A 112094-nucleotide genomic window follows, 5' to 3' on the forward strand; every position below is an offset into this window, starting at 1 on the left:
GCGCATCAAGCGCGACGACGGGCTGTTCCGCCTTGCGGTTGACCGGGTCTTCACGCTTGCCGGACAAGGGACGATCGTGACGGGAACCGTGGTGTCCGGGCGCATCCATGTCGGCGACAGGGTGTTGCTCGCGCCGAAGAACGAGTCTGTGCGCGTGAGCAGCATCCATGCGCAGAATCGTCCTGCTGCTGCCGGACGGGCGGGGCAGCGCTGCGCGCTGAATCTGGCCGGCATCGACAAGGGCGCGATTGACCGCGGTGACTGGATTGTCGATGTGCGCCTGGCGCAGGCGTCGGAGCGCATCGATGTGATGCTGACCCTGTTGCCCGACGCCCCAGCGCTGGAGCACTGGGCGCCCATGCATGTTCACCTGGGCACGCAGCACCAGGTGGCGCATGTCGCGTTGCTCGATGGCCCGACGCTTGCCCCCGGCCAGCGCGCGCGCGTGCAGCTTGTGTTCGAGCGGCCGGTGTGCGCGCTGCCTGGCGATCCCTTTGTCGTGAGGAACGCGCAGGCTAGCCGCACCATCGGCGGCGGTGATGTACTGGATCCGTTCGCGCCCGCGCGCAAACGCCGTTCCCCGGCGCGGCTGGCGTGGCTCGACGCGATGCAGGCCATGCTTGACACTGGCTCGGTCGGGGCATTGCTCGATCAGGCGCCAAACGGGCTGTCGCGCGCGTTGCTGGAACGGCTGAGCGGCATGCCGGCGGCGGCAATCGAGCTGCCGTGTGACACGCGCGTGATTGAACTTCCGGGCGACGATGCCTTGCTGGTGTCCAGCGCGGGATGGCGGGCGCTGGCGGCGCGATTGACCACTGCGCTCCGGCAATTCCACCAACGCTCGCCGGATGTGCTCGGCCCGGAGGTGGCGCGTTTGCGCAGGATCGCCGCACCGCTGGCGCAAGACGCGTTGTGGAGTGCGCTCGTCGATGACGCCTGCGCGCGCGGCGAGATCGTCAGGAACGGCCCCTGGCTGCACCTGCCCGAGCACACCGTGACGCTCGACGATGCGGATCGCACGCTTGCCGCGACACTGCAGCAGGACATGAAAGCGGGGCGCTTTGATCCGCCATGGGTGCGTGAGCTGGCGAGCGCGCATGGCGTGCCGGAGGACAGGGTGCGGCAGCTGATGCGCAAGCTCGCGCGTCATGGCGAGACGTTTCAGGTCGTGCACGACCTCTTCTACGATCCGGAGGCTATTCGCGAGCTGGCCTTGTTTGCCGCTGCCGACGCCAGCAGGAACGCCGGCACGGTCGTCGCAGCGGCGTTTCGCAATGCCACCGGGCTCGGACGCAAGCGTGCAGTTCAGGTCTTGGAATTCTTCGACCGTGTTGGCTATACGCGCTTCGACCGTGGCCGGCACCTGGTGCGCACGGACAGTCGTTGGCTGGACCTGCTCTGACAGGCGACGACTGATGGATTCCTCCACTGGAAGGCATCGCCTTCTTTCTACCGTCAGGCGTCCTCAGGCGGGTGCGGCATGGCCCGCGCTTAAGGCATTCCTTATGCAGGGGCCAAGAAACTCTGAATTTACCGGATGGGGGTGGCCGGATAATCTTTCCAGCATTGCAGCCACGCCGCCAAAGCACGCCTGGTGCATGCCTCCCTACATTCACCAGCAGCGGAGTATGTCTTGAGCGTCAGCCCTGAGCAGGTCACCGAAGCCCTGCGCACCGTCATCGACCCCAATACGGGCAAGGACCTGGTGTCCACCCGCTCGGCCAGGAATATCCGGGTCGACGGCCGCGATGTATCGCTGGAAGTCGAACTCGGCTACCCCGCGAAGAGCCAGTTCGATCCGATCCGCAAGCTGGTGGTGGCTTCGTTGCGGCAAGTGCCGGGCGTGAGCAATGTCAGCGTGGCCGTGACCATGAAGATCGTCGCGCACGCGGTGCAGCGCGGCGTCAAGCTGCTGCCGGGCGTGAAGAACGTGATCGCGGTGGCGTCGGGCAAGGGCGGGGTGGGCAAGTCCACCACGGCCGTGAACCTGGCGCTGGCGCTGGCGGCAGAAGGCGCGCGCGTCGGCATGCTCGACGCAGACATCTATGGCCCGAGCCTGCCGATGATGCTGGGCATCGACGGCCGCCCGGAATCCGCCGACGGCCAGACCATGGAGCCGCTGGAAGGGCACGGCCTGCAGGCCAACTCGATCGGCTTCCTGATCGAGCAGGGCAACCCGATGGTATGGCGCGGCCCGATGGTGACCTCGGCGCTGGAGCAGCTGCTGCGCCAGACCAACTGGCACGACCTGGACTACCTGATCGTCGACATGCCGCCGGGCACCGGCGACGTTCAGCTGACGCTGTCGCAGAAGGTGCCGGTCACCGGCGCGGTGATTGTCACCACGCCACAGGACATCGCGCTGCTGGATGCCAGGAAGGGCCTGAAGATGTTCGAGAAGGTGGGCATTCCCATCCTGGGCATCGTCGAGAACATGGCGGTCTACTGCTGCCCGAACTGCGGCCATGTCGAGCATATCTTCGGCCAGGGCGGGGGCGAGAAGATGTGCGCCGACTACGGCGTGGACCTGCTGGGCAGCCTGCCGCTGACCCTGCAGATCCGCGAGCAGGCCGACTCCGGCCGCCCGACCGTGGTGGCCGAGCCCGACAGCCCGGTGGCCGAGATGTACCGCGCCATCGCGCGCAGGGTGGCGATCAAGATTGCCGACAAGGCGCGCGACATGACCAGCAAGTTCCCGAGCATCGTCGTACAGAACACCTGACCAGGGTGAACGATTTACGCGCGGCTCCCGTCGCGCGCTGACATGGAGCAATGGCATGAGACGCCTTCGCAACGCCAAGATCGTGGCCACGCTCGGTCCCGCGAGTAGCACCCCACAGCTCATCGACGCGCTGTTCGAGGCCGGCGCCGATGTCTTTCGGCTCAACTTCAGCCACGGCACCCATGACGACCACCGGCAACGGTTCGAAGCCATCCGCGCCGTGGAGCGCGAACGGGGCCGTCCCATCGGTGTGCTGCTCGACCTGCAGGGTCCGAAGCTGCGCATCGGCACCTTCGCCGACGGGCCGGTGCAACTCGCCGCGGGGGCCGGCTTCCGGCTGGACCTGGACAGCGCGGCGCCCGGATCAGCCAACCGGGTCAGCCTGCCGCACCCAGAGATCTTCGCCGCCCTGAGCGAGGGCGTGGAGCTGCTGCTGGACGACGGCAAGATCCGGCTGCGCGTCGACCGGTGCGGCGCCGACTTCGCCGAGACGACGGTCATCAACGGCGGCCCGCTCTCGGACCGGAAGGGGGTGAACGTGCCGGACGCGGTGCTGCCGCTGTCGGCCATGACCGAGAAAGACCGGCGCGACCTCGACTTCGGGCTGGCGCTGGGCGCGGACTGGATCGCGCTGTCCTTCGTGCAGCGGCCGGAAGACATCCGGGAGATCAAGGCAATCGTCAACGGCCGCGCCGGCATCGTGGCCAAGCTGGAGAAGCCCGCCGCCATCCAGAGCCTGGACCTCATCGTCGCCGAGGCCGATGCCATCATGGTCGCGCGCGGCGACCTCGGCGTGGAGATGCCCGCCGAGCAAGTGCCGTCGCTGCAGAAGCAGATCGTCCGGGCGTGCCGGAAGGCCGGCAAGCCGGTCATCGTTGCCACGCAAATGCTCGAATCGATGATTGCCGCCCCCGTGCCCACCCGCGCGGAAGCGTCAGACGTGGCGACCGCCATCTACGACGGTGCCGATGCGGTGATGCTGTCGGCCGAGTCGGCTTCCGGCCGGTATCCGGTGGAGGCGGTGCGCATGATGAACAGCATTATCTCCCGCACCGAATCCGACCCGCTGTACCGCGACGCCATCGAGGCATCCCACACCCCGCCGCGCGCGGAAGCGGCCGATGCCATCGGCTACGCCGTGCGGCACATCGCGCGCTTGCTCAGGGTGCCGGCGACGGTCGCCTATACCAGCTCGGGCTACTCGGCGCTGCGCATGGCGCGCGAGCGGCCGCAGGTGCCCATCCTCGGCATGACGCCCCGGATGACCACGGCCAGGCGGCTGACGCTCACCTGGGGCGTGCACGCCGTGCTCTGCCGCGAGGTGGTGGATGTGCTGGAAATGACCGATCTGGCCAGCAGCACTGTGCTGGCCGAGGGGTTTGGCGAAACCGGGCAGTCCATCGTCATCTCCGCCGGGCTGCCGTTCCTGGTGGCGGGAACCACCAACCTGCTGCGGATCGCGCAGATTCAATGAGCGCCGCTTCCTGGCAACTGAATGGAACGGATGTCCCGATGACGAACGAGATATTGCTAGCGCGAGGCGCGATCGCGAAACGTGGTGGGCGCGACGCCGTACCAACGCTTGAATGCCTGCGAGAAGCTTGATAAATCGCTGAAGCCCAGCCTCACTGCGATCTCCGTCAGTGTCAGGCTGTGGTCGAGCAGCAATTGCTTGGCAAAGCCGCCACGCGCTTCGGCGAGCAACGTTCTGTAGCTTGTCCCCTCGTCTTGCAAGCGGCGCTTCAATGTGCGCTGACTGGTATTCATCAGCCGCGCCATGTCTTCCAGTGTGGAAGACATGGCGCCAGGCACCACGTTCAGATACTGGCGAATCGTGGCGGCGGCGCCGGCCCGGACCCGTCGCGATTCCATCAGGCGGCCACACATCTGCTCGCACATCGAGACCGTAACGGGATCAGCCTGCGGCAGCGGCCGGCTCAGGAGTGCCCGGTCGAATGCCAGGCTGTTCAGCCGCGCGGAGGTGTCCGGGCTCATGCCGAAGACGCGCCTGACGATTTCGGACGCCTGCCCCATCGGTACCCGATTTGCCTTGAGCGTGAACCGGGCCAATGAAAACGCATCGCCGCAAACCTCCCGCAGCAGCACTGCCGCTGCTGCCATGTCCCGCTCGACCAGGAAGCGCCTGAGGTCACCAGCCAGATCAGGCTCCGCAAAGCCAAGAACGCCAAGCGTGCCGTCCTCGTGATACGAAGGGGCGGTGAAGGCATAGGTCAGCGGCAGGAATCGCAGCGCCAGCGCGAGCGCGTCCGCTGCCGTGGCGCTCGCGATCAGGCCGTAGCCCCAGAGGCCGTAGGTCGAGAAGTGATAGCGCGCCCCCACCTCGAAGCCGAGCCCGCCCGATGGCTGCTTCAGCTGACGCAGCAGGTTGCTGACCACGGACAGTTCTTGCTCGGCAGTGACCTCGACATTCGGATCGCCCAGTTGCAGGGCAGAAAGCCCGCTTCCTGCAAGCAGTCCGGGCGCGGACAGTCCGCGCTCTACGCCGAAATCGACCAGCAGCCGCGCGCTGGCCGGACTCCGGGTGAAGTCCCAGAAGTTCATACAGGGAAACCCTAGGTGAGCCGGTTTGGCCCAAATACTAAAGCAATTGTCCCGTCCCAGCATTGGTGCTTTCCCGTGTCAAACGCAATATCCGGGCTATCAAGTCGGCGCATAAGGAAGCCCAGCATGCATGCATCTGATTTCAACCAGGGCCCGGAAGCCGGGCAGCCACTGGCGGCCATCATCATTGGGGCCGGGTTCGCCGGCATTGGCATGGCCGTCGCCTTCCAACGTGCGGGAATCAAGGACTTTGTCATCCTGGAACGTTCGCATGACGTCGGTGGCGTGTGGCGGGACAACAGCTATCCGGGCGCAGCCTGCGATGTACCCTCGCACCTGTACTCATTCTCTTTCGAGCCCAACCCGAACTGGTCGAGCACCTTTGCACCGCAGGCCGAAATCCACGCCTACCTGCGACACTGCGCGCAGAAGTACGGGTTGGGGTCGCACATCCGGTTCGGTGCCGAAGTCGCCGGTGCAAGGTTTGACGAGCCGGGTTCCCAATGGCTGGTCGACCTCGTCGACGGCACGACCCTGCGTGCCGCACTGCTGGTCAGCGGGACCGGTCAACTGAGCCGGCCCGTTTCCCCCAAGTTGCCCGGGCTGGAGGCTTTCAAGGGGCGCACCTTTCACTCCGCGGCCTGGGATCATGGCTATTCGCTCGCGGGAAAGCGCGTTGCCGTGATTGGAACGGGGGCCTCCGCCATCCAGTTTGTCCCCGCCATTTCCGACCAGGTGGAGACGCTGACGGTTTTCCAGCGATCGCCGGCCTATATCGTTCCGCGGCCCGACCAACCCTACGGCCCGATGCAGAAGACCTTGTTCAGCCGGCTGCCGTGGACGATGAAGCTCCATCGGGCCGCCATCTATGTCCGCTACGAAGCCCGCGCCCTGGCGTTCACACGCTTTAGCGGCATCATGCGCCAGGCCGTCGGCAGGCCCTTTCAGCGGCTGCTCGCCAGACAGGTGCCGGATGCCGCGCTGCGCGCCAGGCTGACACCTGACTACCCGATCGGCTGCAAGCGCATCCTGTTATCCAGCGAGTATCTTGCCGCGCTCAGCAAGCCCAATGTAGAGCTGGTGACCGACGGCATCCGCAGGGTGACAGAGAACGGTATCGAGACTGTGGACGGTGTCAGTCATCCGGTTGACGCCATCATCTATGGCACCGGATTCGCCGCGACTGAGTTCCTGTCGCCCATGCGCATTACGGGCCGGGCGGGAAGGGTCCTGAACGACGCATGGCGCGGCGGTGCCCAGGCGTACCTCGGACTCACGGTGCCGGGCTTTCCGAACTTCTTCATGCTCTACGGGCCGAATACCAACCTTGGCCACAACTCGATCGTGTACATGCTTGAGAGCCAGATTGCGCACGTCATACGTTGCTGCAAGGCCATGCGCGCCGCCAATGCGACAGCGATAGAGGTGGACGATCGCCGCTACCAGCGCTTCAACGCAGGCATACAGCAGCGCCTGGCCAACTCGGTCTGGAGCGGCTGCAAGAGCTGGTATGTGGATGCCAACGGCCATAACAGCACTAACTGGCCAGGCTTCACCCTGACATATCGGTGGCAAACCAGGTTTTCGAGTCTTCAGGCCTATCTTTTCACGCGACCGCTGCCTGAAGGGCACGCCGGCAGGGCAGGCGCCATCGTCGTCGAGCCGCAAGCCGCACTGGAGAGATTGAAGGCCGGACTCTTGCGCGGACTGCTGCGTGCAAGCTTCCGGCCGCTCGTGGGGCCACCTTTCGGGGCGGGCTTCCAGCGGTGCGTTGTGAGCCTGCTGTCCCCGCTCATGCCTGGCGTGAATGACGTGATCCGCTACCGAAGTGCCGCCGAGGATGTGCCGGTCGAGATCGTTGCGCCAAAAACGGCAGAGGGCGGTGCCGTCATCCTGTACCTGCATGGAGGCGCCTTCTGCCTGGGCGGGCCCAATACACACCGGAGCATCACGACGCGCCTGGCCGTGGAATCGGGCATGCCGGTCTGGGTTCCGGACTATCGGCTCGCGCCCGAGCATCCGTATCCCGCTGCATTGGACGATGCGCTCGCCTGCTACAGGACCTTGCGAGGCATGGGCTACGCGCCGGAAAAGATCGTCGTTGCGGGGGACTCGGCAGGCGGGGCGCTTGCCTTGGCCCTGGCGCTCGCCCTGAAGGAACGCGGCGTGCCGGCGCTCGCGGGCTTGCTGCTGATTTCACCCGTCACGGACGACTCGCTGGGCGGAGCCACATTGGCGACCCGACGCCGCATCGATCCGATGATCCGCAGAGGCTGGCTGGAACAGGGACTGCGCTGGTATCGCGCACCCCATGGCCCTGCGCCGCTAAGCCACCTCAAGGCAGACCTGAGTGGGCTGCCGCCCATGCTGATCCAGGTAGGTGACCAGGAGATACTTCTTTCAGACTCGACCCGGCTGGCCGACCACGCCGCCGCGTGCGGCGTGCCATGCCGGCTTGAAGTGCATTCCGCACGCTGGCACGTATTCCATCTCCAGTCGCGCTACCTTCGATCCGCGGCTCATGCCTTGCGCACCCTGGGCAACTTCGCGCGCGAACGCGTGGGAGAAGGAGGCCCGGAAGCGAACACCCGGGCAACCGACGATTCCGAGGCTTTCCGGCGGCAACTCGCCGTCTCTGACCTTTCCACCCCGGCAACATCCTCATGACCAGATGTACGCCCCGGGGTATTGCGGCGGCGTTGCACGGTCCCCGCTGACAGGGGTCACTGCCACCTCTGTCAGCGGGCCGGGCCGCTCCCCTTCCTGACCTCGACCCCCCCTCGCAAGAGGCAGGAAATGCTGAGGCTTCGTTCATTTGCCCCAACTCTCGTTGACTACGGATTTGGAAGACCCTGGCGGGGCCATTATTATGTGACCGAAGCACCGGGCAAATGATCGGCATGATGGTATCGAAACCGTGCAGAAGGTAATAGCCTGCTAATCAGCAGGGTGCTTTTGGAGTCGTGCGGCTTGGTTAATGTCTAGCCGGCTCGCAAGCCTTGAACGGTCTTAGCGATGCCAGCGCTGTACATGCGCTCGCGCGTGATCTAGTCTTCACGTTGACCCAGCGGCGTTCGGAGGAACCCGGGCGAAGGGTCCAATCAAAGCGCCAGCATCGGGGGGTCTGGACTGCCATGAGTATCGAGATCGGAAAAGACATCACCGAGTTCGCGGACCATCTGCTGGACGCCGTATTCCTGGTCGACACAGGCGGCCGCATCCAGTATGTCAGTGCAGCCTGCGAGGGCATTTTTGGCTATACACCGAAGGATATGGCGGGCGAGTTCATCATCGATCTCGTCATGCCTGCCGACCGGGACCGGACCATTGTCGAGGCCAAGCAGGTCATGTCGGGAAAGAAGCGGATCGGTTTTGAAAACCGCTATCGCCACAAGGACGGCAGTGCCGTCCATATCATGTGGTCCGCCGGATGGCTCCAGTCGGAACGGCTGCGCGTCGGGGTTGCCCGAGATGTCACTGCGCTGAAGAAAGAGAGCATTCTTGACCTTGGGCTGGCGCTTTCTTCCGTTCCGTTGGCGCCCCACGAGCAGAAAGTCTTGCGGCTACTATTGACCGACGCATCGGAAAAACAGATTGCCCAGCGCCTCGGGCTGGCCGTTTCCACGACCCATTCCTATGTGACCGGCATTTTCCGGAAATTCGGCGTCAGGGGCCGTGCCGGATTGATGAGCCTGTGGCTGGAGAACCTGACCAGGGATTAGTCGTAGCGGCAAACCGAACGCTGGATGTTTTCCAACGGCACAAATCCTAGTTTGTATTTGTCTGATACAAACTAGGATTTGTGCTTGTCGGAATTCGGCGCGGGGTTCGGACACCACGTTGCATGCCGCCGCTAGCCGGCACATATTCCATCTTCATTCGCGTACTTCGGGCCTCCAATCCGATATCCCCACCGGCGCCGCCATCAGCGCCTGACCAGCGAACACTGCGATTTCGACACCGGCATGAACGCCTGCTCGCCCGGTACCGTGGCCAGTACCTTGTAGTAGTCCCACGGGTATTTGGACTCGGCCGGCGTCTTGACCTCGAACAGATACATGTCGTGAATCATGCGGCCGTCTTCGCGGATGCGGCCGTTCCTGGCGAAGAAGTCGTTGATGGGCATCGACTTCATCTTCTTCATCACCGCCGCAGTCTCGTCGGTACCCGCTGCCTGCACGGCCTTCAGGTAGTGCGTCACCGATGAATACGCACCTGCCTGGCTCATGTTGGGCATCTTCCTGAGCTTGTCGAAATAGCGGCGCGACCAGGCTCGGGTGGCATCGTTCATATCCCAGTAGAAAGCTTCGGTCAGCACCAGCCCGGAGGCGGTCTTCAGGCCGATGGCGTGGATGTCGTTGATATAGAGCAGCAGGCCCGCCATGCGCTGCGTGTTGTTGCGGGTCAGGCCGAATTCAGAGGCGGCCTTGATCGCGTTGACGGTATCGCCGCCGGCATTGGCCAGGCCCACCACCTGTGCCTTGCTGGCCTGCGCCTGCAGCAGGTAAGAGGCAAAGTCGCTGGTGGCCAGCGGGTGGCGCGCGGCGCCAAGCACCTTGCCGCCGGTCTCGTTGATGACGGCGGTGGCCGAGTCCTGCAGCGTATGGCCGAAGGCGTAGTCCGCCGTCAGGAAGAACCAGGACTTGCCGCCGCGCTGCACCATCGCGCGCGCGGTGGTGTTGGCCAGCGCGTAGGTGTCGTAGGCGTAGTGCACTGACACCGGCGTGCACAGGTCGTTGGTGATGCGCTCTGTGCCCGGGCCGGAGAACACCACGATGCGGTTCTTCTGTCTTGCAACCTCAAGCACCGCCAGCGCTGGCGCCGACGCGGCCACGTCGAGGATGGCATCGACATTGGCGGTGTCGAACCACTCGCGCGCCTTGTTGGCGGCGATATCGGCCTTGTTCTGGTGATCGACCACCACCAGCTCGATCTTCTTGCCCAGCACCTTGCCGCCGAAATCGTCGATGGCCATCTGCGCGGCAGTGGCGCTGCCGCGGCCGGTGACATCGGCATACAGGCCGCTCATGTCGAGCAGCATGCCGATCTTGACGACATCGTCAGAGACGGCGGCCCTGGGCTGGGCCTGGGCGGTGCCGCAGGCAAGCGCCGCGGCGAAGGCGAGGGCGCTGGCGGCAATGCGGCGGATCGCGTGGCGATGGTTCATGGTGTCTCCCTGATTTATTGTTGTTGGCTCATACCGTGGCGATGGGCGTGACCGGCGAGCCCACTGCGCCGGGCAGGCGCAAGGGCGGGGCGGTCAGCTGGAAGCGCGTGCGGCCGTTGGCGCGCAGCCAGTCCGCCAGCTCGCGCAGGTACCACAGCTCGCCCAGCGGCAGGCCCAGCTTGAACAGGCAGTGGTGGTGCAGCGGCAGCAGCGGGTGGCGCTTGTCGCCATCGGGCGCGGGGCGTGCGGGGTAGCGTTCCACTGCGTAGTTGTCGGCGATCAGCGCGGCGATGCCGGCATCGGTGATCCAGTTCAGCAACTTGTCGTCGCGGCCGTCGAGCGCACAGCAGCTGTGGTGCAGCACGGCTTCATCGGGGTTGCGCTGCATCGACAGCACCACCTCGGCAAAGCCGGTGCGCAGCAGCAGCATGTCGCCGCGTTCGACTTCCACCTTGCCGGCGTCCAGCGCGTGCATCAGGTCGTCGTAGCCGACATTGCGGAAGTCCATGCCGAAGGTGTGCGCCAGGTCCACCAGCACGCCCCGGCCCTGCATGCCCTTGACCGCGAAGTTCTCGATGCCCAGCGCCTGCGCGGCACTGTGGTCGTGGCCGCAAGGGTGCGCGGCGAAGTTGTCGTCCTCGGCATAGTCCACCGGGCCGACGATATGCTCGTTGGCGCGGTAGCCGTTGTAGTAGACGCGCTCCGGGCGGCCGTCCCCGTCGGCATCAAACAGCGCGCCCACGTGCGCCAGCGCATCCCATTGCGTGCTGTACTGCAGGCACAGCAGCACCTGGTCGTCGCTGATGACGTCGGTGGCGGCCGGGTCCATCTTGGCCAGTGGGAAGTTCACATAGGGGATGTCGTCGCGGAAGGTGGGCCGCAGCACCGGCGGATGCCGGCGCGGGTTGAGCTTGTTGCCGCCGGGGTAGTCCAGCGGCAGCGACAGGCAGAAGCTGATGCCGGCCTGCACCTCGCGCGCGCCTTTGACCACCTGCTCCGGGCCGATCAGGTTGATGCGGCCGAGCTGGTCGTCGGGGCCAAAGTCACCCCAGTTGGAACCTTGCGGACGTTGCTTCCAGCGCATGAGTCATGCCTCCTGTCGTGTGCGTGGCCGAGGGGCGGCCGGTGTATGGGGTATCAGTGCGGCGTGGTTGCGCGATGTGCGTGGCCACGCGGAAGGTCTCCTGTCCGGTTCTCGTGGCATGAAACCGGTTGCATCCTTATAGGCCATATTGCGGGGAATGGTCATTTTGCGGTGCAACAGGATTTCGGCGGGTTGGCATCCTTCTTGGGGGCGGACAATGCTGGCTCACGATGTGTTGTCGTACAACAAGGCTAGGGAAGTGGCTTATATTTGTCATGAAATGGCAAGAGATAGGGAATTCCCGAGGCCATAGGCAACCATAAGCAGATAGAATGTTGTCAGACAACGTAACACTAAAGGTGCGCGACGTGCGCCTGGCTGGAGATGACATGGCAGTGACCCCGACGGCAGGTGGGCAGGCGGCCCGCCCCCTGTACATCACGATGCACGCGAACGACAACGTTGCGATCGTGGCCAACGACGGCGGCCTGCCGGCGGGAACGGAATTCCCCTGCGGCCTGGTGCTGGCCGAGGGCGTGCCCCAAGGCCACAAGGTGGCCCTGGCCGACCTGCGCGAGGGCGACGCGGTGATCCGCTACAACGTGGTGATCGGCTACGCGCTGAAAGACCTGCCGTGCGGCAGCTGGGTCAATGAGCGCGTGATCCGCATGCCGGCCGCGCCGGAGTTGCACGACCTGCCGGTCGGCACGCGCGTGGCGCCGCTGCCGCCGCTGGAGGGCTATACCTTCGAGGGCTACCGTAGTGCGGACGGCTCGGTCGGCACGCGCAATATCCTGGGCATTACCACCACGGTGCAGTGCGTGGAGGGCGTGGTGGAGTTTGCGGTGCGGCGCATCAAGGAAGAACTGCTGCCGAAGTATCCCAATGTCGACGATGTGGTGGGCCTTGAGCACACCTACGGCTGCGGCGTGGCGATCGACGCGCCCGATGCCGGCATCCCGATTCGCACCATCCGCAATATCGCGCTGAACCCTAATTTCGGCGGCGAGGTGATGATCGTCAGCCTGGGTTGCGAGAAGCTGCAGCCCGCGCGCCTGATCGGCGCCGGCACCATCCCGATCCAGAAGGAGGGCGAGCCCGACGTGGTCTGCCTGCAGGACGAGCAGCATGTGGGCTTTGCCTCGATGATCGATTCGATCATGGCTACCGCCGACAAGCACCTGGCCCGCCTGAACGCGCGCCGGCGCGAGACCTGTCCGGCGTCTGACCTGGTGGTCGGCGTGCAGTGCGGCGGCAGCGATGCCTTCTCCGGCGTCACCGCCAACCCCGCGGTGGGCTTTGCCACCGACCTGCTGGTGCGCGCCGGGGCCACGGTGATGTTCTCCGAAGTGACCGAGGTGCGCGACGGCATCGACCAGCTCACCGCGCGCGCGGCCACGCCGGAGGTGGCCGAGGCGCTGGTGCGGCAGATGGCCTGGTACGACCGCTACCTGGAGCAGGGCAAGGTCGACCGCAGCGCCAACACCACGCCGGGCAACAAGAAGGGCGGCCTGTCGAACATCGTGGAAAAGGCGATGGGCTCGATCGTCAAGTCCGGCACCGGCCCGATCCACGGCGTCAGCGGCCCCGGCGAGAAGGTCACGCAGAAGGGGCTGATCTACGCCGCGACGCCCGCGGGCGATTTTGTCTGCGGCACGCTGCAGCTGGCCGCTGGCATGAACCTGCATGTGTTCACCACCGGGCGCGGCACGCCGTACGGGCTGGCCGAGGTGCCGGTGATCAAGGTGTCCACCCGCAACGACCTGGCACGGCGCTGGCACGACCTGATGGATGTCAACGCCGGCCGCATCGCGACCGGCGAGGCCACCATCGAGGAAGTGGGCTGGGAGCTGTTCCACACGCTGCTGGCCGTGGCCAGCGGCAAGAAGTCATGGGCCGAGCACTGGAAGATCCGCAATGCGCTGGTGCTGTTCAATCCGGCGCCGGTGACCTGAGCCTCGGGTCTGACGGCGCTACGTGCGCCCGCGCAACGGCTTGAGCAGATGCGACAGGCCGTTGTGATCCAGTTCGTGCATCAGCGCCAGCAGCGCGCCGATCTGCCCCGGCGGGAAGCCCTCGCGCGCGAACCAGTTCAGGTAGTTGCCTGGCAGGTCGGCGATCACCGTACCTTTGTGCTTGCCAAAGGGCATGGTGACTGTGACCAGCCGCTTGAGGGCGTCGGCGTCGAAATCGGTCATGGGTGGGCGGAAAGTCGGAAGGCTCCACGCTATCACAGTCAGAAAGCGCTCGTGATGCCGATTCGACCAAGCACCTGCGTGCGCCCGCTCGAAGCCGCGTTGGGCCCGAAGAGCCCAGTGATCGTGCTACATGGCGGCGCGGATCCGTTGGTGAAGCTGGAAGACCAGCAGCCCTTCCTGGATGCGGCGCTCACGGACGACGTGACCCTACGAATCTGGCCGGATGGCGAGCATACGATCTACAACCACGCGGCCGAGCGGACTGCACTGGTGGCCGATTGGTTCGCGGACCGGTTCTGCTGAATGGACGCCGCCCGCCGTCAGGCGCGCTGGATCTTCGCTTCTTCCACAGCCGCGCGCACGCATTCGGCCAGCAACTCTGAGGCCCGGGTGCGCGTCGCGCGGGCCGTGCGCGCGATCACCAGCGGCTGGCGCACCGTTTCCTCCCGGATCGGCTTCTCCACGACGCTGGTGTCCTGGGACGACGCGGGGGCCTGCGTAATCAGCAGCGCCACGCCCAGCCCGTTGGCAACCATGCTCCGCGCCAGTTCCAGCGAAGTCGCGCGGTAGCGCACCTCGGGCTGCAGCCCGAATTGCCAGAACGGCGCCATCAGGAATTCACGGCTGTGCGGCAGGTCGATCAGGATCAGCGGTTCCTGCGCCAGTTCGTGCAGCGACAGGCTGCCTTTGCGCCTGGCCAGCCGTGAGCCCGCGGGCAGCAGGGCGTAGGGCCGCAGCTCTGCCAGCAGTTCGCGCTCGATGTCATCGGGCATGCCTACGTCGTAGGTCAGCGCCAGCTCGATCTGCCCGCCGTGCAGCCAGTCTTCCAGCTGGGCGAGATCCCCTTCGACAAAGCGTACTGACAGTTTGGGATAGCGCTCGCGTGCCATGCGCAGCACCACCGGCAGGTAGCCCGGCGCCAGCGTGCGGAAGACGCCGATCTGCACCTCGCCCGCCGCGGCATCGCCGCTCTTGTCCACTTCAAATGCCGTTGCTGCCCCAAGGATGTGGCGCGCTTCCGCCAGCTTGCGCACGCCGAAGCGGGTCAGGGTCATCCTTGCGCCGACGTCGCGGGCGAACAGGGCTTCCTCGAACAGCGTCTCCAGTTCGCGGATGGCAACGGAAATGGAGGGCTGCGAGACGTTCAGCAGCCGCGCCGCCGCCGTGGTGCTGCCGGTTTCCGCCGCCGCGGCGAAGTAGCGCAACAGCCGCAAGGAGACGCGCATCAGGAAATCCTATAGGTGCTAGTCGAATTCCATATTTTACTTGATAGCCTACGCTGCGCAGAATCGGTGTCACTGAAACGCAAGCCCGCGGGTTTGCAAGCCCTGGAGGCCAAGACGTGACCCATTCCGACCTGCCGCTTGCCGGCATCCGCGTGATCGATTTCTCGCGCGTGCTGGCGGGCCCTTACTGCACGGCGCTGCTCGGCGATCTCGGCGCCGAGGTGATCAAGATCGAACCGCCGGGCGGCGACGACTACCGCGCGGTCGGTCCTTTTGTCGATGGCAAGAGCGGCCTGTTCTCTGCCATGAACCGCAACAAGCAGAGCATCGTGATCGACCTGAAGACGGCGGCGGGCCTGGCGCTGGCGCGCTCGCTCTGCGCCCGGGCCGACGTGGTGGTCGAGAACTTCCGCCCGGGTGTCGCGGACAAGCTGGGCATCGGCTATGAGGCGCTGCGTGCGCTGAATCCGTCGGTGGTCTACGCCAGCGTGTCGGGCTTCGGCCAGACCGGCCCGGAATCGCACCGCCCGGCCTACGACATCATCCTGCAGGCAATGTGCGGGTTGATGGATGCCACCGGCGCGCCGGACGGCACCCCGACCATGCTGGGCGAGGCTGTCTCCGATGCCGTCAGCGGCCTGTTCGCCTCATGGGGCGTGCTGGCCGCGCTGCTGGCGCGCGAGAAGACCGGGCGGGGCACGCATATCGATGTCTCGATGTTCGACGCCACCCTGAGCCTGAGCGCCACCCTGGTTGCGCGCTATGCCGCGACCGGCCTGGCGCCGCGGCGCGTCGGCAACCGCCATCCCTCGTCCGCGCCGTTCGGCGTGTACCGCGCCGCGGACGGCTTCTACGTGGTGGCGGTGCTGAACAACAAGCTGTTCCAGGCGCTGGCCAATGCCATCGGCCGGCCGGAGATGGCGCAGGATCCGCGCTTTGCCGACGACGAGACGCGCTGCCGCTTCGAGGGCGATCTGCGCGCCGGTCTCGAAGCCTGGTCGGCCAGCCTTTCCGTGGCCGAGGTGAACCGCCTGCTGAGCGAGGCGGGCATTCCTGTCGCGCCCATCCGCAACGTCAAGGAAGCCCTGGAAAGCGACCATGCCGCCCACCGCGGCCTGCTTACCGAAGTGCCTGAGCCGGAGGGCGGCACCGTGCGGCTGCCCTCGCAGCCGGTCAAGTTCTCCGGCTACGGCGCCAACCGCGTGACGCCCGCGCCGGCGCTGGGGCAGCACACCGAAGCCATCCTGGCCGAGCTGGCCAACGCTGTTACGGCGCATCCGCAAGTGTTCAGCAAGGAGAAACAACATGCATAAACGACTGGGCGTCGAGCCGGGCGATCTCGAGATTGCCGACGCAATCGGCCGCTTCGCGCAAAGCGAACTGGCCCCGAAGGCGGCCGAGGTGGACCGGGCCGAAGCCTCCACCACGTGCTATGTGCCGCAACTTGCCGAACTCGGCCTAATGGGGATGAACCTGCCAGAACGCTGGGGCGGGACCGAGACCTCGCCCGTGGCACTGATCCTGTCGCTGGCGGAGGTTGCCAAGGCCTGCGCCTCTACCTCGTCGATGATCGGCGCGCACTACCTGGCTACCGATTCCATCCTGATCGGCGGCGACGACAGCCTGCGCGAGCGCTACCTGCCGGATGCGGCCGCCGGCATCAAGCTGGGCGCCTTTGCGCTGACCGAGCCGCGCGCCGGCTCCAACCCGGCCGACATGGCCACGCGCGCCACCCCGGAGGGCGACGGATATCGCCTGCGCGGGGTCAAGCATTTCATTTCCAACGCGGACGCGGCGGACTTTATCGTTGTCTACGCCAAGACCGATCCCGCCGCGGGCACGCGCGGCATCAGCGCCTTCGTGGTGGACCGGCACAGCGAGGGCGTGCAGATCGCGCCCGCCGAGAAACTGATGGGCATTCGTGGGGCGCCGGCCCATGAGGTGGCGCTGGACTGCTTCGTGCCCGCCGCCAACCGGCTGGGGCCGGAAGGCACGGGCTTCCGTACCGCGATGAAGGTGCTGGACAACAGCCGCCTGGACGTGGCCGCCACCAGCCTGGGCATTGCCGAGGCAGCGCTGGCCTGCGCGGCGGACTGGGCCAGGCAGCGCCAGGTCGGCGGCGAGCCGCTGGCGCGCAAGCAAGGCCTGCAATGGATGTTCGCCGACATGCGCACGCGGCTGGAGGCGGCATGGCTGCTGACCCTGCAGGCGGCGGTGCGGCGCCGGGACGGCGAGCCCTTCACCGAGCAGGCATCGATGGCCAAGCTCTATGCCTCAGAGATGGTCGGGTTTGTCACCGACGCCGCGCTGCAGATCCACGGCGGCTACGGCTTTACGCGCGAAATGCCGCTGGAGCGGCTGGTGCGCGATGCGCGGATCCTGCGCATCTATGAAGGCTCGTCGGAAATCCAGCGGACGGTGATCGCGCGCGCGGTGCTGGCGTAAGCGCCGCTGCACATCCGACGGCTGGGGATCAGGGCGTGGCAGGCGTGTCAGGGCTGTCAGGCGTGGCGGCGGGCGCGGCAGGTGTGGCGGCGGGCGTGGCAGGTGTGGCAGGCTTGGCTTTCCGCGGCCGGGCGCCCGCACCGCGGCGGGCCTTCAGCTGCTGGGCCCGCTTGGCATCCGCCAGGCTGACGATGCCGGCCTCATTGCCGTCCAGGTCCAGCCGCTTGGCCCCTTCCACCATGCACGACCAATAGCGTGCGCCGCTGCACCAGGTGCGGATCGCTTCACGCAGCTCCGCCTCGGTCAGGGCAAGCCTGGCCGCATGCTGGGCCAGATCCTCGAACGTGCCGACCTTCAGCGGCACCTTGGGCGCCGGGTTCTTCGGAAACGCCTTGGGGAAGTGCTTCTGCAGCCGGGCAATGGAATGCACCACCGGATCGACCGGCGGCTTCGCGGGCGCGGCAGCCGGTGCGGCAGCCGGCGCGGGGCGCCGGCGCTTGCCTTCCGCACGTGATTCGGCCTTCGCCTTGTTTGCCAGTTGATCCCTTAGTGCTGCGAGTTGTTCAAAGCCCATGATATTTGCCGTTCTGTGAACCAGAATTGTAGCAAGGCTGGGCCATCGACAGGTTCGGCGGCATTTTGCATGCGGCGGGCATGGGCCGAGAACGTCTCTCGCTCCGGGAAGTCGTTGATCGAAGAGCCTGAGCGGAGCTTGAGGATGATCTCGAGGAGCACTTGTGGATTCCTATGTGAATAACCGTGCAACGCCGAGCGACTCGCACCCGCGGCAGTTCCGCGCAGCCCTCACACTGGCTGCGTTGGGCGTCGTCTACGGTGACATCGGCACGAGTCCCCTCTATGCAGTCAAGGAGACCTTCAATCCGGCCCACGGGATTCCCCTCGTAACCGAGAACATCCTTGGCGGCATCTCTGCGATTCTCTGGGCCCTGATGGTGGTCGTTTCACTCAAGTACGTGATCCTCATCATGCGGGCAAACAATAAAGGGGAAGGCGGCATCATGGCACTGCTCGCACTTGCCCTGTCGTCCGTGAAAAAGGTGGGCCGCTCTCCGACGCCGATCTTGATCGTGGGCCTGGTCGGCGCCTCGCTCTTCTATGGTGATGCCGTGCTGACACCTGCCATGTCGGTACTGTCGGCGGTCGAAGGCATCGAGGTGGGCACAACAGCGCTGAAGCCTTATGTCCTGCCGGCTTCCGTGGGCGTGTTGATCGCGCTGTTCCTGTTCCAGCGGCATGGCACCGCGGCCATCGGTGCGCTGTTCGGGCCTGTCATGATCGTGTGGTTTCTCGCCCTGGCCGCCGCGGGCATCTACGGCATCGTTCAGTATCCGGCTATCCTGGACGCCCTTAACCCGTTGCACGGGTTGGGTTTCGTTACGCAGCACGGGTTCGCCTCGTTCGCGGTGCTTGGGGCGGTGCTCCTCGCATTCACGGGTGCCGAGGCGCTCTATGCCGATATGGGACATTTCGGCAGTGCCCCGATTCGCCTGGCCTGGTTCGGGCTGGTATTCCCGGCCCTTGCGCTCAACTACCTGGGGCAGGGCGCGCTGATCATTGTGAATGCAAAGGCAATCGAGAACCCCTTCTACCTGCTTTTTCCGTCGTGGGCCCTGTACCCGATGGTTGCACTCGCGACAGCGGCAACAGTGATCGCGTCGCAGGCGACGATTTCGGGCGCCTACTCGCTGACGAAACAGGGAATCCAGTTGGGCTACCTGCCACGCATGAACGTGGTGCAAACATCGGAAACAGCGATCGGTCAGATCTATATACCGAGTATCAACGGGATGTTGCTGTTCGCGGTCCTGGTTGCTGTGCTCGGATTCGGGTCTTCGTCGAATCTTGCTTCGGCATACGGGGTGGCAGTAACAGGCACGATGTTGGCGACGACCCTCCTGACCTTCTTTGTGATCCACTACGGTTGGCGCTACAACCTGCTGCTAAGCCTCGTCGCGACTGGCTTCTTTATTGCGGTGGACGTGGCTTTCCTTTCCTCCAGCCTGTTGAAGATCGGCGAGGGTGGCTGGTTCCCGCTCGTGGTCGGGGCCGGGATGTTCGTCGTGATGCTGACATGGCTTCGCGGCCGGAAAGTCCTGTTGGACCGGATTCAAAGTACCGACGTACCCCTTAAGTCGTTCCTGGATTCGCTATTTCTCTCACTACCGCCGCGTGTGCCCGGCGTAGCGGTGTTCCTCACTGCAACGCCCGATGTGGTACCACGCGCGTTGGCGCATAACCTCAACCACAACAGGGTGCTACACGAGCGTGTCGTGTTTCTTACGGTGAAGATGAAGGATGTGCCATCGGTGCCGGCGGCCGAGTGCGTCACCATCGAACCGCTCGGACACGACTGCTACCGGATAACCCTGCGCTTTGGCTTTATGAACCGGCCCGACGTTGCGCACGCGCTCAATGCGATGCCTCCAGGGTCTGGCCTGGAGTTTGACATCATGGACACCTCGTTCTTTCTGAGTCGCGAGAGCATCATTCCGGCGGCCGGCGGTCCCAGTGGCATGGCGTTGTGGCGTGATCACCTGTTTGCCACGATGAGCAGGAATGCCGGCAACGCAGCCGATTTCTTCAACATACCGGCAAATCGCGTGATCGAGATTGGCACGCAGGTCGAGATCTAGACCGCCTGCGGTACCTGTCTGGTAAAGGACTCCGTGGCCCAGGCGTTCCGTACCTCGGCGGCCAGTTCATCGCCGCGCCCTTGATAGCGTGGCGAAAAATGGAACGGCGTCACCGTGCGTGCACCTATGCTGCGCGCAATCCACCCGGCCTGGGCAGCGGTCAGGTGGTTCTTGCGCAGGCCGTGTGCCCGGTCGACATCCAGAAACACGCTCTCGATGAAGAGCTGGTCGACACCTTGCATCAGTTGCGACAGCGCTTGCACGTTCTCGCTCGTATAGCGTAGGTCGGTCACGTAGCCGATGCGCCGGCCGGGCTCGGCATCCAGGATCAGCCGACTCAGCTCGCCGACCGTTCGCGCCGACGCATGGTCGCCGCTCCGGTCTCGCCACTGCACAAGGATCGGGGCATCGCCGGCCGCGCCGGTCAGGACGGCATGCTTGAGTTCTCGCAGCCAGGCGCCGGTGGTCAGGCCGGATGCGGCCAGGCGTTCCTTGTTGATGCCAAGCCGGGCCTTTTCCTCCACCAGGTAGGCCAGGCATGGAATCCCGTGGTCGACAAAGCAGGCACGCACCCGGAACGTCGCTTCCTCGTGCACGATATCGCCGGTCCTGTCGACTCGCGCTTCGGCCTCCCTGGCAAAGCCGTGCCGGCTGGAAAAGCAGGCGCGCCGCATCTGCCCGTCCAGTCCAAGTTCGGCCACTTCGATGACCAGCTCGGTGGCGTAGCGATGCACCACGTTCCATGTATAGGCAAGCAGCTTGTGCTCGACCTGTGCCAGGAATCCCGGCCCGCCGACCAGCACGATGCGCGGCTTGCGCCCGAGCAGCACCCGCAGCAGCTTGTCGAAGCCAGAGAAATGATCCATGTGCGCATGCGTGACAAACACATGCGACAGGCGCATCAGCTCGCGCGGCATCAGCCGGGCGATATCGCCCAGGTCGAACAGCAGCGCGCGCCGTTCGTCCAGGAAGTCTACGAACAGCCCCGGGTCGCCAAAGGCATCGTTGACGAGGCGGGCTTCCAGCAAGGGACGCATGATCACTCGCGGTGCGACCGGCACCAAGGCTCAGGCAAAGGCGCATGCTGGTCCGGGCTGCCAGTCACCGCCCGGTCAGCTGGCGCAGCAGCTTCTGCACGATCCGCTCATGCTCTTCCAGCGCCGCGTCAAGCGTCCGCGCGCCATAACTTTCATTGTCCTGCTCAGCCAGCCCCGTCACGCGCGTGATGAACAAGGGGGTGTCCGTCGGTGCGGCCTCCGACACGCCCCGGAAGCGGGTCGTCACCGTGCCGCCGGACTGCTCCAGCAGGGTGCGGCGGAATACCAGGTCGTTGTCCGCCATCCAGCGCGACCATTCGTCGTGGTCGGTTACCTGCACTGGCCGGTTCTTCTCATCAAGGATATAGAAGCGGCGCCATTCCTGTGGACCGTGACGAGGCTTCATCGAAGGCCACCTCCGTGCGGTTGTGGGCCGGGTTGCCACCCGGGCCCGGCGGGCAACCGCGGACGGAGTGCCGGAAGCTGGCCGTCTCTGGCCGCAAAGTGCTTTGCAAGCGACTGCCACGCAACGCGCGACGCAAGGCACGACCTCAACGTTGCCCTACAGCCAGTCTATTTAACGCCCGCCACAAACTGGAGTAGATTTAAAGGGACAGGCGCGCACAAGGTTGCCACCGGGGTGCCAGCGTGGCTGTCGCCAGGGAGTGGATGCATCATGGACGAAGACACCGTTGTCACCGTTACGGTACAGGACAATGGGCCGTACCGCATAAAAGGTCCCGTCAGGATCGTGACCCCGGCAGGCGCCACCTTCGCTTTCGAAGGCGATCAGGTCTGGTTGTGCCGGTGCGGCCATTCCGAGAACAAGCCTTTCTGCGATGGCTCGCACAAGCGGCAGGGATTCTGCAGCACGCCACAGCCGAAGTCTTGAGCCGCCTGAGATCGAACCAGCGCCAGCACAGCCTGGTTCATGCCAGCGCGCCATTGCGCGCGACGACCCGGCCGGCCGATACCACCAGTTGCCGGACCGGCCTTGCCACGACCGCCTCGGCCACCGTTTGCGCGGCGACCAGCACCAGGTCCGCCCGGTCGCCCGGCGCCAGGCCATAGCGCTGGAAACCGCATGCGCCAGCCGCCGCGTGCGTCACGCAATCGAGTGCAACCGCGAGTTCGTCATCGCGGCGGAAGTTGTTGCGCAGGCCGATCAGCATGGCACGCTCCAGCATGTCGGGAGAGCCGTAGGGCGTCCAGGTATCGCGGATGCCGTCGTTGCCGCCGGCAATCCTGACGCCCGCCGCGCGGCACGCGGCGACCGGCGGCACCGGGCGCGACGGCGGCGCGGTGGTGACGATGACAACCCCAAGGTCGGCGATGCGCCGCAGCAGCGCGTCGCGCTCGCGTTCGGCAATATCGCCCAGGCAGAAGGCGTGGCTGACAGTGACCATGCCTCGCATACCCAGCGCGGCCGTGCGTTGCAGGATCAGGTCGAGGGAATAGGCGCCCATGGTGCCGGGCTCGTGCAGATGGATGTCGAGCGGGCGGCCATGGCGCTGCGCGAGGCCGAACAGGACATCCAGCGCGCGCACCGGGTCGCCTTCGATGGCGCACGGGTCCAGCCCGCCTAGGATGTCGGCGCCAGCGCGCAGCGCCGCATCCAGCAGGGCTTCCGTGCCGGGGCGCCACAGCACGCCCGACTGCGGGAACGCGACAATCTGCATGTCCATCTGCGCGGACAGCTCGTCGCGCGTGGCAAGTACGCCTTGCAGGTGGCGCAGGCCCGCGTCGGTGTCGATATCGACGTGGGTGCGCAGCCGTGTGGTGCCCGCCGCAAGGAAGGCGCGCGCCAGCAACAGCGATTGCGCGCGGGCATCGTGGCCGGTGGCGGCGCGCCACCGGCGCTCGTTGTCGATGCGATCGGTCAGGTTGGGGCCGACCTCATTGCGATACCAGGGCATGCCCCACAGGGTCTTGTCCAGGTGGGTGTGCGCCTCGACCAGGCCGGCAAGCGCCAGCGCGCCGGCGCCGTCCTCGACCTGGCATCCGGCCGGCGCCTCAAGCCCGGCGCCGATGCGCGCGAACTGGCCGTCTGCCATCAGGATATCGACCTGGTTCCCGGCTGCGAGCCGGACATTGCGGACCAAAAGATAATTCATTGCATTTTCCCGTTATGTCAGGAAGAAACCGCCTTCAGGACGGCGGGGCTTGTCTCTCGGCACGGTTCAACGCGGCGGGGCGCGCATGCTGCCGCGCGGCAGGCACCCAAGCAGCCTGTCGAAGGCCGGCGCGATGTCCTCCTCCGGCACGCAGGCGTACCCCAGCAGCAGGCCTTGCTGCACGGCATCGCCGATGAAATAGCGCGACAGCGGCCGCACCACGATGCCGCGCTCGCGGGCGGCAGCGGTGATGGCCACGTCGTCGGCATCGTCGGGCAGCCGCAGCACCAGGTGCAGGCCGGCATTGCTGCCGTGCTCATGCAAGGCCCCGGGGCCGAGGTAGCGTTCGATCAACGCGGCCAGGATGGCGCGCCGCCTGGCATACAGCGGCCGCATGCGGCGGATGTGGGCGGCATAGTCGCCGGCCTGCATGAATTCGGCGACGGTCGCCTGCGTCATCAGATGGCCCGCCCGGTATAGCTCGGCGTGCGCGGTCTGGAAGGCGCCGGCCAGGCTGCGCGGCAACACCAGGTAGCCCATGCGCAAGCCCGGATAGAGCGTCTTGCTGAAGGTGCCGATATAGATCACCGGCGCATCCGGTTCCATGCCCTGCAACGATGGAATCGGCTGCCCGGAAAAACGGAATTCGCTGTCGTAGTCGTCCTCCACGATCCAGCTGCCGCGCTGGCGGGCGTATTCCAGCAGCGCGCGCCGGCGCTTCAGGCTCATCACGGCGCCGAGCGGGTACTGGTGCGAGGGCGTGACGAAGATAAACCGCGGCGCGGGCATCTCCCTGCCGGCTTCGGTGTCGGGCAGCGTCAGGCCCTCGTCGTCCACCAGCTTCGGCACCATGCCGATATCGCTGACCTGCAGCACGCCGCGGATGCCCCAATAGCTGGGTTCCTCCACCCACGCCTGGTCACCGGGCGAGCCCAGCATCCTCACCACCAGGTCGATGGCCTGGTGAATGCCCTCGGTGATCAGCACCTGGTCCGGATCGCAGCGCACCGAGCGCGCCACCCGCAGGTGCGCCGCCAGGGCTTCGCGCAGCGCCGGCAGCCCGCCGCCATGGCTGTAGCTCAGCCACTCCGGGTGCGGTTTGCGCCACACGCGGGCCGAGATCTGGGCATAGCGGCGATGCGGGAAGCGCGTGACGTCGGGCACGCCCGGCATGAATGCGCCCCATTGCGTGGGCGAAGCCGAGGCATTGGCCAGCAGCCGCTGTCCGCGCGGCGACAGCCCGGGCATGGCCTGCGGCCCGACCTCGGTCGCCGGGACCGCGGCGGCGTTCAGGTAGCGCTCCGGCGCGGTGGCGGCAACGAAGGTGCCGCTGCCGGTGCGCGCGTACAGGTACCCCTCGGCCAGCAGCTGGTCGTAGGCAAACATCACCGTATTGCGCGACAGCCCCAGTTCGGCGGCCAGGTCGCGTTGCGGCGGCAGGCGCGTGGCCGGCGCCAGGCTGCCGTCCTGTATCGCGCCGCGGATGCATTCGTAGAGGCCGCGGTTGATTGGTTTGCCCAGTGCCGCCGTGCCTTCGGGGCCCAGGCGCTGGAGCAGCTGGTCGCCGCAGATCGATTTCAAATTGGCACCATCGGAATTGCGAAAGCGGTACTGGATTATAGGGCCAAGGCCGGTTGAAATGGCTGGCATCGCTGGGCCCCTGCCAGCGGTGCCCGTTTCGCGAGTCGGCCGGTGCCGACAGTCCTTACCGCACAATGACCATGAAAAACCTCGAACTGAACCAACGCCGTACCCTCGCGACGCCGCGCGGCGTGGGCGTGATGTGCGATTTCTACGCCGACCGCGCCGAGAACGCCACACTGTGGGACGTGGAAGGCCGTGCCTACACGGACTTCGCCGCCGGCATCGCCGTGCTCAACACGGGCCACCGCCACCCGCGCGTGATGCAGGCCATCGCCGCGCAGCTGGAGCGTTTCACGCATACGGCCTACCAGATCGTGCCCTACCAGGGCTATGTCGCGCTGGCTGAGCGCATCAACGCGCTGGTGCCGATCCAGGGCCTGAACAAGACGGCCCTGTTCACCACCGGCGCAGAGGCCGTGGAGAACGCCATCAAGATCGCCCGTGCGCATACCGGCCGCCCCGGCGTGATCGCGTTCTCGGGCGCCTTCCATGGCCGCACGCTGCTGGGTATGGCGCTGACCGGAAAGGTGGCGCCGTACAAGATCGGGTTTGGCCCGTTCCCCTCCGACATCTACCACGCCCCGTTCCCCAGCGCGCTGCATGGCGTCAGCACTGAGCGGGCGCTGCAGGCGCTTGAAGGCCTGTTCAAGACCGATATCGATCCGGGCCGCGTGGCCGCGATCATCGTTGAGCCGGTGCAAGGCGAAGGCGGCTTCCAGGCGGCGCCGGCCGATTTCATGCGGGGCCTGCGGGCTGTGTGCGACCAGCACGGCATCGTGCTGATCGCTGATGAAGTGCAGACCGGCTTTGGCCGTACCGGCAAGATGTTCGCGATGTCGCACTACGACGTGGAGCCGGACCTGATCACCATGGCCAAGAGCCTGGCCGGCGGCATGCCGCTGTCGGCGGTCAGTGGCCGGGCGGGGATCATGGATGCGCCGCTGCCCGGCGGCCTCGGTGGCACCTATGCCGGCAATCCGCTGGCGGTGGCCGCAGCGCACGCGGTCATCGACGTCATCGAGGAAGAAAAGCTGTGCGAGCGCTCCGCCAGCCTTGGCCAGCAGTTGCGCGAGCACCTGCTGGCGCAGCGCAAGCACTGCCCCGCAGTGGCGGAGGTGCGCGGGCTGGGTTCGATGGTCGCCGCCGAATTCTGCGATCCCGCCACGGGCCAGCCCAGCGCCGAGCATGCCAAGCGCGTCCAGGCCCGTGCGCTGGAAGCCGGCCTGGTGCTGCTGACCTGCGGCACCTACGGCAATGTCATCCGCTTCCTCTATCCGCTCACCATCCCGCAGGCGCAGTTCGACGCGGCGCTGGCGGTGCTGACCCAGGCGCTGGCCGAATAAGGGGAACGCATGGAACTCCAACATACCGCGCTGTTGCGCAGCCATTGCCTGATCGACGGCGAATGGACCGAGGCCCAAAGCGGCGCAGAACTCGCCGTCTTCAACCCGGCGACTCAAGAACGGATTGGCTCGGTGCCCCTGGCCGGCGCGGTTGAAGCCGAACAGGCGGTGCGCGCCGCCGAGCGCGCGCTGCCGGCATGGCGCGCGCAGACGGGCAAGGCGCGTGCCGCCGTGCTGCGCCGCTGGGCCGACCTGATGCTGGCGCACCAGGAAGACCTGGCCCGGTTGATGACCGCCGAGCAAGGCAAGCCGCTGGCCGAGGCGCGTGGCGAGGTGGCTTATGCCGCGAGCTTCCTCGAGTGGTTTGGCGAGGAAGCCAAGCGGGTCGATGGCGAGGTGCTGGCCAGCCCGCGCAGCAGCCAGAAGATGCTGGTGCTGCGCGAGCCGGTGGGCGTGTGCGCGGCCATTACGCCGTGGAACTTCCCCGCGGCGATGATCACGCGCAAGGTAGGCCCGGCGCTCGCCGCCGGCTGCACCATCATCGTCAAGCCCGCCGAACAGACGCCGCTCACGGCACTGGCGCTGGCCGTGCTGGGCGAACAGGCCGGCGTGCCGCGTGGCGTGCTGCAGGTGGTGACCGGCGACGCCGTGCAGATCGGCGGCGTGCTGTGCGCGAGCCCGGTGGTGCGCAAGCTCAGTTTTACCGGCTCGACCGCGATCGGCAAGCTGCTGATGGCGCAGTGCGCCGGCACCGTGAAGAAGCTCTCGCTGGAACTGGGTGGCAACGCGCCGCTGATCATCTTCGACGACGCCGACCTGGATCGCGCGGTCGAAGGCATCCTTGCCTCCAAGTTCCGCAACAGCGGCCAGACCTGTGTCTGCGCCAACCGCATCTATGTGCACGACCGCGTCTACGACGAGGTCGCGCGCCGGCTGGTCAGCGCGGTCGAACAGTTGCGGCCGGGTCATGGCGTCGACAGCGGGGTCACGCAAGGCCCGCTTATCGACGCCGATGCGGTGGCCAAGGTCGAAGCGCATATCGCCGACGCGCTCGCACATGGCGCCACGGTGCTGACGGGCGGCCAGCGCCATGCGCTCGGCGGCACCTTCTTCGCGCCGACGGTGCTGGCCGATGCGACTTCGTCGATGCGGGTTGCGCGCGAGGAGACCTTCGGCCCGCTGGCACCGCTGTTCCGCTTCACCAGCGAAGCAGAAGTGGTGGCGATGGCCAACGATACCGAATCCGGGCTGGCCGCATACTTTTTCTCGCGCGACATGGCAAAGATCTGGCGCGTGGCGCAGGCGCTCGAATACGGCATGGTCGGCATCAATACCGGGCTGATCTCCAACGAGGTGGCGCCGTTCGGCGGCGTCAAGCAATCGGGGCTGGGCCGCGAAGGTTCACGCCATGGCATCGACGAGTATCTGGAGACGAAGTACCTCTGCATGGAAGTCGAATAACAGCAATGGGGTGAAGCACACCCCACCACCAGGGCGGGGCATGGCGCACCCACGCAGTGCGCCGGCCCCACGGAGACAAGACAGTCCGGCAAATGCCGGTGCCAGGTGGGCGACTCCGGTGCAAGACCTGCGCAAACTTCCAGGAAAGGGAAGGGGGCGGACAGGACGCGCGCCGGGATCGGCCCAACGCCAATGGCACGCATATTGCGGACTGGGAAGTGCCATCCGTTCCTGTCAGCGGATGCCATTTCTTCTATCGATGAGGGTACAAAGATGCGTTTCACTGCTATCCGCAGCCTGCTTGCGGTCACCATGCTGGCGGCCTCTTCCCTGGCACTTGCGCAAGGCGCCCGCGACTGGCCCAGCCAGCCGGTGCGTATTGTCGTGCCGTTCCAGGCCGGCTCGGCCACCGACCTGATCTCGCGGCAGATCGGCCTTGGCCTCGGCAAGGAATACGGCCAGACCTTCGTGGTTGAAAACCGCCCGGGCGCCGCCGCGATGATCGGCAGCGAGGTGGCCGCGCGCGCGCCGGCCGATGGCTATACGCTGCTAATGTCCGGGCCGGCGTCGATGGTGACCAACCGGTTCCTGTACAAGAAGCTCAGCTATGACCCGGATGCATTCGAGAAGGTGGCAGTGGTCGCGGTCACGCCGAATATCCTGTTGTCCAACCCCTCGCTGCCGTTCAAGACGCTGCCCGAGATGGTCGCGTATGCCAAGGCCAATCCGGGCAAGCTGACCTATGCTTCGTTCGGTACCGGCACCACCTCGCATATCGCCGGCGAGATGCTGAAGGCCGCGGCCGGCATCGATATCGTCCATGTGCCGTACAAGGGCGCCGGCGAAGCGATCCCGGCGTTGCTGTCGGGCCAGGTGTCGATGTATTTCGACACCATCATGACCGGCCTGCCGTATGTGAAGGCCGGCAAGCTGCGCGCGCTCGGCATGTCCACCGCAAAGCGCTCGCCCAACGCGCCGGAGATTCCGACGATTGCCGAGCAGGGTTATGCCGGCTTCGATATCGCGCCGTGGTATGGCATTGTCGCGCCCAAGGGCACGCCGGCCGACGTGGTCAGCAAGCTCAATGTCTCGATCAACAAGCTGCTCAAGGCCCCGGAGTTCCGTGAGCGCCTGGCTGCCACCGGCGCCGAGCCGCGCGGCGGCAGCGTCGGCGATTTCAGCGCGATGGTCAGCGCGGAGATCCCGCGCACCGAAAAGCTGGTCAAGCAATCCGGCGTGACGCTGCAATAAGCCGCGTGCAGCAACCCTGGGGCGCCGCCCGCGCGCCCTTTTACCTGTTCTGAATGGAGTTCCCGATGTTGCCTTTCGACTGGACCTTTCCCTACCCGTCGCAAAAGATGCCGCTGCTCGCCGCCAACGCGGTCAGCACCAGCCAGCCGCTCGCCGCGCAGGCGGGGCTGCGCATGCTGTACGAAGGCGGCAATGCCATCGACAGCGCCATTGCCAGCGCGATTGCGCTGACCGTGGTGGAGCCGGTCATGAACGGCATTGGCGGGGACATGTTCGCGCTGGTCTGGCATGAGGGGCAGCTGTACGGGCTCAACTCCAGCGGCCGGGCGCCGGCGCGCTGGACCCTGGATCATTTCGCCGGGCACGACAGCATGCCCCAGGTGGGCTGGGATACGGTCACCGTGCCGGGCCAGGTCGCGGGCTGGAAGGCGCTGTCGGCCCGCTTCGGCAAGCTGCCGTTCGCGCGGCTGTTCGCACCGGCCATCGAGTACGCTGAACAGGGCTTCCTGGTGTCGCCGCAGATCGCACGGCAATGGGCCGCGCAGGTGCCGGTGCTGGCCGGCCAGCCTGGCTTTGCCAAGGCGTTCCTGCGCGACGGCAGGGCGCCGCAGGCGGGCGAGCGCTGGCGTTTCCCGGAGCAGGCCGCCACGCTGCAGCGCATTGCCGAGAGCGATGGCGAAAGCTTCTACACGGGTGAACTCGCCGCGCGCATCGTCGCGTTCGCCGAGGAAACCGGAGGCGCCATCCGCGCCGACGACCTGGCCGCGCATCGCGCCGCCTGGGTCCAGCCGATGGCGCAGCAGTTCCGCGGCTACACGCTCCATGAAATTCCCCCGAACGGCCAGGGCATCGCCGCGCTGATCGGCCTCGGCATCCTGGACCGCTTCGACGTGGAAAGCATGGGCTGCGACAGCGCCGGCTTCTACCACGTCAGCATCGAGGCGATGAAGCTGGCCTTTGCCGACCTGCACCGCCACGTGTCGGACCCGGCCACCATGCAGCACGCGCCCGCCGCCTTCCTGGATCCGGCCTATCTTGCCGAGCGCGCGGCGCTGATCGATATGAAACGCGCAGGCACTCCCACCGCAGGCATGCCGAAGACCGGCGGCACTGTCTACCTGTCCAGCGCGGATGCCGCGGGTTCGATGGTGTCGTATATCCAGTCCAACTACCGCGGCTTTGGTTCCGGCGTGGTGGTGCCTGGCACCGGCATCGCGCTGCATAACCGCGGCGCGGGCTTCAACCTGAAGCCCGGCCACGCCAACTGCGTGGCGCCGGGCAAGCAGCCGATGCACACCATCATCCCGGGCTTCGTCACCCGCAATGGCGAGCCGGTGATGTCATTCGGCGTGATGGGCGGCTCGATGCAGGCGCAGGGCCATGTGCAGATGATGGCGCGGCTTGCTGCCTTCGGCCAGAATCCGCAGGCCATGAGCGATGCCCCGCGCTTCCGCGTGGAGCACGGGCCGGTGGTGAATGTCGAGGCGCATCTGCCGCCGGACGTGGTCTCCACGCTGCGCGGCATGGGCCATCGCGTCGACGTGGCGCCGCGCGACAGCCTGGAGTTCGGCTCGGCGCAGCTTATCTACAAGGCGCCGGACGGCTATATCGCGGCCTCGGACTCGCGGCGCGACGGGCAGGCAGTGGGGTTTTAGGCGGCCGCGGGCGTCGGGGGGCAATCCACCCGCGTCGGCGTCGATGGCCTGGTCAGCTCAGCTTGATCTGTGCCTCGCGAATCAGCGCGCCCCATCTGGCGTGCTCCGCGCGGATATGCGCGGCGAATGCGGCGGGCGGCGTTGGGGTCGCGATGCTGCCTTCCTGCTTCAGCCGTTGCTGGACATCCGGCCGGCTCATGACCTGGAGGGTTGCTGCCGCGAGCTTTGCTGTCACCTCGGCCGGCAGGCCCGCCGGCGCGACCAGGCCGAGCCAGGTCGTTACCTCGAAGCCCGCGAAGCCCTGTTCCGCGACGGTGGGAACAGCTGGCAGCGCGGACAGGCGCTGCGCCGAGGTCACCGCCAGCGCGCGGATCTTGCCGGCAGCAAGCTGCGGCATGACCGACACCGTGTTGCCGAAGCAGGCAGCTACCTGGCCGCCAAGCAGGTCATTCATGGCCGGGCCGCTCCCTTGTAAGGCACTTGCATAAGGCGCACGCCGGCCCGCCGCGCCAACATCACTCCCGCCAGGTGTGCGACCGTGCCGTTGCCCGGCTGGGCAATGCCGGTCTCGCCGCTGCGCGCTTTTGCTGTCTGGATGAAGTCGGCGAGCGTGCGCAGCGGGGAATCCTGCCGGACGACCAGCACCACCGGCTGTGCCGCGACGCCGGCAATGGGCGTGAAGTCCTTCAGCGGATCGAACGGCATCTTCGGGTAGAGCCCGGGATTGATGGCGAGATTGGCGGCCTGGCCCATGCCGATGGTGTAGCCGTCCGGCGCGGCCTTGGCCACCATGTCCAGGCCGATGTTGCCGCCGGCGCCGGGCTTGTTGTCGATCACCACGGTCCAGCGCTCGAGCGTTGCCAGCTTCTCGGCGATCAGCCGCGAGGTGGCATCGGTGCCGCCCCCGGGCGGGAAGGGCACCACCAGCCGGACAGGCTTCTGCGGCCAGGGTCCTTGCGCCCGGACGAAGCCGGAGGCGGCCAGCGTCATCGCTGCGCCGGCCTGGATAAACTGACGTCGTTGCATCGTTGTCTCCGTAATCTCTGTTGTGAGGCCATGACGTAGGGCAAAGGCCCGTCAGACCGGCAGCCCCTTGGCCCGCAGCGTGGCATCGAAGCGCTCCGGATCCGACGTTCCCGTGGCATTGCCGGCGCGGATCTTCGCTTCCTTCTCCAGGTGGGCGCGCGTGCGCGCGAGGATATCGGCGGCCTGCGCTGCCGGCACCGCGATCACGCCATCCGCATCGCCCACGATCAGGTCTCCCGGCATCACGGCCATGCCCGCGCAGGTGATCGGCACGTTGATCTCCCCGGGACCGTCCTTGGTCGGGCCGCGATGGGTATTGCCGCGCGCGAAGATGGGCATGCCGTCTTCCGCCCATTCCAGGACGTCGCGGATCGCGCCGTCGATCACCAGGCCGGCAAGCCGTTTTGCCACGCAGGTGGTGCGCATCAGTCCGCCCACCAGCGCCTGGGTGACATCGCCTGCGCCGTCGATGACGAGCACGTCGCCCGGGCGGACCATCATCAGGGCCTTGTGGATCATCAGGTTGTCGCCCGGCCGCACGCGCACGGTAACGGCCGGGCCGCACAGCACTGCCTCCGGCCGCCGATGGTAGGGGCGCAGGCCGATCGTGCCGATCTGGCGGCTCATGGCGTCCCCGATGGCCGGCACCGGCAGCTCGCGGAATGCCGCGATCAGCGGGGCCGGAAAGCCGTCGGCGCAGGGGTTGATGCGGTATCCCGCCGGCCATGACAGGGCCGTGGCCTGCTCGGTGTGCATGGGTATCTCCTTGGAAAGCTGGGTGAGAAGGGTGGCAGCCAGCGGCTATGCGATGCGCTGGTCCAGCCCGGCAAGCACGCCGGGATTCACGCACAAGGCCGGCGCGGGCGGCGTCCCTTGCAGGTAGCCGAGCACATTGCGCACGGCATCGCTGGCCATGGCCGCCAGCGCCGTCGGCGTGGAGCCGCCGACATGTGGCGTCAGCACGACGTTCCCGAGCGTGAGCAGCGGGCTGCCTGCCGGCAGCGGCTCAACGGCCATCGTGTCGAGGCCTGCGGCATGGAGCTGCCCGCCGCGCAAGGCGGCAACAAGGGCCGCTTCGTCGACGAGCTCGCCACGGGCCGTGTTGATCAGGATGGCGCCATGCCGCATGCATGCAAGCTGGGCGGGGCCGATCATCCCGCGCGTGTGCTGGTTCAAGGGAGCGTGCAGGCTGACCACATCGCTCACGGCAAGCAATGCTTCCAGCGTGTCGAAACGGGTGACGCCGGCGGCCGGCACCGCAGTGCCGGCCAGGGCGGGATCAAAGGCCGCGACCTGCATGCCCAGCGCCATGCAGACGCGCGCCACGCGTTGCGCGACCTGCCCGAATCCGACCAGGCCGATGGTGCGCCCATGCAGTTCCACCCCATCCTGCGCGCGCGACCACCGGCCCGCGCGCAACTCGCTATCCATCCACGTCACACGCCTGGCGGCGGCGAACATCAGGCCAAGCGTGAGTTCCGCCACCGACTGGGCATTGGCGCCGGGCGTCACATAGACGGGAATGCCACGCTTGGTGGCCGCGCCGACATCGATGTTGCTGACGCCCACGCCATGCTTGGAGATCACCTTCAGCGTGGGGCAGGCATCGATGGCGGCACCGGTCAGATCCACGGTGCGCGAGATCACCGCGTCTACCGGCAGTGTGCCGAGCAGGTGATGCAGCTCCCGCGAGTCATCGGGGTTGGCCAGGCAGTGCAACCTGGCGTTGGCGGCTTCCAGCAGGCGGACGCCGGCATCGGCAAGGCGGGGCGCGGTAACAAGGACGGTGTAGGGCATGGCTGCGATCGGTTTGGTATGGGGCCATTCTTGTCCCGCCAGTCAGATGCCGTCCAGCTTATAATTTTTCTTATTCGATAAATAAAAGTAATCAGTCGTGCCCCGACTTCCCGACCACCCGATGCGGAGTGCCGGTATGGATTTGCGTGACCTCAAGTACTTTCTTGCCGTGGCGAATGCCGGCAACTTCCGGCGTGCGGCCGAGCTGGTGCACCGTAGCCAGCCAACCCTGACCAAGGCGGTGGACCGGCTCGAAGCCTCGCTGGGCGCGGCACTGTTCGAACGCGACGGCAGGGGACAGAAGCTGAGCGCGGCAGGGACCGCGCTGCGCGCCCGGGCCGCCGGCCTGTTGCAGGAGGCGGAGCTGGTGCGTGATGAAGTCGGGGCCATTGCCCGGGGCGTTGCGGGTACGGTGAGACTGGGCAGCGGACCGCTCGGCGCGGAATACCTGTTGCCGCCGATCTGCAGAATGCTGCTGCGCGAAGCCCCCAACGTGGTGCTGCAACTGAGTATTCGCAACAACTACGAGCTACGCGACGATCTTCGGGAAGGGCGCGTGGACGTGATTCTCGGCTTCGTGCCGGAACAGGAAGACGAGTTTCACTGCGAGACGCTGCTGAAAGACACCGTGGTCGTAGCAGCAGTCAGGGGGCATCCGATCTTCCGGGTGCGCAAGCCGGGGCTGGAAGCGCTGACCGGATATCGTTGGGCCCTGCCCAATCGCGCCGTCCCCAGCCGGACCTGGCTCGACCACGCGCTGGAGTCGCGCAACCTGCCGCGGCCCGTGGTCCAGATCGAGACCAACTCGATCCCGCTGATTCCCCGTGTGGTCGCCGATACCGAGCTGCTGACCTTTGTCTCGCGCCGCACCCTGCGCGCCAGTGGTGGCGAGCTGGTGGAAGTGCCTTTGCCCGCTGCCACGCTTGTGCGGAACTTCGGCATCACGTTCCGCAAGGACCAGCCGCTTTCGCCCGTGGCAGACCGGCTGATCGGCCTGCTGCATGATTTTGGCAAGACGCTCTTCGACCAACCCCACTGAGGCGTGCGGCTAGCGCGGTCCACGGCGCCTGCGTGGACCGCGGGGCCCGTCACAGCGGCGCAGGCTGGGGCTGGCTGGCAGGCGTGGCCGCAGCGGGCTTCTTGTTGTCAGTGCCGCTATATGAGAAGTACCTCGCCTTCGCGCCCCTGGCCCAGTACGCCACGGTGAAGTGCTTGCTGTCGCGCCCATAGAGCAACTCCAGGCTGCCATTGGCTGCGGCCCACTCGGCGTAGCCATTCTCCGCCGCGCCTTCGGTCTTGCGCAGGGACGCATAGCGCTCGTCGAGCTTCTTGCGCACCTCATCCAGCGCCGGGCGCTCGAACGTCATCGTGATCAGCGCCACGGTGTCCTGCGCATCGCAGTTCAGGATCACGCGCGTCAGGCCCGGGAGGTGGAATCGCTCCAGGTGCCTGAGTTCAACGGCGTCGCCACCGGCCCACTCGGACTTGCCGGTCCTGGCGTGATTCTGCGGCGGCGCCAGGCGAGAGCACCTGGCCTTGCCCAGCTCCAGTCCCAGCGGCGCCGCGGTGTTGCTGGCTGCGTCAGGTTGGGCAGGGGATGCGGCATGGATCGAAACGGAGGCCAGCAGGGCGGCGCAGAGCAGGGTGACCTGCTTCATTTTCAGGCGGGAAAGTGCTTTCACGGTCTTGAGGGAAGTTGTCAGCCGGGATTCTACGGCTTTCTTGCTCCCTGCCCTCTGATCGCGCTCAAGATGGGCGCGCCCGCTTGCGCGGCTTGCGCCGGCATGAAGCGGCGGGTGGCGGCCCAGAACACCAGCGCCAGCAAGCTGACCACGGCGCCCAGCACGCACACGCCCCGCCAGCCGGCAGCGTCATAGACCGCCGTGGTGGCAATTGCGCCCAGCCCGCTGCCCGCCGCGTAGAACAGCATGTACGCGCCGACCAGCCGGCTGTGCGCCGCGGCATCGGTGCGGAAGATCATGCTCTGGTTGGTGACGTGGATGGCCTGGCCGCCCAGGTCGAGCAGCACGATGCCGATGGCCAGCGGCCACAGCGATGTTTCCAGCCATGACAGCGGAAGCCAGGCCGCCACCAGCAGCACCAGTGCCGCGAGCGTGGTGCGCTGCCCGAAGCCCTGGTCCGCCCAGCGTCCCGCACGCGCAGCCGCCAGGGCACCCACCGCGCCAACCAGCCCGAAGGCGCCGATGGCCGTATGCGACAGCCCGTAGGGCGGAGCGCTCAGCGGCAATACCAGGGCGCTCCACAAGATGTTGAACGCCGCGAACATCAGTAGCGCGATCGTGCCCCGGATCTGCAAGACCCGGTCGTGGCGCAGCAGCAGGAACATCGATGCGACCAGGCTGGCATAGCGCATCCGCTGGCCGGCGCTGGCCACCACTGGCAGCGCGCGCCATAGCAGCCACGCAAGCACCAGCATCGCCGCTGCGGCGCAGACATAGACGTTGCGCCACCCGGCCACGTCGCTGACGCCGCCGGCCACCACACGCGCCAGCAGCAGTCCGATAAAGACGCCGCTCTGCGCGGTGCCGACCACGCGCCCGCGTTCATGCGGCCCTGCTGCCGCGGCCGCATAGGCGATCAATCCCTGGGTCATGGCGGTGCCGAGCAAGCCGGTCAGGAACATCCCCGCCAGCAGCACGGTAACGGACGGCGCCAGCGCCACGGCAGCCAGCGCGCCGGCCAGGGCAAGCACCTGTGCCAGCATCAGGCGGCGGCGTTCCACCAGGTCGCCCAGCGGCACCAGCAACAGCAGCGCCAGGGCACAACCAAGCTGGGTGGCGGTGACCACGCCGCCGATGGCCCCGGCGCTGATGGAGAAATCCGCCATCAGCGCATCCAGCAGCGGCTGGGCGTAATAGACATTGGCGACGCTCAGGCCGCTGGCGCAGGCGAACAGCAGCACCGCGCCGCACGGCAGATTCGCACACGGTGCCGCAGGGCAAGTCGGAGGCGGTGCCGTCACCGCGGGGGAGGTTTTCATACCAGTCCATGTGGTTGCAAAACAAAACCAGTTGAAGCGTAAGCCTTCTGGTTTTAAAATGCAACTACATTGACGGGCTGCACAGCCCCAAGGCAACCAAGACATGGCCACCCGCAAAGACCCGAGCGATGAAACCTGCCCCGTTGCGCGCACCCTGGAGCTGGTCGGCGAGCGCTGGTCGCTGATGATCGTGCGCGATGCCTTTGACGGCATGCGCCGCTTCAGCGACTTCCAGCGTAGCCTGGCGGTCGCGCGCAACATCCTGTCCGACCGCCTGCGCCGGCTGGTGGAAGCCGGCATCCTGACGACGCAGCCGGCTTCCGATGGCAGTGCGTATCACGAGTATGTGCTGACGAAGAAGGGAGAGAGCTTGTTCCCCATCGTATTGGCCTTGCGCCAATGGGGCGAACACCATCTGTTTGCGCGGGGCGAGCGGCGCTCCCAGATGGTGGAAAAGCGGACCGGGAAGCCGGTGCCGCTGATGATGCCCCGGACCAGCGACGGTGATGTGCTCTTGCCCGGGGAAACGGAAGTGCGCAAGCCGCGCTAGGGGGGCGGTGACGAGGTCGTCTACAGTCGCCCGCTTTTCAGCACGGGCGACATGCTTCTTGCCTTCAGCTGCCCCTGTAAGTCCCGAAGCTCCACGGCGAACACAGCAGCGGCACATGGTAGTGCTGCGCGGCGTCCGCGATGGTAAAGCGCACGGGCACGATGTCGGCGAACACGTCGGGGGTGCGGAAGTAGTCCGCCACCCAGAAGCGCAGCTCGAACTCGCCGGTGCGCGCCTGGGCCGGCGGCAGCATCGGCGTGTCGGTACGGCCGTCGTGGTTGGTGCGGGTGCGCGCGATCAGCCGTGGCGGCTGGGTGGCAACGTCGAACAGTTCCACCTGCATGCCGGCCACGGGGCGGCCCAGGGATACGTCGAGCACATGTGTGCTGATGCCTGCCATGATGCGATGTCTCCGGGTTGGGCCGCGGCGTCAGCTGCCGCGGTAGTAGTTGTAGCTCCACGGCCCGAACAGCACGGGCAGGTGGATGCGCTGGCTGGGGTCGGTGACGCGCAGGCGCAGCGGGATCTTCGACAGGAAGGAGGGTTGCGGCAGGCTGGCCTTGCGCGCGGCAAAGTACTCGTCCGCGTGCAGGATCAGTTCGTAGGTGCCGGTGCGGTAGCTGTCGCCGATCAGCAGCGGCGGTTCGCTGCGGCCGTTGGCGGCCAGCGTGACGGTCTGCAGCGGCGTGCGCTGGCCATTGTCGATGCGGAACATCTCCACGCGCATGCCGGCCGCGGGCGTGCCGTGGTAGGTGTCCAGCGCGTGCAGCGTCAGGCGCGGGCTCAGGCCGCCTTGCTGCACCGGTGCTGCCGTCTGGTTGGGGGCCGCCGTATCCGGCGTGGCGCCCCAGCTGGCGCCGGCCAGCAGCGCGCCGCCGCCCAGCGTCATCGATTGCAGCGCGAAGCGCCGGCGGGTGGGATCGAAGCTATGGTCGTCCATGTCAGGCCCCTTGCTTGCCGTGCTTGCCGCCCAGCTTGCGGATGCCGACCAGCACCAGCACCGCGGCCAGCACCTCGATCACCGCCACCAGGTACAGGCCGGAGGTGAGCTTCCCGGTAGTGTTCTTGATCAGCCCCATCACATAGGGCGCGCCAAAGCCGGCCAGGTTGGCCACCGAGTTGATCAGGGCCACGCCCACCGCGGCGGCGCTGCCCGCCAGGTAGCGGTTGGGCAGCTGCCAGAACACGGGGATGGCGCTCATGGTGCCGACCAGCGCGGCAGTCATGGCCAGCAGCGCGATCACCGGCGACAGCACCTGCGCGCCCAGCAGCACGGCCAGCACGGCCATGGCACCGCCACCGACCAGCGCCGAGCCGCTGAAGTGCCAGCGCACTTCGTTGCGGCGGTCGGAGTGGGCGCCGTTGAGGATCATGCCGGCGGCGCCACACAGGTAGGCCACGGCCGCAATCCAGCCCACCGCCATGGGCGTGGTGAAGCCCACGTCCTTGATGACGGTGGGGATCCAGAAGGTCAGCGTCGAGTTGGCGCACAGCAGGCAGAAGTAGATCGCGATCAGCAGCCACACCTTGGGGTTGGTGAAGAGCGTGCGCCAGTCGTGGCCGCGCTCGCCCAGGGTGGCATTGTCGCGCTTGAGGGCGTCCTGCAGCACGCGCTTCTCGTCGTCGGAGAGCCAGCGCGCCTGCTCCGGCTTGTCGGTCATGTAGAACCAGGCAAAGATGCCGGCCAGCACCGACGGGATGCCTTCCAGGATGAACAGCCACTGCCAGCCGTGCATGCCGTTCACGCCAGCCATGCTGGTCATGATCCAGCCGGCCAGCGGGCCGCCCAGCACGCCGGCGATGGCCGAGGCGGACATGAAGGTGCCGAAGGCGCGGGCGCGGCGCTGCGACGGGTACCAGTAGGTCAGGTACAGGATCACGCCCGGGTAGAAGCCGGCTTCGAACGCGCCCAGCAGGAAGCGCAGGATGTAGAACTGCGTGGGCGTGGTGACAAAGGTCTGCAGCATGCAGATCACGCCCCAGCAGATGGTGATGCGCATGATCGTCTTCTTGGCGCCGATCTTCTGCAGCAGCATGTTCGATGGCACCTCGAAGAAGAAGTAGCCAAGGAAGAAGATGCCCGCGCCCAGCCCGTACACGGCCTCGCTGAAGTGCAGCGCATCCAGCATCTGCAGCTTGGCGAAGCCGATGTTGACCCGGTCCAGCCAGGCCAGTACCCACAGCACCCCAAGGAAGGGCAGCAGGCGCCAGGTTACCTTGCGGTAGACGCTGTCCTCGGCGTCGTCGGCGGTGCCGGCAAATACCGGGATGCCTTGTTTTGTGATCGACATGATGTCTCCTGTCTTGTCGTGTTCTGCCAGGTCTTGCTTGGCGGCGGTGCATGCCGTCCGCCGGGTTGGGAGCAAGTATATGAATGGCCCGCCAATGCGAAACGAGGGGGCTGGTATAGGCCCCATAGCAGCACCGATATGGGCTGCAATCCCTTGTGTGGCGCGGGTTTGCGGGTGCTCGGGCCGGGCCCCGGCGGACCTATGGATTACCCTAGGCAGGCCGTTTTCCGGGGTGTGCGCACGCGCGCGGGGCAGGCTCGTCCGGGTTGTACCGGTTGCCGTGCGGTGCGCGACACGCTACAAAGTCGCCATTGCCTGGCATGGCGTTGCCGCCCGGAGCGGCGGCAGCCGCACCCGCCAGGCCTCCACTTTTTCCTGCCACGGACCCAACATGATTCGCGCCGACGACCCGTTCGATACCTACCTGCTGCGCGTGCTGTGCATCCTGATCGCCGAGCAGAGCGTGTCGCGCACGGCGATCCGCCTGAACCAGTCACAGCCGGCCATCAGCGCCGCGCTCAAGCGCCTGCGGGCGATCTTCAACGACCCGCTGCTCACGCGCGAGAAGAACGTGATGGTGCCGACCGAGCGCGCGCTGCAGCTGGCGCGCAATGCCCAGGCCGCGCTCAGCGCGCTGGACAACCTGCTGGTCTCGGACGAGCGCTTCGATCCCGCCACCACCGAGCAGAGCTTCGTGGTGGCCATGCCTGACTACCTGGCGCCGCCGTTCTTCGCGCACGTGGTGCGCGCGGTGCGGCGTGCGGCGCCGCACGCGCGGCTGTCGGCGCTGCCGCTGGGGGCCACCTTCGATTACGAGCAGGCGCTGTCGGCGGGTACGGTCGATATCGTGATCGGCAACTGGCCCAACCCGCCTGAGCACCTGCACCTTTCCGTGCTTCTGGAAGACGAGGTGGTGTGCGTGGTGGCGCAGGACAGCGTGCATGCGCAGCCCGGCAAGTTCACCGCCCAGGCCTACCTGAGCGCCTCGCATATCGTGCCCACGCCGTATTCGCGCGACCAGCGCGGTCTCGTCGATGCCGGCCTGAGCACCATGCGCGTGCACCGGGACAACCGCATCAGCTGTCCCTACTTCAACCTGGCGCCCAGCCTGATCCCCGGCACCGACCTGATCCTGACCACCGCGCGCCACTTCGCCAACTACCATGCGCAGCATGTGCCGCTTGCAGTGCTGGAGCCGCCGATCGAGTTCCCGTTCATGCGCTTCTACCAGCTGTGGCATCCGTCGCGCCACCGCTCGGCCGCGCATGTCTGGCTGCGCGGCATGCTGACCGCCGCCTCGCAGGAGCTGCGCGACCTGCGCGATATGCGCCGCTAGCGGTATCGGTTTCTGTTATGGGATCTATAGGGCCCGGGCTCTCGCCGCTGCGGCGGGCCGTTCCTATACTCGGCCCCGTATCCAACGATTCCCCATGCGCGGGATCCCTACGGGAGAAGCATCCATGTCTCAACCACTCGACCTGGCGTCGGTCAACGTCCTGGACGAAGCGGCCTTTGCCGATGCCTTCGGTAGCGTGTTCGAACACTTTCCGCTGGCCGCCGAGGGCGCTTGGGCGCAGCGGCCGTTCGCATCGGCAACGGCGCTGCATGGCGCCATGATGGACGTGGTGCGCAAGCTCGACGAGCCGCGCCAGCGTGATTTCCTGAACCTGCACCCGCAGCTGTCGGCACGCAATATCCGCGCGGGCACGATGACGGCCGATTCCAACGCCGAGCAGAAGAGCGCCGGCCTGGATGCAATGTCGGTGCAGCAAGAGGCCGCCCTGGACCAGCTCAACGCTGACTACCAGGCGCGCCACGGCTTCCCGTTCATCATCTGCGTGCGCCACTACACCCGCGAAGGCATCTTCGCCGCGTTCGAGCGCCGGCTTGGCCGCAGCACGCAGCAGGAGCTTGACGAAGCGCTGGCACAGATCGCCGCGATCACGCGCGGGCGGCTGGCGGCGCGGCTGGCCGGCTGAGTTCAGCGCTTATCCAAAGGCTTCAAGACCCAGCGCCAGCATCCCCACCAGGATGAGGCTGGCGGCCCAGACCGCCTCCAGGTTGAACCAGCTCCGCGACACGAACTTCAGTCCCAGGTAGCGGTAGACCAGCCATGCCATGCCGCCGCCCACGACGAACATGGCCACGGTGTGGATGACGGAGACCACCAGCGCCATGCCCAGATTGGCGCTGGCGAGCGTGGCGGCGGCCTGGTGCCCCAGGTCCGTCTCGACACGGCAGAGGCCAAGATAGATCGGCACCAGCATCAGGCCGGCGCCATGCGCGATCGCCACCGCGAACGACCATAGCGCGAGCCGCGATGGCGCGATGCGCACCAGTGCCCGCGGGTGGCCTCGCCTGAGCAGCAGCACGATGCCGCAGCCAATCAGCAGCACGCTGGCGCCGATGCGGATCTGCGCTTGCCAGGCGACCAGGGCAGCCAGCATGCCGAAAGGCAGCGTTACCGCCAATACCGCAAGCGCGTGCCCGCAAGCCAGGTACCCGAGCGCGGCAAGGAGGGCGCGGCTGCTATGCGCCAGCAAGCCGTTCGATACCGCCAGCGGCCAGCCCATGGCGGGGTTGATGCCGTGATAGAGGCCGCTGGCCAGCACTGCCGACCAGAGGCCGATCTGTTCCCAGGCGTGACCGGTCAAGCCTTGACCGAGGGATAGCAAAACGAATCGGTCGAGCAGTCGCCGCCTTCCAGCCGGATCTGGTGGGCGCGGTAGCCTTCCGGGAAATCGACCCAGTAGTCATCGGCCAGCGCCAGGCCACCGCCCGGCTCGGCGCGCGCCATGACCTGCGTGCCGGGTATGCCGTCGGGGTAGAACTGGTTGTCCCACGTGGAATAGAGCGAGTTGGTCCAGTAGACGCGTTTGCCGTCGCGGCTGATCTCGACCATCTGCGGGCCGCCGGCAAACGGCTTGCCGTTGGGATGCGGCGTGCGGCGGACGATGCCGCCGATATGGACCGAGCCGGCGAGCTTCAGGTTGCGCGGATCGCTCACGTCATACTGCCGCATCTCGCCGGTGCCCCAGCAGGACACGTAGAGGAACTTGTCGTCGAGGGACAGATCGATATCGGTCACCAGCGGCGGCACGGCGCCGAAGCCTTGCAGCAGCGGCGGCAGCAGGCTCGCATCGGCGGCTTCGGGCGGGATGGTTGCCGTCTTCTCGACATGGAACTTTCCCCCTTCGCGCCACCAGGTCCAGATCGAACCTTCCAGGTTGGTGGTATCGACCACCACGCCAACAAAGCCGTATTCCCGGATCGGATCATGCGCAGGCCGGACTTCCAGCGCCATCTGGTGGTTGGCGCCCAGGTCGATGGTCTGCACGTTGCGGCGCGCCCGCAGGTCCCAGAAATGCAGCTTGTGCCCGTAGCGATTGCCGAGCAGGTCCTCGGGCACCAGCCCGTTCTCGAACTGCGGCGGCAGGCCCCATTCGCTGGACACCATGTAGTCGCGCGGCAGGTTCCACCAGAAGTCGTAATGCTTCTCCTGGTCGCCGCGGTCGATTTCCCAGCGGCCCAGCACGTCGAAGGTCTCGCAGTCCATGATGAAGATGCCGGGCGCGCCGTCCGTGCCATCCGGGCCACTGCCCCCGAGCGTGCTGACGTAAATGCCCTCCGGCCCGCAGTGCACGGTATGGGGCCTGGAGTAGCCGGTCTTGCGGAAGATCTCGTCCGGCTCAACGATCTTGTGGATCCGTGCCTGGGTCGGGTGCGGCTTGGTGTCGATGATATAGAGGCGCGAAGAGCGCATGCCCGGAATGATCAGGTAGCGCCGTTCGAGAAACGCATGGCCGGTCAGCGGCGACAACGACGACGAGCACGCATTCCAGCCGAAATGGTGCAACTCGTCGCCCTTGTTGGTCATCGGCACGGTATGCACCACCTGGCTGTAGGTGGGCGAGCCGGGTTTGGCGTCGATCACCGCGAGCGCGTCTGGCTGCGAGGCGTCGGGGCTTAGCAGCACCGTATAGGCAAATGATTCCGCTGGTGCGCCTATCGCGAGTTCCGGCGAGGCGTGAAACGTCGGATCTGGCCGCATGTTCATGGTGAGCCCTCTGGTTTTGCAGGACGTCGCAACGTCGCCGGTTCATCACTTGGCCGTGGTGCGTGGCCAAGGTGCAGGGGAAGCCTACTTAGCCTAGGTCGTTCTCAATACCGAGTCAAAGGCGGCGCAGGCGCGGCATACGAATAGCCCCCAGGGTGCATATTCATGCGGGCAAAAGACGCGCTTCGTGAAATAGAGATTTACGAAAAACCGTAAATCAAGCAGAAATGAGGCTCCGGAGCCAGCGCGCGCAACGCGCACTACACCGGTATCAAGGCAACGATCAGCGAAATGGAAACCCAAGCAATGGATGCGGTGAAACCTCAAGGTGAGGGCGATGAGGAGTTCTGCCTGGACAATCCGGCACTGGAGAGCATTGGTGTCAGGATCACCCGGTGGCGCGACGACTATGTAGAACTTGAGCTGCCGCTCGCGCCCAATATGCTCAACCGCAGCCGGGTGGTGCATGGCGGCACCCTCTGCACCTTGCTCGACGCCGCCACTGGCTACTCGGGCCTTTACTCGGCGCCGGGCGAGGCCGCGCGCCATGCGGTCACGCTGTCGCTGACCTCGAACTTCCTGAGCAACGGGACGGGCAAGCTGCTGACCGCGAAGGGCATGGTCGACCGGCGCGGACGCTCGATCTTCTTTTCGCGCGCAGAGGTGTGGCTGGACGGGGAGTTGCTGGTGGCAACGGGTGTCGCCACGATGAAGTACCTGAAGTAGGCCGCCTGTCTCAGGCGCCGTCCTGGCGCCAGCGTGTCGGCGACTTGCCGAACTGTGCCGCGAACCAGCGCGAGAATGCGCTGGGTTCCGAAAACCCCAGCAGCGTGGCGACCCGGGCGAGCGGCCGCTGCGGATCCTGCAGATAGCGTTGCGCAAGCTCGCGGCGCACTTCATTGACCAGTGCGGAGAAGGTATCGCCATCCTGCTCCAGCTGGCGCTGCAGCGTGCGCGGACTGATGCCAAGGCTTTGCGCGACCTGTTCCACCGCGCCGCGGCCGCGCGGCAACAGCTGGTGCAGGGTGCGCCGGACGTCGGCCGCGATGGAAGGCTTGCCGGCCCCCGGCTGCAGGTCGAGGAAGCCCCTGGCGTACCCGGCCAGGCTGGCATCGGCCAGGGGGTTGATGCGATCCAGGTCGCCGCTGGCGAGCACCAGCCCGTCGAACTCCGAACCGAACTCGATGTGTTGCCCGAACAGGCGCCGGTGGATTTGCAGGTCGGCCGGCGCCGCATGGGCGAAGTGCACGCTGTGCGGCTTCCAGGACGCGCCCAGGATGGCGCGGATCAGGCTGTACAAGGCGGCAACGGTCAGTTCCATGGCCTGCCTGCCGGGCTGGTGCCGGCCCGTCTGCAACGTCACATGCAGCACCGTGATCTCAGGATATTCCGTGACCAGGATGGAGATGGAGTCGCTGAGCCAGTGGCGGTAGCGCTCGATCTCCGCCAGCGCGTGGCGCAGCGTGGGCTGGTGCTGCAGCAGCAGGCTGACCGGGCCGAAGTCTGACAGGCGCCACGATTCCCCCACCATCAGGCCAAGCGAATGGCAGGCCGTGACTCGCGCCGAGGCCTCCAGCACTTCGGCCAGGCGCGCTTCCGGGATGCGCAGGTCCGGGGTGTACAGGCAGGCCTGGTCCAGGCCTGCCTGGGCCACCATGCGCACCGGATCCAGGCCCGCGCCCCGGGCAATCGCCAGGTATTTGGTCAGGGAAGCGCTGCGAACAAGGACGGTCATAAGGCTGCCGCGAGAGTGGGTGGGGGCGTCGGTCGTGTCCGTCATCAAATGTCAAATCCTGGCGCGATCGGTCAAGGGTGCCGCGCCATGGCTGTCTGACAATCGTTACCGTCGCGCCAATGATAGCGGCGCGGGCAGGACACGACAATCAGGAGACAGCCTTGGCAAAAGCCATTCGCATGTACGAAACCGGAGGGCCCGAAGTCCTCCGCTATGAGGACGCCGAGGTAGGCGACCCGGGCCCGGGCGAGGTGCGGATCCGCCACGCGGCCGTCGGGCTGAACTATGCCGACACTTACTTCCGCAACGGCACCTACCCGGTGCCGCTGCCCAGCGGCATGGGCGTGGAGGCAGCCGGCGTGGTGCAGGCGGTCGGGCCGGGCGTGACCCATGTCGCGGAGGGCGATCGCGTCACATACACCGGCTTTATCAACACCTTGGGCGCGTACAGCACCGAGCGCCTGGTGCCCGCCGCACCGCTGATCCGCCTGCCGGAAGCGATCAGCTTCGAGACCGCGGCAGCGATGACCATGCGCGGCCTGACCTCTGCCTACCTGATGCGCCGCATCTACCCGTTCAGCGGTGGCGAAGCCATCCTGCTGCACGCGGCTGCCGGCGGCGTGGGGCTGATCGTCTCGCAATGGGCCAGGCTGCTCGGCCTGACCGTGATCGGCACCGTGTCGACCGAGGCCAAGGCAGAGGTGGCGCGTGCCCATGGCTGCGACCACATCATCAACTACAGCCATGAGGACGTGGCAAAGCGGGTGCGAGAGCTGACCGATGGCGCGGGCGTGTCCGTGGTCTTCGACAGCGTAGGCAAGAGCACCTTCATGGCGTCGCTGGATTCGCTGAAGCGGCGCGGGTTGATGGTCTGCGTCGGCACGGCCTCCGGCGCCATCCCGCCGTTTGATCCGCAGCTGCTGGCGAGGAAGGGCTCGGTCTACCTGACCCGTCCGGCACTGGCCGACTACATTGCGGACCCCGCCGAAAAGGCCGAACTGGCCGCCGAGGTATTCGGCCACGTCGCCGCGGGCCGTATCCGCATCGAGATCAACCAGCGCTACACGCTGCAGGATGCCGTGCAGGCCCACCGGGACCTGGAGTCACGCAAGACCACCGGGTCTTCGATCTTTGTGCTGTAAAGGAGCGTCCCCATGCGAGTCCAATCTCTTACCTGCAGCATCGGCGCCGAAGTCAGCGGCGTCAGCCTGGCCGATGCCGCGCGCGACGAAGCGCTGTTTGCCGAGATCAAGTCCCTGCTGCTCACGCACAAGGTGCTGTTCCTGCGCGACCAGGAAATCTCCCGCGCGGACCACGTGGCATTCGCGCGCCGCTTCGGCGAACTGGAAGACCATCCCGTCGCCGGCAGCGATCCCGATCATCCGGGGCTGGTCCAGATCTATCGCAGCGACAAGCGCGAGAACTACGAGAACAGCTACCACACCGACGGCAGCTGGCGCGAATGCCCGCCCATGGGCTGCGTGCTGCGTTGCATCGAGTCCCCGCCGGTCGGCGGCGACACCATCTGGGTGAATATGGCCGCGGCCTACGAGCACCTGCCCGAGGAAATCAAGCAGCGCATCGCCGGCCTGCGCGCCAAGCACGGCATCGAGCATTCATTCGGCGCGGCAATGAGTCCGGAGAACCGCGCCAAGCTGGCCGCGCAGTATCCCGCGGTCGAGCACCCGGTGGTGCGCACGCATCCGGAAACCGGCGAGAAGGTGCTCTACGTCTGCGGCTTCTCCACGCACTTCGTCAACTTCCACACCCCTGAGAACGTGCGCTACGGACAGGACAAGACGCCAGGCGCCAGCCATCTGCTGAACTACCTGATCAGCCAGGCGGCGATTCCCGAATACCAGGTGCGCTTCCGCTGGCAGCCCAACAGCGTGGCCATCTGGGACAACCGCTGCACCCAGCACTACGCGGTGCAGGACTACTGGCCGGCGCCGCGCAAGATGGAGCGCGCCGCCATCATCGGCGACAAGCCTTTCTGAGGCGCGCCACCCGCCAGGCCTTGCCACGTGCCCCTTACAAATGGAGACATGCCTTGAACTACCTCGATGGGTCCCTGTTCCCTGAAAACCAGCAGCCGTTGATCATCACCGCGGCACCCTACGCACCGGGCTGGCTGCCGTCCGATTTCCCGGAAGACATCCCCGTGACGATGGAAGACCAGATCCAGAAGGCCGTGGACTGCTACAACGCCGGTGCGACTGTGCTGCACCTGCATGTGCGCGAGCTTGACGGCAAAGGCTCGAAGCGTCTGTCCAAGTTCAACGAGCTGATTGCCGGGGTGCGCAAGGCGGTGCCGGAGATGATCATCCAGGTGGGCGGATCGATCAGCTTTGCGCCGGAAAACGAGGGGGATGCCGCCAAGTGGCTGTCCGACGACACGCGCCACATGCTTGCCGAGCTCGACCCCGTTCCGGACCAGGTGACCGTCACGGTGAACACGTCGCAGATGAACGTGACGGAGCATGCGGAACTCGCGGATTTCAAGGGCACCTCGCGCGAGAACCCCGCGATCTTCAACGCGTACAAGGAAATGACGGTTCCTGCCCAGCCGGGCTGGGTCGAAGAGCATATCCGACGTCTTTCCGCTGCCGGCATCCAGAGCGCATTCCAGTGCTACAACATCAATAGCTTCGAATCCGTTGAGCGGCTGATCCGGCGCGGCGTGTACAAGGGGCCGCTGGTCATGAACTGGGTGGCGATCAGCGGCGGCATGGATGCGCCCAGCGTCTTCAACCTCGCCAACATCGTTCGCGCCGTCCCGGATGGCGCGGTGCTGACCGTCGAAAGCTCCGTGCGCAACGTGCTGCCTGTGAACATGATGGGGATTGCCCTGGGCCTGCATGTGCGATGCGGAACCGAGGACTGCCTCTGGAACCAGTCGCGCACGGCCAGGATGAGCACGGTGAAACAGATCGAGCAGCTGGTGCGCATCGCGGGCGAATTTGGCCGCAAGGTGGCAACGGCCCAGGAAGCGCGCGACATCCAGAAGATCGGCGTGTTCTACGACACGGTCGAAGAGACGCTGGCGGCCAACGGCTTCGCGCCGAACCGCAATGGCGGCAATCAGGGCTTCCTGCGCAAGGCCGCCTGACCTGGGTCGGTTGGCACTGGCGATCCGCCAGCAGAAGGGCAAGGGTGGCAAATCACCGGCTCACGATGAAGCCGGCTGCTGCCCTGAACAACCCTCGCACATTCGGAGACAACCATGAATCAAGCAGAACCGTCGGCGCGCCGCAGGGCGTCGCTGTCATGCATGTTCGGCCTTGCGCTGTCGGTGGCGCTGCCGGCTGCGCTTCCATCGACCGCCCAGGCCCAGGCGTGGCCTACCAAGGTGGTCAGGATCGTGGTCGGCGGCCCCGCCGGCGGCACCGCCGATTTCCTCGGGCGCCTGCTGGCCGAGGGGCTGACGCAGTCGCTGGGCAAGCCGGTGATTGTCGAACAGAAGCCGGGCGGTGCTGGCGCGATCGCGGTCAACACACTGCTTTCCGCACCGCATGACGGGCATACGCTGCTGCTGATCCAGGGCGGCATCGTTTCCGAAACGCCGCTGGCGCTGAAGGTCTCGTTCGATCCCTTCAAGGACCTGAAACCCGTTGCCCAGGTGGCTCGCACCGGGCTTGTGCTGGTGGGCAATCCCAAGCTGCCGGCGAAGAACTTCAGCGAACTGCTTGCCTACATCAAGAGCAAGCCCGGGCAGATCGACTATGCCTCTTATGCCGCCGGCATGCGCGGCCAGACCATCGGCGTCCAGTTCAACCGCCTGGCGGGCGTGGATATGAAGCATGTCGGCTACAAGGGATCGCCGCCCGCGCTGCAGGACGTGATGGGCGGCCATGTGCCGCTGATGTTCGACGGCCTGGCCACATCGCTGCCGCTGATCAAGTCCGGCAAGCTCAAGGCCTATGCCGTGGCGTATCCCAAGCGCATCCCCGCGCTGCCGGATGTGCCGACCTTCGCCGAAGTCGGCTTCCCGGCGATGACGGAGCCCAGCTGGATGGGGGTGTGGCTGCCGCCGGACGTGCCGGCGGCGGTGCAGGAAAAGATCCGCAACGCCACGCTGGCCATCGTGCAGCAGCCCGGCTACCGCGAGCGCGTGGAGGCCATGGGCATGGACGCCGGGCAGCCGCTCAGCAGCGAGGCGCTGTCCAGGGATGCGCGCGCCGCCTATGAACGGCAGGCGGAGTTGCTGCGGTCGATACATTTCGTGCCGGAGTAGGGGGCCGGCAAGGAGGGCAGACGCCCTGCGGGGGCCTCAGCGGAGCGTTCAGCAAAGTTGTATGCTTTCTGAATGGCGTGCCGGGCGCCTTCAGCGCCGGTCACGGCGCAAAAAGTATGGCGGTGACGACATGAAGCCTGCTCACGCATTGATTGTGACTTGCGTCATGTTGGCCGCCTGCGTATCGACGGGCGTCGAGGTGAAACAGGAGCAAATGGCGAACTTCCTGCTCGGTTTCTCCACCCTCGACGACGTTACCACCCAGCTGGGGAAGCCTTCGTCGCAGACCACCCTGGTCAACGGGTCAACCATCCTGATCTATTCGTTTGCGGCCTCCAGGCCGCACCCTGAGAGCTTTATCCCGTTCATTGGCCCGCTGTTCGCCGGCGGCGCGATCCGATCGTCGACGGTTTTCTTCGAGTTCGACGAGAACGGCGTCCTCAGGAGCCAGCGCCTGACGACGTCCGGCAGCGTTTCGGGATGGAGCGTGCTGCCGCCCGATGCGATGCCATAGGCGGCGGGGCGGTATACTTCCGCTCCTTTACGGCCCTGGCCAGACAACCAAGAGTCCCCATGAGCGCTTTGCCTCCCTGCCCAAAATGTCATTCCGAGTTCACCTATGAAGATGGGGGCCTCTACATCTGCCCGGAATGCGCGCATGAATGGTCGGTGCAGGCAGCCGCGCCGACCGAACCGGAGGCCAGGGTGTATCGCGATGCGGCAGGCAATGTCCTGCAGGACGGGGACACTGTCACCGTCATCAAGGACCTGAAGCTGAAGGGGTCAGCCGGTGTGGTCAAGATGGGTACCAAGGTGAAGAACATCCGCCTGGTCGACGGTGACCACGATATCGACTGCAAGATCGACGGCTTTGGTGCCATGAGCCTGAAATCGGAGTTCGTCAGGAAGGTGTGACCGGGCGCCGGCGAGTCGGTGCCTGCCTTCAGTTGAACACGTCTTGCCGATACCCTCCCACGCTTACCAGGTCCGCCAGCCAGTCCGAAGCCGCCTCTGGCGTCATCCCCCCTTGCTCTGCGCCGATCTGAATCAGCACCTGCCTGACCGCGGGCGCCATGTGGCGGCCGTCGCCGCACACGTAGAGCATCGCACCCTGGTTCAGCCGGGCCCAGACATCGGCACGGCGCTGCCACAGCAGGTCCTGCACGTAGCGCGGCTCTCCATCCACGACTGAACAGGCCAGGTGGACCTGCACCACGCCCTGTGCCTGCCAGCGCTCCACGTCGTCGCGGTACAGCCAGTCGTGCGCGTGGTGGCGGCAACCGTAGTACAGCTGCACGGGGGCCACCGGCTGGCCGGCCGCCTGTTGCGCGGCCCGCTCCTCAAGAAAGCCGCGGAACGGCGCAATGCCCGTGCCGGGGCCGATCAGGACCATGGGCGTGGCCGGGTCTGCCGCGGGTGCGAAGGTGGGGTTGGGCGTGCGGATGGCGCCCGCCACCATGGCGCCGGGCGCCAGGCCCTGCAGCCAGGTAGAGGCCACGCCGCGGAAGAGCCCGCGGCCAGACAGCGCCGGGGACCAGACCGTGCCGACGGTGATGGTCGCCACGTCGGGCGAGACGAGCGGCGATGAGGCAATCGAATAGAACCTCGGCCGCATCGGCACGGTGCAAGCCAGCAGGCCGGCCAGATCCACCTCGATGGCGGGAAAACGGTCCAGCACGTCGGCCAGCCCGAGCCGGCGCGGCGCCACCTGGGCGGCGTACCCGGTCTCGGCGTCGTCCGAGGCCAGCTGCTGCAGCGCCTGGCGCGTGACCGGGCAGCGCGAGGACTGCGACAGCAGGCGCAGGGTATGCCGCGACACCACGTCCTGCAGCTCCACAAAATGGGTCAGCAGCTGGCGCACGGACAGGGCCTCGCCCAGCGGCAGGCCGCGCGCGGCCCCGCCGGAAGCGGACAACGTGACGATGGCTTCCGGGTCGATGTCGATTCGCTCACACAGGGCCGCGACCATCCCGGGCTGGTTCTGCGGATAGACGGCGAGGTGGTCGCCCGTGGCGTAGCGCACGCCTTCGGGCAGCCTGAGGCGGATATCGCGCGTGGAAGTCCGCGGCGCCTCGCGCGAGAAATCCCACAGGCCGGATGGATCGTTCACCAGCTCGGTGTTGGCCAGGACCGTGAAGCCCTGGGTGTTTGCCGGCAGCGTGGACGCGCGGATTTCGGCGACGTCTCTCATCTGCACCCGGACCGGCGGCGTTCCCTGGGCTGGCCCGCCCACGCCGTCGCCGGCCTGCAGGGCTTGCCACAGCAAGGCCAGCCAGCGTTCAGCGGCCTGGTCGAAGTCGCCGTTGCCGTCGGCTTCGCCACGCGGCAGCAGCGGACTGGCGCCGGCATTGGTGAAGAATTCATAGACCCGGCGCGGGAAGGCCTGGTACGTCGGCCATTGCGAGTTGCCGCAGCCCAACACGGCCACGCTCAGCGCTTCTGCGCGGTAGCCGCTGGCGCCGCCACTGTCGAGCAGCGCTTCGAGGCGCCTTGCCGAGTCCGGCGCGCGGCCGTTATAGGTGGCGGCGATGATGACGGCCAGGCCGGTGGTCGGGAGCGCGTCGGCCACATCGTCCAGGTCGCGCAGCGTCGCATCAAAGCCCGCCGCCAGCGCGCCGGCATGCACCTGCTCCGCCAGTTCGCGCGCGGTACCAAGGCTGGATCCGCACAGCACGGCAAGCGGCCTGCCGCCGCCCAGCACATCGGGGCCCGCCTGCGGCGCTTGCGCGGTCCCGGCGACCGGCGCCGCGGCGATGCGCTCATGCGGCCGGCGCCGGCGCGCGCGCACCGTGAATCCGTCCGGCTTGATCGTCAGCGTTTCCTTGATGCGGAACTGGTAATCGTGCGCGTCGGTGAACTGGAAATTGCGCAGCATCAGCGCCAGTGCCAGCTTGGCCTCGGTCAGCGCAAACTGGCGGCCGATACATGCACGCTCCCCATTGCCGAAAGGCATGTAGGCGTGGCGAGGCAGCTTTGCCTCCTGCTCAGGCAGGAAACGATCGATGTCAAAGCGTTCCGGGTCGGCCCAAACCTTCGGGTCCCGGTGCAGCGCGGTCAGCACGACCGACAGGCGCCTGTCCTTGCGGATCAGGTAGCGGCCGCCCAGCAGCGTATCTTCAAACGGCGCCACGGCGAAGGCAGGCGCGGTGGGCCACAGGCGCAACGTTTCCTTCAGCACACGGTCCAGTACCGGCAGCTGCGCCAGGTCGGCGTAGACCGGCGCCGCGTCGCCGGGCAACACGGCGTCCACCTCCGCGTAAGCCTGTGCCATCACGCCCGGGTTGCGCAGTAGTTCATACAGCGCGAAGGTGAGCAGCCCGCTGGTGGTCTCGTGGCCCGCAATCAGGAACGTGATCACCTGGTTGCGGATGTTCTCGTCGTCCAGCCGCTGGTCGGTGTCCGGATCCCGCGCTTCCAGCATCAGGCCGAGCAGGTCGTTGGCCGTGCCGCCCCTGCGTTCCGCCGCGTTGCCCGCGCGCCGCCGCCGGATCACGTCGTCCACCAGGTCGCGCATAAAGCGGGTGTCCTGGTCGAACTTCTGGTGTGCCGCATGCATGAAGCGGTCTTGCAGGGCAAAGCGCGTCAGCTTGGACATCGCCTCTTCCAGCGCGCCGACCATGGCCTCGATGAAGGGGTGCAGTTCTGCGCTGGCGAACGATTCAAAGTCGTAGCCGAAGCCGGACAGCGCGATGGTATCGAGCGTCAGCCGCGTCATGTCGTCCGCGACGGCGATATCGGCATCCGGGCCTTGCCGGTCCCATTTGTCCACCAGCCGGTTGGCCACGCGCAGCATGACGTCGAAGTAGCCCTTCATCGCGCGCTGGCTGAACGCCGGCATCAGGATGCGGTGCGCCTTGCCCCAGTTGGCCTCGTCGGAGCGTGCGGTGAACAGGCCGTCTCCGGCCATGCCGCGCAGGTAGGACAGCGGCGGGCCGATGTACTTGCGGAAACGCGCGGCATCGCACAACTCGGTGGCCAGTGCCACCGACGTCACAAACGGCACGCGCCGGCCGGCGAAATTCAGCTCGAAGATGCCGTCATGGTGGCGGCTGCGCGCCAGCAGGTGCTGGCCCAGCGCACCGGGCGTGATCTGCAGCAGGTTGCCCACCAGCGGCCAACCCGGGTCGCGCGGGATGGGCTCAGGGGTGGGGGCATGCATGGAGCGGGCAGGGGATGGATGCGGCGCGTCGGAGGCCTGGTCGGGGCTGGATAGCTCAATGGGCGGCGGCATGGCTGGGCGGTGTCTCCTGAACGGACGCTGACACGCGATTTGCCACGTGCGGCCGTTTCATTTAATGTAGACATCTGTCTACCAGCGCAAGCGTAGACAACCGTAGACATGCTGTCAACGAAGCATGTCGGGCAAAAACCGAGTCCTACTACTAAACCGCATTCATGGAAGCCATTGCCGACGGCAAACGCCGCCTGATCGACGCCGCGTTGCGGCTGGCCGCAGCCAAGCGCAGCTTTGCGGCACTCAAGCTGCGCGAGATCGCGCGCGAGGCCGGCCTGAATCCCAACACGTTCTACCGGCATTTCAGCGACATGGAAGACCTGGCCATCACCGCCATGGCCGAGGTCAGCGCTGAACTGCGGCCGATGCTGCGTGCGGTCCGATGGGCCGCTGCCCGCGACAACCCGGGTGAAGTGGCCACGCGTGCCTGCGAAGCCCTGTTCTTGTACGCGCAGCATCACCCGGATGCATTCATCGTTGGTGTGTGCGGGATCACGGGCCCGCAGCCCGCGCTTCGCGTTGCCATTCGCACGGTGCTGGATGACATTGCTGCCGAGATGGCGGAAGACATCGAGCGGCTGGGGCTGTGTCCCAAGCTCTCAGGCCCGGCCATTGACGACGTCTGCGCGTACGTCGTTTCATACCTTTTCCATCAATGCGTTGACTACATCGAAGCCGATGCTGCCGGACGGCGCAGGCTGATGGCGCGCTCGGTGCAGTTGAGTTGCTGGCTGCTGCAGGGCGCGGCAGGGCCGAATGCCCAGCCGGGAACGAAATCAGGCAGGGAGCGCAAGGCCGTGGCTGCGTAGCAGGTTGCGACGAAACACGCGGAAGGAAGAACCTCGGCCGAAGCAGCGGTCGAAGGGAAGGGGTGTGTCCGGGCCAGCGCTCACCCTGAAATTTTGATGCCACACTCTTGCGCCACCGCCAATAGCTTCTCCATGTCTGGCGCGCCTGGCGGAATTTCCTCATCGAGCCGCGTGAACAAGCGCGATGCGCTTCCGCCGTGGCTGGTGACTGAAATCATTTCGCCGCCGCCGAAGCCAAAACGGAAGTAATGCACCGTGCCCGCTGGCACATGAACAAAGGTGCCAGCGACAGCAGTGATCGCTTGATCGCCATAGCCGATCTCGATCGTCCCCCTGGTAACGTAGAACGATTCGTCCCAGTCATGGCTATGGGGCGGTGGGCCACTGCCTTCTTCGCCCTGCTGCAGAAATACCTCATAACCTTGCGTGGCGGCATTGGATGCCAGCACCGTGATCCTTTCTCCCACCACGTTGAGCGCGCGTGCATACGCATCCGGAGTCACTGCAAATGGTTCTGGTTTCATGCTTCTCTGCTCCGTCAGTGAGAACGTCGCCGTGGCGATGCTACCCAGGTCTGAGGCATGCGGCAGCTCCAAAGCGAGCCGGCCACGGTGCCAGGCGGGCGGGGCATGGGCTGCCCCCTCGTTTGATGTCTGGCAATCTTAGGCGGCCCACGATGGGAAGTCATCGCCAGGAATCGAGGATTGCCGCGACCAATGTGCGTCAGCATACATTGCTCCCTGCATGGCAGAGCTGGTGGCTGCGACTTCTGCGCCAGACAGAGGTGACGGACGGCGATGCGGGTTAGTCCGCATGCGCGACTGCCAAAAGGCGACAGTCCGTACCCGACCCCTCTCAGATAATCGGCGCAACGCCTATAACTCTGGGAGACATGGCATGGACCTGGTGCGTACTGACATTGACGGGGACAATGAACGCAGGCTGTTCCGGAAGGTGAGCTGGCGAATACTGCCGATGCTGTGTGTCTGTTATGTCTTCAGCTTTCTGGATCGCACCAACGTGGGCTACGCCCAGCTCCAGATGCGCGACGAGCTTGGGTTCAGCGATGCGGTATTCGGGCTGGGGGTCAGCGTCTTCTTCATCGGCTATGCGCTGTTCGAGGTGCCCAGCAACATGCTGCTGTCGCGCATCGGGGTCCGGAAGACTTTCCTGCGCATCCTGATCCTGTGGGGACTCGCCTCTGCGGCCATGATCTTCGTGGAGACGCCCACGCAGTTTTACTTCATGCGCTTTCTCGTCGGGGTGTTCGAGGCCGGCTTTGTCCCTGGCGTCCTGTACTACCTGACCCTGTGGTTTCCGAAGCGGCGCATCGCCCAGGCGACCGCGATCTTCTATATGTCCTATACCCTTGCTCCGATCCTGGCCGGCCCGGCGGCCGGGGCTATCATGACCTGGCTCGACGGGGCCTTGCAGCTCCACGGCTGGCAATGGCTCTACCTGCTGGAAGGCCTGCCGTGCGTGCCGTTGGGCATCATGGCGTACCTGCTGCTGTCTGAAAGCCCGAAGGAGGCACGCTGGCTGACCGAACGCGAGCGAACCGAACTCGAACAGATGCTGAGCCAGGATCGCGCGGGCCATGGCCACGCCCGCATGCGCGACGCGATCTTCGATCCGCGCGTCTGGATGTTGGGGCTGATCGTGTTCCTGGTCGTGTTCGGCGTCTTCGCGCTATCGTTCTGGAAGCCGACCCTGCTCAAGGGCATGGGACTGACCGTCATGCAGGTGGGCCTCGCCGCAACGATCCCTGCGCTGTTCGGGGTAACCGCAGCCATCCTGGTCGGCCGTCATTCAGACAAGACTGGCGAGCGCCGCTGGCACTTTGCCATTGCCGCCATGGTGGGGGCCGTCGGCATGCTCAGCGCGTCGGTGTTTCCGCATGATCCCGTCATGACCATCGTGTGCCTGACGCTGGCGTCAATCGGCATGTCCAGTGCCTATGCGGTTTTCTGGGCGATGCCCGCGACTATCCTGTCCGGCCCCAGCGCTGCTGCGGGCATTGCAGTCATCACGACGATCGGTTCGAGCTCCGGCGCGGTCGCTCCGCTGCTAGTCGGGGCATTGAAGACGCTCACCGGCGGTTTTACCGCAAGCCTTTACGTCCTGAGCGGCGCGCTGGCTTGCGCGGCTGTCATCTTCGCGTACTACTTCAGGGACGGTGCCGGCGCACGCCGTGTTGAGAGTCCGGCAAGCCACACGTCGGTTGCCTGACAAAAAAAGAAGCGAGGGCCATCAGGCCCTCGCCGCTTTCTGGATCCGCTGCGACGCGTCAGACCAGTCCGAGGGCGCGCAGCTTGGCGTCCGTGGCGGAGTAGGGACGCTCGCAAATGATCTTGTCCGAATTCGGCGCGAACTCGAAAGTCGCGGCCATGCGTACGCGGAACTTGCGGCCGGTGGGCGGGAAGATCTTGCCATTGGCCTTCAGATCGCCCAGATGCGTGCCGGAAAGCCAGAACTCGACCAGCACGGTGTCGTCCGCGGCGGCGATGGCAATGATCTCGTTGGCCAGGTCGGGGAACGAAGCGCGTGACGAGTCGAAGTAGCCGCGCACCTCTTCCTCGCCATCGAACACCGTGCCGGTGGCATGCATTTCATAGCGGGGATGCGCGAAGGTGTCGATCACGGCATCCCATTCGTGCGTGCACTCGAGGGCCATGTGATCACGCACGGTCTGGATGCGTGCGGCGTTCAGGGATTCGGACATCATGTTCTCCATCAGGTTTTGCGGGAAGGGTCGGCGACCGGCATCGGCCCGCGCCGCGCCAGTCGCTATATGGAATTGGAATGCGGTGTCAGCGCAACAGCCGCCAGCCGCCGTCTACGGTGAACTCGCCGCCCGTGATGTAGCCGGCCTGGTCCGACGCCAGGAAGGCAATCAGGTTGGCGACATCCTCGGGCTTGCCTTCCTCGGCGAGCGGAATGCGCCGGCCAGCCGTTCGGGGATCGACGCCGCCCGCTGCCTGGCGTTGCTTGTACTGGTCGAAAATCGTTTCGAGCATCGGCGTGGCGATCTTGCCGGGATGGACGGAATTGCAGCGGATCTGGTGGCCATTCTCGGAACCGGCCAGCGCCACGGTCTTGGTCAGTTGCGTCACGGCGCCCTTGCTGGCGCCATAGGCGACGCTCTGGAGGGTCGGGTAATACGCGCCGACGGAGGCGAGATTGATGATGGCGCCCTTGCCGGTCCGGCGCATGGCCTCGATGCCTTCGCGGCAGCCCAGGAAGGTCCCGTCCAGGTTGACCGCCATCACCCGCCGGAAGTCGGTGAGGGTGGTGTTGGCGAGGGTGCCATTGATCACGTCGCCGACGATGCCGGCCGCATTGACGAGCACGTCGAGCCGCCCGTGGCGCTCAAGGATGGCCGCGATCGTGGCTTTCCAGCCCGGCTCGCTGGTGACGTCCAGCGCCATGAACTCGGCGCCGATCCGGTCCGCCATCGCGGCACCATTGCCGCTCGCAAGATCGGCAATGACGACTTGCGCACCGCGCTCTGCCAGCAGGCGCGCGGTAGCGGCCCCGATGCCGCTCGCGCCACCGGTCACCAGCGCCACCTGGTCCTTGAACTGAGTCATTTCGATAGTCTCCTGTGAGTTGTCCTGCAAGCGCAGCTTCCTGCATATCACCTGTTTCTGCGCAAATGAAGAAACGTTTCCACCGCTGTTCATGATTGTTGTTTCCGCCAAAAATATGGACAATCATGGTAAACACTACCCAAATGAATGAGGTCGTTGAGGCTATATTGTGAAAACGTTTCTGCAAGAGCAGGACCGCAACCTTCAGACGACAAGGAGACAGCGATGAGTTATTTGTTCGGCGGCGTCCGGCAGCTTGGCTACGTGGTGAGCGACATTGAGAAGGCCATGGCTCACTGGACGGAAAAGCTGGGCGTCGGACCGTGGTTCTACAAGGAAGACGTGGGCACCACGGAATACCGCTACTATGGCAAGCCCGCCACGCCACCGAAGCTGTCGATCGCGCTGGCCAACTCCGGCGACCTGCAGATTGAGCTGATCCAGCAGCGGGACGACGCCCCGTCGCTCTACCTGGACTCGCTCAAGCGCAGTGGCGAAGGTGCGCAACATATCGCCTACTGGACGGAAGACCGCTTCGACGAAATCGTGGCCCACCTCCTCGAGGCAGGGTATGTAGAGGGGCATGGTGGGCGGATGGGGCCGCGTGGACGCTTTGCCTATTTTGTGAATCCGGAACTGCCCAGCGGCATGTTCGAGATCTCCGAACTGACCGGCGGCAAAGGCGAGTACTTTGCCGAGGTCAGGCGGGCAGGGCTGGCCTGGGACGGCAAGGGACAAGCCATCCACCAGATCGGCGCGCCGCGATAGCGCACCGCCGGGCCGGCAGGCCCGTCCCTTCCCGGCCGGGTGTTTTTCCGGCCGCAGTCCCTGGGGAGCCCGCGTCGTCTGGTGAGCTAGAATGCCTGACGTCAAGGAAATGGCGCGTCACGCGTCGCTGGCTCGCCGCGCAACCGCGGCGGCCAGCGAAAAAAAGAGCCGGGGAGGGAGTCGATGTTGCAGTCTTGTGTTATGCCCGTTGCGGCACAACGTTTCGTGAAACGTAGCCAATGAAGCCACGCATCACGATCCGGGAGGTTGCCAAGGAGGCCGGCGTTTCGATTGGCACGGCGTCCCGTGCGCTCAATCGTGCCGGGCGCGTCAGCGAAGCAGCGATTGCCGCGGTGTCCAAGGCGGCCAGGCGGCTGGGGTACGAGCCCGATGCGATCGCACAGAGCATGCGTACGCGCTCGTCCGGCGCCATCGGCCTGATCGTGTCGGATCTCGCCAACCCGCTCTACGCCAGGATCATCACTTCCGTCGAGGCCGCGCTTCAGGCAGCCGGATACGCGTTGCTGATCGCCAGTACGCATAACGACGGCAAGCGCGAAAAGAACCTGATCGACCTGTTCCGCCGCCGACGCGTGGACGGCCTGATCCTGGGTCCCTGCGAGACGGAAAACCCCAAGCTGTTGGAGCAACTCTCCCAGGAGATGCCGGTCATCGCGCTGGACCGGGATTTCGGCCCGACTGGCACCGGGGTCTATGTCGACCACTACACCGGCGCGCTGCAGGCGACCCGCTACCTGCTGAACCTGGGCCACACACGCATCGCGTTGCTGACGCCGGGCAGCGTCCTGCGCCCGGGTCGGGAACGTATCGCCGGCTTCAAGGAGGCGTACAAGGAGCAGGATCTCAAGCCGGTGCCGAAGCTGATCCGCTGCGAGAAATCCGCCATGGATTTCGCGTTCACCGAAGCGCTTTCGCTGCTGTCCGGCCCTGAAGCGCCCACGGCCTTCATGTGCCTCGGCACGCGCATCCTGGCCGGGGTGTTGCAGGCGCTGCGGCATACCGGCAGGACCGTCCCCGGGGATGTGAGCGTGATCAGCATCGGCGACACCGACCTGTCGCAGCTATTCAGTCCGTCCATCACATCGTTGACGTGGGACCTGGAAATCGTCGGCACCGTCCTCGCGCAGCTCATGCTCAAGCAACTGGAACGCGACGCAGACATCGAGCCCGAGACGATCGGGATTACTACGCAACTCGTGCTCCGCGAGTCATGTGGTCCCGCCACCGCGCGCAAGAAAGCCACCGCCTAGCCGCCGCGCAATCCGCTTCCGGCTCGGCAATGCCGCCTTCATCCGAGGCGGCATTTTTTTGTCCGGCGGATCCTTGCGTAAAATGCGAAAACGTTTCTACAATGAATACACCTTACGTCGTCGCGGCGGTGACACCGTGCCTACGTACCCAGACCTATTCGACAGGAGACATGCGCAATGAAAGCTGCGATTCGCGGTGAGACGGGACTTGTTTTTGCAGAGCTGGAGGTCCCTCGACCCAAGCCTACTGAAATCCTCGTGAAAGTGCGGGCCAGTTCCCTGAATCGCGCCGATTTGTCGCTGGTCGACGGAAAGGCGCACGGGGCGGCTGGCGGTACCGGCACGCCGCTGGGCCTGGAATGGTCGGGCGATGTGGTGGAGGTTGGCGCGGACGTCACCGCATACAAAGTCGGCGACAAGGTGATGTGCTCTGGCCTCGGCGGCTTCGCCGAGTATGCGGTCGCGGATTGGCGGCGCGCCTTCCCGTTTCCTGACCCGGAGATGGACTACGAGACCGGTGCCTGCCTGTCCGTCGCACTGCGCACCACCCATACGGCGATGCGCCATCTGGCCGGGCTCGAAGCCGGGCAGACCGTGATGGTGCTCGGCGCTTCCTCCGGCGTGGGCTTGATGGCATTGCAGGTGGCAAAGCACTTCGGCGCCAGCCTGGTCATCGGCACGTCGACCAAGCCCGACCGCCGCGCGCGCCTGTCGGAGTTCGGCGCTGACATCGCGCTCGACAGCAACGATCCGAACTGGGTGAAGGCTGTGCTGGAACACACCGATGGCCACGGCGTGGATCTGCTGGTCGATTTCCTGGCCGGTCCGTTTATCAACGACAGCATGCGCGCCGTGAAGATCGGTGGGCGCATCGTCAATATCGGACGGATGGCAGGGGAGAGCGGAGAATTCGACTTCGATCTCCATTCGTTGCGCCGGATCCAGTACCTCGGCATGACCTTCCGGACGCGCACCGTCGAGGATTTCGGCGTGATTGCCGAGCGTGTGCAACGAGACTTCTGGCCGGCTCTCCGGCAAGGACAGCTGCGCCTGCCGATCGATGCAAGGTTGCCGCTGGATCGTGTCGCCGAGGCCTGCGAGATGATGCGCAGGAACACGCATTTCGGAAAGATCGTCCTGACGCAGGACGCATAAGGCGCGTGCGACGCCTGGCCTGGCGGCATTCGCCAGGCCGTCAGCGCATGCCCTCCCCAGGGCGCCCGGGCGCCCCACAAGCCTCACAGAAGATTCACGGGTTTACCACCATTTGATTCGCGCTTTCATCGTCGCACAATTTGTGGAAACGTTTCTTCATGTTCCAGAAAATGCCTCACCCGACGGCAAGCGAACACGAAGCGCTGAACGCGTGAAATACAGAAGTTGGAGACAAAGATGAAGAAGTCCGCCGCCCTCGGTTTCCTTGCTGCAGTCGCCTTGTCCTTTGGGGCGCAGGCGCAGGGTGAAGCCAGTTACCCGAACAAGCCGATCCGCCTGATTGTCCCGACCGCACCGGGCGGTGGCGGCGATGTGTTCGCCAGAATCCTCGCGGACCAGCTCGGCCGACGCCTGAAGCAGCCGCTGGTCGTCGAGAACAATGCCGGCGCGGCCGGCACCATCGCGATCGGGCAACTCGCGCGGGCCACGCCGGATGGCTACACCATCGGCCTTGGCACGATGACGACCACCACGCTGGCCCCGGCGGTCTACCAGGCGCTGCCCTACGATCCCGTCAAGGACCTGACCACCATCGCCCGGGTGGGAACGTCACCGATCATCCTGGTCGCCACCAGGGACTTCCCCGCCAACAACCTGAAGGAACTTGTCGCCGTGGCGAAGAAGAGCGCGTCGCCGCTGCAGTTCGGCACCTGGGGGCTGGGCTCCACCGGCCACTTCTGCGCCGAGGTGCTGGCGCAGAAAACCGGAATCAAGCTGGACCACATTCCGTTCAAGGGCTCATCGCCCGTGGTGACTGCCATGCTGGGCGGGGTGGTGAAGCTGGGCTGGCTGGATATCGGCAGCGGCACCGCGGCCGTCAAGACCGGCAAGATCAAGGCGCTGGCCATGTGCACGCGCCGCACGGCAAATTTCCCCAATGTTCCCACTTACAAGGAGCAGGGAGTCGATTTCGACCAATGGACGGGTTGGGCCATGTTCGCGCCCGCGGGCCTGCCAAAGCCGATCACGGAAAAGCTTGCCGCGGCCGTGCAGGACACGCTCAAGGACCCGGCGGTGACGAGCAAGATGGCCGACCTCGGCATCACGCCTGATTACGTCGCCGGCAGCGAACAGGCCGCAATCAATGCGCGCGACATCGAAGTGTGGAAGCGCGTCGCGCGCGAAGCCAATATCAAGCTGGACTAAAACATTCCCCATATCCATCGATCTTGGAGTCAGCAATGCCATTGCCGAAGGTTGTCACGCACCAGGACCGGCTGTTGTCGGTCAACATCAACGAATCGCACGAGTTTCCCGGATCCGAGCCGGGCTCGACCATCATTCCGCTGTTCCTCGATCGCGAAAACGGCGTCTGGGTCCTCTACGGCAAGTTCGAACCGGGCACCACGCTCCCGCCCCACTTTCATACCGGTACCGTGCACTTCTTCACGACGAAGGGGCAGTGGAACTACATCGAGTATCCCGAGGATCCGCAAACCGCGGGCAGCTACCTGTATGAACCTGGCGGGTCGGTGCATACCTTCTCCGTGCCGGCGGATGCAAAGGAGCCGGCCGAAGGCTTCATGGTCGTCTACGGCGCCAACGTGATCTTCTCGGAAGGCGAATTCCAGAGTGTCCGCGATGCCGGCGCGATCGAAGAGGGCATCCTCGCGGCTGCGCGCAAGGCCGGGATTCCCGTGCCGCGCTACATCCGTCCCAAAGGGGGCGCGGAGTTTTCCGCGGGCTGAGGCATCCGCGGAGCTGGCAGGTCAGAACAAGTACTCAGGAGACAACTGTCTTGACATCCTCCCCTCCCTAAAGGGAGGAGATTCCCTCTGCAGGCGATCGATGTCCCGATCGGGCAAGGATATTTAGCGCAGCGTTCACATCGCGATCATGTACAGCACCGCATCCACTGCATACCCACTGCCTTATTCCAAGGTCTGCGATACCTTTCGGCCTCTCCGGCGGCATCGCGTCGCACGAAGAGCAAACCTGGGTGGTGAAACGTTCGTCGACTTCCTCGTACCACGCGCCATGCGCAATCGCCTTGTACGCGAGCATTGTGCGGAAGGACGACCAGCCCGCATCGAGGACGGACTTCGCCATGCTGGTCCTGGCGAGGCCGGCGGCGTTCACATTGCCCACCGCGATGTAGTCGAAGTCCCGCACGATGCGATGCGAGAGCTTGTGCAGGAAGTCACGCCTTGCGTTGGTGATGCGGGCGTGAAGGTTCGTTGCCTGTCGCCGCTTGCGCGCTCGCTGCACCTTGGCCAGCGCTTGCTCGAGTTGGCCAAGGTGACGTGGATTCGCGACCTTCTCGCCCGTGGACAGCGTGGCAAGGTCCTTCAAGCCAAGATCGATGCCGACACCGCGTGCCGGGGAGCGGGCCTGGGTGTCGGCAACTTCAATCACGATGTTCAGGAACCAGTTGCCTCGCGCATCGCGGGAGAAATTTGTGCCGTCCTTGATCTTGCCCTCGGGAAGGGGCCTGGAGCTGAACACGCGAAACGTGTTGCCGGCAAAGCGGAATGCGTCGCCCAAGCGCTTCAGGTCCCGCCCCTTGAGCGGCACCCAGCCGAGCGACTTGCGGCCGCGATAGCGCAGGTACGGCCGGCGGTGCTGGCTACGCGACTTGGCGTACTGCTCGCAAACCGCATTGACGGTGCCGGAATGGATGCGCAGTTCCTTGCTGCTGCCGGTGGTCAACACGTTCAGGTCGAAACCCGTGGGCCATTTCTTACCCCACTTGAGTGCGTGCTTCTGCGTGTCGTTGCAGAAGTTCCAGACGTAGTTCACCGCGCGGCTCTGCTGATTGAGCAGGCCGTTCAGCGACTTCACCCGGTAGCGATAGACGAGAAGCATGCCGGGCATTCTAAATTGGAAGTGCTTGCTGCCGGCGGCACTCCTTTCACTCCCCGCCCTGAAGGGCGGGGTTTCTCGGAGCAAGTCTGATGAAGCATTCCCTCTGCAGCGGCCTCGCCGCGATCTGCATGTCGATTGCCACCGTCGCCTTTGCCCAGCCCGCCGGCGACTATCCCAGCCGCCCGGTCAAGCTGATCGTGCCCTCTGCCCCCGGCGGTGGCGCGGACGCCTTTGGCCGGTTGCTGGGCGATCAACTGAGCAAACGCCTGAAGCAGCCGTTTGTCGTGGAGAACATCGCCGGCGCGGCCGGAACGATTGCCATCGGACAACTGGCGCACGCCAGGCCCGATGGCTACACGATCGCCCTGGGCACGATGACCACGACCACGCTGGCGCCGGCGGTCTACCACCAGTTGCCTTACGATCCGGTCAAGGGCCTGACCACGCTGGCACGGGTCGGCACCTCGCCGATCATCCTGGTCGCCACTGCCGACCTGCCGGCCAACAACCTGAAGGAGTTCATCGAACTCGCCAGGCGCAGCCCGAAGCCGGTCCAGTTCGGCACCTGGGGGCAGGGCTCGACGGGCCATTTCTGTGCCGAAGTACTGGCGCAGAAGACGGGCATCAAGCTTGACCATATTCCGTGCAAGGGTGGAGCTGCGGTCATGACGGCCATGATGGGGGATGTGATCAAGGTTGGCTGGCTCGATATCGGGTCCGGCACGGCCGCGGTGAAAACAGGCAAGATCAAGCCGCTGGCGATGTGCACCCGGCGCACTTCCAACTTCCCGAACGTTGCCACGTACAAGGAGCAGGGCGTCGACTTCGACCAATGGACGGGCTGGGCGATGTTTGCGCCGGCGGGCGTGCCCAGGCCGATCGCCGACAAGATCGAGGCGGCGCTGAAGGACACGCTGCAGGATCCCGCTGTCATGGCGAAGATGAACGACTGGGGCATCACGCCCGACTACCTCCGCGGCGCAGAGCAGGCTGCCGTCAACGTGCGGGAGATCGAGGTGTGGAAGCGTGTGGCCCGGGAAGCCAACATCACGCTGGACTGACCGCCCATGCCCGGCCTCGCGGATGCTGGCCGCCATGCTGGCCCGGAACTGCTGTCCCCCGAGCTGGAGGCGGCGTTGCGCGCTCATGTCATGCGCCGGCAACTGGCCAGGAACGAAGTGCTGTTCACCTATGGCTCGTCGCCGGAGGCGCTGTTCTGCGTGGAGCGCGGACGCATGCGTTTCAGCGTCACGGCGGCCAACGGCCGCGAGGCCGTGCTCAGCGTGCTGGAGCCCGGGCAATGGTTCGGCGAGGTTTCGCTGTTCATGGAGGCGCCGCGCGTCTACGACGCGCGCGCGGTGGTCGATTGCGAGGTGCTGATGGTGCCCGCGCAGGCGTTCCACGCCATTGTCGACCATGACCCGGCGTTCCTCATGGAATTCACTCGACTGATCTGCCGGCGCTATCGCTGGGCCCTGGAGTGGATCGACGAGACCATCCTGCAACCGCTGCCGGTACGGCTGGCGCGCCGGCTGCTGGCGGCGCAGCACGCGCACGCGTTGTCGGCGCCGGCCGGCGGGGATGCCGCGCTGCAGTTGTCCCAGGAGGACCTTGGGCACATGCTGGGCGTCTCACGTCAGAGCATCAACCGGCAGCTCAAGGAGTGGGAAGGCCAGCGGATCCTGCGGCTCCACTACGGGCACGTCACCCTGCTGGACCAGGACGCCTTGCGGCGCCTGGCCTGACGCGCTGGCTACCTGGCGCTGGCAAACTCCGCGCCGCCTTTCGGGCGGATGTACTTCGGCATTGGCATGGCGCCCAGCTTCACGGCGGCCAGCAGTGCTTCCTCGATTGCGCCGGCGTCCATGATGCTGTGGTACTCGCCATCGACGAAGTTGATGTTGGCGCCATGGACCACCATCAGGCCCTCGGCCGGTTCGCTGGCATCGGCCGGCACCATGAAGGTGTGGATGGACCCGCCGGGTTCGAACAGGTAGCTGCCCGCCGTTTGCGGATCGTCCGGGTACTCGGCGTAGTGCCACATGCCGCGCGTGGTGTAGAAATGCACCGTGCCCGTATGGAAATGCGGTGGCAAGACCGTACCTGGTTCGAATCGCCCGTAGAGCACCCAGACCCCGTTCTCGCGGTCCAGGAACAGCGGGGTGATGGTGGTTCCCGGCACTTCCGTCGGCAGGCGCGGGACTTCGTTGGTATTGATCGTCAGCAGGCGCTCCTGATGCGTCGTGGCTTGCGGCAAGGACATGTCGATGTCTCCGTAGGAATGGTGATCGGTGCCGGCGATCTACGCCGCGGCGGCCTGGTCTGTCGTCGTGTCCCGCAACAGGCCGGCAAGGGCCTGCGCCTTCTGTTCGGTGGGCAGGCCGGCCAGTAGCTGCTGCATCATGGTCAGGCTGTCGTAGTAGATCCGTTCGCAGGCCAGCGTCTCTCCGTCGAACAGGAAGAGGGCGATCATGCGGCAGCGGAACGGCCTCCCCGTCGGTGGCAGGCCGTTCAGGTTGCCGCGATGCGTGCCGAGCAGCCAGAACTCGACGATCACGGCGTCGTCGGTGTGCCGGAGCTGGATGATCTCGCTGCGCTGGTCCGGGAACGCTACGCGACTTTGCGTGTAGTACTTCCGGACATCATCGTTGCCATCGAACACTGCGCCGCTCGCGATGAGCTCGTAGTGCGGATGCGGAAACGTTGACAGGACCGCATCGAAGTCCTGCCGGATTTCGTCGGCAAAGTGATCGCGAACCACGCGTTCGCGAAGCGTGCGCAGGTCTGCGCAAGTGGTTGTTGTCGTCATCGAAGTCTCCGTTGCGCTTTTGTGAGGGACGCTGCCGGGCCGTTTCGGATGGCAGCGTTCCGGGAGCGATTATCGGGACGGGAAGCGAAGAAGACTGTCGCGGATTGGCATTTCGATACCGGGGTATTCCCGGCTTTGGTTGGGGTGTTGCCAGGCGTTCAGCCGTGACACGGCGCTGGCCGGGAGAGCGTCTGGTAGTGGCCGCCTTCGGCCGGGCAAGGGCATGCCTGCCGACCCCGACCGGATGTCAAGAGCTACGAGCGAGACAGCGTATGCGTCCGCAAGGCTTTCGCTTCGACGAGGCAGGTCTGGGACTATCAGATCTCATTTTTTCGCCTACGCTAACAGTATCGTCGGCTTACTGGCGGCTGCTTGGGCGGTTCTCGAGAAGCCGGCTGCCGCGCACCCACGGAACCGCACGCGGGCAAGGACTCCACGCCATATCCGGTAGTTGTCGTCCGGGCTTATGGCGAGTTCCCCGCCTGCACCCTGTCCGTAGATGTGGCTGTGCAAGCAGTTCTGGCCGGCAATCCGGAGCAGATCGAAGTTCCACTGTTGCTGTTGGGTTGCGAAAATGCTGGCCGCTTCTGGTCATACTGGTTCCGAGGGCAGCGACCGAACCCTGCTGTATTTCGGTTGCCTGACCCTGTTTATCGCTCTGGCAACGCCAGCCGGTTCCCTGGTTGATATACAGACGTCGTACCTACTCAAGAACCAGTTGCATGCGACGGCGACGGAGATCTCGACATTCCGGCTGGTGACGGGCATACCAGTGTACGTTGCGTTCGCTTTTGGCCTCGCGCGCGACCAATGGAACCCGCTGGGATTGCGGGATCGCGGCTTCTTCCTGATTTTCGCCCCGGCGACCGCGGTGGCATTCATCTGGATGGCGTTTTCAGGTTTCTCATACGCGGGACTGGTCATCGGGATGCTGCTGGCAATGCTGTCGTCCCGATTTATCGCCGCAGCCTATCAGGGGTTGATCGCTCTGGTGGGCCAGGAGAAGCTCATGTCCGGGCGCCTGAGCGCTCTGTTGAACGTGGTCGGCTCCGTCCCGGTGGTTGCGGGAGCGTTCGCCTCCGGGTACATCTCCGATCATCTTGCCGCAAAAGAAGCCTTCCTCCTGGTTGCGATCTTTGCCTTATTGATTGCCGTGTTCGGGCTCTGGAAGCCCGTTTCCGTCTTCGGCCATATCTACGAGAAGCCGCAAGCCAGGGGCGCAGATCTCGTTGGGAATGTCAGGCGGCTGGTGAAACATAAGGCTGTCTATCCAGCGGTTCTCATCTGCTTTCTGTGGAACTTTGCGCCAGGAGCGGCCACGCCGCTGCAGTTCTATCTGACCAATGAGCTGCATGCATCGGATTCCGTTTACTCGTACTACAACGGGATCTTTGCCGCCGCGTTCATTCCGACATTTTTGCTGTATGGCTTTCTGTGCAAGAAGGTAGCGCTGAACAAGCTGCTGTGGTGGGGAACGATCGTCGCAGTGCCGCAGATGATTCCGCTGGCATTCATTCACTCAGCCAATCTCGCCCTTGTATTGGCGGCACCGATAGGGCTGATGGGCGGTGTAGCCACGGCAGCCTACTTCGATCTCGCGATGCGGTCCTGTCCGCCGGGCCTGCAAGGAACCTTGATGATGCTGGTGGATGGCGTTCTCGCGCTCTCGGCGCGTGCCGGCGATCTCCTGGGCTCATGGATCTATAACAGCAGCCCAACGCACGGTTTCACATACTGTGTGATCGCGACTACCGTGGTGTACGCATTGATCCTGCTTTTGATCCCGCTGACGCCGAAAGCATTGATTGCTACCAGGGATGGCGAACCAAGCCCGGAGGTCCAAGCCGAGGTGCTGAACGAGGTCCGCTAATCTGAGCCTGCATAGACTCCCGTGGAGGAGGGGGGCAGACCCTAGTAATGGATGGTGGCCGGGCTCTGGATGCCGGCGTTCTCGTCAACGACATACGCTTCGATTCCTGCGCTGCCGCCATTCCACCAGTTTGTCATATCAAAGACAGTCTCGTCGTCCAGCCGCTGGACATGGACGCCGTAGATGGTTAGCGGCTTGCCGCGCGCGCAGACCGCGGGCGAAGTCAGTGGCCTCAGGAAGTGAACAGTGCTGGGCGATGTCGTGGATATGTTGGTGACGCGCTGTGCCATGAAGCGGCCTGAGATATTCTGAATCTGCAACGCTGTCTCGACGTCAAGGCCAATCCCTCGGGCGGCCGACGGGTTCGTCAGGACGCCGCCCTCGCAGCCCGAACCGGACCATGGCGCAATGCTTCTTGACAGGAACGTGACCAGCCTGCCCATGCGATCGCGCGTGTCGAAGTGAGGATCGACGAACGTATTGTCCAATGCCGTAGCGTTCAGGAATTCAGGGCCGGAAAACCCTTTCGGGTCAAATGTCATGTACTTGTTGTATGGATCGCTCAGCGCCTGCGTCGATGTGACCGTCCCTTCGATGGCGGAGAAAACGAACTGCCCCAGGACGTTGGCCCCGGCGCTGGTGCCGCCAACAGGAACGTTCCGCTGCATGAGCGCGGCGATGGTGGCGTTGAGCTTCGTACCTTTCCAGAACTTGATGTAGTTGCTCTGATCGCCGCCCGCAATCCACAACGCGTTCGCGCTGCCGACAACGGCGTTTACAAATGGGTCATTCGCCGCAGCTGTGTCGGTAATGACCAGCGTTTCCGCCGCAGTCAAGCCGAGGTACGCGCCACCGACATACCCGTCCACCGCGGGGATATCGGTCGCGTTCTTCCTGTTGCTGTAGTAGAAGTAAGGGTCGTAAGCGTCGGTACCGGTCGCGCGAATGACGACCATGCGACCGCCCGTTGCTTTCGTAATGCCCGCCTGCTGAATCATCCAGCGATACGCGCTATCGACATCGGGCCCGCCACCCATGATGACCACTGGCTGTACCGCCTGTGGCTGAGGTCTGGGGAGGGGCTGCACCGGCACTGGATTGCCAGTCATGAAGTACTGTGTACCAGTTACGAAGTAGCTGTAGGTAGTCTTGTCACCTGCAAACGCGGGGGGCATCAGCACCCCAAATACCACGCTGATACAGGCGACGGCGTAGTACGCCACCACCCTGCAATGCTGTGTGAGCTTCGAAATGGATTCCATGGCGTGACACCCCCTGCCGCTATCTTCTTTGTACAACTCGGTGATGACAGAAAAGCAACGCGCCAAATCCCTGGAAGGGCTGGCAGATGTCACGTCACCAGGCAAGAGCTTCCGGCCGTCATTCCGAGCACGGGTGCGGGACGTGCAGGCGTTCCGTTATAGATGCTGGCGCACAAAAACTCCAGCCTGCCCTGGCCCCGACAGGAGATGCAGTGAGGCAGAAACGACCACCAGCAACAAAGCCGCTATCGCGGCCAGCTTCCAAAGGTCACTACTGGCAGCGCTCTCGCATGCCGGATCGCCATGAGAGCAAGGGTGCCACGGCAATCGGAAAGGTCTGTTCGCTGGCATACGTAGGCGTTGCACTGCTTGCCAGTCCCCGCTTGGAAGCTTGCGCAACCGGCCTCGCCAACGCGACGCAGCGCTCAGTCGGCGCACCGCTGAATGAACTGCGTCATGGCAGGCAGGATGGATTCCCGGAAACGCTGGCCGGCGAAGGTGCCGTAGTGACCCACGCCATCGACGACCAGGTGTTCTTTCCGGTCGGCGGCAAGACCTGCGCAGAGCGCGTGAGCCGCTTCGGTCTGGCCGCGGCCGGTGATGTCATCCTCGCTGCCTTCGATGGTCAGCAATGAAACGTTCGTAATGGCCTCGGGGTAGACACGGCGCTGGCCGACTTCCATGCAGCCGCGGCACAGGTGGTGCTCCAGGAAAACCTTCTGGATGGTTTCCAGGTAGTACTCGGCCGGCACGTCGAGCACGGCGTTGTACTCGTCATAGAACTTGCGGTGCCTGGCTGCCTCGCTCTGCCTGCCATCGACCAGGTGGCGGTAATAGTCGAGGTGCGCACCGGCGTGCTGTGCGACGTTCATCGATACGAAGCCCGCAAGCTGGAGGAAGCCCGGATAAACCCGGCGCCCGTTTCCCGGATAGCCGGCGGGCACCCGTTCGATGACGTTCGCCTCGAACCACGGCAGCGAATATTGCTGCGCGAACTGGTCGACCGCCGTCGGGCTGACGCGGGTGTCGATCGGCGCGGCGATCAGGGTCATGGAGCGGGGCTGCACCTGCTCGTTGTCTTCGGCCATCTGGGCGACCGCGCAAAGCACCGGGACCCCAGGCTGGCAAACCGCCACGATATGCGTGCCAGTACCGAGGTATCGCAAGAATTTCTTCAGGTAATCGACATAGCCGCCAAGATCGAAGTGCCCGGTGTCAAGCGGGACCAGGCGCGCATCGGCCCAGTCGGTGATGTAGACATCATGCCCGGGCAGCAATGCCTCGACCGTTGGGCGCAGCAGGGTGGCATAGTGGCCCGAGAGCGGCGCCACTAGCAACACTCGTGGGCCAGGATTGGGCATGTCCTTCCTGAAATGCAGCAGCCGGCAGAAGGGCTCCTCGATGAGCGTTGTCTCGGTGACGGCCACAGGCTGCCCGCGTACGAAGACCTCGTCGATCTCAAAGCGAGGTTTCCCGTAGGCCTTGGTCAGCCGGGTGAACAACTCAAGCGCGGCGTCGGCCTCGCGGAGCCCCGGAAGCCAGGCGACCGACTCGCCCCAGAAATTGACTGCACGATTGCCTGCCTCGATCATCGCCCCGAGCGGACCAAGGGACTGCAGCGTGAGTTCCCGCAGAGCATAGAGCGCCATGGCGATTCCCGCCTTTTTAATAGGGTTGGTGTGTTGTTCTGGCGCCGGGGCCGGCAAACCGGGCGCTGCGCAATGCGGGCTTCAGCGCAGATGGCGCGCCGGACAGCCGCATGGCCGGCTTCGTGCAAGGTGGCTGGGCGGGCGACAGGCTTCTGCCGCGGGTACGCCAGTGGGAAGGTGGCGCTGGTGCACTGAGAAGTGCTGCGCGCGGCTCAGGTGCCGTCGATGTCGAATGGACTGGCTGCGGGAAGCACCGGTCTTGCCGTGGCGGCCGTTGCGGCCGGACAGATGCGCGCGGCCCAGGTCGCACGCGAATCGGCTGGAATGCTGCATGATGCCCCCCACCACTCAAAGCCACCAACATTGCAGCGCAATGCCAGCGGAACAACGTGCAATCAAGTTACGCCATTTACATTCAGTAACATAGTCGATCTAACCCTATTGCAACGCTTTGCATACGCCCTTCGCAACGAAGGAGGGCAAGCTAGTTAATTCGGTGCGAATGTGGGGTCATGTGCTGGCGACATGTGATCTTCTATCTCCAGCATGGCGAACGCAGCCGGGCCGTCTGCTGTTCTATTTGTAAATCTTTGCAAGTGGCGTTCGGGCGAAACCTTCGGCAGGCTGATGTGAGCGACGCCGCCGTTGACCCGCCCGGTCCCGGTTCCTCTCTGTCACGCTGCCCGGCCAATGACCGGAATCACGCCGAAGGCAACGGTAGCCAGCATCATGACCACTGCCGCCGACAGCGCCCAGAGCAGCGTATAACGCTGGTGATCGCCAAATTCGACCTCGGCCAGGCCGACCAGCAGGTAGGTCGACGCGACCAGGGGGCTCAGCAGATGAACCTGCTGCCCGATCAGCGAGGCGCGTCCGATCTCCGCCGCCCCGATGCCATAGACGGCGGCAGCCTTGGCCAGGATCGGCAGGATGCCGAAGTAGAACGCGTCGTTCGAGATAAAGAACGTGAACGGAATGCTCAGCACCCCGGTCACCAGGGCCATGTAGGGACCCATCCAGTCCGGCACGGCGCTGATGACGCTGTTGGCGATGGCGTCGACCATCTTGGTGCCCGACAGGATCCCGACGAAGATGCCGGCGGCGAAAATCAGCGACACGACCGGCACGACGTTGGCGGCATGCGCGCCGATGCGCTCCTTCTGTTCGTGCAGGCTCGGGTAGTTGACCATCAGCGCGATGGCGGATGCGATGATGAACAGCGCAGGCAGCGGCAAGGTGCCGAGAATCAGCAGCACCATCAGGCCGATGGTCAGCAGGAAGTTGAACCACAGCAGCTTCGGCCTGGCGATCTGCGGATCGCCGGCGGCAACCTCCGGCATGGCATGGCCGTCATCACCGGCCCCGGTGCGCATCAGTGCGATGCTGCCAAGCCGGTTGCGTTCGCGGCGGCCGAGCAGGAATGCCACGAACAGGCCCCACATGCCGGTGACAATCATCGGCAGGATCATCGGCACGAACAGCGACCCCACGTCCACGCCCAGCGCGCTGGCGGCACGCGCGGTCGGGCCGCCCCAGGGCAGGATGTTCATCAGCCCGCCCGCCATCATGATCACGCAGGCCAGCACCAGCCGGCTGATGCCCAGACGCTTGTAGAGCGGGAGCATCGCGGCGCAGGTGATCATGTAAGTGGTCGAGCCGTCGCCGTCGAGCGACACCAGCGCGGCCAGCACGAAGGTGCCCATGATGATCTTGACCGGATCGCCACCCACCATCTTCAGGATCGCGCGCACCACCGGATCGAACAGCCCGGCATCGATCATCAGGCCGAAATACAGGATGGCGAACATCAGCATCACGCCGGTCGGCGCCAGCTTCTTGACGCCATCCAGCATCATCGGGCCGAGTTCCGGGCCGAAACCGCCGATTGCGCCGAACGCAATGGGAACGAGGATCAGCGCCACCATGGCGGAGAGCCGCTTGGTCATGATCAGTGCCATGAACACGATCACCATCGAGTAGGCGAGCAGGGTCAACATCTTTCTCTGTATCTCTTTGCCGCCCTGCAGCGTGGGGCGCTTGCGGGCGGGTGTGCGTGCGTCCGTCTGGCGCACGAGGTCAAGGGCGAGGCCGATCCCGCCGGCACGCCAGGGCGTGCCGGGTATGGAATGACCGCGGAGGGTGGCAGTCTTGTGCGCTGGCCCAGGCGGGCCGCGCGGGCGTGGCTCAGCCGGCGGAAACGATGCGTTTCACTACCGCGTCTGCAAACTGCAGCGTGGTGGCCGTGCCGTGGAGGTCGCCGGTCTTCACCTGGTCCTGGCTGAGTGTCAGCTCGATGGCTGTGCGCAGGCGCGTGGCCAGGTCCTGGCGGCCCACGTGGTCGAGCATCAGGCCGGCGGCCAGCATCAGCGAGATCGGGTTGGCAATGCCTTTGCCGGCGATGTCGGGCGCCGAGCCGTGCACGGCCTCGAAGATCGCTGCCTGGTCGCCGATGTTGGCGCCCGGCGCCATGCCAAGCCCGCCTACCAGGCCGGCGATCTGGTCCGACAGGATGTCGCCGAACAGGTTGGTACAGAGCAGCATGTCGAACCGCCACGGGTTGAGCACGAGCTGCATGGCGCAGGCGTCGACAATGATGTCGTCCATGTCCACGCGGCCGGCATAGTCCTGGGCGACTTCACGCGCCGCTTCCAGGAAGATGCCGGTGAGCGCCTTCAGGATATTGGCCTTGTGCACCACGGTAATCTTCTTGCGGCCGTTCCTGACGGCGTACTCGAAGGCAAAGCGGGCAATGCGCCGGCAGGCGTCGCGCGTGTTGGTGCCGGTGGACACCGCTACCGCATGCGGGTCGTCGCCAACCGCAATGTAGTAGTCATGGGCCACATAGAAGCCGCCGACGTTTTCGCGCACCAGCACCAGGTCGATATTCTCGAAGCGGCCCGGCACCAGCGTGCGCGCCGGGCGCACATTGGCATAGAGGTTGAACGCCTCGCGCAGGCGCACATTGACCGAGCGGAAGCCACCGCCCACCGGCGTGGTCAGCGGCCCCTTCAGGGCCAGGCCGGTGCGGCGGATGCTGTCCAGCGTGTCTTCCGGCATGGGATCGCCGCTGTATTCGACGCCGGCCATCCCCGCCCGCCGGAGATCCCAGGCAAACGGGGCGCCAAGCGCATCCAGCACCCTGACGGTGGCGTCCACCACTTCGGGACCGATCCCATCGCCGGGGATCAGCGTGGCCGGGATCTGTTCGCGTGCACCGTTTTCCATTTGCGTTCCTGTCGTGAATTGAGCGTTTCGCTGGCCGGCCAAGGCGCCGGGCCAGGGAGGCTGTGTTTCTCGTCCCTGGGGGGCGCTGGTGGCGGATTCCGGCGTTTGCCCCCGGTCCGGCTAACCAGGGGCCCGATTCTAGGCGGGGAAGGCTGTCAGAAAACTGTCAATGTGCCGGCTATGTCATTGGGGTTTACGCGGGGGCGACGAACTCTGCTGACGGAGAGCGACCGACGAATCGGGGCCGGCGACAGTGAAATCGTCGCCGGTGCAGTGCGCAAGGATTGGCTGCGACGATGAACGTGCGCTGATGCCCGGAAGCCGCGCTAAGCGGGCAGGCTTGCCGCCTTGAATTGTTTCCAGAGGCGGCGCAGCGGCGCCTTGTCAACGCTGACACACCTTGCGATATAGCCGCGCGCATAGCCACAGCCAATCGCAAGTTGCTGCCGCTCTGTCCCCAGGCGCAGCAACAGTCCCTCTGCAACCGCCATATCATTGCGCCATCCCAGGTCATCCTGCAGGCGCGACAGTTGCCGGCGATAGCGGCGCACCTTATTCGCGGCAAACAAGGATTCAAAGAACTCGGTCGCGTAGCGCAGCTTCTTTGCGGCGATACGCGCACGATGGCGCCGCTGCTCATCAATCTTTGCCATGCCCCGCCCCCGCATGAGCAGCCTGCGTTGCCGCTTGCGCAACGTGGTCTGCGCGAAGTCCCTGGCGGGTCCGGTGAGTGCCGCGCGCTGCGCCTCGTCAAGGCCATGGCGCCAGTCCGCGATGCCCAGCCAATGACTCAGTGTCAGGACCAGCCGGGTGTAACGATCGGAATTCACGGCCTGGGCCGCGCGTTGCCGGGCATCGGCTGCGACTGCCTTGGCCGCGGCAAGCACCGCGCCCGCGCCCACGTCCTCCGGCGCCCCCTTGAACGCGTCACGCAAGGTGGTGTTGGCGAGCACTTCCCAGTCACGTGCGGGGCCCAGTTCATCGGCAATCCATTTGAGTTCCGATTGCAGTGCCGGCGGGCAGGCAATCAGCGGCTCAAAGATATCAAGCGCGGAGCGCAGGCGACGCAGGCCCACACGCATCTGGTGCACGCTTTCCGGATTGGAGCCGTTAACCACGCCGCGTTCGTTCCCCGAGATTTGCGCCAGGCAGTTCTGGGCAATGCACTGAAACACCAATTCAGCCGACCCGGCATCGGCCAGTTTGAGGGGCTCCGCCCGTACCGCTTCATTGGCCTCGTCAGCGACCAGCGCATAACCACGGTCGCCTTTGCTGGCGCGGCTCAGGCGCATTGGCACTGCGTCGAGCAGCTGCAAGGCAAACGCTGACAGATGGGCCGGTTCCCCGGCCTGGATTTCCATCTCAAGCTCGCGGATCGGCTCCGTAGCATCGTTCGCACGGACAACGCCGCGATCGACAGCGAGTTCGACCTCGTCCCCCTGTGGCAAGCGCAACAGCAGGACCGTGCGCTGGACATCCGTGATGAAGATCGGCTTCAGGCGTGCTGCCAGGTCGTCTTCACGGAGCAGCGTCCCCAACGCAGTGCCCTCGGGCAGCTTGTCTCGCAGTGCACCAAGATCTGGCGTATTTCCGGGAACCGCCGACTCAAACTCTTCCCGCTCGTAAAGCGCCCCATGCTGCGTGCCCCAGGTCTTCAACGTCTGCACGCAATGTTCACCCGCTTGCCGCACGCGCAGCGATGCGTGCGTACGCCGAAAAGCAAGATCCGACGTATCGAAATACGTGCTCACGAGCCTGTCTTCGTGCGGCGGCTCCACACAGCAGGACGATACCAGGGGCAAGCCGATCAGCCCTTCGGCCTGGTCCTGCAGCAGCTCGAGCTTGAGTTCGCGTTCCATTTATCCGGGCTTTGCCGTGCCCTCGAATTTTGCGAATACGCTGGCCTGGACTGCGTTCATCACTGCAAGGATCTCGTCACTGGCAGGGCCGCTGGTCGTTACGCCTGTGGCGTTCTTCGGCTTCGAGCCGGGCGGGTCGAAGACAAAGAGCGTATCGAAATTTCCGACCGACGCCTTCTTCAGGCGCCGGTTAAGTGCTTTCAGGTATCGCTTCTTGTCGGTCTTTGACATAGGTTCCAAGGTTATCTGCGGTGGTAATAACAACCAGAATCATTGAACTACCTGCTTAATGAATTCACTTCACTAAGCAGCCTGCTAGTGCGACTGGCTTGCATTCGACTCCCCGCCGGCGAAGGGGATTTCGTGCTCCCGCAACTTCTGCAGCGATCGGGTCAGCCTGGCGCCGTACTTGCGGTCGGCGGCCAGCAGCAGTGCCTCTATGCCGTCCTCCAGCCCCGCAAGCTCGCGGTCACCTGGCAGCCTGGTCGCTTTCATCTCTTGCAATTCGTTGGCAATGCGCTTCCCCAGCTTGCGCACAAACTCCGGGTCAAGGTGACCTTGCGCTGCAGCACCTCCAATATGCTCGATCAAGCGCTTCAGACCTTCCGGGGTGGTCTCGGTCGCAGATGGTATTTCGTGTGTCATTGGCAGCTCCAGTGGGCGCGTCAGATCATTCTAGGCATCGGATGCTCGTAAGATGGTACGTATTTCGCGGGCGCAGTGCGATCAAATTCGCCTCGGTATGCGTGATACGCCAGCTAGAATCTGGAAGGATTCCCCCGCACAGGCACTCAAGTCATGAAACCCGAATCCGATCCCATGCAGAATGCGTCGCCGATTGACGCGGAGGAGGGGCGCCTCGGCACCCCGGTCGACCCGGATGGCCTGCTGAATGGCAATGAGCTCTATATCAACCGCGAACTCAGCCAGCTGGAGTTCTTCGGCCGCGTCCTGCAGCAGGCCGCCGATCCTGCGGTGCCACTGCTGGAGCGCCTGCGTTCCCTGTGTACCTTCAGCAGCAATCTGGATGAATTCTATGAGATCCGCGTGGCAGGCCTGAAGGAGCAGTGCTTGCTTCAGTCTCCGGTGGTCGGCCCGGACGGGCTGACGCCGCAGGCGGTCTATGCCAGGGTCAACCAACGGGTCCGGGAGCTGGTCGATCAGCAGTACCGCCTGTTCAATGACATGCTGATTCCGGCCATGGCCGAGCAGCAGATCCGCTTCTTGCGGCGGCCCTCGTGGAACCCTGCGCAGGCGGATTGGATCCGGGAGTTCTTCTTCGCCGAACTGATGCCAGTCCTGACACCGATCGGGCTGGACCCGGCGCATCCGTTTCCACGGGTTCTTAACAAGAGCCTGAACTTCGCCGTTGAACTCGCGGGCAAGGATGCGTTCGGGCGCAACTCCGGCTATGCAATCGTGCAGGCGCCACGAGCGCTGCCGCGGGTTATCGCCTTGCCACCGGATATCGCCGGATGCGAGCATGGCTTAGTTTTCCTTTCTTCCATCCTGCATGCCCACGTCGGCGAGCTGTTCAGTGGCATGACGGTGCGCGGCTGCTACCAGTTCCGCGTGACCCGCAACAGCGAGCTGTTCGTGGACGAGGAAGAGGTCAAGAACCTGCGCGAGGCGCTGCAAGGCGAATTGCCGCACCGTCATTATGGTGATGCGGTCCGGCTGGAGGTGGCTGATAACTGCACGCCGGCAATGACGGCGTTCCTGCAGCACCAGTTCGGCCTGGCGGCAAGCGAGGTGTTCTCCGTCAACGGACCGGTCAACCTGGTTCGCCTGATGCAGGTGCCAGATCAGGTGGACCGGCCGGAGTTGAAGTACCTGCCTTTCCGCGCCGGCCTGCCGAAGGTGCTGCACGAGCATTCCGATATCTTCCGCGCCATTCGCGAGGGCGACATCCTGCTGCATCACCCGTTCCAGTCGTTCACACCGGTGGTGGACTTTGTCGTGCAGGCGGCACAGGACCCCGATGTGGTGGCAATCAGCCAGACTGTGTATCGGGCCGGGCACGACTCGGTCCTGCTCTCGGCACTCATCGAGGCTGCGCGCGACGGCAAGGAAGTCACCGTCGTGGTGGAACTGCTGGCCCGCTTCGATGAAGAGGCCAATATCGGTTGGGCTACGCAACTGGAGGAAGTCGGCGCGCATGTCATCTATGGGGTGGTCGGCTTCAAGGCACACGCCAAGATGGTCATGGTATTGCGACGCGAGGACGGGAAGCTCCGGCGCTATGTGCATCTCGGAACCGGGAACTATCACCACCAGACCACGCGCACCTATACGGATTTTGGATTGCTCACATGCAATGAGTCGCTGACGCAGGATGTGGCGCAAGTGTTCAGCCAACTGACGGGCCGTGGCCAGACCCATTGCATGACCTATATCTGGCAATCGCCCTTTACCATGAAGAAGGCGTTGCTTGACGCGATCCGGTGCGAAGCCGGGCACGCCAAGGCCGGCCGCAAGGGATGGATCATTGCCAAGATGAATGCATTGCTGGAGCCTGACCTGATTCAGGCGCTGTACGATGCCTCACGTGACGGTGTCCGTATCGATCTGATCATCCGAGGCGCCTGTGCGCTGCGCCCCGGCGTTGCCGGCTTGTCGGAGAACATTGAGGTGAAATCGGTCATGGGCCGGTTTCTCGAACACTCGCGCATCTTTTATTTTCACGATGGCGGGGCGGAAAGGGTCATGCTATCCAGCGGTGAATGGATGGAACGAAGCCTGTCCCGGCGGATCGAGATCTGCTTTCCCATCCTTGATGCCAGGTTGAAGGAACGCGTCATCGCGGAAGGGCTGAAACCGTACCTGGCAGACCGGTGTGACGCCTGGCAGATGGCGCCGGACGGAAAATACGAGCGTCAGGCCTCGCGTGACGGCGAGGCTGCGCAGCGTATCTTGCTGTCGGCTTTGACGTGAGCCAATGTGGTTTGCACGCAGTGCAGGTTTCACATTGGTCGTTCGGTGTAGCGCGATCACCGGATGACAGAAACATGACAGTCATAATCGAGCGGCAGCAGAAGCCATAGCGGCCTGAAGCCGGCTGTAGTGATCCTTCTTATCGCCAGAGACAACGAGGCCGTCCGTAGCAGGGCGGTTTTTTTGCCGGTGGCAAGACGTCATTCGTTTTGTCCTGCCTCAAAGGGCAGCGATCTGCTAGCCTGAATTGCGCAGGCTTGGAAACGTGGTCGTCAGAAAAGGGAAGAAGAATCATGAAGCCAATGCACGATTGCCGGTTGCGTTTTCTCCATGCCTTGGGACGGCAAGCGACGATCCTGCTGCTGTCGCTTGGCGCGGTCGCGCTGGCTCGGGCCGGGGATGTCACGGGGGCGGGTTCAACCTTTGTCTATCCGCTGATGTCCAAATGGGCGGCGACCTACTATGCCCGTACCGGCCAGCAGGTCAACTATCACCCCACCGGATCGGGGAACGGCATTCGCCAGATCCGGTCTGCCAGCGTGACCTTCGGCGCTACCGACATGCCACTCAAGCCCGAAGAGCTGCGGGCGGCGGGCCTGGTGCAATTTCCTATCGTGGTCGGGGGCGTTGTGCCGGTGCTGAACCTGGACGGCGTTGGAGCGGGCCAGTTGCGCATGACCGGCACGCTGCTGACCGACATTTACCAGGGGAAGATCGTCAACTGGAATGACCCGGCCATTGCGGCGGAAAATCCGGGCATGGTATTTCCCGACCAGAAGATCGTGGTGGTCCATCGGAGCGACAGTTCAGGAACCACGTTCAACTGGACGGACTACCTTACAAAGGTCAGCCCGCAATGGGGTGCAAGCGTGGGCGCCGGCACGACTGTGAAATGGCCCGTTGGTGTCGGCGCGAATGGAAACGAGGGGGTTGCCACTTATATCCGTAATGTGAAGGGATCCATTGGCTACGTTGAGTTGACCTACGCTTTGCAGCGCAAGCTGTCCTATGCCGCGGTCAGGAATCGCGACGGGGTCTTTGTGCAGCCGTCACGCGAAACCTTCAGCGCCGCGGTCACCTCGGCAGAATGGAATCCGAAGGCCGACTTCTACCAGGTAGTGACGAATGCCTCCGGGCCGCAGGCCTGGCCGATTACCGGTGTCGTGTTTGTGCTGATTTCCAGGACGCGTGGCAATGCTGCCGAGACCAAAGACGCGCTCGCATTCTTCCGTTGGGCGCTCTCCGAGGGACAGGCCGACGCCGCGGCCGAGCATTATGTCGCGCTCCCCGATAGCCTCGTCAGGAACGTTGAATCGTATTGGAAGGAGGCCTTTCAATAGCGGGGTGCCGGGCAAGCGGCTGGCGCGGCGCCGCGCCAGCGTGGTCGTGCCTTTGCTCAACCGAGATCGTCCTGGATCGGCCGGTGTTTGAACACCGCGCGGATGATGCCGTGGTCGTTGGTGCCCAGGCCCTTGTGATCGCTGAAGTTCAGGTGATCGTTGTTGACGATGAGCCCGTCGAACAGCCAGCGGCGCCGCTTGCTGTTGTCGTACAGCTGCTCGCTGACCAGGATGTGATCAAGCGATTCGCGAAAATCCTGGAAGACATGGGTGTAGTAGACATCGCGCGTGTCCCGGTATTCCTGCAATGTCTGCGCTGTATAGAGGGCGATATCGCCACCACCGACCGAGTCACCCACCAGATAGGCAGGCTGCTCGGTCAGGATATTGGCGGTATTGCTTAATTGCCCGTCGTTGATATCGCCCATCACCACCACTGCGGTGTTGTTGCCCTTCATGCTGTCGGTCAGCATGAAGCGCAGCGCGGCCGCTTCGGCGGTACGCCGGATCGTCGACAACGCAGCGCCGACGGCTTTGGCATGCTTCGCGTAGATTTCCTTTTCATACCAGGCCTCGCCATCGATCCGGGTCGGCTGCTTCGACTTGAAATGGCACACGTACATGTGCATGGCAGGCTCATCCTCGCGCGGCCGGATGGTGAAATGCAGCACCGGCCGGGAAAAGCCGCGAATATTGACGCTGATCTGCGGTGTCTGCGGATCGCCTCCCTTCGATTTCAGCACGAATTTCTCGGGAAAATCGGCGATCCACTCGGCCTCGCCCGCCAGCAACCCGCGGCGGACGATGGCGGCGCACACAATGCCCTTGCCATTGGCCTTGTCCGGCACCAGCACGTCATAGGCATCGGCCAGGCCGGCGGCCTCGACTGCCGCGAGCAGCGCGTCGCCATGCCACAGCTCCTGGAACCCGACCACGTCGGCGTCGATCAGCTTCAGCTGGCTCGCCGTCCAGGCGACCTTGCGCTCGTATTCCTGCTCGCTCCAGCCGTTGCGGTCGGTATAGAGAGGCAGGCCCGGTACATTCAGGTTGTACAGGTTGAACGTCGCGATACTTAGTGTCTTCAGGTTCATGGCGGACTCCGTTGGGGCATGCGCGAATCGCCCCCGGAGTTCAGCAAGACTGACGCTCGGTGTCTATCTCGTTTCGATGACAATCGCCGGGCCATGCGAGGATACCGCGGGTCGACATCTCACAGGCCGATCGTGCCGAGTGCACATTCTGGCAATGGCCTGCCTTCACCATTAATTTGATGTCGCCCATGACGTTTCATTTGCTATACATACTTTTTCCGGTCGCTCTGGCGGCCGGTCTAATACTCCCTCGCCAAGCTGTTCAGCTCGCGCCGGCATCCCACTCCGGTGGGGATTGACCGCATTTTCCGGGGCCCCGGATACCAGTGTCCGTGGTGCTTGCCGGAGCCTCCGGAAACTACTTTCCATGGCCGGCAATGCCTTGTCCTGCAAGGCTTCACGGGAATTCCGCCGCCCCGCGGCGACGGTACCCGCGACCAGTGCCGTGCGCTCCGACATTATCCTGCGCGCCGGTGGCGCGGCGTATTTTCATCTGCGCCGCGGGACGCCATTCCGTATAACCGTAGCTCGTCCATAGAGCCGATTTTCCATTCCGATTCCGCCAGCTAGATTGACCTCATCGTTGGCGCGGCCAAAGCCATCGAATTTTGCGTGCTCAAAAGGCCAAGGAAAGGGGGTCCATCCATGAAACGCATCTACATGAAGCTGGCGGCCTTGCCGCTCGCCTGTCTTGTCATCACGGTCGCAGGTTGCGGTGGAGGCGGGGGCGACTCGACGTCTACCACTGCCGCCACCACAGCACCAGGCACCGGAACGTCAACGTCAACGCCAACGTCACCCTCGTCACCCACTTCACCCACGTCGCCAACAACGCAGACCGCGGCCAGCAGCAGCGCCATGCTGTCGGGTACTACCGATCCCGGGCCCGAGATCGGTAAGGACGGGGACTTCTACCTGAATACCGTGACCTGGATGCTGTTCGGGCCCAAGGCAAACGGCGTGTGGCCGGCAGGGATTTCGATAGCGGGTACCGGCAATACCGGGACGGCCGGGAACACCATCCTGTCCGGCTCGGTCGATCCGACCGACAGCGTCGGCAACAATGGCGACTACTACATCAATACCACCACCTCGACCGTGTTCGGGCCCAAGGCAAACGGCACGTGGCCGCCGGGCGTCCAGATGGGTGGCGGCACCGGGTCGGGCACCGGCGGCGGCGTCGTACTGACGGGCGCGGGGGCGCCAGCCAACAGTGTCGGCAACAATGGCGACTACTACCTCGACACCAACACCTGGACGCTGTATGGGCCCAAGGCCAATGACGTGTGGCCGGCAGGGGTCACGCTGGTCACCCAGCCGGGCGGCAGCGGCGGCACCGGCGGCACCGGCGGCGGCACTGCAGGCAATGGCGGTCACATCCTGTACGGCAGCGGTGCGCCGACCGACGACATCGGCGTCGATGGCGACTTCTATTTCGACACCACGACCTTGACGCTGTACGGTCCCAAGGCGGGCGGCAAGTGGCCGACCTCGGGCGTGACCGCAGGGACAGGCACCGTCTACAACGGCAACTTCAACGTGCCAGACACGCTCAGCCGCGGCAGCTATGCCATGACTGGCGCCGGCGGGGCGGTGCCGTTGCCGACGGACTTCGGTGTCGTGATCCCCTACGATTGCACCCGTGTCACGCTCACTGCCACCACACTCGGCAAGGTGCAGGGAACGCTGGACATCTCGGTGCACAAGGTGACAGGGTCCGGCGCTTCAGCGACCATCACGCCCCTCAATGATCTGAGCTGCAAAGTCACCAACGGCCTGCAGAACTGCAGTGAGGAGGTGCCGGCCGGTATCGTCAACCACAACGACAAGCTGCAGGTACAGGTCGACAACAACCAGGCCACCGCTTGGGGAGGCCTCGCCGTCAACCTCGCCTGCGTCAAATAAGTTGGTTGGATGGGGGCGCGCGTCTGTCTCGGGGGAGGGCAGACCGGCGCCTGAGCGGAGGCAGGGCAAATTGTCCTGCCTCCTTTCATTTTTCCGTGGTGCCTGGCATGGCGAACGATTGCGTGTAGCCCGTTCGGCTTGACCTATTGCATACCGGGACGGTGCGCCGGCCGGCTCCCTCAACGCCGCTGCGCCAGCCAGATCCCCGCCGCGATCGCGGCCAGCCCCACTGCGTGGTACCAGCGGGGCCAGTCGCCCAGCAGCAGCGTGGACAGCAGGGCGGCGAATACCGGCGTCAGGGTGATAAAGAACACCGGCAACTGAGCGCCCGCGCGGGCGATAGCGCGGTCCCAGGCAAAGTAGGCAAGCAGCGAAGGAATGGTCGCCACATAGAGCAGGATGGCCGCGACCTTGCCGTTCCATTGCAGGGGCTGGTCCAGCGTCATCAGCTCCCATGCCGTCACGGGCGCGCTTGCCAGTACGCCGGTGACGATCTGCGCGAACAGCAGCACGGGCAGGGGCATGGCGGGGCGCTGTTTGCGCAGCAGCCAGGTATAACCGCTCCAGGCGATGGTGGCGGCCAGCATGAACAGGTCGCCAGCGACCAGGTCCAGCTGGGCGAGCCGGCCCAGCTCGCCGCGTACCAGGACGAAGGTCACGCCGACCATGCACAGCAGCGCCCCGGCGACATGCCATGGCTTCACCCGTTCGCCAAAACAGATAGCGCCGATCACGATCAGAAACAGCGGCGTGGATGCGCCGATCAGCGTCACGTTGATCGGTGTCGAGGTGGTCAGCGCCAGGTACTGCAGGGCGTTATAGCTGGCGATCGAAAGCACGCCCAGGGCGGTGATTACGCCGGCGTGCCGGCGCAGTGCCGCGCGGTGCTCGATCACGCCGCGCCAGGCAAAGGGTGCCAGCAGCAGTCCGGCCAGCACCCAGCGCACAGAGTTCAGGGTGATGGGTGGCACCGTGCCGGCGGCCAGGCGGCCGACGATGGCATTGCCGGCCCAGCTCAGTGGCGGGAAGGTAAGCAGGAACAGCGTTGTCCAGTCGATGCGTCCAGTGGTGTTGCTGCTTGCGTGCATGGGGGAACGGGCGCTTTTTTGATAGCGCATTATCCGCTATGAACGGCAATGGGGCGCCATGCGCCACGGGTCATGCAGCCGGGCAGAGGCCAGGAAGCAAGGAAGGGCAGGGAGAAATCGGGCGGCGAGTCAGCCCGCCCGTCGCAGGGGATTCGTCATGGCCTTGCGCAGGCCATGACCGAAGTCATACGTCAGGCGTCCCGAGCGCCCGGCTGATGCGCAAGGCCGCCAGGGTGCCGATCACGCCAGACAGCAGGTAGAGGCTGACCGCCGCCAGGCCGAACAGCGAAGACAGGCCCAGCGCCACCAGCGGCGCAAAGGCGGCGCCGAACAGCCAGCCGAAGTCCGTGGTCAGGGCGGCCCCGGTGTAGCGGAAACGGCGTTCGAAGTTTGACGTCACCACCCCCGCAGCCTGCCCGTACGACAGGCCCAGCAGGCCGAAGCCGACCAGGATGAAGATGTCCTGGCCGGTGGCGCCGCCACCGAGCAGCCACGGCGTTGCCAGGCTGAAGATGCCGATCAGCACGGCCATTGCCGAAAGCGTGGTGCGCCGGCCGATGCGGTCCGCGATCCAGCCGGATAGCAGCGTGCCGATAAACGCGATGAAGCCGCCCACGATCTGCACGGCCAGCACGTCAGAGATGTCCTGCGTGCGGTGCAGGATCACCCAGGAGAGCGGGAACACCGTGACAAGGTGGAACAGCGCATAGCTGGCCAGCGCAGCAAAGGCCCCCAGGAAGATGTTGAAGCCTTGCGCGTTCACCATCTGCAAGGTGCTGATCGGCTCCAGCTCGTCTTCTTCGAGCAGCTGCGTGTACTCATGAGTCACCACCAGGCGCAGCCGTGCAAACAGCGCCACGACGTTGATGGCGAAGGCCACATAGAACGGATAGCGCCAGCCCCACTCGATGAACTCAGGCGGGGTCAGGCTGGCATGCAGGAACAGGTACAGCGAACTGGCGATGATAAAGCCGGTGGGCGCGCCGAGCTGGCCCACCATCGCATACCAGCCGCGCTTGTTCTCCGGCGTGTTGAGCGCCAGCAGCGACGGCAGCCCGTCCCACGACCCGCCGAACGCAATGCCCTGCAGGAAGCGGAACAGCGCCAGCAGGTAGATCGACGCGGCACCGATCGACGCGTACGACGGCAGGAACGCAATCCCCACCGTGGCCGTGCCGAGCAGGAACAGTGACGCCGTCAGCTTGATGCCCCGGCCCCAACGCCGCTGGATGCGCATGAACAGCGCGGTGCCGAATGGTCGCCCGATGAACGCAAACGAGAAGATCGTGAAACTGTAGAGCAGCCCGGCCAGCTCGCTCGCAAACGGAAAGTAGACCGCCGGAAAGACAAGCACGGAGGCGATGCCGTACACGAAGAAGTCGAAGTATTCCGAGGCCCGTCCGATCACCACCCCGGTGGCGATTTCGGCGGGTGCCACCTGGTGGTGGCCGGGCCCCGGAGGTGCAGTCGGCGATGCTCGATGCTGGTGGGTGAGGCTGGCCATCGTCAAGTCTCCTTCTGGCAGGAGTGCTTCGATACTGCACATGGAGCCGACCTCATGCGGATGAAATTGGCTCTTAAGTCTCGCACTCACAAGAATAGCGCCTAAACTGCCATAGAAAAACGAAAGGTGAGTTCACCGGCAGTTTGCCGATATTCCTCAGACGCCACTTCCGAGACTATGGGCCGCTTCGACGCTGTAGTGCCGCTAAGACGTGTGCAGGGAAGACTACTGCTACGGTGTGCCGCCGCAGTCATGCTGGCGTGCCTGGCCGGTTGTAACGCAGTGCTGCTCGCGCCATCCGGAGACATGGCCGAGCGCCAGCGCGACCTGATCATCATCGCCACCTGCCTGATGTTGCTGATCATCGTTCCGGTGATCATCCTCACGCTGCTGTTTGCGTGGCGCTATCGGGAAAGCGCAACAGACGCGCCCTACAACCCCGACTGGGACCATTCCACGGTGCTTGAGTTGGCGATCTGGGCCGCGCCGCTGCTGATCATCATCGCGCTGGGCGCCGTGACCTGGGTCAGCACCCATCAACTCGATCCGTACCGGCCGCTGACGCGGATCGACGCAGGCCGGCCGGTGCCGGCGGACGTGAAGCCGCTGACGGTGGAGGTGGTGGCGATGGACTGGAAGTGGCTGTTCCTGTATCCCGAGCAGGGCATCGCCACCGTCAATGAGCTGGCTGCACCGGTCGACCGTCCCATCGCTTTCCGCATCACCGCCACCTCGGTGATGAACGCATTCTTCGTCCCGTCGCTGGCCGGCATGGTCTACGCCATGCCCGGCATGGAAACCAAGCTGCATGCCGTGATCAACAAGTCCGGCGTGTATGAAGGCTTCTCCGCCAACTACAGCGGTGCGGGCTTCTCGCACATGCGTTTCAAGTTCCACGGGCTGTCGAACGAGGACTTCGAGCGCTGGATCCAGCAGGTCAAGTCATCGGGCCAGGGCCTGTCCACGGACACGTACCTCAAGCTCGCGCAGCCCAGCGAGCGCGAGGCGGTGCAACGCTATGCCAGCGTGGCGCCAGGCCTCTACGACCTGATCCTGAACCGTTGCGTGGGTGGCGGGCGGTGCATGGCAGACACCATGGCGCTTGACCGCAGCCGCGGAAAATTCGACCCGTCCGGCGCGATCTGCACGGCGCGCAACACCCCGGCCACAGCGCCCGTGTTCGCGTCGGAGTTCGCGCGCAATGACGGCCGGGTGCTGCTGCAGTAAGGCGCGGATTCAGAGCTTCCCTTGCGGTACTGGCCAGCCCCATCGGCCATGGTTGGTTAATTCAGGCCCCAGGTGACAAACATGCCCGAGCGCTCGGAACTCGCCAATTTGATCTTCGGCCGTCTTTCGTGGGAGGCCGTCCCGCTGCATGAACCCATCCTGCTCGGCACCTTCATCGTGGTGGTGCTCGGCGGGGGCGCATTGGTCGCGGCGCTCACCTATTACCGCCTCTGGGGCTACCTGTGGCGCGAATGGTTCACCAGCATCGACCACAAGAAGATCGGCATCATGTATGTGATCCTGGGCATCGTGATGCTGCTGCGGGGCTTTGCCGACGCGGCCATGATGCGCATCCAGCAGGCCGTCGCGTTCGGCGACAACCTTGGCTACCTGCCGCCGCACCACTACGACCAGATCTTTACCGCGCACGGCGTGATCATGATCTTCTTCGTGGCCATGCCGCTGGTCACAGGGTTGATGAACTTTGTCATGCCGCTGCAGATCGGCGCCCGCGACGTGGCCTTCCCGTTCCTGAACAACTTCAGCTTCTGGATGACCACGGGCGGTGCCATCCTGGTCATGATGTCGCTGTTCGTGGGCGAGTTCGCGCGCACCGGCTGGCTGGCCTATCCGCCGTTGTCCGGCATCATCCACAGCCCTGACGTCGGCGTTGACTACTACATCTGGGCGCTGCAGGTAGCCGGGGTAGGGACCTTGCTATCCGGGATCAACCTGCTTGTGACCATCGTCAAGATGCGGGCGCCCGGCATGACGCTGATGCGCATGCCGATCTTCACCTGGACCGCGCTGTGCACCAACGTGCTGATCATCGCCGCGTTCCCGGTGCTGACCGCAGCGCTGGCGCTGCTTGCCCTGGACCGCTACGCCGGCACCAACTTCTTCACCGCAGAGCAGGGCGGCAGCGCCATGATGTACGTGAACCTGATCTGGATATGGGGCCATCCGGAGGTGTACATCCTTGTGCTTCCCGTGTTCGGGGTGTTCTCGGAAGTGGTTGCCACGTTCTGCCGCAAGCGCCTGTTCGGGTACGCGTCGATGGTCTACGCCACGGTGGTGATCACCGTGCTGTCGTACCTGGTCTGGTTGCACCATTTCTTCACGATGGGATCGGGCGCCAGCGTCAATTCGTTCTTCGGCATCACCACCATGATCATATCGATCCCGACCGGTGCCAAGATCTTCAACTGGCTGTTCACGATGTACCACGGCAAGATCCGCTTCGAGCCCCCGATGCTCTGGACCATCGGCTTCATGGTCACGTTCGTGATCGGCGGCATGACCGGCGTGCTGCTGGCGGTGCCGCCCGCTGACTTCTCCTTGCACAACAGCCTGTTCCTGATCGCGCATTTCCACAACGTGATCATCGGCGGCGTGCTGTTCGGCCTGATGGCGGGCATTACCTACTGGTTCCCGAAGGCATTTGGCTATCGCCTGGTCTCGTCCTGGGGCAAGGCATCGTTCTGGTTCTGGCTGGTCGGCTTCTACTTTGCGTTCATGCCGCTGTACTGGCTGGGGCTGCATGGCGTGACCCGGCGCATGAGCTATTTCGAGGACGCAACGTTCCAGGTCTGGTTCCAGCTGGCTGCGTTCGGCGCCTTGCTGATCGCCATCGGCATTGCCTGCTTCCTGGTCCAGCTGGTGGTCAGCTTCATCCACCGCGAGGAGCTTCGGGACCTGACCGGCGATCCGTGGAACGGCCGCACGCTCGAATGGTCGACATCATCCCCGCCGCCGCAGTACAACTTTGCCTTTACGCCCGTGGTGCACGACACCGACGCCTGGTGGCACATGAAGCAGAATGGCTACGCGCGGCCGCAGCAGGGCTTTATTCCGATCCACATGCCGAAGAACACCGCGGCCGGCATCGTGCTCGCGGGATTCTCCACGCTCTGCGGCTTCGCGTTGATCTGGCACATCTGGTGGCTGGCGGCGGCATCGTTCGCGGCGACGATCATCGGTGCGATCATCCATACGTTCAACTACAAGCGCGACTATTACCTCCCGGCCGATCTGGTGGTCCAGACCGAAGCGGTGCGCACACAACGGATGGCAGGCCATGGCTGACACGACCTTTCCCAACCATGTGAGCGGCACCGGCGCCGCGGACGCGGCCCCGCCGGGGGGCTACCAGTTCTACCTGCCCGAAGACCACCACCCGCAGAACGGGACGCTGCTCGGGTTCTGGCTTTACCTGATGAGCGACTGCCTGGTATTCGCGTGCCTGTTCGCCGCGTATGGCGTGCTGGGCCGGGAGTATGCGGGGGGACCGAGCGGGGCAGAGCTGTTCGAGCTGCCGCTGGTGGCACTGAACACCTCGTTCCTGCTGCTGTCGTCGATCACCTACGGCTTTGCCATGCTGCAGGTGCAGCAGAACCGCATCGCCGGCACCCAGATCTGGCTGGCCATCACGGGGGTCTTCGGCGCGGGGTTCCTGGCGGTCGAGCTTTATGAGTTCGCGCACCTGATCCATGAGGGCGCAGGGCCGCAGCGCAGTGCGTTCCTGACCTCGTTCTTCGCGCTCGTCGGCACCCACGGGCTGCACGTGACGTGCGGCATCATCTGGCTGATCGTACTGATGACCCAGGTGGCGCAGCACGGGCTGATCACGGCCAACAAGCGCAGGCTGATGTGCCTGTCGATGTTCTGGCACTTTCTCGACGTCGTCTGGATCGGCGTCTTTACCTTCGTCTACCTGATGGGGGCGTTGCCATGAGCGCGCACGACGAAACGCTGGACAGCCACGGACACAGCCATGGACATGACGAGGAAGTGGGGCCGCACGCCACGCTGGGCGGCTATCTGACGGGCTTCGTGCTGTCCGTCTTCCTGACCGCCATCCCGTTCTGGCTGGTGATGGGAAAGGTGTTCGACAAGTCGTCCACCACCGCCATCGTCATCCTGCTGATCGGCGCCGTGCAGATCGTGGTGCACATGATCTACTTCCTGCACATGAACGCCAGGTCGGAGGGCGGCTGGAACATGCTGTCGCTGATGTTCACACTGGTGCTGGTGGTGATCGCGCTGACGGGTTCGCTATGGGTGATGTTCCACCTGAACAGCAACATGATGCCGACCATGCAGCATGAGCGCACCACAGACACCGGCACGGCGATCGTGCCGCCCAGGACCAAGTAGGCACAGGCCCGCGGAGGCGGGAATGGGTTCCCGCCTCGTTCCCGTTCACGGAGCCTGGCATGCGCGCAACGCGTCTTGTCGCGACCCTGTGCCTGGCGCTGCTTTCCGTGCCGGCTTGCGCGCAGCGGCTGGCCGTGGAGGTTAAGAACTTAAGCACGCCAGGCCCATGTGCGGAAGAAGACAATGTCTCGTTCGCCCTGTCCGCCGCCGCGGTTGGCAAGTTCCGGATCCAGGCATTGCATCCCCCCTACGTCAACGCCATCCGCACTGACAGCTCTGCGCCTGATTTCTCCGGGTGCAACTTCGGCAAGGCGCCTCACCCGACTGATCCCCGCCATGTTTTCGTGCCGCGCACGGTCACCCTTTATGACGACAGGAACATTGCCATTGTCGGCATCACGTTCGCCAGCTTCTGGCGGCCACATCGGGTGCCGGTCACGGTAGCGGGCAGGGCCGATGCCGGATTTCACCTGATCCAGGTGTTCCGCAAATCTGGCCGGACGCGTATGGAGGTCCTGGTGCTCTATCCCGCCGATGGCTACTGGCGGGCGAAACCGTTGCCGGCCCGCCATCTGGGTGTCAATGCCTATGGCTCTTCGTTCCTGCTGGGGCCGATAGAGCAGGAAGGGCGCCCGGTGGTCAACATCGCGCGGATAGAAATCGAGCCGCGGCCCTTGGCTTTCAGGCTGCATTTCACGGGCGGAGGCGAGGCAACGGTCACGATCACTGAAATCAGCGATATACGTACTGCGCTCGATGTCCGGTTCCTGCCGGCCTATGACGCCAAGCGCCCGTTCGCGATGCTGCGCTCCATGTACGTTGCCGACGACAATGCAGACGCGAGCGAGGTCACCTGGACGACCGGGCCGGCTGGTGTGGCCAGCAGGAAGCCGGTGATGGCCGTCACTTCAATGCAGGCAACCGCGGTGCGATTCGGCCGTACGGTCCGGTCGCGTCACAACACCAGCGCCCCCGACTTGATGTTCGACGCCTTCGAAGCGCCTGCGACGGAGGGCGCGGCGCCAACGGGCAAGAGGCCGGACTGAATCGATTCCGGCAACCTCACGACGAGCCAAATATATTCATGTCGACAATAAAAATAACGACTGCTATGATTGGGCGCACGATAGCCTGAGCCGTTAGAAATCGCTTGTCGCACAGTGGTGGGGCTGGCAGCACTTTTCAGGCTGGGAAATTGTCGAAAGAACATGGGGACGACGATGTCATCACTGAAAGAGCTGCTCGCAATCACATTGTGCGCCGGGGCAATCATTGCCCTGGGCGCACCAGGGCCGGCGCAGGCACAGGAAGCCTGGCCCGCGCGCCCGATTCAAATGATCGTTCCGTCGTCTCCCGGGTCGGGAACCGACGCGCTGGCGCGGGTCATGGCGCAACGCCTTTCCGAATCGCTGAAGCAGGCTGTGGTTGTCGAGAACCGGCCGGGCGGCAGCGGGGTGATCGGGACCAACGCCGTCCTCAAGGCGGCGCCGGACGGCTACACGATTCTCTACACAACGGCATCCAACATGGTGGTTGCGCCGGCCGTCATGAAGTCCGTTTCCCAGGAGGCAAGAAAGAGCCTCGTGCCGATCGCGCAGACAGCGGCGGGTGGGGTGTTGCTGCTGGTGAGCCCGGATCTGCCGGTGCACGACTTGCCAGGACTCATCGAGCTGGTGAAGGCGAATCCGGACAAGTACAGCTATGGCAGCTGGGCCACCGGCTCGTCCGCGCACTTGACGATGGAATGGCTGAAGAAGCAGACCGGCATGAAGACCGAACACGTCGCATATCGGACATCCAGTCAACTGCTCACCGAGCTTTCCTCGGGGGTGCTGAAGATCGGCTGGACCGATCCCAGCGTGGCGGTTCCGTTCCTGCGTTCCGGGAAGGTGCGTGGCATTGCCATTGTCGGCAACGTGCGCTCGCCACAGCTTGCCAACGTCAAGACGATGAGTGAACAGGGCTACAAGTTCAATACGGTGGGATGGTTCGGCATGTTCGCGCCGGCCGGAACCAATCCGGCGATCGTGAAGCGGCTGGCCGATGAGGCCAACAAGGTGCAGGCATTGCCGGAGATCGCGGCCCTGATGAAGAAACTGAACTTCGAGCCACCTCCGGTAAAGTCGTCTGCGCAGTTGGGCGAGATCGTCCGGAACGATCTGCAAGTCTGGACGAAGATCGCCAACGACGCAGGGATCAAGGTCGACGAATAGGAGCTGGCGCACCTGCACCAGCGGATCTTTGTCATAAGAAGGAAAGTTCAAGGCGTGCAAGGTAAAGCGGAACGTTGCGCCTTGCCAGATGATTCAATCGTCGCGAAAGACACTCAGACATCAACCGATCAACTGCGTCACCAAACCGGTTTGTCCTTTGGCGAGCTCAAGCGGCAAGCCGCAGGTGAACGGTCATATTTGATAGAGAACAGGAGACGATATGGCGAAAGTCGTTAAGTTTTACGAAACAGGCGGACCCGAGGTCCTTCGTTTTGAGGACGGCAGCGTTGGTGAGCCCGGACCGGGGGAGGTCCGCGTCCGCCACGTGGCGGTAGGCCTGAACTTTGCCGATACCTACTTCCGCAGCGGTACTTACAAGGTTCCGCTGCCCAGCGGCATCGGCAACGAGGCCGCTGGCGTGATCGAGGCCGTCGGTGCCGGCGTTACCCATCTGGCGGTCGGCGACCGTGTGACCTATACGGGATTTACCAACACGCTGGGCGCCTACAGCACGGAGCGGCTGATCTCTGCCGATCCGCTGATCAAGCTGCCGGATGCAATCAGTTGCGAAGTCGCGGCGGCCATGACCATGCGGGGCTTGTCAGCGGCCTACCTGATGCGCCGGATCTACCCCTTCAAGGCGGGCGACTCCATCCTGCTGCATGCCGCGGCAGGTGGTGTTGGCCTGATTGTTTCGCAGTGGGCCAAATTGTTGGGGCTGACGGTGATTGGCACAGTTTCCACCGATGCCAAGGCCGAAGTGGCGCGCGCCCACGGCTGTGACCACACGATCAACTACAGCCATGAGGACGTGGCCAAGCGCGTGCGGGAACTGACGGACGGCGTGGGCGTGAACGTGGTCTTCGACAGCGTGGGCAAGGACACCTTCATGTCCTCGCTGGACTCCCTCAAGCGCCGCGGCCTGCTGGTGTGCGTGGGTTTCGCCTCCGGCCCGGTCACCGGGTTCGATCCGGCAATTCTGGCCCGCAAAGGCTCGGCATTCCTGACGCGCCCGGGCCTGGCCGACTATATCGCCGATCCTGCCGAGAAGGCGGAACTGGTCGGCGAGCTGTTCGGCCACGTGGCGGCTGGCCGCATCCGCATCGGGATCAATCAGCGCTATGCCCTGGAGGATGCAGCGCAGGCACACCGGGACCTGGAGTCTCGAAAGACCACCGGCTCGTCCATTTTCGTGATTTGACAGCACGAAGCAGCTCTCTCATCCAATTCGACATTCTCAAGATTCGCATCTCAACCTGGAGATCCATCAACATGAACTTCCTTGACGGCCACCTGTATCCCGAGAACCAGCAGCCTCTGATCATCACCGCCGCTCCCTATGCGCCAGGCTGGATCCCGTCAGACTTCCCGGAAGATATCCCTGTCACCATGGCGGATCAGATCCAGAAGGCGGTGGATTGCTACGAAGCCGGTGCGAGAGTGCTGCATCTGCACGTGCGCGAAGAGGACGGCAAGGGCAGCAAGCGCCTGTCCAAGTTCAATGAGCTGATCGCCGGCGTGCGCAAGGCCTGTCCAGAAATGGTCATCCAGGTGGGAGGCTCTATCAGCTTCGCGCCTGAAGAGGGCCAAGGCGCCAAATGGCTTAGCGATGACACGCGGCATATGCTGGCCGAACTCGATCCGAAGCCCGACCAGGTGACGGTGACCGTCAACACCTCGCAGATGAATGTGACGGAGCATGCTGGTGTGGATGATTTCAAGGGAGTGTCGCGAGGGTTCCCGCACCTCTACGAAACCTACAAGGACATGGTCGTGCCCTCGAATCCCAGCTGGTTCGAGGAGCACGTTCGACGTCTGACAGCTGCCGGAATTCAGAGTGAGTTTCAGTGCTACAACATCAACAGCTTTGAAACGATTGAGCGGATGATTCGCCGCGGCGTCTACAAGGGCCCGCTGGTAATGAACTGGGTGGCTATCAGCGGCGGCATGGATCAGGCGAACATCTACAACCTGGCAAACATTCTGCGAGCTGTGCCGGACGGAGCCGTGGTAACGGTGGAGAGTTCGGTGCTGAATGTGCTTCCCATCAACATGATCGGCATGGCTTTGGGCCTGCATGTGCGGTGTGGCATCGAGGACGTACTCTGGAACCAGACCCGCACGGGAAAGATGAGCACCGTCGAGCAGATCAAGCAACTGGTGCGTATCGCCGGCGAATTTGGTCGCCCCATCGCGACGGCGCAGCAGACCCGAGAAATCTTGCAGCTTGGGGTCTTCTACGACACGGTGGAAGAGACGCTTCAGAAGAATGGCTTCGCACCCAATCGTAACGGTGGTCACCAGGGCTTCCTGCGCAAGGTCGAATGCATGTAAAGAGCCCTTGGGGGAACTGACAGCCGGGCATCCTGGACCCACCATATGATTGCCGAAGGCGGGACCCGCGACGGTATGCGTCCCGTTCTTTCGCCTTGCTGCCGTGGACCCTCAGGACCTCAATTGCCGTGTGGCCGATACTGCGAGCAGGGTTTTCGCTCTGTTTGCGCGAATCGACAACAACTTGTCGTGATCGGTCAAGCCGGTTGACGCGGGGCGATCCGAGAATGGAGAAAAGATGGCAATCAAAAGGTACAGACATGAGGAAGCGGTCCAATAACTTATGGTGGCGCGGATACGCCTTGGCGATCGGGGTTGGTGTCGTCGGTGGGATGCCCGTGGCTCAGGCCCAGGAGGATTGGCCAAGCAAGCCGATCCGCCTGGTGGTGGGGGGGCCTGCCGGCGGCAGCGCCGACGCCTTGGCGCGGCTGCTGGCGGAAGGCCTGCAGAAGAAATGGAGCAAGCCGGTTATCGTGGAGAACAAGCCTGGTGCCGCCGGCGCGCTGGCGATCAGCGATTTGCAGTCCACCGGCAAGGATGGTCATACCCTTCTGGTCATCCAGGGCGGCGTCGTGAGCGAAGCTCCGTTGGCCTACAAGGTCCATTACAAGCCCTTTGCCGACCTGAAGCCCCTGGCCCAGGTCAGCCGCACGGGGTTGGTGTTGGTTGCCAACAAGGATGTGCCTGTCTCTAACCTGAAGCAGTTGGTGGACTACGGCAAATCGCAGAAGGACGGCCTGGTTTTCGCTTCTTACGCTGCGGGATTGAGGGGCCACACCTCGGGCATACTGCTCGGGCAACTCACTCAGGTGCAAATGCGGCATGTCGGCTACAAAGGCTCTCCCCCGGCATTGAATGACCTGATGGGTGGCCATGTGCCGCTGATGTTCGATGGGGTGACTACCTCATTGCCGCTGATCAAAGCGGGGAAGATCAGAGCGATTGCCGTGGCCTATCCGACCCGGATTGCCGGATTGGCGGATGTGCCTACGTTCAAGGAGCTCGGTTACCCGCAGTTGGCGCAAGCAGGCTGGTTCGCCGTGTGGTCGCGCCCGGATGTCGCTCCGGCAGTCCAGCAAAAAATCCGCGAGGCGACGCTGGCGTATTTCAAGCAACCCGCAGTGCAGAACCGCATCAAGGATATGGGCATGGAGCAGGGGGATGCCGTCACCTCGGAAGAGATGATGGCGGACCTGAAGCAGGCATACCAGCAACAGGCCGCGCTGCTGAAGTCCATTAACTACCAGCCAGAGTAATACGGCAGTCACCTGTTCCGGCAGATCCGTTAGTGAAGCCCGTTCACGAGAGTTCGCGATGGGCGACCATCATTGCGCCTGCGCTATGCGCCACGATGATCACCGGCCCCTCGATGGTGGCGAGGGCGCGATCGATCGCTTCGACGCGGGCAGCGCACCTCAGCTTGTCTTGCTCAAGTGGGGCGACGCTGACTACGCGAGGCAGCTTCGCCGCCAGCAGGGTCTGCCAGTGTTCCGGCACATGTCACGCAGTCTTTCAGTAAGTCGCGTCACCGATGATGGCGGTGCGCTCCATCTTCCGGTGGCACGGGGGGTAGTCCATTACTGCGTAGTGCTGGGTAGAGCGGTTGTCCCAGAATGCAACGCTGTTTTTCTTCCAGCGAAAACGCACCTGGTATTCGGGGATGGTGGCCTGGCTGACCAGGTAGTTCAGCAAATTGCTGGCACCCGGCGCCTTGTCCAGCCCGAAGCGTACGTTGTCCGGCACGTTGTAATTGGTGAAGTGCGTCGTAAAGCTTCCATTGACGAACAGGATCTTCTCTCCGGTTTCAGGATGGGTGCGCACAACCGGGTGCTCGGCATCCGGGTACTGAGCCTTCAGTGCAAGACGCTTTTCGATCGGCATGGCGGCGCCGAAGCTCGCCTCGATGCTGTGGCGCGCGCGCAATGCGGCGATCTTCGTCTTGATCTCCTCGGGCAACTGGTTATAGGCCTCGACCATGTTGACCCACATCGTGTCGCCGCCCACGGGCGGGCACTCGATACAGCGCAGCACGCAGCCTAGCGGTGGCTTTTCGCGCCAGGTGGCATCGGTATGCCAGGAATTCTCGTTGCGTTCGGGAGGGCTGTCCGGGGTTTTGTAGATCTGGACCAGTCCCGGGTAATCGGGATGGCTGCCCACCACTGGATGGTCCTCCAGCTCGCCGAAGCGGCGTGCAAAAGCCACGTGCTGCGCGCGCGTGATGTCCTGGTCGCGGAAGAACAGCACGCGATGCTTGAGGAGCAGGGCGCGGATTTCTGCCATCAGCTGGTCGTCTTCGGCAGCCGCACCGAGGTTGACGTTGCTGAGCTCCGCACCGATCGTGCAAGTGACTTGCTCGACCTGGATCGAATTGCCCAGAGAGGTTGCGCGGACCACTGCGGGTGCCGCTTTGAGGTGCTGAATCATGAACGCTGTCTCCTATTGCCGATTAGGCCGATCGATCCTTGCGAGTCTGGATGTGACGGGTTTCTCCCGCTTGACAGTACATGACTGGGATTTATCATTCCATGTCAATGTTCTACTCCACCCTCCAATGTCGTCACTTGTCCGCGCTGCGGCCCTCACCAACTACAGAGAGGTCGCTCGAACCGCCGGACTGGACCCGGTGCGGATGCTCCTTGACGCGGGGTTAAGTCCGAGCGTGCTGGACGAGCCGGACCTCATGATTCCGGTGGAGCGGGTCGGACGACTGCTGCAGGCGTCAGCAACCCTGTCTGGCAACGAGAGTTTCGGACTGTGCATGGCCGAGTCGCGGCTGTTGTCGAATCTTGGGGCCGTAGGCTTGCTGATCCGCGACCAGGCGACGCTGCGCGACTCGCTTCGCATGCTGATGCGCTATCAGGCGTTGCTCAACGGTGCGCTGTCGCTGGCGGTAGAGGAGTGCGGCGAACTGGTCATTATTCGCGAGGCGGTCGTCGCTGGCAGTGCACATCAGCCCACGCGCCAAAGGGTTGAACTGGCGCTGGGGGTAATGGTGCGGCTGATTCGCCAGCTTCTCAAGCCCGACTGGGAGCCGCGGCGCGTATGCTTCGAGCACCCGGCCCCGCGCGACCTTAGTACGCACCATCGGTTTTTTGGCCCTTGCGTCGAGTTCGACTATGACTTCAACTGCATCGTCTGCGCGAAGGCCGATCTCGATGCACGCAACCCGTCTGCCGATCCGGCCATGGCGCGCTACGCGCAGCAGCTGATAGACGCGTCTGTCATGTCGCAGCAGGCGACAATGTTTGAGGACGTGCGGCGCATTGTCCTGCTGCTGTTGCCCAGCGGACGTTGCAGCATCGAGCAAGTGGCGGAGCACCTGGGCGTGGTGTGCCGCACGGTCCAGCGCCGGCTGGCGGAAGAGGGTCAAAGCTTCTCGTCGATCGTTAACGACATCCGCACGGAACTCGCCGCGCGTCATGTCATCGAGAGCGATCGTCCGTTGACCGAGGTGGCGACGCTACTCGGTTTTTCCGCGCCGAGCGGATTCTCGCGCTGGTATCACGCGCAATTTGGCTGCAGCCCCAAGGAGAGCCGGGCCACACGCGGCACAGTGCGCCGAAAGACGACTGCTTAGCCTGCACCGACGGCAATGCCACACTCGGCCATCCGCCCGATACGCCACGTAAGGTAAGATCTTGGACGCTGCGAGCGGTGCAGCGCCGATCGAGGGCAGCACCCGACCGGTTCCCCAATAATCGGAAGGATTTACCCCTCATGGGCAGACTCAAGACTACCAACACGCCAGAACTGCAGTCGCTGCTTGCGCCGCAAACACCGCAGAATCCGGTCACGCTGGCTGTCGAGCAGGCGCTTATGCATGGACGCGACTGGTCGGCATCCGTAGCTGACCAGATTGCGGTGCGGCTGGCGGGACTGATTACGATCGACGTGATCCACGCAGGCCAACGCCTGCTTGAGAAAGACATCAGCGATGTTTTGGAGGTCAGCCGCGCTCCTGTGCGCGAGGCCTTGCGCATCCTGGAGCGGGAGCGGTTGATCGAGTTCCGCGCTCGGCGCGGCGCCATTGTCACCGAGCCCAATGCCCAGGATCTGCGGGATATCTACGTCGTGCGGGACGCACTGTTTGCCATTCTGCTCAGGCAGCTGATGGAAGAGCGCGCGGACGCGCTTGATGCGTTATTCGAGCAATTCATGCCGCAGCTCAGCAAGGCCGTCGAGGACTCCGTGGACGCCTATATCAGCGTGACCTTCCTGGCGAACATGGCCATGGCAGACCTGTCGAGCAACCGGCTGGTCGGGGAGCTGCTGAACTCCATCTCGCTGCGGGTCCTGCGCTATGTGCGGCTGGGGCTCGCATCCCGTCCCGGGTCGCTGGAGAATTCCTTCAAGACCTGGCGTGCCCTGCAGCGCGCCGTAACCAGGCGGGACATCGATGCGGTCCTGGAGACCGCGCACAAGCGCATCGGAAATTCCCGCGAAGCCGCCATCCGCGCCCTGGCATCCGGCGTCCAGAAAGGCAAGGCCGGCCCTGCCGGCCACGACGCTGTGCCAGCCAAGGCTTTCTAAGTCCGCGCGGGCGGGACGGCCCGCTATGGCTCTTCAGTCAAGGGACCCGCGCCCGGCTGGCGAACGCATTCCATTCCCGGAAGACCGTGTCCAGGCAGGATGCCGAATCGCAACGGTCCCGCTTCTTGCGGAACGCGGCAATGTCGGCTTCAGTGATTGCCCGCGCCTTGAGCAGGCGCTGCTGGTCGGCGTAGATGCGCTGGTAGCCCATGGAAAACAGCGCGGATTCGCAGATCAGGCGTTGCGCCTGCGTGGCGCTGGCAGCGGTGGCCGACGGATCGCAGTCGATGTCGGTGGCATGCGCGGTGCTCAGGAACATGAGGCCTGCTGATGCCAGGGTGTGGAGGGCGATGCGGACAATGCGGGTCATGACGGGTTGTGGGGGGAGGGCTGACGCCAGACGCAAAGGCGCCGCGTCAGGCGAATAGTAGCGCGCCCCGGTAGCGGGCCGGCAGGTTCACTGCGTGCCGGCCCGCGTCGCATTGCTCAGCGGAACCTGCCTGGCTTGCTACATCCGGAACACCACCCCCAACCAGAAGCTCCGCGGCGCGCCCGGTGCCACGAACAGCGCGCTGGCGGCATCCCCCGGTGCCACATGCGGGCGCACCAGGCTGCCGCCGGGGAACACATCATTCGCGATCTGCCCATAGGTCTCGTAGCGCCGGTCAAAGACATTGGCCACGCGCGCATAGATCTCAAACTGCTTGTTCACCTTGTACGCCGCGCGCAGGTTGAGGGTGGCGTAGCCGGGCACATGCCAGTCGGCGGTCTTCGGCGGCGCGCCCGGTTGCGGGTCGCTGCGCAGGCCGTCTTCGTTGCCGCTGGAGACGGTGCTTGACACCGCCACCAGGTCGGCGCCAAGCGTCAGGCCGGCCAGTGCCTGCCAGTCGACGCCCAGCTTGAGCGTATGGCGGGGCAGGCCAGCCATGCGCATGCCGGGCCGGATGTCGATGGTGCGTTCGCCGGCGGCAAGCTGGCCGGCGGCCTGGTAGGTGGCCTGGAGATAGCTGTAGGCAAACCGCAGCGTGACGTCGCCCACGCGCTGGCGGGCGGTGAGGTCCAGACCCTGGTTGCGGGTGCGGTCGAAGTTGGCGAAATAGCCGAGCTGGGTGTTCGGCGCGCGCAGGAAGAGGATGTCGTCGTGATTGTCGACGCGGTAGAGCGACGCGGTGACTTCGGTGTCCTTGCCGCGGTGCCAGCGCACGCCTGCTTCATAGGAGTGTGAGACCACCTGCTTCAGGTAGGGGTCGGCCTGCAGGCCGGCCGGCAGGCGGCAGGGCCGCGTCGGGTCGGCGCAGCCAAGTTCGAGGACGGTCGGCACACGGTTGTTCTGGGCGTAGCCCCCGAACACGGTGACGCCGCCGCCCAGCTTCTGCGAGAGCCCCAGCGCCGGGTTAAGGCGGCGGTAGGTAAAGCTCTCGCGCGGCTGTTCGCTGCCGTCGCTGTTGCGCAGGGTGTTGCTTACCGCGACGTGGTTCCACCTGGCCGAGGCCGTCAGGAAGGTGCTGGGGGTCAGCGACCAGGTGTCGGACAGGTACAGGCCGAGCATGCGCGAGCTGCCGCCGACGCCGGAGAACAGGGCGTTGGGGGCGTCCGGGTCGGCCACGGCGCCGCGGTCGTCGGTGAAGGTGCCGGGCTGGGCGTACTGCGAGTAGGTCAGGCGGCTGCGGTCCAGGGTCAGGCCGGCGTTGAGCAGGTGGCGGTCGGTCTCCCTGGCCATGCTCAGCGCCATGCCGACGGTCTGCTGCCACATATGGGTGGTGTTGATCACGGCGGGATGCAGCGCGGCGCCTTCGGCCCGGGTCATGCCGCAGGCGTCGCCGCGCGGGCTGCCGTCGGGCGCAAAGCCGTCCTCGCAGTCTTCGGCATAGGCCTCGTAGCCGGGGTTGACATCGCCATTGGTGGTGTCGCGGCGGCTGGTGCGCACGTAGGCCAGCGCGGCGGCGCTGGTCTTGTCGTCGAACCAGTGGCGGCCGTTGACGGCGACCTGGGTCAACTGGTTGCGGGTCTGGTCGGGGTAGGTGTAGATCGCATGGCGGTTGGCCTGGTAGAGGTCGGGCACGGTGCCGTTGCCGCTGGCGTGGAAGCTCGGCACCAAACCATTGCCGGTCAGCGTGCTGCGGCCGTGCAGCACGGAGACGTCCCAGCTGTCAGTGTCGCCCGCATAGCCAGCCTTGGCGAAGACGTTGCCAAGCCGGCCGCTCGACTGGTCGCGCCAGCCGTGCTCCTGGAACAGGGTGCCGGCCGCGAATGCGTGCCAGCCGCTGTCGCTGCGCATGCCGCCGGACAGGTCGGCGCGCTTGCGGGCGCCGCTGCCGTAGGACAGGTCGGCCGTGAAGCCGGGCGAGTCCAGCCCGGAACGGGTGGTCATGGCCAGCGCGCCGCCCAGGGTATTGAGGCCGTAGGCCGGGTTGGCGCTGGACACCAGCGACACGCTCGCCAGCGCGGCTTCCGGGATCATGTCCCAGCTGACCACGTCGCCGAAGGGCTCGTTGACGCGGATGCCGTCCAGGTAGACCGACAGGCCCTGCGGCACGCCCGGAATGGATGAGGCACGGAAGCCGCGGTAGGTGATGTCGGTCTGGAACGGGCTGCCCTGGATGTCGTTGGCGTTGACGCCGGCCAGGTTGCGGGACAAGTACTCGGCCAGGTTGCCGGCGCGCGACCGGTCCAGGTCGTCGCCGCGCACGGTCTGCACGGTATAGGGCACCAGGTCGCTGTCCACGCCGATGCCTGGCAGCGGCGCGGCGGCCACCACCAGGACTTCCGGCAGCATGGCGCTGTCCTGGTTTGGGACAGGGGTGTCCTGCTGCGCAACAGCGGGCCGCTGGGCCATCATCAGGGCGACCGCCACGGCAATCGCGGTGGCGGCGCCGCGGCTGGCCCTGCCGCGGCATGCCACGGTGTCGCGTTGCGCCTGCCCTGGCGATGCGGGGCGCGGGTTGGCTGGCATGTTCCGTCTCCTCCGGATAAGCGGTGCGATACCTGCATTGGGTAGCGCTTGCCCGGAGCTGAGCAGGTTTCATACCTTGGGCCTCGCAACGGGGGATCGGGATGCCGCTACGGCGCGTTCGCATGCGCCGCGGCGTGGTGGGACTGCGCCTGTCACAAAACAGGACAGCTGCGGACACCAGCAGCGGGCCGGTGCTCCACCATGAGACAGTCGTGCACGGCGCACCGCACAAGGCACGGCCTGGCCGCAGCGTCCGGCAGTGCGTCCGGCGCGGCCAGGCAACGCCTGGCATGGACCGCGGCCCCATGCTGCGCTGCACATGGTATCGGCCTTGCTCTGTTCACCTGCATCAACACTCTGCCTCGTGCCCAGCCATGTTCCGCCGCCTTGGTCGCTGCCTTGCCTGCCTGCTGTTGCCGTGCCTCGGCCTGGTCCATGCGGGCGCCGCGCTGGCCGAGGGCGCGCAGGGGTATCCGTCGCGGCCGATCACGCTGGTGGTGCCATGGCCAGCGGGCGGCGCCACCGATATCTCCATGCGCATCCTGGCGGAGCTGGCCGGGCGTGAGCTGGGGCAGCCAATCGTGGTGGAGAACCGGCCGGGCGCCGGCGGCACGCTGGTGGGCGGCTTGCTTGCCGCGGCGCGGCCGGACGGCTACACCATCGGCCAGCTGCCGCTGACGGTGTATCGCTTCCCGCATCAGCAGAAGACCGCCTGGCAGCCGCTGCGCGACATCCAGCCGGTGCTGATGATCTCGGGCTATACCTTCGGCATCGTGGTGCCCGCAGACAGCCCGTTGCGCTCGCTGCGCGACCTGGTCGCCTGGGGCCGCGCGCATCCGGGCGAGCTGACCGTGGGTTCCACCGGCATCGGCACCACCGCCCATCTGGCGATGGAGGACGTGCTCGGGCGCAGCGGCGTGCGCTATATCCACGTGCCGTATCACGGCACCGCTGACCAGATGCTGGCGGTGGCCAACGGTCCGCTGATGGTGGGGGTCAATTCCACCGGCTTCGCGCCCTTCGTGGAGACCGGCAAGCTGCGCCTGCTGGCCGTGTTCAGCGCGCAGCGCTCACCGCGCTGGCCTGAGGTGCCGACGGTAAGCGAGCTGGGCTTTGCCGATGCGGTCCATAACTCGCCCTACGGCATCGGCGTGCCGCGCGGCACCGATCCGGCAATCGTCGGCCGCCTGCATGACGCGTTCCGCGCCGCGATGCAGCAGCCGCGCCACCTTGCGGAACTGGCCCGGTACGACCAGGAGCTGACTTACCTGAATACCGCGCAATACGATGCCTTCCTGCGCCATGCGTGGGAGACCGAGCGGACCTTTGCCGAGCGCGTGGGCACCGCGCGGCCCAGGGGGCAGCTGTGATGGCCATGCAAGCGCCGCTGGCGCTGTGCTGCGACGCCGTGCGCAAGGCGTTCGGCAGCCGCGTGGCCCTGGACGGGGTCTCGCTCAGCGTGCGGCGCGGCGAGTTCGTGGCACTGCTCGGGCCCAACGGGGCGGGCAAGACCACGCTGTTCCAGATCCTCAGCGGCCTCTTCGTGGCCGATGCGGGGCAGGTCACGGTCATGGGCAGCGACATGCGGCGCGATCCGGTGCGCGCGCTGGCACGGCTGGGCATCGTGTTCCAGCAGCCGGCCATCGACCTGGACCTGCCGGTGCTGGCCAACCTGCGCTTTCACGCGGACCTGCACGGGCTGCCGCGCGGCGTGGCGGCGCAGCGCATCGCCCGGCTGCTCGATGACTTCGGGCTGGCGGCGCGTGCGCGCGCACCGGTGCGCGAGCTTTCGGGCGGCAACCGGCGCAAGGTGGAACTGGCGCGCGCGCTGCTGCATGAACCGGCCATGCTGCTGCTGGACGAGCCGACGGTGGGGCTGGACCCGGCCTCGCGCGCGCAGCTGGTGGCCGATGCCCGAAGGCTGACGGCGCGGGCGCAGGCCGGCGTGCTGTGGGCCACCCACCTGGTGCAGGAGGTGGAGCACGCCGACCGCGTGATCGTGCTGGACCGCGGCACCGTGCGTTTCGACGGCACCCCGGCCGCACTGCGCGGCGCCGCGGCGTGCGACACCCTGGAGGGCGCCTTCCTGGCCATGACGCCGCCGGCCCCTGTCACTGACCCCGCTGCGAGGCGCGTACCCGCATGAACAAGATGCCATCCCCCGTCTGGTTTGCCGGCGCCTTGCTGCTGGTCACGACGCTGCTGGTTGCCGCCGGCCTGGCCGAAGGCGCGCAGGGTGGGGCCGCGCCCCCCGTCGGCCCGGGTACCAACCAGGTCTTTGTCTCGAGCGAGAAGGACGATGCCCTCGCCGTCTTCGATGCCCGCAGCCGACAGCTGGTCGCGGTATGGCGGCAGTGCAAGCGGCCGCGCCACCTGCAGCTGTCGCCCGACCGAACGCGCCTGTACGTGGCCTGCAGCGACGACAACCGCGTGGATGTGGTCGATGTGGCCAGCCGCAAGACCCTGGCATCGCTGCCGGTGGGGGACGATCCGGAGTTGTTCGATCTCAGCCAGGACGGCCGCACGCTCTATGTCTCGAATGAAGAGGACGGGCTGCTGTCGGCCTACGACACGGCGTCGGGCAAGCGCGTGTTCGCGGTCAGGGTGGGCGAGGAGCCGGAGGGCGTCAAGGTCAGCGCCGACGGCAGGCATGTGTACGTGACCTCGGAGGTGGCCAACCTGGTCCATGTCATCGACGTGGCCTCGCGCAAGGTGATCCGCAATATCCAGGTCGGCAACCGGCCGCGGCGGCTGCTGCTGGTGCGCGACGGCAAGGAGCTGTGGGTGTCCAACGAACTGTCGGCCAGCGTCAGCGTGATCCGTACCGATACCTTCGAGGTGGCCCAGACCATCGCCTTTGCGCCCCGGGGCTTTCGCGCCGAGGACGTGACCCCGGTGGGCATGGCGGCCAGCGGCGACGGCACGCGCGCCTATATCGGGCTGGGCCGCGCCAACCATGTCGCGGTGGTCGAGGTGGCGTCGCGCCGGGTGCAGGACTATGTGCTGGTCGGCCGCCGTGCATGGGGGCTGGCGCTGAGCCGCGACAACGCGCGGCTTTATGTCGCCAACGGCCTGTCCGACGATGTCAGCGTGGTGGACACCGCCAGCCGCAAGGCCGTGGCCACGCTCAAGGCGGGCCGCGTGCCGCATTCGGTGGCGATCGATGACTGAGCGCTCGCGTGCGTGGTGGCAGTGGTGGCGTGCCGGGTTGGGCGCCATGGCGCTGGCGTGGCTGCCTGCCGCGGTGCACGCTGCCGAGGTGCGCGTGGCGGTCGTGTCGCAGGCCGACGACGCGCGCTATGCGCCCCGGCGCCTGGCGCAGCGCTATCCCGGCCAGCCGCAGGGCCGTGCGCTCGACGGCGCCCAGGTGGCGGTCGCGGAAGCGCGCGTGGCGCTCGAGGCCGCGGGCCAGTCGCTCAGGCTGGAAGCACAGGAAGCCCGCACTGAAGCCGAGGTGGCCCCGCTGGTCGCGGCGCTGGCGCGGCAGGGCACGCGCTATATCCTACTGGACCTGCCGTCGGCGTCGGTGAGGGCGGCCACGGGTGCGGTCAAGCCGGGCGAGGCCTTGTTGTTCAACGTGTCGGCCGATGACGACGAGTTGCGCGGCGCCGGCTGCGCGCCGGTGCTGCTGCACACGCTGCCCAGCCTGCGCATGCGCGCGGATGCGCTGATGCAGTACCTGGTGCTGCGCAAATGGCGCCGCGCCCTGCTGCTGAGCGGCCCGTCCGCGGGCGATGTGGCGCAGCGCGACGCGCTGGTGACGTCGGCGCGGCGCTTTGGCATTGCCTGGTCGGCGCAGCGCGCCTTCAGGCTGTCCAACGACCCGCGTGAGCGCGACCAGGCCAACCTCAGCCTGCTGACCGGCGGCGTGGACTATGACGTGGTGGTGGTGGCCGATGCCGACGGCGAGTTCGCCCGCGGCGTGCCCTACGCCACGCTGCTGCCGCGCCCGGTGGTGGGCGCCAGCGGGCTGGGCGCGCAGGCGTGGCACTGGGCCTGGGAGCGCAATGGCGGGCCGCAGCTCAACCGGCGCTTCATGCGAGCGGCGGGCCGTCCGATGACCGGCTACGACTGGGCTGCCTGGGTGGCGGTCAAGGCCATCGCCGAGAGCGTGGCGCGCCTGCCCAGGGCCGGGTTTGCCGGACAGGCGCAAGCGCTTGCCGCCGGGCAGGTGGTGGTGGACGGCTTCAAGGGGCCGCCGCTGTCGTTCCGCCGCTGGGACCGCCAGCTGCGCCAGCCGGTGTTGCTGGCCCACCCTGACGGCGTGGTCGGCATGGCCCCGGTAGAAGGCGTGCTGCATCCGAAGAACAACCTCGACACCCTGGGCGCCGATGAAGCCGACACGGCGTGCCGGGCCCCATCCGCGTAGCGCACCCATGGCCTCCATCCTGATCCATCGCTGGCGCGCGCTGCGCGCAGTTTGCGGGCGCGAGCTGCGCAAGTACTTGCGCCAGCCCGGGCGCCTGCTGTCGTCGCTGGTGCGCCCGCTGCTGTGGCTGCTGGTGTTTGCCGCGGGCTTCCAGAACGCGCTGGGCGTCGCCATTGCGCCGCCCTATGACACCTATATCGAATACAAGGTCTATGTGGCGCCCGGACTGCTGGGCATGATCGCGCTGTTCAACGGCATGCAGTCGTCGCTGGCCATGGTGTACGACCGCGAGATGGGCGTGATGCGGCTGCTGCTGACCGCGCCGCTGCCGCGGGGCTGGCTGCTGGCTTGCAAGCTGGCAGCGGGCACGGTGCTGTCGCTGCTGCAGATGGCCGCGTTCCTGCTGGTGGCGATGGCCTTCGGCATCCGCTTCGAGTCCCTGCACCTGCTGGCGGCGACGGGCGCCATGGCGCTGGCCGCGCTGATGCTGGGCGCGCTGGGCCTGCTGCTGTCGGTCCATGTGCGCCAGCTCGAGAACTTTGCCGGCACCATGAACTTCGTGATCTTCCCGATGTTCTTCATCAGCTCGGCGCTGTATCCGCTGTGGAAGCTGCAGGAGTCGGGCGCGGAGGTGGTGTACCAGCTGGCCCGCATCAATCCCTTCACCCACGCGGTCGAGGCGATCCGCTTTGCGCTGTATGGGCAGGTGGCGCCGCTGAGCCTGGCGGTGGTGGCGGGCAGCGCGGTGGTGTTTTTCGCGCTGGCGCTGCAGGGCTACGATCCGCAGCGCGGCATGGCGCGCCGGGGGCAGCAGGCATGAGGCGCCGGACGCGGGGCATGGTCCTGCTGATGGCGGCCGCACTGGGCATGGCCAGCCCGGCGGTACCGGCTGCCGGGGCAGCGGGCGCCGTCATCGCGCACAGCGATCCGCTGCAGTCGCCGCAATGGGCCTGGATCCACAAGGAGCTGCTGCAGATGGGGCCGGTGGTGTTCGACAGCCGCGTCAGCGTGACCGGGCCGGCGTTTGCGGAAGACCCCATGCGCGTGCCGATCGCCTTCGATGCCTCGGCGCTGGGCGAAGTGGATCGCATCGTGGTAGCGGTGGACCGCAACCCGATCCGCGAGGTGCTGGCGTTCGAACCGCTGCGGGTGCGTCCTTCGCTGTCGTTCCGCTTCAAGCTGGAACAGGCATCGCCAGTGCGGGTGGCGGCGCGCACGCGCGATGGCACCTGGCATGTCGGCAGCGTGCTGGTCGATGCCGGCGGCGGGGGCTGCACGGTGCCCGGCGCCACGCGCCGCGACGGCAGCTGGAGCCGCACGCTCAACCGCGTGGACGCGCGCGTGTTCCCGGGCTTCGGCGGAGCCGCGGCACGCTTGCGGCTGCGCGTGATGCATCCGATGGATACCGGCCTGGCGGCGGGCATCCCGGCGTTTCATATCGAGACCCTGGTCCTGGCCGACGCGGCCCGGCAGCCGCTGCTGCGCCTGACGCTGCATGAGCCGGTTGCCGAGAACCCGATCTTCTCCTTCGACCTGCGCGATGCCGTGCCGCCGGGCATGACGGTGGCCGGCCACGACAACAACGGCAACCACATCGCGGCGCGGGTGTCTCCATGAAGCGACGATTGCTACTGTGGTTGCTGCTATGCCTGACGGGCCAGCCCGTGCCGCCGGCACTCGCCCAGCAGGCCGCCCTGCAGCCTCCTGACTACCGCCTGGCCCCGCGCGAGATCGCCGCGGGCGTGTGGCTGCTGGAAGGCGCCAATGCCGACTTCGCGCCCGGCAATGGCTGCAACATCATCAATACGGCGTTTATCGACACCGGCGACGGCGTGGTGGTCATCAACACCGGCCCGTCGCGGCTGTATGGCGAGCAGCAGCGCAGGGCGATTGCATCGGTCACGGCCGCCCCGGTGCGGCTGGTGCTGAACCTCAACCTGCATCCCGACTATTTCTTCGGCAACCAGGCCTATGCCGATGTGGGCGGCAGCGCCCTGGCCGGCACCATCGACGGGGCGCGGCGCGAGGGCGCCGCTTATGCCGACAACCTCTACCGCCTGTGCGGCGACTGGATGCGCGGCACCGAGCCCGAGCCGCCTGCCCACGCGCTGGCGCCGGGCCGCCGCACGATCGGGCGCCATACGCTGGAGCTGGTGCGCCTGGACGGCCATACCAGCGACGACCTGGTGGTGCTGGACCGCAGCGCGGGCGTGGTCTTTGCCGGCGGGCTGGTGTTCCGGCAACGCATTCCGACCACGCCGCACGCGGATATCGGCCGCTGGCTGGCCAGCCTGGACCGGCTGCAGGCGCTGCTGGCCGAAAGCGGGGCGCGCGTGCTGGTCCCCAGCCACGGGCCAGTGCCTGCGGCCGCCGGCGGCGCGGAGGCCATCGCGCAGACGCGCGGCTACCTGCAATGGCTGGATACGCGTCTGCGCGAGGCCGCGGCGCAGGGGCGGGACCTGGCCGAGGTCATGGCGATGCCGGTGCCGCAGCCCTACGCGCACTGGGCCGCGATGCCCGCGGAGTACCTGCGCAACGTCGGCCATCTCTACCCGGCGCGTGAGGAAGCCGCGCTTGGCCACTGACGCCGGCCAGCCGTGGCGGGCTGTTCAAATCTGGAGCAGCTGCAACGCAGTGTTGCGCGCTGGCACGGCTGTCATCACGCAACGGGGCCGCAACCGGCGTGTTGGTGCGGGGATGCGACTGGCATGGGAATTGCCAAAGGCATGTCTGGTGTGTGGCGCAGTGGCGCACCAGGGAAACCCAAAACAAGAGAGGAGATGACAATGAGGACGTTACGAGCAGTGATGGCGGTTGCGGCTGCCGCGGCCAGTCTGGCCGCGCAGGCGGCAGTGACCGATGCCATGATCGAGAACGACGCAAAGAGCCCCGGCGATGTGTTGTCGTGGGGCATGGGCCCGCAAGGCCAGCGCTATTCCACGCTGTCGCGCATCAATACGAAGAACGTCGGGCAGCTGGTGCCGGCGTGGTCGTTCTCGTTTGGCGGCGAGAAGCAGCGCGGGCAGGAATCGCAGCCGGTGATCCATGACGGCAAGATGTTCGTGACGGCCTCGTATTCGCGCATCTATGCGCTGGACCTGAAGACCGGGCGCAAGCTCTGGAAGTATGAGCACCGGCTGCCCGAAGGCATCATGCCGTGCTGCGACGTGGTGAACCGCGGTGCGGCACTCTATGACAACCTGGTGATCTTCGGCACGCTCGATGCGCAGCTGGTGGCGCTGGACCAGAAGACCGGCAAGGTGGTGTGGAAGGAGAAGCTGGAGGACTACGCCGCCGGCTATTCGTACACGGCGGCGCCCATGATCGTCAAGGGCATGGTGCTGACCGGCATCTCGGGCGGCGAGTTCGGCGTGGTGGGCCGGGTCGAGGCGCGCGATGCCAAAACCGGGCAGCTGGTGTGGTCGCGGCCGGTGGTGGAAGGCCATATGGGCTACAAGTACGACAAGGACGGCAACAAGACCGAGAACGGCGTGACCGGCACCGCCAACGCGAGCTGGCCGGGCGAGACCTGGAAGACCGGCGGCGCCGCCACCTGGCTGGGCGGCACCTACGATCCGGCCACCGGGCTGGTGTACTTCGGCACCGGCAATCCGGGCCCGTGGAACAGCCATATCCGCAAGGGCGACAACCTCTACTCGGCCTCGACGGTGGCGCTGGATCCCGCCACCGGCAAGATCGCCTGGCACTACCAGAACACCCCGAACGACGGCTGGGATTTCGATGGCGTCAATGAGTTTGTGACCTTCGACCTGGACGGCAAGCGCATGGGCGGCAAGGCCGACCGCAATGGCTTCTTCTACGTCAACGACGCGGCCAGCGGCAAGCTGGTCAACGCCTTCCCCTTCGTCAAGAAGATCACCTGGGCCACCGGCATCGACCTGAAGAGCGGCCGCCCCAACTACATCGCCGAAGGTCGCCCCGGCGACCCCGCCGCCGGCAGCGACGAGAAAAAGGGCAAGTCCGTGTTTGCCGCGCCGGGCTTCCTTGGCGGCAAGAACCAGCAGCCGATGGCCTACAGCCCGCAGACCGGCCTGTTCTACGTGCCCGCCAACGAGTGGGGCATGGATATCTGGAACGAGCCCATCAGCTACAAGAAGGGCGCCGCCTTCCTGGGCGCGGGCTTCACCATCCGTCCGCTGAACGAGGACTACATCGGCACGCTGCGGGCCATCAACCCCAAGAGCGGCAAGATCATGTGGGAGGTCAAGAACAGCGCGCCGCTATGGGGCGGGGTGATGACCACCGCCGGCGGGCTGGTGTTCTGGGGCACGCCGGAAGGCTACCTGAAGGCGGCCGACGCCAGGACCGGGAAGGAGCTGTGGCAGTTCCAGACCGGCAGCGGCGTGGTGGCGCCCCCGGTCACCTGGGAAGAGAACGGCGAGCAGTACGTGGCCGTGGTGTCCGGCTGGGGCGGCGCGGTGCCGCTGTGGGGCGGCGAGGTGGCCAAGCGCGTGAACTTCCTGGAGCAGGGCGGCTCAGTGTGGGTGTTCAAGCTGCACAAGAGCTGAGCCGGCGGGAAATGACAATGTCCGGCGCACGCCCGGATCGCATCATGGGTGCGCGGCGTGCGCCGGGCGCGGTTGCAACAGGATGAAACGGAAAACAGGTATGAAGAAGGAATGGATGGCGCTGGTGGCGGCTTCGGTGCTGCTGCCGGGCGCGGCATTGGCCGGCACGGCCGCCGACATGCATGCCCTGGCCGACAAGAGCGGCTGCTTTTCCTGCCATGGCATGCAGTCAAAGCTGGTGGGGCCGGGGTTTGCCGAGGTGGCCACCAGGTACAAGGGCGACAGCCAGGCGGCGGAGCGG

General features: G+C 65.3%; 100 protein-coding genes and 1 pseudogene (2 of these 101 cut by a window edge). 59 read left to right on the top strand and 42 right to left on the bottom strand.

Annotated elements, in window-relative coordinates; genetic code table 11:
* From selB to pyk, 3 genes are all read left to right on the top strand, one after another.
* Window positions 1-1402: the 3' portion of a selenocysteine-specific translation elongation factor gene (gene selB / locus ACW4E8_RS14740; protein WP_456805161.1), read on the top strand. Its footprint begins 509 nt before the window's first position; the window shows 1402 of its 1911 coding nt (coding positions 510-1911); the start codon falls outside the window, past its left edge; it ends in the stop codon at window positions 1400-1402.
* Window positions 1403-1633: 231 nt separating this feature from the next.
* A complete protein-coding gene (gene apbC, locus ACW4E8_RS14745; RefSeq protein ID WP_456805162.1) occupies window positions 1634-2722 on the top strand; it encodes an iron-sulfur cluster carrier protein ApbC in 1089 nt (362 codons plus the stop codon).
* Between the two features lie 55 nt (window positions 2723-2777).
* Window positions 2778-4196 carry a pyruvate kinase gene (gene pyk / locus ACW4E8_RS14750; protein WP_456805163.1) on the top strand — a complete coding sequence of 473 codons (1419 nt, stop codon included), beginning with the start codon at window positions 2778-2780 and terminating at the stop codon, window positions 4194-4196.
* A 56-nt stretch (window positions 4197-4252) separates the two neighbouring features.
* Here pyk and ACW4E8_RS14755 read toward each other — a convergent pair whose 3' ends face one another.
* Window positions 4253-5284 carry an AraC family transcriptional regulator ligand-binding domain-containing protein gene (locus ACW4E8_RS14755; protein ID WP_456805164.1) on the bottom strand — a complete coding sequence of 344 codons (1032 nt, stop codon included), beginning with the start codon at window positions 5282-5284 and terminating at the stop codon, window positions 4253-4255.
* A gap of 126 nt (window positions 5285-5410) precedes the next feature.
* Between ACW4E8_RS14755 and ACW4E8_RS14760 the strand changes: the two genes are divergently transcribed.
* Window positions 5411-7951: a flavin-containing monooxygenase gene (locus tag ACW4E8_RS14760; RefSeq protein ID WP_456805165.1), complete on the top strand. Its 2541-nt coding sequence runs from the start codon at window positions 5411-5413 to the stop codon at window positions 7949-7951.
* Between the two features lie 467 nt (window positions 7952-8418).
* Window positions 8419-9006, top strand: coding sequence for a helix-turn-helix transcriptional regulator (locus ACW4E8_RS14765; RefSeq protein WP_456805166.1), 588 nt, complete (start codon window positions 8419-8421; stop codon window positions 9004-9006).
* A 203-nt stretch (window positions 9007-9209) separates the two neighbouring features.
* Here ACW4E8_RS14765 and ACW4E8_RS14770 read toward each other — a convergent pair whose 3' ends face one another.
* Both ACW4E8_RS14770 and ACW4E8_RS14775 read right to left on the bottom strand, forming a co-directional pair.
* Window positions 9210-10451 (bottom strand): ABC transporter substrate-binding protein, encoded by a 1242-nt coding sequence (locus ACW4E8_RS14770; protein WP_456805167.1) that lies wholly within the window; start codon window positions 10449-10451, stop codon window positions 9210-9212.
* A gap of 28 nt (window positions 10452-10479) precedes the next feature.
* Window positions 10480-11535 (bottom strand): cyclase family protein, encoded by a 1056-nt coding sequence (locus tag ACW4E8_RS14775; protein ID WP_456805168.1) that lies wholly within the window; start codon window positions 11533-11535, stop codon window positions 10480-10482.
* A 389-nt stretch (window positions 11536-11924) separates the two neighbouring features.
* Between ACW4E8_RS14775 and garD the strand changes: the two genes are divergently transcribed.
* The gene (garD, locus tag ACW4E8_RS14780; protein WP_456805169.1) at window positions 11925-13490 is read left to right on the top strand and encodes a galactarate dehydratase; all 1566 of its coding nucleotides are present in this window, start codon (window positions 11925-11927) and stop codon (window positions 13488-13490) included.
* Window positions 13491-13508: 18 nt separating this feature from the next.
* Here garD and ACW4E8_RS14785 read toward each other — a convergent pair whose 3' ends face one another.
* Window positions 13509-13733 carry a DUF3820 family protein gene (locus tag ACW4E8_RS14785; RefSeq protein ID WP_013952607.1) on the bottom strand — a complete coding sequence of 75 codons (225 nt, stop codon included), beginning with the start codon at window positions 13731-13733 and terminating at the stop codon, window positions 13509-13511.
* 54 nt (window positions 13734-13787) lie between these two features.
* Here ACW4E8_RS14785 and ACW4E8_RS14790 point away from each other — a divergent pair, with 54 nt between their 5' ends.
* The gene (locus ACW4E8_RS14790) at window positions 13788-14036 is read left to right on the top strand and encodes a serine aminopeptidase domain-containing protein (RefSeq protein ID WP_456805170.1); all 249 of its coding nucleotides are present in this window, start codon (window positions 13788-13790) and stop codon (window positions 14034-14036) included.
* A 17-nt stretch (window positions 14037-14053) separates the two neighbouring features.
* Here ACW4E8_RS14790 and ACW4E8_RS14795 read toward each other — a convergent pair whose 3' ends face one another.
* Window positions 14054-14959 (bottom strand): LysR family transcriptional regulator, encoded by a 906-nt coding sequence (locus tag ACW4E8_RS14795; RefSeq protein WP_456805171.1) that lies wholly within the window; start codon window positions 14957-14959, stop codon window positions 14054-14056.
* 116 nt (window positions 14960-15075) lie between these two features.
* Between ACW4E8_RS14795 and ACW4E8_RS14800 the strand changes: the two genes are divergently transcribed.
* Together ACW4E8_RS14800 and ACW4E8_RS14805 are read left to right on the top strand one after the other, a co-directional pair.
* On the top strand, window positions 15076-16272 hold the full coding sequence (locus ACW4E8_RS14800) for a CaiB/BaiF CoA transferase family protein (protein ID WP_456805172.1): 1197 nt from the start codon (window positions 15076-15078) through the stop codon (window positions 16270-16272).
* Window positions 16265-17404, top strand: coding sequence for an acyl-CoA dehydrogenase family protein (locus ACW4E8_RS14805; protein WP_456805173.1), 1140 nt, complete (start codon window positions 16265-16267; stop codon window positions 17402-17404). The genes ACW4E8_RS14800 and ACW4E8_RS14805 overlap by 8 nt, the downstream gene beginning before the upstream one ends.
* Before the next feature lie 28 nt (window positions 17405-17432).
* On the opposite strand, the gene ACW4E8_RS14810 is transcribed toward ACW4E8_RS14805, so the two are convergent.
* The gene (locus ACW4E8_RS14810; protein ID WP_456805174.1) at window positions 17433-17978 is read right to left on the bottom strand and encodes a ProQ/FinO family protein; all 546 of its coding nucleotides are present in this window, start codon (window positions 17976-17978) and stop codon (window positions 17433-17435) included.
* Between the two features lie 163 nt (window positions 17979-18141).
* Between ACW4E8_RS14810 and ACW4E8_RS14815 the strand changes: the two genes are divergently transcribed.
* Window positions 18142-20058 carry a potassium transporter Kup gene (locus ACW4E8_RS14815; RefSeq protein ID WP_456805175.1) on the top strand — a complete coding sequence of 639 codons (1917 nt, stop codon included), beginning with the start codon at window positions 18142-18144 and terminating at the stop codon, window positions 20056-20058.
* On the opposite strand, the gene ACW4E8_RS14820 is transcribed toward ACW4E8_RS14815, so the two are convergent.
* Window positions 20055-21095: a ribonuclease Z gene (locus ACW4E8_RS14820; RefSeq protein ID WP_456805176.1), complete on the bottom strand. Its 1041-nt coding sequence runs from the start codon at window positions 21093-21095 to the stop codon at window positions 20055-20057. The genes ACW4E8_RS14815 and ACW4E8_RS14820 overlap by 4 nt on opposite strands.
* Before the next feature lie 64 nt (window positions 21096-21159).
* Window positions 21160-21501: a hypothetical protein gene (locus ACW4E8_RS14825; protein ID WP_456805177.1), complete on the bottom strand. Its 342-nt coding sequence runs from the start codon at window positions 21499-21501 to the stop codon at window positions 21160-21162.
* A gap of 270 nt (window positions 21502-21771) precedes the next feature.
* Here ACW4E8_RS14825 and ACW4E8_RS14830 point away from each other — a divergent pair, with 270 nt between their 5' ends.
* Window positions 21772-21987 carry a CDGSH iron-sulfur domain-containing protein gene (locus ACW4E8_RS14830; RefSeq protein WP_456805178.1) on the top strand — a complete coding sequence of 72 codons (216 nt, stop codon included), beginning with the start codon at window positions 21772-21774 and terminating at the stop codon, window positions 21985-21987.
* A gap of 37 nt (window positions 21988-22024) precedes the next feature.
* Here the strand turns inward: ACW4E8_RS14830 and ACW4E8_RS14835 are convergent, their stop codons facing one another.
* Both ACW4E8_RS14835 and pdxR read right to left on the bottom strand, forming a co-directional pair.
* A complete protein-coding gene (locus tag ACW4E8_RS14835) occupies window positions 22025-23209 on the bottom strand; it encodes an amidohydrolase family protein (RefSeq protein WP_456805179.1) in 1185 nt (394 codons plus the stop codon).
* A gap of 66 nt (window positions 23210-23275) precedes the next feature.
* The gene (gene pdxR, locus ACW4E8_RS14840) at window positions 23276-24790 is read right to left on the bottom strand and encodes a MocR-like pyridoxine biosynthesis transcription factor PdxR (protein WP_456805180.1); all 1515 of its coding nucleotides are present in this window, start codon (window positions 24788-24790) and stop codon (window positions 23276-23278) included.
* Between the two features lie 140 nt (window positions 24791-24930).
* Here pdxR and ACW4E8_RS14845 point away from each other — a divergent pair, with 140 nt between their 5' ends.
* The 4 genes from ACW4E8_RS14845 (at window position 24931) to ACW4E8_RS14860 (ending at window position 30563) form a co-directional block, all read left to right on the top strand.
* Window positions 24931-26196 (top strand): 4-aminobutyrate--2-oxoglutarate transaminase, encoded by a 1266-nt coding sequence (locus ACW4E8_RS14845; protein WP_456805181.1) that lies wholly within the window; start codon window positions 24931-24933, stop codon window positions 26194-26196.
* A gap of 9 nt (window positions 26197-26205) precedes the next feature.
* Window positions 26206-27657: an NAD-dependent succinate-semialdehyde dehydrogenase gene (locus tag ACW4E8_RS14850; protein WP_456805182.1), complete on the top strand. Its 1452-nt coding sequence runs from the start codon at window positions 26206-26208 to the stop codon at window positions 27655-27657.
* A gap of 273 nt (window positions 27658-27930) precedes the next feature.
* Window positions 27931-28908, top strand: coding sequence for a Bug family tripartite tricarboxylate transporter substrate binding protein (locus ACW4E8_RS14855; protein ID WP_456805183.1), 978 nt, complete (start codon window positions 27931-27933; stop codon window positions 28906-28908).
* 65 nt (window positions 28909-28973) lie between these two features.
* Entirely contained in the window at window positions 28974-30563 is a 1590-nt protein-coding gene (locus tag ACW4E8_RS14860; RefSeq protein WP_456805184.1) for a gamma-glutamyltransferase family protein, read from the top strand.
* A 52-nt stretch (window positions 30564-30615) separates the two neighbouring features.
* Here the strand turns inward: ACW4E8_RS14860 and ACW4E8_RS14865 are convergent.
* The 3 genes and pseudogenes from ACW4E8_RS14865 to ACW4E8_RS14875 form a co-directional block, all read right to left on the bottom strand.
* A pseudogene (locus tag ACW4E8_RS14865) lies at window positions 30616-31589 on the bottom strand (Bug family tripartite tricarboxylate transporter substrate binding protein).
* 51 nt (window positions 31590-31640) lie between these two features.
* Entirely contained in the window at window positions 31641-32345 is a 705-nt protein-coding gene (locus tag ACW4E8_RS14870; RefSeq protein WP_456805185.1) for an RraA family protein, read from the bottom strand.
* A 45-nt stretch (window positions 32346-32390) separates the two neighbouring features.
* Entirely contained in the window at window positions 32391-33386 is a 996-nt protein-coding gene (locus tag ACW4E8_RS14875; RefSeq protein ID WP_456805186.1) for a hydroxyacid dehydrogenase, read from the bottom strand.
* A gap of 136 nt (window positions 33387-33522) precedes the next feature.
* On the opposite strand from ACW4E8_RS14875, the gene ACW4E8_RS14880 reads away from it, so the two are divergent.
* Window positions 33523-34425, top strand: coding sequence for a LysR family transcriptional regulator (locus ACW4E8_RS14880; protein WP_456805187.1), 903 nt, complete (start codon window positions 33523-33525; stop codon window positions 34423-34425).
* A 49-nt stretch (window positions 34426-34474) separates the two neighbouring features.
* On the opposite strand, the gene ACW4E8_RS14885 is transcribed toward ACW4E8_RS14880, so the two are convergent.
* Together ACW4E8_RS14885 and ACW4E8_RS14890 are read right to left on the bottom strand one after the other, a co-directional pair.
* Entirely contained in the window at window positions 34475-35044 is a 570-nt protein-coding gene (locus tag ACW4E8_RS14885) for a hypothetical protein (protein ID WP_456805292.1), read from the bottom strand.
* A 53-nt stretch (window positions 35045-35097) separates the two neighbouring features.
* Window positions 35098-36387, bottom strand: a complete 1290-nt coding sequence (locus ACW4E8_RS14890; RefSeq protein ID WP_456805188.1) for an MFS transporter — start codon at window positions 36385-36387, stop codon at window positions 35098-35100.
* Between the two features lie 103 nt (window positions 36388-36490).
* On the opposite strand from ACW4E8_RS14890, the gene ACW4E8_RS14895 reads away from it, so the two are divergent.
* Window positions 36491-36937 (top strand): winged helix-turn-helix transcriptional regulator, encoded by a 447-nt coding sequence (locus ACW4E8_RS14895; RefSeq protein ID WP_340526672.1) that lies wholly within the window; start codon window positions 36491-36493, stop codon window positions 36935-36937.
* 64 nt (window positions 36938-37001) lie between these two features.
* Here the strand turns inward: ACW4E8_RS14895 and uraH (ACW4E8_RS14900) are convergent, their stop codons facing one another.
* Genes uraH (ACW4E8_RS14900) through ACW4E8_RS14910 form a run of 3 tightly spaced genes read right to left on the bottom strand, consistent with a single transcriptional unit; the run spans window position 37002 to window position 39228 of the window.
* Window positions 37002-37337 carry a hydroxyisourate hydrolase gene (gene uraH, locus ACW4E8_RS14900; RefSeq protein WP_011616942.1) on the bottom strand — a complete coding sequence of 112 codons (336 nt, stop codon included), beginning with the start codon at window positions 37335-37337 and terminating at the stop codon, window positions 37002-37004.
* A 30-nt stretch (window positions 37338-37367) separates the two neighbouring features.
* The gene (gene uraH, locus ACW4E8_RS14905) at window positions 37368-37877 is read right to left on the bottom strand and encodes a hydroxyisourate hydrolase (RefSeq protein ID WP_456805189.1); all 510 of its coding nucleotides are present in this window, start codon (window positions 37875-37877) and stop codon (window positions 37368-37370) included.
* Window position 37878: 1 nt separating this feature from the next.
* Entirely contained in the window at window positions 37879-39228 is a 1350-nt protein-coding gene (locus tag ACW4E8_RS14910; RefSeq protein WP_456805190.1) for an MFS transporter, read from the bottom strand.
* A gap of 391 nt (window positions 39229-39619) precedes the next feature.
* On the opposite strand from ACW4E8_RS14910, the gene ACW4E8_RS14915 reads away from it, so the two are divergent.
* Entirely contained in the window at window positions 39620-40564 is a 945-nt protein-coding gene (locus ACW4E8_RS14915; RefSeq protein ID WP_456805191.1) for a LysR family transcriptional regulator, read from the top strand.
* 124 nt (window positions 40565-40688) lie between these two features.
* Window positions 40689-41207, top strand: coding sequence for a 2-oxo-4-hydroxy-4-carboxy-5-ureidoimidazoline decarboxylase (uraD, locus tag ACW4E8_RS14920; protein WP_456805192.1), 519 nt, complete (start codon window positions 40689-40691; stop codon window positions 41205-41207).
* Window positions 41208-41216: 9 nt separating this feature from the next.
* Here the strand turns inward: uraD and ACW4E8_RS14925 are convergent, their stop codons facing one another.
* Window positions 41217-41801, bottom strand: a complete 585-nt coding sequence (locus ACW4E8_RS14925) for a hypothetical protein (RefSeq protein ID WP_456805293.1) — start codon at window positions 41799-41801, stop codon at window positions 41217-41219.
* Window positions 41802-41878: 77 nt separating this feature from the next.
* Window positions 41879-43285: a selenium-binding protein SBP56-related protein gene (locus ACW4E8_RS14930; protein WP_456805193.1), complete on the bottom strand. Its 1407-nt coding sequence runs from the start codon at window positions 43283-43285 to the stop codon at window positions 41879-41881.
* A gap of 306 nt (window positions 43286-43591) precedes the next feature.
* Between ACW4E8_RS14930 and ACW4E8_RS14935 the strand changes: the two genes are divergently transcribed.
* Window positions 43592-44011 carry a PaaI family thioesterase gene (locus ACW4E8_RS14935; RefSeq protein ID WP_456805294.1) on the top strand — a complete coding sequence of 140 codons (420 nt, stop codon included), beginning with the start codon at window positions 43592-43594 and terminating at the stop codon, window positions 44009-44011.
* Between the two features lie 10 nt (window positions 44012-44021).
* Here the strand turns inward: ACW4E8_RS14935 and ACW4E8_RS14940 are convergent, their stop codons facing one another.
* Window positions 44022-45020, bottom strand: coding sequence for an AraC family transcriptional regulator (locus tag ACW4E8_RS14940; RefSeq protein WP_456805194.1), 999 nt, complete (start codon window positions 45018-45020; stop codon window positions 44022-44024).
* A gap of 161 nt (window positions 45021-45181) precedes the next feature.
* On the opposite strand from ACW4E8_RS14940, the gene ACW4E8_RS14945 reads away from it, so the two are divergent.
* From ACW4E8_RS14945 to ACW4E8_RS14970, 6 genes are all read left to right on the top strand, one after another.
* Window positions 45182-46162 carry a quinone oxidoreductase family protein gene (locus ACW4E8_RS14945; protein WP_456805195.1) on the top strand — a complete coding sequence of 327 codons (981 nt, stop codon included), beginning with the start codon at window positions 45182-45184 and terminating at the stop codon, window positions 46160-46162.
* Between the two features lie 12 nt (window positions 46163-46174).
* A complete protein-coding gene (locus tag ACW4E8_RS14950) occupies window positions 46175-47017 on the top strand; it encodes a TauD/TfdA dioxygenase family protein (RefSeq protein ID WP_456805196.1) in 843 nt (280 codons plus the stop codon).
* 53 nt (window positions 47018-47070) lie between these two features.
* Entirely contained in the window at window positions 47071-48129 is a 1059-nt protein-coding gene (locus ACW4E8_RS14955) for a 3-keto-5-aminohexanoate cleavage protein (RefSeq protein WP_456805197.1), read from the top strand.
* A gap of 114 nt (window positions 48130-48243) precedes the next feature.
* The gene (locus ACW4E8_RS14960; protein ID WP_456805198.1) at window positions 48244-49254 is read left to right on the top strand and encodes a Bug family tripartite tricarboxylate transporter substrate binding protein; all 1011 of its coding nucleotides are present in this window, start codon (window positions 48244-48246) and stop codon (window positions 49252-49254) included.
* Between the two features lie 130 nt (window positions 49255-49384).
* The gene (locus tag ACW4E8_RS14965) at window positions 49385-49768 is read left to right on the top strand and encodes a hypothetical protein (protein WP_456805295.1); all 384 of its coding nucleotides are present in this window, start codon (window positions 49385-49387) and stop codon (window positions 49766-49768) included.
* A gap of 59 nt (window positions 49769-49827) precedes the next feature.
* Window positions 49828-50169 (top strand): zinc ribbon domain-containing protein YjdM, encoded by a 342-nt coding sequence (locus ACW4E8_RS14970; RefSeq protein ID WP_456805199.1) that lies wholly within the window; start codon window positions 49828-49830, stop codon window positions 50167-50169.
* A gap of 28 nt (window positions 50170-50197) precedes the next feature.
* On the opposite strand, the gene ACW4E8_RS14975 is transcribed toward ACW4E8_RS14970, so the two are convergent.
* Entirely contained in the window at window positions 50198-53485 is a 3288-nt protein-coding gene (locus ACW4E8_RS14975; RefSeq protein WP_456805200.1) for a bifunctional cytochrome P450/NADPH--P450 reductase, read from the bottom strand.
* A 164-nt stretch (window positions 53486-53649) separates the two neighbouring features.
* Here ACW4E8_RS14975 and ACW4E8_RS14980 point away from each other — a divergent pair, with 164 nt between their 5' ends.
* A complete protein-coding gene (locus tag ACW4E8_RS14980; RefSeq protein WP_456805201.1) occupies window positions 53650-54297 on the top strand; it encodes a TetR family transcriptional regulator in 648 nt (215 codons plus the stop codon).
* 80 nt (window positions 54298-54377) lie between these two features.
* Here ACW4E8_RS14980 and ACW4E8_RS14985 read toward each other — a convergent pair whose 3' ends face one another.
* Complete coding sequence (locus tag ACW4E8_RS14985) at window positions 54378-54821, bottom strand: cupin domain-containing protein (protein WP_456805202.1); 444 nt, start codon at window positions 54819-54821, stop codon at window positions 54378-54380.
* Window positions 54822-55194: 373 nt separating this feature from the next.
* On the opposite strand from ACW4E8_RS14985, the gene ACW4E8_RS14990 reads away from it, so the two are divergent.
* Complete coding sequence (locus ACW4E8_RS14990; RefSeq protein WP_456805203.1) at window positions 55195-56526, top strand: MFS transporter; 1332 nt, start codon at window positions 55195-55197, stop codon at window positions 56524-56526.
* Window positions 56527-56584: 58 nt separating this feature from the next.
* Here the strand turns inward: ACW4E8_RS14990 and ACW4E8_RS14995 are convergent, their stop codons facing one another.
* Both ACW4E8_RS14995 and ACW4E8_RS15000 read right to left on the bottom strand, forming a co-directional pair.
* The gene (locus ACW4E8_RS14995; protein WP_456805204.1) at window positions 56585-57022 is read right to left on the bottom strand and encodes an ester cyclase; all 438 of its coding nucleotides are present in this window, start codon (window positions 57020-57022) and stop codon (window positions 56585-56587) included.
* Window positions 57023-57107: 85 nt separating this feature from the next.
* A complete protein-coding gene (locus ACW4E8_RS15000; protein ID WP_456805205.1) occupies window positions 57108-57887 on the bottom strand; it encodes an SDR family NAD(P)-dependent oxidoreductase in 780 nt (259 codons plus the stop codon).
* 225 nt (window positions 57888-58112) lie between these two features.
* Between ACW4E8_RS15000 and ACW4E8_RS15005 the strand changes: the two genes are divergently transcribed.
* The 5 genes from ACW4E8_RS15005 to ACW4E8_RS15025 all read left to right on the top strand — a co-directional run bounded on the left by ACW4E8_RS15005 (window position 58113) and on the right by ACW4E8_RS15025 (window position 62829).
* Window positions 58113-58655: a VOC family protein gene (locus tag ACW4E8_RS15005; protein WP_092141416.1), complete on the top strand. Its 543-nt coding sequence runs from the start codon at window positions 58113-58115 to the stop codon at window positions 58653-58655.
* A 239-nt stretch (window positions 58656-58894) separates the two neighbouring features.
* Entirely contained in the window at window positions 58895-59926 is a 1032-nt protein-coding gene (locus ACW4E8_RS15010; protein WP_456805206.1) for a LacI family DNA-binding transcriptional regulator, read from the top strand.
* Between the two features lie 177 nt (window positions 59927-60103).
* Complete coding sequence (locus tag ACW4E8_RS15015) at window positions 60104-61081, top strand: zinc-binding dehydrogenase (RefSeq protein WP_456805207.1); 978 nt, start codon at window positions 60104-60106, stop codon at window positions 61079-61081.
* A gap of 237 nt (window positions 61082-61318) precedes the next feature.
* Window positions 61319-62287, top strand: coding sequence for a Bug family tripartite tricarboxylate transporter substrate binding protein (locus ACW4E8_RS15020; protein ID WP_456805208.1), 969 nt, complete (start codon window positions 61319-61321; stop codon window positions 62285-62287).
* Window positions 62288-62322: 35 nt separating this feature from the next.
* Entirely contained in the window at window positions 62323-62829 is a 507-nt protein-coding gene (locus tag ACW4E8_RS15025; RefSeq protein WP_456805209.1) for a 2,4'-dihydroxyacetophenone dioxygenase family protein, read from the top strand.
* Window positions 62830-62896: 67 nt separating this feature from the next.
* On the opposite strand, the gene ACW4E8_RS15030 is transcribed toward ACW4E8_RS15025, so the two are convergent.
* Window positions 62897-63946: an RNA-guided endonuclease InsQ/TnpB family protein gene (locus tag ACW4E8_RS15030; RefSeq protein ID WP_456805210.1), complete on the bottom strand. Its 1050-nt coding sequence runs from the start codon at window positions 63944-63946 to the stop codon at window positions 62897-62899.
* 89 nt (window positions 63947-64035) lie between these two features.
* Here ACW4E8_RS15030 and ACW4E8_RS15035 point away from each other — a divergent pair, with 89 nt between their 5' ends.
* Window positions 64036-65007, top strand: coding sequence for a Bug family tripartite tricarboxylate transporter substrate binding protein (locus tag ACW4E8_RS15035; RefSeq protein WP_456805211.1), 972 nt, complete (start codon window positions 64036-64038; stop codon window positions 65005-65007).
* 6 nt (window positions 65008-65013) lie between these two features.
* Window positions 65014-65691, top strand: a complete 678-nt coding sequence (locus tag ACW4E8_RS15040) for a Crp/Fnr family transcriptional regulator (RefSeq protein WP_456805212.1) — start codon at window positions 65014-65016, stop codon at window positions 65689-65691.
* A gap of 8 nt (window positions 65692-65699) precedes the next feature.
* Here the strand turns inward: ACW4E8_RS15040 and ACW4E8_RS15045 are convergent, their stop codons facing one another.
* Both ACW4E8_RS15045 and ACW4E8_RS15050 read right to left on the bottom strand, forming a co-directional pair.
* On the bottom strand, window positions 65700-66209 hold the full coding sequence (locus tag ACW4E8_RS15045) for a 2,4'-dihydroxyacetophenone dioxygenase family protein (RefSeq protein WP_456805213.1): 510 nt from the start codon (window positions 66207-66209) through the stop codon (window positions 65700-65702).
* A gap of 39 nt (window positions 66210-66248) precedes the next feature.
* Window positions 66249-66755, bottom strand: a complete 507-nt coding sequence (locus ACW4E8_RS15050; protein WP_456805214.1) for an ester cyclase — start codon at window positions 66753-66755, stop codon at window positions 66249-66251.
* A gap of 574 nt (window positions 66756-67329) precedes the next feature.
* Here ACW4E8_RS15050 and ACW4E8_RS15055 point away from each other — a divergent pair.
* The gene (locus ACW4E8_RS15055; protein WP_456805215.1) at window positions 67330-68625 is read left to right on the top strand and encodes an MFS transporter; all 1296 of its coding nucleotides are present in this window, start codon (window positions 67330-67332) and stop codon (window positions 68623-68625) included.
* A 41-nt stretch (window positions 68626-68666) separates the two neighbouring features.
* Here ACW4E8_RS15055 and ACW4E8_RS15060 read toward each other — a convergent pair whose 3' ends face one another.
* From ACW4E8_RS15060 to ACW4E8_RS15090, 7 genes are all read right to left on the bottom strand, one after another.
* Complete coding sequence (locus ACW4E8_RS15060) at window positions 68667-69887, bottom strand: cyanophycinase (protein ID WP_456805216.1); 1221 nt, start codon at window positions 69885-69887, stop codon at window positions 68667-68669.
* Between the two features lie 425 nt (window positions 69888-70312).
* Window positions 70313-71536, bottom strand: a complete 1224-nt coding sequence (locus ACW4E8_RS15065; RefSeq protein ID WP_456805296.1) for a polyhydroxyalkanoate depolymerase — start codon at window positions 71534-71536, stop codon at window positions 70313-70315.
* A gap of 674 nt (window positions 71537-72210) precedes the next feature.
* Entirely contained in the window at window positions 72211-73533 is a 1323-nt protein-coding gene (locus tag ACW4E8_RS15070) for a CitMHS family transporter (RefSeq protein ID WP_456805217.1), read from the bottom strand.
* Between the two features lie 187 nt (window positions 73534-73720).
* Window positions 73721-74761, bottom strand: coding sequence for an isocitrate/isopropylmalate dehydrogenase family protein (locus tag ACW4E8_RS15075; RefSeq protein WP_456805218.1), 1041 nt, complete (start codon window positions 74759-74761; stop codon window positions 73721-73723).
* A 326-nt stretch (window positions 74762-75087) separates the two neighbouring features.
* A complete protein-coding gene (locus tag ACW4E8_RS15080) occupies window positions 75088-76620 on the bottom strand; it encodes a CYTH and CHAD domain-containing protein (protein ID WP_456805219.1) in 1533 nt (510 codons plus the stop codon).
* On the bottom strand, window positions 76621-76851 hold the full coding sequence (locus ACW4E8_RS15085) for a hypothetical protein (RefSeq protein WP_456805220.1): 231 nt from the start codon (window positions 76849-76851) through the stop codon (window positions 76621-76623).
* Between the two features lie 84 nt (window positions 76852-76935).
* Window positions 76936-77265, bottom strand: coding sequence for a hypothetical protein (locus ACW4E8_RS15090; protein ID WP_456805221.1), 330 nt, complete (start codon window positions 77263-77265; stop codon window positions 76936-76938).
* A gap of 153 nt (window positions 77266-77418) precedes the next feature.
* On the opposite strand from ACW4E8_RS15090, the gene ppk1 reads away from it, so the two are divergent.
* Together ppk1 and pstS are read left to right on the top strand one after the other, a co-directional pair.
* A complete protein-coding gene (gene ppk1, locus ACW4E8_RS15095) occupies window positions 77419-79554 on the top strand; it encodes a polyphosphate kinase 1 (protein WP_456805222.1) in 2136 nt (711 codons plus the stop codon).
* A gap of 293 nt (window positions 79555-79847) precedes the next feature.
* The gene (gene pstS / locus ACW4E8_RS15100) at window positions 79848-80894 is read left to right on the top strand and encodes a phosphate ABC transporter substrate-binding protein PstS (RefSeq protein ID WP_456805223.1); all 1047 of its coding nucleotides are present in this window, start codon (window positions 79848-79850) and stop codon (window positions 80892-80894) included.
* A 56-nt stretch (window positions 80895-80950) separates the two neighbouring features.
* Here pstS and ACW4E8_RS15105 read toward each other — a convergent pair whose 3' ends face one another.
* Window positions 80951-81985 (bottom strand): endonuclease/exonuclease/phosphatase family protein, encoded by a 1035-nt coding sequence (locus tag ACW4E8_RS15105; protein ID WP_456805224.1) that lies wholly within the window; start codon window positions 81983-81985, stop codon window positions 80951-80953.
* A 645-nt stretch (window positions 81986-82630) separates the two neighbouring features.
* On the opposite strand from ACW4E8_RS15105, the gene ACW4E8_RS15110 reads away from it, so the two are divergent.
* Window positions 82631-83890, top strand: a complete 1260-nt coding sequence (locus ACW4E8_RS15110; protein ID WP_456805225.1) for a hypothetical protein — start codon at window positions 82631-82633, stop codon at window positions 83888-83890.
* 179 nt (window positions 83891-84069) lie between these two features.
* Here the strand turns inward: ACW4E8_RS15110 and ACW4E8_RS15115 are convergent, their stop codons facing one another.
* Both ACW4E8_RS15115 and ACW4E8_RS15120 read right to left on the bottom strand, forming a co-directional pair.
* Window positions 84070-84978, bottom strand: coding sequence for a DMT family transporter (locus ACW4E8_RS15115; RefSeq protein ID WP_456805226.1), 909 nt, complete (start codon window positions 84976-84978; stop codon window positions 84070-84072).
* 184 nt (window positions 84979-85162) lie between these two features.
* Window positions 85163-86482: an MFS transporter gene (locus tag ACW4E8_RS15120; RefSeq protein ID WP_456805227.1), complete on the bottom strand. Its 1320-nt coding sequence runs from the start codon at window positions 86480-86482 to the stop codon at window positions 85163-85165.
* Between the two features lie 177 nt (window positions 86483-86659).
* On the opposite strand from ACW4E8_RS15120, the gene cyoA reads away from it, so the two are divergent.
* The 9 genes from cyoA to ACW4E8_RS15165 all read left to right on the top strand — a co-directional run bounded on the left by cyoA (window position 86660) and on the right by ACW4E8_RS15165 (window position 96668).
* Window positions 86660-87709, top strand: a complete 1050-nt coding sequence (gene cyoA / locus ACW4E8_RS15125) for a ubiquinol oxidase subunit II (protein WP_456805228.1) — start codon at window positions 86660-86662, stop codon at window positions 87707-87709.
* Between the two features lie 81 nt (window positions 87710-87790).
* Entirely contained in the window at window positions 87791-89794 is a 2004-nt protein-coding gene (gene cyoB / locus ACW4E8_RS15130; RefSeq protein ID WP_456805229.1) for a cytochrome o ubiquinol oxidase subunit I, read from the top strand.
* Complete coding sequence (gene cyoC / locus ACW4E8_RS15135; RefSeq protein WP_456805230.1) at window positions 89787-90443, top strand: cytochrome o ubiquinol oxidase subunit III; 657 nt, start codon at window positions 89787-89789, stop codon at window positions 90441-90443. The genes cyoB and cyoC overlap by 8 nt, the downstream gene beginning before the upstream one ends.
* The gene (gene cyoD / locus ACW4E8_RS15140; protein ID WP_456805231.1) at window positions 90440-90865 is read left to right on the top strand and encodes a cytochrome o ubiquinol oxidase subunit IV; all 426 of its coding nucleotides are present in this window, start codon (window positions 90440-90442) and stop codon (window positions 90863-90865) included. Before cyoC ends, cyoD begins: the two co-directional genes overlap by 4 nt.
* 59 nt (window positions 90866-90924) lie before the next feature.
* Window positions 90925-91911: a hypothetical protein gene (locus ACW4E8_RS15145; RefSeq protein WP_456805232.1), complete on the top strand. Its 987-nt coding sequence runs from the start codon at window positions 90925-90927 to the stop codon at window positions 91909-91911.
* A 174-nt stretch (window positions 91912-92085) separates the two neighbouring features.
* Complete coding sequence (locus ACW4E8_RS15150; protein ID WP_456805233.1) at window positions 92086-93078, top strand: Bug family tripartite tricarboxylate transporter substrate binding protein; 993 nt, start codon at window positions 92086-92088, stop codon at window positions 93076-93078.
* A gap of 220 nt (window positions 93079-93298) precedes the next feature.
* Entirely contained in the window at window positions 93299-94279 is a 981-nt protein-coding gene (locus tag ACW4E8_RS15155; RefSeq protein ID WP_456805234.1) for a quinone oxidoreductase family protein, read from the top strand.
* 71 nt (window positions 94280-94350) lie between these two features.
* Window positions 94351-95412, top strand: coding sequence for a 3-keto-5-aminohexanoate cleavage protein (locus ACW4E8_RS15160; RefSeq protein ID WP_456805235.1), 1062 nt, complete (start codon window positions 94351-94353; stop codon window positions 95410-95412).
* 260 nt (window positions 95413-95672) lie between these two features.
* A complete protein-coding gene (locus ACW4E8_RS15165) occupies window positions 95673-96668 on the top strand; it encodes a Bug family tripartite tricarboxylate transporter substrate binding protein (RefSeq protein ID WP_456805236.1) in 996 nt (331 codons plus the stop codon).
* A gap of 43 nt (window positions 96669-96711) precedes the next feature.
* Here the strand turns inward: ACW4E8_RS15165 and ACW4E8_RS15170 are convergent, their stop codons facing one another.
* Complete coding sequence (locus ACW4E8_RS15170; RefSeq protein WP_456805237.1) at window positions 96712-96909, bottom strand: alpha/beta hydrolase; 198 nt, start codon at window positions 96907-96909, stop codon at window positions 96712-96714.
* A gap of 15 nt (window positions 96910-96924) precedes the next feature.
* The gene (locus ACW4E8_RS15175) at window positions 96925-97836 is read right to left on the bottom strand and encodes a TauD/TfdA dioxygenase family protein (RefSeq protein ID WP_456805238.1); all 912 of its coding nucleotides are present in this window, start codon (window positions 97834-97836) and stop codon (window positions 96925-96927) included.
* Between the two features lie 127 nt (window positions 97837-97963).
* Between ACW4E8_RS15175 and ACW4E8_RS15180 the strand changes: the two genes are divergently transcribed.
* Window positions 97964-98989, top strand: coding sequence for an AraC family transcriptional regulator (locus ACW4E8_RS15180; RefSeq protein ID WP_456805297.1), 1026 nt, complete (start codon window positions 97964-97966; stop codon window positions 98987-98989).
* A gap of 140 nt (window positions 98990-99129) precedes the next feature.
* The gene (locus ACW4E8_RS15185) at window positions 99130-99942 is read left to right on the top strand and encodes a GntR family transcriptional regulator (protein WP_456805239.1); all 813 of its coding nucleotides are present in this window, start codon (window positions 99130-99132) and stop codon (window positions 99940-99942) included.
* 37 nt (window positions 99943-99979) lie between these two features.
* Here ACW4E8_RS15185 and ACW4E8_RS15190 read toward each other — a convergent pair whose 3' ends face one another.
* Window positions 99980-100261 carry a hypothetical protein gene (locus tag ACW4E8_RS15190; RefSeq protein ID WP_456805240.1) on the bottom strand — a complete coding sequence of 94 codons (282 nt, stop codon included), beginning with the start codon at window positions 100259-100261 and terminating at the stop codon, window positions 99980-99982.
* A 189-nt stretch (window positions 100262-100450) separates the two neighbouring features.
* On the bottom strand, window positions 100451-102895 hold the full coding sequence (locus tag ACW4E8_RS15195) for a TonB-dependent receptor (RefSeq protein WP_456805241.1): 2445 nt from the start codon (window positions 102893-102895) through the stop codon (window positions 100451-100453).
* A 374-nt stretch (window positions 102896-103269) separates the two neighbouring features.
* Here ACW4E8_RS15195 and ACW4E8_RS15200 point away from each other — a divergent pair, with 374 nt between their 5' ends.
* From ACW4E8_RS15200 to ACW4E8_RS15240, 9 genes are all read left to right on the top strand, one after another.
* Window positions 103270-104265, top strand: coding sequence for a tripartite tricarboxylate transporter substrate binding protein (locus ACW4E8_RS15200; protein WP_456805242.1), 996 nt, complete (start codon window positions 103270-103272; stop codon window positions 104263-104265).
* Window positions 104265-105041 carry an ABC transporter ATP-binding protein gene (locus tag ACW4E8_RS15205; protein WP_456805243.1) on the top strand — a complete coding sequence of 259 codons (777 nt, stop codon included), beginning with the start codon at window positions 104265-104267 and terminating at the stop codon, window positions 105039-105041. The genes ACW4E8_RS15200 and ACW4E8_RS15205 overlap by 1 nt, the downstream gene beginning before the upstream one ends.
* Window positions 105038-106066, top strand: coding sequence for a PQQ-dependent catabolism-associated beta-propeller protein (locus ACW4E8_RS15210; RefSeq protein ID WP_456805244.1), 1029 nt, complete (start codon window positions 105038-105040; stop codon window positions 106064-106066). The genes ACW4E8_RS15205 and ACW4E8_RS15210 overlap by 4 nt, the downstream gene beginning before the upstream one ends.
* Entirely contained in the window at window positions 106059-107264 is a 1206-nt protein-coding gene (locus tag ACW4E8_RS15215; RefSeq protein WP_456805245.1) for an ABC transporter substrate-binding protein, read from the top strand. The genes ACW4E8_RS15210 and ACW4E8_RS15215 overlap by 8 nt, the downstream gene beginning before the upstream one ends.
* Before the next feature lie 7 nt (window positions 107265-107271).
* Window positions 107272-108084: an ABC transporter permease gene (locus tag ACW4E8_RS15220; RefSeq protein WP_456805246.1), complete on the top strand. Its 813-nt coding sequence runs from the start codon at window positions 107272-107274 to the stop codon at window positions 108082-108084.
* A 17-nt stretch (window positions 108085-108101) separates the two neighbouring features.
* On the top strand, window positions 108102-108881 hold the full coding sequence (locus tag ACW4E8_RS15225; protein ID WP_456805247.1) for a quinoprotein dehydrogenase-associated SoxYZ-like carrier: 780 nt from the start codon (window positions 108102-108104) through the stop codon (window positions 108879-108881).
* On the top strand, window positions 108878-109849 hold the full coding sequence (locus tag ACW4E8_RS15230) for a quinoprotein relay system zinc metallohydrolase 1 (protein ID WP_456805248.1): 972 nt from the start codon (window positions 108878-108880) through the stop codon (window positions 109847-109849). The genes ACW4E8_RS15225 and ACW4E8_RS15230 overlap by 4 nt, the downstream gene beginning before the upstream one ends.
* 201 nt (window positions 109850-110050) lie before the next feature.
* Window positions 110051-111793: a PQQ-dependent methanol/ethanol family dehydrogenase gene (locus ACW4E8_RS15235; RefSeq protein ID WP_456805249.1), complete on the top strand. Its 1743-nt coding sequence runs from the start codon at window positions 110051-110053 to the stop codon at window positions 111791-111793.
* 100 nt (window positions 111794-111893) lie between these two features.
* Window positions 111894-112094: the 5' portion of a c-type cytochrome gene (locus ACW4E8_RS15240; RefSeq protein ID WP_456805250.1), read on the top strand. It continues 123 nt past the right edge of the window; only the first 201 of its 324 coding nucleotides appear in the window; the start codon lies at window positions 111894-111896; its stop codon lies beyond the right edge, outside the window.

This window comes from Cupriavidus sp. CP313 (genome assembly GCF_054072015.1).

Excerpts from the sequence above, each read along its gene's own strand:
- uraH (WP_011616942.1), bottom strand. The coding sequence starts at position 37,337 with ATGGCAGGCATCAGCACACATGTGCTCGACGTATCCCTGGGCCGCCCC.
- ACW4E8_RS14895 (WP_340526672.1), top strand. The coding sequence starts at position 36,491 with ATGGCCACCCGCAAAGACCCGAGCGATGAAACCTGCCCCGTTGCGCGC.
- ACW4E8_RS15000 (WP_456805205.1), bottom strand. The coding sequence starts at position 57,887 with ATGACTCAGTTCAAGGACCAGGTGGCGCTGGTGACCGGTGGCGCGAGC.
- ACW4E8_RS14835 (WP_456805179.1), bottom strand. The coding sequence starts at position 23,209 with ATGAATTATCTTTTGGTCCGCAATGTCCGGCTCGCAGCCGGGAACCAG.
- ACW4E8_RS15195 (WP_456805241.1), bottom strand. The coding sequence starts at position 102,895 with ATGCCAGCCAACCCGCGCCCCGCATCGCCAGGGCAGGCGCAACGCGAC.
- ACW4E8_RS14950 (WP_456805196.1), top strand. The coding sequence starts at position 46,175 with ATGCGAGTCCAATCTCTTACCTGCAGCATCGGCGCCGAAGTCAGCGGC.
- ACW4E8_RS15230 (WP_456805248.1), top strand. The coding sequence starts at position 108,878 with ATGAAGCGACGATTGCTACTGTGGTTGCTGCTATGCCTGACGGGCCAG.
- ACW4E8_RS14845 (WP_456805181.1), top strand. The coding sequence starts at position 24,931 with ATGAAAAACCTCGAACTGAACCAACGCCGTACCCTCGCGACGCCGCGC.
- ACW4E8_RS15155 (WP_456805234.1), top strand. The coding sequence starts at position 93,299 with ATGGCGAAAGTCGTTAAGTTTTACGAAACAGGCGGACCCGAGGTCCTT.
- ACW4E8_RS15080 (WP_456805219.1), bottom strand. The coding sequence starts at position 76,620 with ATGGAACGCGAACTCAAGCTCGAGCTGCTGCAGGACCAGGCCGAAGGG.
- ACW4E8_RS15220 (WP_456805246.1), top strand. The coding sequence starts at position 107,272 with ATGGCCTCCATCCTGATCCATCGCTGGCGCGCGCTGCGCGCAGTTTGC.
- ACW4E8_RS15120 (WP_456805227.1), bottom strand. The coding sequence starts at position 86,482 with ATGGCCAGCCTCACCCACCAGCATCGAGCATCGCCGACTGCACCTCCG.
- garD (WP_456805169.1), top strand. The coding sequence starts at position 11,925 with ATGGCAGTGACCCCGACGGCAGGTGGGCAGGCGGCCCGCCCCCTGTAC.
- ACW4E8_RS15235 (WP_456805249.1), top strand. The coding sequence starts at position 110,051 with ATGAGGACGTTACGAGCAGTGATGGCGGTTGCGGCTGCCGCGGCCAGT.
- ACW4E8_RS15210 (WP_456805244.1), top strand. The coding sequence starts at position 105,038 with ATGAACAAGATGCCATCCCCCGTCTGGTTTGCCGGCGCCTTGCTGCTG.
- ACW4E8_RS14765 (WP_456805166.1), top strand. The coding sequence starts at position 8,419 with ATGAGTATCGAGATCGGAAAAGACATCACCGAGTTCGCGGACCATCTG.
- ACW4E8_RS15165 (WP_456805236.1), top strand. The coding sequence starts at position 95,673 with ATGAGGAAGCGGTCCAATAACTTATGGTGGCGCGGATACGCCTTGGCG.
- ACW4E8_RS14975 (WP_456805200.1), bottom strand. The coding sequence starts at position 53,485 with ATGCCGCCGCCCATTGAGCTATCCAGCCCCGACCAGGCCTCCGACGCG.
- ACW4E8_RS15015 (WP_456805207.1), top strand. The coding sequence starts at position 60,104 with ATGAAAGCTGCGATTCGCGGTGAGACGGGACTTGTTTTTGCAGAGCTG.
- ACW4E8_RS15190 (WP_456805240.1), bottom strand. The coding sequence starts at position 100,261 with ATGTTCCTGAGCACCGCGCATGCCACCGACATCGACTGCGATCCGTCG.
- ACW4E8_RS14890 (WP_456805188.1), bottom strand. The coding sequence starts at position 36,387 with ATGAAAACCTCCCCCGCGGTGACGGCACCGCCTCCGACTTGCCCTGCG.
- ACW4E8_RS15150 (WP_456805233.1), top strand. The coding sequence starts at position 92,086 with ATGTCATCACTGAAAGAGCTGCTCGCAATCACATTGTGCGCCGGGGCA.
- ppk1 (WP_456805222.1), top strand. The coding sequence starts at position 77,419 with ATGAAACCCGAATCCGATCCCATGCAGAATGCGTCGCCGATTGACGCG.
- ACW4E8_RS15090 (WP_456805221.1), bottom strand. The coding sequence starts at position 77,265 with ATGACACACGAAATACCATCTGCGACCGAGACCACCCCGGAAGGTCTG.
- ACW4E8_RS14875 (WP_456805186.1), bottom strand. The coding sequence starts at position 33,386 with ATGCCCTACACCGTCCTTGTTACCGCGCCCCGCCTTGCCGATGCCGGC.
- ACW4E8_RS14785 (WP_013952607.1), bottom strand. The coding sequence starts at position 13,733 with ATGACCGATTTCGACGCCGACGCCCTCAAGCGGCTGGTCACAGTCACC.
- ACW4E8_RS14930 (WP_456805193.1), bottom strand. The coding sequence starts at position 43,285 with ATGAACATGCGGCCAGATCCGACGTTTCACGCCTCGCCGGAACTCGCG.
- ACW4E8_RS14850 (WP_456805182.1), top strand. The coding sequence starts at position 26,206 with ATGGAACTCCAACATACCGCGCTGTTGCGCAGCCATTGCCTGATCGAC.
- ACW4E8_RS14860 (WP_456805184.1), top strand. The coding sequence starts at position 28,974 with ATGTTGCCTTTCGACTGGACCTTTCCCTACCCGTCGCAAAAGATGCCG.
- ACW4E8_RS14965 (WP_456805295.1), top strand. The coding sequence starts at position 49,385 with ATGAAGCCTGCTCACGCATTGATTGTGACTTGCGTCATGTTGGCCGCC.
- ACW4E8_RS14825 (WP_456805177.1), bottom strand. The coding sequence starts at position 21,501 with ATGAAGCCTCGTCACGGTCCACAGGAATGGCGCCGCTTCTATATCCTT.
- ACW4E8_RS14985 (WP_456805202.1), bottom strand. The coding sequence starts at position 54,821 with ATGAAACCAGAACCATTTGCAGTGACTCCGGATGCGTATGCACGCGCG.
- ACW4E8_RS14795 (WP_456805171.1), bottom strand. The coding sequence starts at position 14,959 with ATGCGCGTCTCCTTGCGGCTGTTGCGCTACTTCGCCGCGGCGGCGGAA.
- ACW4E8_RS15110 (WP_456805225.1), top strand. The coding sequence starts at position 82,631 with ATGAAACGCATCTACATGAAGCTGGCGGCCTTGCCGCTCGCCTGTCTT.
- ACW4E8_RS15215 (WP_456805245.1), top strand. The coding sequence starts at position 106,059 with ATGACTGAGCGCTCGCGTGCGTGGTGGCAGTGGTGGCGTGCCGGGTTG.
- ACW4E8_RS15205 (WP_456805243.1), top strand. The coding sequence starts at position 104,265 with ATGGCCATGCAAGCGCCGCTGGCGCTGTGCTGCGACGCCGTGCGCAAG.
- ACW4E8_RS14755 (WP_456805164.1), bottom strand. The coding sequence starts at position 5,284 with ATGAACTTCTGGGACTTCACCCGGAGTCCGGCCAGCGCGCGGCTGCTG.
- ACW4E8_RS15030 (WP_456805210.1), bottom strand. The coding sequence starts at position 63,946 with ATGCTTCTCGTCTATCGCTACCGGGTGAAGTCGCTGAACGGCCTGCTC.
- ACW4E8_RS15050 (WP_456805214.1), bottom strand. The coding sequence starts at position 66,755 with ATGACGACAACAACCACTTGCGCAGACCTGCGCACGCTTCGCGAACGC.
- ACW4E8_RS14980 (WP_456805201.1), top strand. The coding sequence starts at position 53,650 with ATGGAAGCCATTGCCGACGGCAAACGCCGCCTGATCGACGCCGCGTTG.
- ACW4E8_RS14805 (WP_456805173.1), top strand. The coding sequence starts at position 16,265 with ATGCATAAACGACTGGGCGTCGAGCCGGGCGATCTCGAGATTGCCGAC.
- ACW4E8_RS14820 (WP_456805176.1), bottom strand. The coding sequence starts at position 21,095 with ATGCGTCCCTTGCTGGAAGCCCGCCTCGTCAACGATGCCTTTGGCGAC.
- ACW4E8_RS15225 (WP_456805247.1), top strand. The coding sequence starts at position 108,102 with ATGGTCCTGCTGATGGCGGCCGCACTGGGCATGGCCAGCCCGGCGGTA.
- ACW4E8_RS15115 (WP_456805226.1), bottom strand. The coding sequence starts at position 84,978 with ATGCACGCAAGCAGCAACACCACTGGACGCATCGACTGGACAACGCTG.
- cyoA (WP_456805228.1), top strand. The coding sequence starts at position 86,660 with ATGGGCCGCTTCGACGCTGTAGTGCCGCTAAGACGTGTGCAGGGAAGA.
- ACW4E8_RS14790 (WP_456805170.1), top strand. The coding sequence starts at position 13,788 with ATGCCGATTCGACCAAGCACCTGCGTGCGCCCGCTCGAAGCCGCGTTG.
- cyoB (WP_456805229.1), top strand. The coding sequence starts at position 87,791 with ATGCCCGAGCGCTCGGAACTCGCCAATTTGATCTTCGGCCGTCTTTCG.
- ACW4E8_RS14915 (WP_456805191.1), top strand. The coding sequence starts at position 39,620 with ATGATTCGCGCCGACGACCCGTTCGATACCTACCTGCTGCGCGTGCTG.
- ACW4E8_RS15185 (WP_456805239.1), top strand. The coding sequence starts at position 99,130 with ATGGGCAGACTCAAGACTACCAACACGCCAGAACTGCAGTCGCTGCTT.
- ACW4E8_RS15040 (WP_456805212.1), top strand. The coding sequence starts at position 65,014 with ATGCCCGGCCTCGCGGATGCTGGCCGCCATGCTGGCCCGGAACTGCTG.
- ACW4E8_RS15200 (WP_456805242.1), top strand. The coding sequence starts at position 103,270 with ATGTTCCGCCGCCTTGGTCGCTGCCTTGCCTGCCTGCTGTTGCCGTGC.
- ACW4E8_RS15075 (WP_456805218.1), bottom strand. The coding sequence starts at position 74,761 with ATGGAAAACGGTGCACGCGAACAGATCCCGGCCACGCTGATCCCCGGC.
- ACW4E8_RS14925 (WP_456805293.1), bottom strand. The coding sequence starts at position 41,801 with ATGGGCTGGCCGCTGGCGGTATCGAACGGCTTGCTGGCGCATAGCAGC.
- ACW4E8_RS15010 (WP_456805206.1), top strand. The coding sequence starts at position 58,895 with ATGAAGCCACGCATCACGATCCGGGAGGTTGCCAAGGAGGCCGGCGTT.
- ACW4E8_RS15175 (WP_456805238.1), bottom strand. The coding sequence starts at position 97,836 with ATGATTCAGCACCTCAAAGCGGCACCCGCAGTGGTCCGCGCAACCTCT.
- cyoC (WP_456805230.1), top strand. The coding sequence starts at position 89,787 with ATGGCTGACACGACCTTTCCCAACCATGTGAGCGGCACCGGCGCCGCG.
- ACW4E8_RS15065 (WP_456805296.1), bottom strand. The coding sequence starts at position 71,536 with ATGGCGCTCTATGCTCTGCGGGAACTCACGCTGCAGTCCCTTGGTCCG.
- cyoD (WP_456805231.1), top strand. The coding sequence starts at position 90,440 with ATGAGCGCGCACGACGAAACGCTGGACAGCCACGGACACAGCCATGGA.
- ACW4E8_RS15035 (WP_456805211.1), top strand. The coding sequence starts at position 64,036 with ATGAAGCATTCCCTCTGCAGCGGCCTCGCCGCGATCTGCATGTCGATT.
- ACW4E8_RS15055 (WP_456805215.1), top strand. The coding sequence starts at position 67,330 with ATGCTGGCCGCTTCTGGTCATACTGGTTCCGAGGGCAGCGACCGAACC.
- pyk (WP_456805163.1), top strand. The coding sequence starts at position 2,778 with ATGAGACGCCTTCGCAACGCCAAGATCGTGGCCACGCTCGGTCCCGCG.
- ACW4E8_RS15160 (WP_456805235.1), top strand. The coding sequence starts at position 94,351 with ATGAACTTCCTTGACGGCCACCTGTATCCCGAGAACCAGCAGCCTCTG.
- ACW4E8_RS14995 (WP_456805204.1), bottom strand. The coding sequence starts at position 57,022 with ATGATGTCCGAATCCCTGAACGCCGCACGCATCCAGACCGTGCGTGAT.
- ACW4E8_RS14770 (WP_456805167.1), bottom strand. The coding sequence starts at position 10,451 with ATGAACCATCGCCACGCGATCCGCCGCATTGCCGCCAGCGCCCTCGCC.
- ACW4E8_RS14830 (WP_456805178.1), top strand. The coding sequence starts at position 21,772 with ATGGACGAAGACACCGTTGTCACCGTTACGGTACAGGACAATGGGCCG.
- ACW4E8_RS14855 (WP_456805183.1), top strand. The coding sequence starts at position 27,931 with ATGCGTTTCACTGCTATCCGCAGCCTGCTTGCGGTCACCATGCTGGCG.
- ACW4E8_RS14970 (WP_456805199.1), top strand. The coding sequence starts at position 49,828 with ATGAGCGCTTTGCCTCCCTGCCCAAAATGTCATTCCGAGTTCACCTAT.
- ACW4E8_RS15085 (WP_456805220.1), bottom strand. The coding sequence starts at position 76,851 with ATGTCAAAGACCGACAAGAAGCGATACCTGAAAGCACTTAACCGGCGC.
- ACW4E8_RS15070 (WP_456805217.1), bottom strand. The coding sequence starts at position 73,533 with ATGTTGACCCTGCTCGCCTACTCGATGGTGATCGTGTTCATGGCACTG.
- ACW4E8_RS15020 (WP_456805208.1), top strand. The coding sequence starts at position 61,319 with ATGAAGAAGTCCGCCGCCCTCGGTTTCCTTGCTGCAGTCGCCTTGTCC.
- ACW4E8_RS14880 (WP_456805187.1), top strand. The coding sequence starts at position 33,523 with ATGGATTTGCGTGACCTCAAGTACTTTCTTGCCGTGGCGAATGCCGGC.
- ACW4E8_RS14990 (WP_456805203.1), top strand. The coding sequence starts at position 55,195 with ATGGACCTGGTGCGTACTGACATTGACGGGGACAATGAACGCAGGCTG.
- ACW4E8_RS14910 (WP_456805190.1), bottom strand. The coding sequence starts at position 39,228 with ATGTCGATCACAAAACAAGGCATCCCGGTATTTGCCGGCACCGCCGAC.
- ACW4E8_RS15180 (WP_456805297.1), top strand. The coding sequence starts at position 97,964 with ATGTCGTCACTTGTCCGCGCTGCGGCCCTCACCAACTACAGAGAGGTC.
- ACW4E8_RS15145 (WP_456805232.1), top strand. The coding sequence starts at position 90,925 with ATGCGCGCAACGCGTCTTGTCGCGACCCTGTGCCTGGCGCTGCTTTCC.
- ACW4E8_RS14775 (WP_456805168.1), bottom strand. The coding sequence starts at position 11,535 with ATGCGCTGGAAGCAACGTCCGCAAGGTTCCAACTGGGGTGACTTTGGC.
- pstS (WP_456805223.1), top strand. The coding sequence starts at position 79,848 with ATGAAGCCAATGCACGATTGCCGGTTGCGTTTTCTCCATGCCTTGGGA.
- ACW4E8_RS14940 (WP_456805194.1), bottom strand. The coding sequence starts at position 45,020 with ATGACCGTCCTTGTTCGCAGCGCTTCCCTGACCAAATACCTGGCGATT.
- ACW4E8_RS15025 (WP_456805209.1), top strand. The coding sequence starts at position 62,323 with ATGCCATTGCCGAAGGTTGTCACGCACCAGGACCGGCTGTTGTCGGTC.
- ACW4E8_RS14760 (WP_456805165.1), top strand. The coding sequence starts at position 5,411 with ATGCATGCATCTGATTTCAACCAGGGCCCGGAAGCCGGGCAGCCACTG.
- ACW4E8_RS15005 (WP_092141416.1), top strand. The coding sequence starts at position 58,113 with ATGAGTTATTTGTTCGGCGGCGTCCGGCAGCTTGGCTACGTGGTGAGC.
- ACW4E8_RS14810 (WP_456805174.1), bottom strand. The coding sequence starts at position 17,978 with ATGGGCTTTGAACAACTCGCAGCACTAAGGGATCAACTGGCAAACAAG.
- ACW4E8_RS14960 (WP_456805198.1), top strand. The coding sequence starts at position 48,244 with ATGAATCAAGCAGAACCGTCGGCGCGCCGCAGGGCGTCGCTGTCATGC.
- ACW4E8_RS14935 (WP_456805294.1), top strand. The coding sequence starts at position 43,592 with ATGGATGCGGTGAAACCTCAAGGTGAGGGCGATGAGGAGTTCTGCCTG.
- uraH (WP_456805189.1), bottom strand. The coding sequence starts at position 37,877 with ATGGACGACCATAGCTTCGATCCCACCCGCCGGCGCTTCGCGCTGCAA.
- uraD (WP_456805192.1), top strand. The coding sequence starts at position 40,689 with ATGTCTCAACCACTCGACCTGGCGTCGGTCAACGTCCTGGACGAAGCG.
- ACW4E8_RS15045 (WP_456805213.1), bottom strand. The coding sequence starts at position 66,209 with ATGTCCTTGCCGCAAGCCACGACGCATCAGGAGCGCCTGCTGACGATC.
- ACW4E8_RS14870 (WP_456805185.1), bottom strand. The coding sequence starts at position 32,345 with ATGCACACCGAGCAGGCCACGGCCCTGTCATGGCCGGCGGGATACCGC.
- ACW4E8_RS15060 (WP_456805216.1), bottom strand. The coding sequence starts at position 69,887 with ATGGAATCCATTTCGAAGCTCACACAGCATTGCAGGGTGGTGGCGTAC.
- ACW4E8_RS15105 (WP_456805224.1), bottom strand. The coding sequence starts at position 81,985 with ATGAACCTGAAGACACTAAGTATCGCGACGTTCAACCTGTACAACCTG.
- ACW4E8_RS14885 (WP_456805292.1), bottom strand. The coding sequence starts at position 35,044 with ATGAAGCAGGTCACCCTGCTCTGCGCCGCCCTGCTGGCCTCCGTTTCG.